General features: G+C 64.0%; 75 protein-coding genes. 40 read left to right on the top strand and 35 right to left on the bottom strand.

Annotated elements, in window-relative coordinates:
* Positions 1–180: 180 nt before the first annotated feature.
* Positions 181–579 (bottom strand): hypothetical protein, encoded by a 399-nt coding sequence (locus tag RFM68_RS30455; RefSeq protein WP_320236679.1) that lies wholly within the window; start codon positions 577–579, stop codon positions 181–183.
* 233 nt (positions 580–812) lie between these two features.
* Entirely contained in the window at positions 813–2,618 is a 1,806-nt protein-coding gene (locus tag RFM68_RS30460) for an IlvD/Edd family dehydratase (RefSeq protein ID WP_320236680.1), read from the bottom strand.
* Between the two features lie 149 nt (positions 2,619–2,767).
* Between RFM68_RS30460 and RFM68_RS30465 the strand changes: the two genes are divergently transcribed.
* Positions 2,768–3,217, top strand: coding sequence for an SRPBCC family protein (locus tag RFM68_RS30465; protein ID WP_320236681.1), 450 nt, complete (start codon positions 2,768–2,770; stop codon positions 3,215–3,217).
* Between the two features lie 141 nt (positions 3,218–3,358).
* On the opposite strand, the gene RFM68_RS30470 is transcribed toward RFM68_RS30465, so the two are convergent.
* Positions 3,359–4,531 carry an Mrp/NBP35 family ATP-binding protein gene (locus tag RFM68_RS30470; RefSeq protein ID WP_320236751.1) on the bottom strand — a complete coding sequence of 391 codons (1,173 nt, stop codon included), beginning with the start codon at positions 4,529–4,531 and terminating at the stop codon, positions 3,359–3,361.
* 208 nt (positions 4,532–4,739) lie between these two features.
* Between RFM68_RS30470 and RFM68_RS30475 the strand changes: the two genes are divergently transcribed.
* The 12 genes from RFM68_RS30475 (at position 4,740) to RFM68_RS30530 (ending at position 17,179) form a co-directional block, all read left to right on the top strand.
* Positions 4,740–5,117, top strand: a complete 378-nt coding sequence (locus RFM68_RS30475; RefSeq protein WP_320236682.1) for a VOC family protein — start codon at positions 4,740–4,742, stop codon at positions 5,115–5,117.
* Positions 5,118–5,197: 80 nt separating this feature from the next.
* Entirely contained in the window at positions 5,198–6,097 is a 900-nt protein-coding gene (locus tag RFM68_RS30480; RefSeq protein WP_320236683.1) for a LysR family transcriptional regulator, read from the top strand.
* Positions 6,098–6,288: 191 nt separating this feature from the next.
* Positions 6,289–6,768: a formate dehydrogenase subunit gamma gene (locus RFM68_RS30485; RefSeq protein ID WP_320236684.1), complete on the top strand. Its 480-nt coding sequence runs from the start codon at positions 6,289–6,291 to the stop codon at positions 6,766–6,768.
* Positions 6,765–8,321 carry a formate dehydrogenase beta subunit gene (locus RFM68_RS30490; protein ID WP_320236685.1) on the top strand — a complete coding sequence of 519 codons (1,557 nt, stop codon included), beginning with the start codon at positions 6,765–6,767 and terminating at the stop codon, positions 8,319–8,321. The genes RFM68_RS30485 and RFM68_RS30490 overlap by 4 nt, the downstream gene beginning before the upstream one ends.
* Positions 8,322–8,331: 10 nt before the next feature.
* On the top strand, positions 8,332–11,259 hold the full coding sequence (gene fdhF / locus RFM68_RS30495) for a formate dehydrogenase subunit alpha (RefSeq protein ID WP_320236686.1): 2,928 nt from the start codon (positions 8,332–8,334) through the stop codon (positions 11,257–11,259).
* A gap of 2 nt (positions 11,260–11,261) precedes the next feature.
* The gene (fdhD, locus tag RFM68_RS30500; RefSeq protein WP_320236687.1) at positions 11,262–12,092 is read left to right on the top strand and encodes a formate dehydrogenase accessory sulfurtransferase FdhD; all 831 of its coding nucleotides are present in this window, start codon (positions 11,262–11,264) and stop codon (positions 12,090–12,092) included.
* Complete coding sequence (locus RFM68_RS30505) at positions 12,082–12,396, top strand: formate dehydrogenase subunit delta (RefSeq protein ID WP_320236688.1); 315 nt, start codon at positions 12,082–12,084, stop codon at positions 12,394–12,396. Before fdhD ends, RFM68_RS30505 begins: the two co-directional genes overlap by 11 nt.
* Positions 12,397–12,520: 124 nt before the next feature.
* Positions 12,521–14,074, top strand: coding sequence for an alpha/beta fold hydrolase (locus tag RFM68_RS30510; RefSeq protein ID WP_320236689.1), 1,554 nt, complete (start codon positions 12,521–12,523; stop codon positions 14,072–14,074).
* 110 nt (positions 14,075–14,184) lie between these two features.
* Positions 14,185–14,664 (top strand): carboxymuconolactone decarboxylase family protein, encoded by a 480-nt coding sequence (locus RFM68_RS30515; protein WP_320236690.1) that lies wholly within the window; start codon positions 14,185–14,187, stop codon positions 14,662–14,664.
* 84 nt (positions 14,665–14,748) lie between these two features.
* The gene (locus RFM68_RS30520) at positions 14,749–15,111 is read left to right on the top strand and encodes a nuclear transport factor 2 family protein (protein WP_320236691.1); all 363 of its coding nucleotides are present in this window, start codon (positions 14,749–14,751) and stop codon (positions 15,109–15,111) included.
* Between the two features lie 31 nt (positions 15,112–15,142).
* Positions 15,143–15,457: a hypothetical protein gene (locus RFM68_RS30525; protein ID WP_320236692.1), complete on the top strand. Its 315-nt coding sequence runs from the start codon at positions 15,143–15,145 to the stop codon at positions 15,455–15,457.
* 312 nt (positions 15,458–15,769) lie between these two features.
* Entirely contained in the window at positions 15,770–17,179 is a 1,410-nt protein-coding gene (locus RFM68_RS30530) for an FAD-binding oxidoreductase (RefSeq protein WP_320236693.1), read from the top strand.
* A gap of 118 nt (positions 17,180–17,297) precedes the next feature.
* Here the strand turns inward: RFM68_RS30530 and RFM68_RS30535 are convergent, their stop codons facing one another.
* From RFM68_RS30535 to RFM68_RS30575, 9 genes are all read right to left on the bottom strand, one after another.
* On the bottom strand, positions 17,298–17,783 hold the full coding sequence (locus RFM68_RS30535) for an ester cyclase (protein WP_320236694.1): 486 nt from the start codon (positions 17,781–17,783) through the stop codon (positions 17,298–17,300).
* A 46-nt stretch (positions 17,784–17,829) separates the two neighbouring features.
* Complete coding sequence (locus RFM68_RS30540) at positions 17,830–19,257, bottom strand: gamma-aminobutyraldehyde dehydrogenase (protein WP_320236695.1); 1,428 nt, start codon at positions 19,255–19,257, stop codon at positions 17,830–17,832.
* Positions 19,258–19,360: 103 nt separating this feature from the next.
* Positions 19,361–20,176 (bottom strand): ABC transporter permease, encoded by an 816-nt coding sequence (locus RFM68_RS30545; protein ID WP_320236696.1) that lies wholly within the window; start codon positions 20,174–20,176, stop codon positions 19,361–19,363.
* A complete protein-coding gene (locus tag RFM68_RS30550; protein WP_320236697.1) occupies positions 20,166–21,131 on the bottom strand; it encodes an ABC transporter permease in 966 nt (321 codons plus the stop codon). The genes RFM68_RS30545 and RFM68_RS30550 overlap by 11 nt, the downstream gene beginning before the upstream one ends.
* A 220-nt stretch (positions 21,132–21,351) precedes the next feature.
* Positions 21,352–22,350, bottom strand: coding sequence for an ABC transporter ATP-binding protein (locus RFM68_RS30555; RefSeq protein ID WP_320236698.1), 999 nt, complete (start codon positions 22,348–22,350; stop codon positions 21,352–21,354).
* Positions 22,351–22,496: 146 nt separating this feature from the next.
* Positions 22,497–23,651: an ABC transporter substrate-binding protein gene (locus tag RFM68_RS30560; protein ID WP_320236699.1), complete on the bottom strand. Its 1,155-nt coding sequence runs from the start codon at positions 23,649–23,651 to the stop codon at positions 22,497–22,499.
* A gap of 206 nt (positions 23,652–23,857) precedes the next feature.
* Positions 23,858–24,769 (bottom strand): LysR family transcriptional regulator, encoded by a 912-nt coding sequence (locus RFM68_RS30565; protein ID WP_320236700.1) that lies wholly within the window; start codon positions 24,767–24,769, stop codon positions 23,858–23,860.
* Positions 24,770–24,834: 65 nt separating this feature from the next.
* Positions 24,835–25,089, bottom strand: coding sequence for a hypothetical protein (locus RFM68_RS30570; protein WP_320236701.1), 255 nt, complete (start codon positions 25,087–25,089; stop codon positions 24,835–24,837).
* 87 nt (positions 25,090–25,176) lie between these two features.
* Positions 25,177–25,938: a DeoR/GlpR family DNA-binding transcription regulator gene (locus tag RFM68_RS30575; protein WP_320236702.1), complete on the bottom strand. Its 762-nt coding sequence runs from the start codon at positions 25,936–25,938 to the stop codon at positions 25,177–25,179.
* Positions 25,939–26,326: 388 nt separating this feature from the next.
* Between RFM68_RS30575 and RFM68_RS30580 the strand changes: the two genes are divergently transcribed.
* Both RFM68_RS30580 and RFM68_RS30585 read left to right on the top strand, forming a co-directional pair.
* The gene (locus tag RFM68_RS30580; RefSeq protein WP_320236703.1) at positions 26,327–27,211 is read left to right on the top strand and encodes a phosphotransferase; all 885 of its coding nucleotides are present in this window, start codon (positions 26,327–26,329) and stop codon (positions 27,209–27,211) included.
* Positions 27,208–29,661 (top strand): GcvT family protein, encoded by a 2,454-nt coding sequence (locus tag RFM68_RS30585; protein ID WP_320236704.1) that lies wholly within the window; start codon positions 27,208–27,210, stop codon positions 29,659–29,661. The genes RFM68_RS30580 and RFM68_RS30585 overlap by 4 nt, the downstream gene beginning before the upstream one ends.
* 7 nt (positions 29,662–29,668) lie before the next feature.
* Here RFM68_RS30585 and RFM68_RS30590 read toward each other — a convergent pair whose 3' ends face one another.
* On the bottom strand, positions 29,669–30,301 hold the full coding sequence (locus tag RFM68_RS30590) for a class I SAM-dependent DNA methyltransferase (RefSeq protein ID WP_320236705.1): 633 nt from the start codon (positions 30,299–30,301) through the stop codon (positions 29,669–29,671).
* Between the two features lie 101 nt (positions 30,302–30,402).
* Between RFM68_RS30590 and RFM68_RS30595 the strand changes: the two genes are divergently transcribed.
* Positions 30,403–31,302 (top strand): phosphotransferase, encoded by a 900-nt coding sequence (locus tag RFM68_RS30595; RefSeq protein ID WP_320236706.1) that lies wholly within the window; start codon positions 30,403–30,405, stop codon positions 31,300–31,302.
* A 79-nt stretch (positions 31,303–31,381) separates the two neighbouring features.
* Here the strand turns inward: RFM68_RS30595 and RFM68_RS30600 are convergent, their stop codons facing one another.
* Both RFM68_RS30600 and RFM68_RS30605 read right to left on the bottom strand, forming a co-directional pair.
* Positions 31,382–32,305: a DMT family transporter gene (locus RFM68_RS30600; RefSeq protein WP_320236707.1), complete on the bottom strand. Its 924-nt coding sequence runs from the start codon at positions 32,303–32,305 to the stop codon at positions 31,382–31,384.
* Positions 32,306–32,387: 82 nt separating this feature from the next.
* The gene (locus RFM68_RS30605) at positions 32,388–33,668 is read right to left on the bottom strand and encodes an amidohydrolase family protein (protein ID WP_320236708.1); all 1,281 of its coding nucleotides are present in this window, start codon (positions 33,666–33,668) and stop codon (positions 32,388–32,390) included.
* A 174-nt stretch (positions 33,669–33,842) separates the two neighbouring features.
* Here RFM68_RS30605 and RFM68_RS30610 point away from each other — a divergent pair, with 174 nt between their 5' ends.
* On the top strand, positions 33,843–35,597 hold the full coding sequence (locus RFM68_RS30610) for an ABC transporter ATP-binding protein (RefSeq protein ID WP_320236709.1): 1,755 nt from the start codon (positions 33,843–33,845) through the stop codon (positions 35,595–35,597).
* A 41-nt stretch (positions 35,598–35,638) separates the two neighbouring features.
* On the opposite strand, the gene ilvD is transcribed toward RFM68_RS30610, so the two are convergent.
* Complete coding sequence (ilvD, locus tag RFM68_RS30615) at positions 35,639–37,483, bottom strand: dihydroxy-acid dehydratase (protein WP_320236710.1); 1,845 nt, start codon at positions 37,481–37,483, stop codon at positions 35,639–35,641.
* Positions 37,484–37,665: 182 nt separating this feature from the next.
* Here ilvD and RFM68_RS30620 point away from each other — a divergent pair, with 182 nt between their 5' ends.
* The 3 genes from RFM68_RS30620 to RFM68_RS30630 all read left to right on the top strand — a co-directional run bounded on the left by RFM68_RS30620 (position 37,666) and on the right by RFM68_RS30630 (position 39,160).
* Positions 37,666–38,010: an ArsR/SmtB family transcription factor gene (locus RFM68_RS30620; RefSeq protein WP_320236711.1), complete on the top strand. Its 345-nt coding sequence runs from the start codon at positions 37,666–37,668 to the stop codon at positions 38,008–38,010.
* 115 nt (positions 38,011–38,125) lie between these two features.
* Positions 38,126–38,656, top strand: coding sequence for an SRPBCC family protein (locus RFM68_RS30625; protein ID WP_320236712.1), 531 nt, complete (start codon positions 38,126–38,128; stop codon positions 38,654–38,656).
* A gap of 33 nt (positions 38,657–38,689) precedes the next feature.
* Positions 38,690–39,160: a VOC family protein gene (locus tag RFM68_RS30630; protein WP_320236713.1), complete on the top strand. Its 471-nt coding sequence runs from the start codon at positions 38,690–38,692 to the stop codon at positions 39,158–39,160.
* Positions 39,161–39,251: 91 nt separating this feature from the next.
* On the opposite strand, the gene RFM68_RS30635 is transcribed toward RFM68_RS30630, so the two are convergent.
* The 3 genes from RFM68_RS30635 to RFM68_RS30645 all read right to left on the bottom strand — a co-directional run bounded on the left by RFM68_RS30635 (position 39,252) and on the right by RFM68_RS30645 (position 42,449).
* Positions 39,252–40,844, bottom strand: coding sequence for a peptide chain release factor 3 (locus tag RFM68_RS30635; RefSeq protein ID WP_320236714.1), 1,593 nt, complete (start codon positions 40,842–40,844; stop codon positions 39,252–39,254).
* Positions 40,845–40,941: 97 nt separating this feature from the next.
* Complete coding sequence (locus RFM68_RS30640; protein WP_320236752.1) at positions 40,942–41,847, bottom strand: haloalkane dehalogenase; 906 nt, start codon at positions 41,845–41,847, stop codon at positions 40,942–40,944.
* 14 nt (positions 41,848–41,861) lie between these two features.
* Positions 41,862–42,449 (bottom strand): TetR/AcrR family transcriptional regulator, encoded by a 588-nt coding sequence (locus RFM68_RS30645; RefSeq protein WP_320236715.1) that lies wholly within the window; start codon positions 42,447–42,449, stop codon positions 41,862–41,864.
* A 99-nt stretch (positions 42,450–42,548) separates the two neighbouring features.
* Here RFM68_RS30645 and RFM68_RS30650 point away from each other — a divergent pair, with 99 nt between their 5' ends.
* On the top strand, positions 42,549–43,628 hold the full coding sequence (locus RFM68_RS30650) for an NAD(P)/FAD-dependent oxidoreductase (RefSeq protein ID WP_430694980.1): 1,080 nt from the start codon (positions 42,549–42,551) through the stop codon (positions 43,626–43,628).
* Here the strand turns inward: RFM68_RS30650 and RFM68_RS30655 are convergent.
* The 3 genes from RFM68_RS30655 to RFM68_RS30665 form a co-directional block, all read right to left on the bottom strand.
* Entirely contained in the window at positions 43,622–44,995 is a 1,374-nt protein-coding gene (locus RFM68_RS30655; protein WP_320236717.1) for an amidase, read from the bottom strand. The two genes, RFM68_RS30650 and RFM68_RS30655, sit on opposite strands and share 7 nt — an antisense overlap.
* A gap of 115 nt (positions 44,996–45,110) precedes the next feature.
* Positions 45,111–45,911, bottom strand: coding sequence for a class II glutamine amidotransferase (locus RFM68_RS30660; protein WP_320236718.1), 801 nt, complete (start codon positions 45,909–45,911; stop codon positions 45,111–45,113).
* Positions 45,912–45,927: 16 nt separating this feature from the next.
* Entirely contained in the window at positions 45,928–46,182 is a 255-nt protein-coding gene (locus tag RFM68_RS30665) for a DUF6356 family protein (protein ID WP_320236719.1), read from the bottom strand.
* A 115-nt stretch (positions 46,183–46,297) separates the two neighbouring features.
* Here RFM68_RS30665 and RFM68_RS30670 point away from each other — a divergent pair, with 115 nt between their 5' ends.
* From RFM68_RS30670 to RFM68_RS30690, 5 genes are all read left to right on the top strand, one after another.
* Positions 46,298–46,768 carry an Lrp/AsnC family transcriptional regulator gene (locus RFM68_RS30670; RefSeq protein WP_320236720.1) on the top strand — a complete coding sequence of 157 codons (471 nt, stop codon included), beginning with the start codon at positions 46,298–46,300 and terminating at the stop codon, positions 46,766–46,768.
* A gap of 372 nt (positions 46,769–47,140) precedes the next feature.
* Positions 47,141–47,626, top strand: a complete 486-nt coding sequence (gene dut / locus RFM68_RS30675) for a dUTP diphosphatase (protein WP_320236721.1) — start codon at positions 47,141–47,143, stop codon at positions 47,624–47,626.
* 6 nt (positions 47,627–47,632) lie between these two features.
* Positions 47,633–48,292 (top strand): HAD family hydrolase, encoded by a 660-nt coding sequence (locus RFM68_RS30680; RefSeq protein ID WP_320236722.1) that lies wholly within the window; start codon positions 47,633–47,635, stop codon positions 48,290–48,292.
* Between the two features lie 37 nt (positions 48,293–48,329).
* The gene (locus RFM68_RS30685) at positions 48,330–48,602 is read left to right on the top strand and encodes a hypothetical protein (protein WP_320236723.1); all 273 of its coding nucleotides are present in this window, start codon (positions 48,330–48,332) and stop codon (positions 48,600–48,602) included.
* Positions 48,603–48,680: 78 nt separating this feature from the next.
* Positions 48,681–49,487, top strand: a complete 807-nt coding sequence (locus RFM68_RS30690) for an isocitrate lyase/PEP mutase family protein (RefSeq protein WP_320236724.1) — start codon at positions 48,681–48,683, stop codon at positions 49,485–49,487.
* A gap of 79 nt (positions 49,488–49,566) precedes the next feature.
* Here the strand turns inward: RFM68_RS30690 and RFM68_RS30695 are convergent, their stop codons facing one another.
* Positions 49,567–50,262 carry a sulfate transporter family protein gene (locus RFM68_RS30695; protein WP_320236725.1) on the bottom strand — a complete coding sequence of 232 codons (696 nt, stop codon included), beginning with the start codon at positions 50,260–50,262 and terminating at the stop codon, positions 49,567–49,569.
* Positions 50,263–50,407: 145 nt separating this feature from the next.
* A complete protein-coding gene (locus RFM68_RS30700; protein ID WP_320236726.1) occupies positions 50,408–51,310 on the bottom strand; it encodes a DMT family transporter in 903 nt (300 codons plus the stop codon).
* Between the two features lie 278 nt (positions 51,311–51,588).
* Between RFM68_RS30700 and RFM68_RS30705 the strand changes: the two genes are divergently transcribed.
* The 3 genes from RFM68_RS30705 to RFM68_RS30715 all read left to right on the top strand — a co-directional run bounded on the left by RFM68_RS30705 (position 51,589) and on the right by RFM68_RS30715 (position 55,053).
* Positions 51,589–52,581 (top strand): adenosine kinase, encoded by a 993-nt coding sequence (locus RFM68_RS30705; protein ID WP_320236727.1) that lies wholly within the window; start codon positions 51,589–51,591, stop codon positions 52,579–52,581.
* A gap of 177 nt (positions 52,582–52,758) precedes the next feature.
* Positions 52,759–53,541: an MbcA/ParS/Xre antitoxin family protein gene (locus RFM68_RS30710; protein ID WP_320236728.1), complete on the top strand. Its 783-nt coding sequence runs from the start codon at positions 52,759–52,761 to the stop codon at positions 53,539–53,541.
* A gap of 381 nt (positions 53,542–53,922) precedes the next feature.
* On the top strand, positions 53,923–55,053 hold the full coding sequence (locus RFM68_RS30715) for a porin (RefSeq protein WP_320236729.1): 1,131 nt from the start codon (positions 53,923–53,925) through the stop codon (positions 55,051–55,053).
* Between the two features lie 83 nt (positions 55,054–55,136).
* Here RFM68_RS30715 and RFM68_RS30720 read toward each other — a convergent pair whose 3' ends face one another.
* Complete coding sequence (locus RFM68_RS30720) at positions 55,137–57,416, bottom strand: NADP-dependent malic enzyme (protein WP_320236730.1); 2,280 nt, start codon at positions 57,414–57,416, stop codon at positions 55,137–55,139.
* Between the two features lie 102 nt (positions 57,417–57,518).
* Positions 57,519–58,700 (bottom strand): glycosyltransferase, encoded by a 1,182-nt coding sequence (locus RFM68_RS30725; RefSeq protein WP_320236731.1) that lies wholly within the window; start codon positions 58,698–58,700, stop codon positions 57,519–57,521.
* A gap of 231 nt (positions 58,701–58,931) precedes the next feature.
* Between RFM68_RS30725 and mutS the strand changes: the two genes are divergently transcribed.
* From mutS to RFM68_RS30740, 3 genes are all read left to right on the top strand, one after another.
* Positions 58,932–61,595, top strand: a complete 2,664-nt coding sequence (gene mutS / locus RFM68_RS30730; protein WP_320236753.1) for a DNA mismatch repair protein MutS — start codon at positions 58,932–58,934, stop codon at positions 61,593–61,595.
* A 76-nt stretch (positions 61,596–61,671) separates the two neighbouring features.
* A complete protein-coding gene (locus RFM68_RS30735) occupies positions 61,672–62,136 on the top strand; it encodes a nuclear transport factor 2 family protein (protein ID WP_320236732.1) in 465 nt (154 codons plus the stop codon).
* A gap of 5 nt (positions 62,137–62,141) precedes the next feature.
* Positions 62,142–62,711: a TetR/AcrR family transcriptional regulator gene (locus RFM68_RS30740; protein ID WP_320236733.1), complete on the top strand. Its 570-nt coding sequence runs from the start codon at positions 62,142–62,144 to the stop codon at positions 62,709–62,711.
* Between the two features lie 9 nt (positions 62,712–62,720).
* Here the strand turns inward: RFM68_RS30740 and RFM68_RS30745 are convergent, their stop codons facing one another.
* The 4 genes from RFM68_RS30745 to RFM68_RS30760 all read right to left on the bottom strand — a co-directional run bounded on the left by RFM68_RS30745 (position 62,721) and on the right by RFM68_RS30760 (position 67,466).
* Complete coding sequence (locus tag RFM68_RS30745; protein ID WP_320236734.1) at positions 62,721–63,530, bottom strand: MBL fold metallo-hydrolase; 810 nt, start codon at positions 63,528–63,530, stop codon at positions 62,721–62,723.
* A 44-nt stretch (positions 63,531–63,574) separates the two neighbouring features.
* Positions 63,575–64,420: an aldo/keto reductase gene (locus RFM68_RS30750; protein WP_320236735.1), complete on the bottom strand. Its 846-nt coding sequence runs from the start codon at positions 64,418–64,420 to the stop codon at positions 63,575–63,577.
* 114 nt (positions 64,421–64,534) lie between these two features.
* On the bottom strand, positions 64,535–64,918 hold the full coding sequence (gene copM / locus RFM68_RS30755) for a CopM family metallochaperone (RefSeq protein WP_320236736.1): 384 nt from the start codon (positions 64,916–64,918) through the stop codon (positions 64,535–64,537).
* A gap of 43 nt (positions 64,919–64,961) precedes the next feature.
* The gene (locus tag RFM68_RS30760) at positions 64,962–67,466 is read right to left on the bottom strand and encodes a heavy metal translocating P-type ATPase (RefSeq protein WP_320236737.1); all 2,505 of its coding nucleotides are present in this window, start codon (positions 67,464–67,466) and stop codon (positions 64,962–64,964) included.
* Positions 67,467–67,650: 184 nt separating this feature from the next.
* Here RFM68_RS30760 and RFM68_RS30765 point away from each other — a divergent pair, with 184 nt between their 5' ends.
* Both RFM68_RS30765 and murJ read left to right on the top strand, forming a co-directional pair.
* On the top strand, positions 67,651–70,452 hold the full coding sequence (locus RFM68_RS30765; RefSeq protein WP_320236738.1) for a [protein-PII] uridylyltransferase: 2,802 nt from the start codon (positions 67,651–67,653) through the stop codon (positions 70,450–70,452).
* Between the two features lie 40 nt (positions 70,453–70,492).
* Complete coding sequence (murJ, locus tag RFM68_RS30770; RefSeq protein WP_320236739.1) at positions 70,493–72,100, top strand: murein biosynthesis integral membrane protein MurJ; 1,608 nt, start codon at positions 70,493–70,495, stop codon at positions 72,098–72,100.
* On the opposite strand, the gene RFM68_RS30775 is transcribed toward murJ, so the two are convergent.
* Positions 72,075–72,479 (bottom strand): type II toxin-antitoxin system VapC family toxin, encoded by a 405-nt coding sequence (locus RFM68_RS30775; protein WP_320236740.1) that lies wholly within the window; start codon positions 72,477–72,479, stop codon positions 72,075–72,077. The genes murJ and RFM68_RS30775 overlap by 26 nt on opposite strands.
* Positions 72,479–72,724: a type II toxin-antitoxin system VapB family antitoxin gene (locus RFM68_RS30780; protein WP_320236741.1), complete on the bottom strand. Its 246-nt coding sequence runs from the start codon at positions 72,722–72,724 to the stop codon at positions 72,479–72,481. Before RFM68_RS30780 ends, RFM68_RS30775 begins: the two co-directional genes overlap by 1 nt.
* A 236-nt stretch (positions 72,725–72,960) precedes the next feature.
* Here RFM68_RS30780 and trpS point away from each other — a divergent pair, with 236 nt between their 5' ends.
* From trpS to RFM68_RS30800, 4 genes are all read left to right on the top strand, one after another.
* Positions 72,961–74,028 carry a tryptophan--tRNA ligase gene (trpS, locus tag RFM68_RS30785; RefSeq protein WP_320236742.1) on the top strand — a complete coding sequence of 356 codons (1,068 nt, stop codon included), beginning with the start codon at positions 72,961–72,963 and terminating at the stop codon, positions 74,026–74,028.
* Between the two features lie 99 nt (positions 74,029–74,127).
* Positions 74,128–74,619, top strand: a complete 492-nt coding sequence (locus RFM68_RS30790) for a universal stress protein (protein WP_320236743.1) — start codon at positions 74,128–74,130, stop codon at positions 74,617–74,619.
* A gap of 146 nt (positions 74,620–74,765) precedes the next feature.
* Positions 74,766–77,087: an amylo-alpha-1,6-glucosidase gene (locus tag RFM68_RS30795; RefSeq protein WP_320236744.1), complete on the top strand. Its 2,322-nt coding sequence runs from the start codon at positions 74,766–74,768 to the stop codon at positions 77,085–77,087.
* 148 nt (positions 77,088–77,235) lie between these two features.
* Positions 77,236–77,805: a NifU family protein gene (locus tag RFM68_RS30800; protein ID WP_320236745.1), complete on the top strand. Its 570-nt coding sequence runs from the start codon at positions 77,236–77,238 to the stop codon at positions 77,803–77,805.
* Positions 77,806–77,954: 149 nt separating this feature from the next.
* On the opposite strand, the gene RFM68_RS30805 is transcribed toward RFM68_RS30800, so the two are convergent.
* Positions 77,955–78,572 (bottom strand): L,D-transpeptidase, encoded by a 618-nt coding sequence (locus RFM68_RS30805; protein WP_320236746.1) that lies wholly within the window; start codon positions 78,570–78,572, stop codon positions 77,955–77,957.
* A gap of 227 nt (positions 78,573–78,799) precedes the next feature.
* On the opposite strand from RFM68_RS30805, the gene cueR reads away from it, so the two are divergent.
* Positions 78,800–79,213: a Cu(I)-responsive transcriptional regulator gene (gene cueR / locus RFM68_RS30810; RefSeq protein WP_320236747.1), complete on the top strand. Its 414-nt coding sequence runs from the start codon at positions 78,800–78,802 to the stop codon at positions 79,211–79,213.
* A gap of 65 nt (positions 79,214–79,278) precedes the next feature.
* On the opposite strand, the gene RFM68_RS30815 is transcribed toward cueR, so the two are convergent.
* On the bottom strand, positions 79,279–79,701 hold the full coding sequence (locus RFM68_RS30815; RefSeq protein ID WP_320236748.1) for a VOC family protein: 423 nt from the start codon (positions 79,699–79,701) through the stop codon (positions 79,279–79,281).
* A 185-nt stretch (positions 79,702–79,886) separates the two neighbouring features.
* A complete protein-coding gene (locus tag RFM68_RS30820; RefSeq protein ID WP_320236749.1) occupies positions 79,887–80,357 on the bottom strand; it encodes a nucleoside deaminase in 471 nt (156 codons plus the stop codon).
* A gap of 171 nt (positions 80,358–80,528) precedes the next feature.
* Between RFM68_RS30820 and RFM68_RS30825 the strand changes: the two genes are divergently transcribed.
* A complete protein-coding gene (locus RFM68_RS30825) occupies positions 80,529–80,750 on the top strand; it encodes a hypothetical protein (protein ID WP_320236750.1) in 222 nt (73 codons plus the stop codon).
* The last annotated feature ends 276 nt before the right edge of the window (positions 80,751–81,026 follow it).

The following is an 81,026-nucleotide window of genomic DNA, read 5'->3' on the forward strand; positions in this document are numbered from 1 at the left end:
ATAAGTTTATCCACGGACGGTCTCCCTTGTTGAGATCTGCAACGACCTCATTCTGGCACATTGCGATGCCGTCGGGGGCCGTCCACCCCAACACGTACTTAAGTACGCTCCGCTCCGGTTCTCGAAAAACACCCTTTTCGACTCGGCCTGACCTGAATCTCAATGCCTCCTGTTTGGCAGTCAGTCAGCCCTCAACTCATAGCGCTCGACGACCTCGGTGTTGATCAGCTTGGCGTGCAGCGTCATCAGCACGATCCGCGCGTCGAAACTGTCGCCGGCCTCCAGCGCCGCCTCGATGCGGCGCTCGACCTGCAATGTCGGCTCACGGCCATTGGCCTGCTCGAACACCTGCGGCCCGGCGACGCAATAGCCGCAGAGTTGCGCGACGGATGCATAGGCGTCCGCCGCCGGCTCGTCGGGCCAGCGGTCGTTCATCAGATTGACGATGGTGAGTTTTACCCCCTCCGGCACCAGGGCCGGATGCAGATCGGCGTTGCGCAAGGCGTCATCGAGCTGACGCAGATCGCGGGAGCGGCCGAACATGCCGAGGAAGCCAAGCGAAGAACGCCGTTTCGCCACGATAATCTCTCCTTCGCGATGCGGCCGAGGTCGAGCTTATCTGTGGGTTTCGTGGCGCCGAAACAAGGGCACGACAAGGGGCGGTCCGCTTTCCGCGAACCACCCCTTTGATCTGATGCATCTCGCCCAAAAAATGCGCAGCGGTTTTGGGATAACGACATGCATCAAAACAAAGACTTAAAGCGCGTCGCCTGAATCCGTTTCATCGCGACGCGCTTTAGCCGAATCCGACTTCAGTGGTTGTCGCGCGGCACGCCGCTGGTATGGGCGACGTCCTGATATTTGACCGCCGGCTTCAGCACCATGCCGGCCGAGAACTGGTCGACCATGCCGCGCTGGATTTCCTGCCAGGGCGTCTGGTGCTTGGGATAGTGATAGCCGCCATTGCCTTGCAGCGCGGCACGCCGTTTGGCGATCTCCTCGTCGCTGACGAGGATGTTGGCCGTGCCCTTCTTGAGGTCGATGCGGACGCGGTCGCCGGTCTCGAGCAGCGCCAAGCCGCCGCCGATTGCCGCTTCGGGCGAGGCGTTGAGGATCGACGGCGAGCCGGAGGTGCCGGACTGGCGGCCGTCGCCGATGCAGGCCAGCGCATGGATGCCTTTCTTGATGAGATAGGCAGGCGGCTGCATGTTGACCACCTCTGCGCCACCCGGATACCCGACCGGACCGGCGCCGCGCATGAACAGGATGGTGTGCTCGTCGATGCCCTGCGCCGGATCGTCGATGCGGGCGTGATAATCCTCCGGCCCGTCGAAGACGATGGCGTTGCCTTCGAAAGCCTCGGGGTCGTTCGGGTTCGAGAGATAACGCTCGCGGAATTCCGGTGAGATGCCGCTGGTCTTCATGATGGCGGAATCGAACAGATTGCCCTTGAGGTTGATGAAGCCGGCATTGGCCTTGAGCGGCTTGGCGACGCTGCTGATCACCTCAGGGTTTTCGTTGACGGCATTCCTGCAATTGTCGCCCATGCTCTTGCCGTTGGCGGTGATGGCATCGGGATGTGGCAACAGGCCGCCCTTCATCAATTCGGCAACGACCGCAGGCACGCCGCCGGCGTGGTGATAATCCTCGCCGAGATACTCGCCCGTCGGCTGCAGATTGACGAGCAGCGGCACGTTGAGGCCGATCTTCTGCCAGTCGTCATTGTCGAGCGGCACGCCGAGATGGCGGGCAATGGCGTTGAGATGGATCGGCGCGTTGGTCGAGCCGCCGATGGCCGAATTGACGACGATGGCGTTCTCGAAGGCCTGGCGGGTCATGATGTCGGAGGGCTTCAGGTCCTCATGCACCATGTCGACGATGCGCTTGCCCGTCTCGTAGGAAATCTGGCCGCGCTCACGATAGGGCGCGGGAATGGCGGCCGAGCCCGGCAACTCCATGCCGAGCGCCTCGGCCAGCGAATTCATGGTGGTGGCGGTGCCCATGGTGTTGCAGTAGCCGGTCGATGGCGCCGAGGAGGCGACGATGTCCATGAACTCGTCATAGCCGATCTCGCCGGCCGACAGGCGCTGGCGCGATTCCCAGACGATGGTGCCGGAGCCGGTGCGCTTGCCCTTGTGCCAGCCGTTGAGCATCGGACCGACCGACAGCGCGATCGCCGGAATGTTGACGGTGGCCGCCGCCATCAGCAGCGCCGGCGTGGTCTTGTCGCAACCGATGGTGAGCACGACGCCGTCGAGCGGATAGCCGTAGAGCACCTCGACCAGACTGAGATAGGCGAGGTTGCGGTCAAGCGCAGCGGTCGGGCGCTTGCCGGTCTCCTGGATCGGATGGCACGGGAACTCGAACGGAATGCCGCCCATCGAGACGATGCCTTCGCGCACGCGCTTGGCAAGCTCGATATGGTGCCGATTGCAGGGCGAAAGATCGGAGCCCGTCTGCGCGATGCCGATCAGCGGCTTGCCCGACATCAACTCGGCGCGGGTCAGGCCGTAGTTCAGATAACGCTCGAGATAGAGCGCCGTCATGCCCGGATTGTCGGGATTGTCGAACCACTCCTGCGAGCGAAATTTCTTCTTCCTGGTGGGGGCGCCGGCCATGGTGGTCTCCGTATTTGTATGACAAATCGATATGACAATGCGTTCGTGCAGGCAAGAGGCAGGCGCGCCGTGACCCGGACTTTGGTGCGATAGACTTGTTCCGGGCCGCGCGCTACGACCAATCGGCATCAGCAATCCGGGAGGTCTTGATGGCTTTGGTGATCGAAGGCGAGGAACACATTGCCGCACCCGTCGGGAAAGTGTGGGAAGCCCTCAACGACCCGGACATCCTGAAGAAAGCCATTCCCGGCTGCCAGAGCCTGGAGAAGAAGTCGGATACCGAGATGGCGGCGACCGTGGTGCTGAAGATCGGGCCGATCAAGGCGACCTTCAACGGCGAAGTCACGCTGAAGAATCTCAAGCCGCCGCATTCCTACACCATCCAGGGCGAAGGCAAGGGCGGCATTGCCGGCTTCGCCAAGGGCGGCGCCGAGGTGACGCTTACCGCCGACGGGCCGGACGCTACGGTGCTCAAATACGCCGCCAAGGCCGAAGTCGGAGGTAAGATCGCGCAGCTCGGCAGCCGGCTGATCGAATCGACGTCGAAGAAGCTTGCGGGGCAGTTCTTCTCGACGTTTGGCGAGAAGGTCGGCGCCTAGAGCATTTCACCGTTTCACAGAAACGGCGAACCGCTCTATCTCTTTGTTTTGACGCAATTCCGGTCGGAAGGCTACGGCGGAGTCGCCGAGCCTAAACCGCTCACACTTTTCCTGGAATTGCTCCAGCGCGGCTGCCGCGAATTACTCGAACACGATGCTCGGCACGGCGGCTTCGGCCGCGCCGCGTTCTTCCTGGACCCGGTCCCAGACCTTGCTTGCGATGTCGCGATAGATCCTAGCCTCGGCGCCCTCCGGCTTGGAGGCGACGACCGGCGTGCCGGCGTCCGAGCTTTCGCGGATGCCCATTTCCAGCGGCACCTCGCCGAGGAAAGTGACGCCAAGGCGTTCGGCCTCGCGGCGCGCGCCGCCATGGCCGAAGATGTCATAGCGCTTGCCGGTGTCGGGCGCGAGGAAGTAGCTCATATTCTCGACGATGCCGAGCAGCGGCACGTCGACCTTCTTGAACATGTTGAGGCCCTTGCGGGCGTCGATCAGCGCCAGGTCCTGCGGCGTCGAGACGATGACGGCGCCGGCGAGCGGCACCTGCTGGGCCATGGTGAGCTGGGCGTCGCCGGTGCCGGGCGGCATGTCGACCACCAGCACGTCGAGCGCACCCCATTCGACCTCGCGCAGCATCTGGGTCAAAGCCGACATCACCATCGGGCCGCGCCAGATCATCGGCGTCTCTTCGTCGACGAGGAAGCCCATCGACATCACCTTGAGGCCGTAGTTCTGCATCGGCTTGAGGATCTTGCCATCGACGGTCTGCGGCCGGCCATGGATGTTGAGCAGCCGCGGCATCGACGGGCCATAGATATCGGCATCGAGCACGCCGACCTTCAAGCGGTTGGCGGCAAGGCCGAGCGCGAGGTTGACCGCGGTGGTCGATTTGCCGACGCCGCCCTTGCCGGAAGCAACCGCGATAATGGCATCGATACCGGGCACGCCGCGCTTGCCGTGGCTCTGCGACGCCGGCGCATGCGGCGCGGGACGCTGCGGCGCCGGGGTGGCGGGCCTCGGTACTGCCGGACGCGGCGGAACCGGCGCTTCCATGCCGCCGCCCTTCTTCTCGGCCGTCAGCGCGACCATGGCGCTCGCGACGCCGGGAATGGCTTTGACCACGCGCTCAGCGGCGGCGCGCAGCGGCTCCATCTCCTGCGCACGAGCGGCGGGCACGGTGATCGAAAAGAACACCTTGGAATCGGCGATGAAGATATCGGAGACCATGCCGAGATCGACGATGTTGCCGGTGAAGTCCGGCCCGTTCACCGTCTTCAGGCGTTCGATGACGGATTCCTTGGTAACGGTCATGATCTTTCCTCGGCGTTTGGCATTCCAGATAGTGCAGTTTCCCGGCAGAACCAAGCCGTGGCGCAACGGCTCGCCCGGCGTGCCCCGGAAAGCGGCGGATGGTGTCGGATTTGCCCGATTAGCGTTCGAGCGCGGTCATGGCCAAACGGGCGGCTCGCGCTATTTCCGTTGCCATCAAACGTCATCACGACAACCGAGGAAGGAGACGGTCATGCTCGAAAACAGCAATGCGACAGCCAATCTCGCGGTGAAAGACCTGGAGAAGGCAAAGGCGTTCTATGAGAAAACACTCGGCCTCAAGCAAGTGGACGATATGGGCGGCGAACTGGTCGTCTACAAAAGCGGCGACACGGTCATCAACGTCTATCATTCGCAATTCGCCGGCACCAACAAGGCGACAGCGGTGACGTGGACGGTCGGCGATCAGATCGAGCCGATCGTCAAGTCGCTGAGGTCGAAGGGCGTAACCTTCGAGCATTATGATATGCCCGGCCTGAAGCTCGAGGGCGACATCCATGTCGGTGACGGCATGAAAGTCGCCTGGTTCAGGGATCCCGACGGCAACATTCTGAACCTGGTGGACAAGTAGCCTCGATTTCCGCCGTTCGCGATTGATATCCGTTGTCGGCCCATCTGGCGCAGGCCTGCCGCGCCCGATAGTTTGCGCCGATGATCGACAAGCTGGAATTCTTCATCGCTCTGGCCAGGGAAGAGCATTTCGGCCGGGCGGCGGAAGTATGCGGCGTCACCCAGCCGACGCTGTCGGCCGGCATCAAGCAGCTCGAAGGGCAGCTCGGCGTCATGCTGGTGCTGCGCGGCTCGCGCTTCCAGGGCCTGACGCCGGAAGGCAAGCAGGTGCTGGGCTGGGCGCGCCGCATCGTCGGCGACTCAAGGACGATGCGCGAGGAGATGCGGGCGGCGCGCCACGGCCTTGCCGGCCGCATTCGCATCGCCGCCGTCCCAACGGCGCTGGCCATGGTGGCGCGGCTGACGACGCCATTCCGCGAAAAGCATCCTGGCGTCACCTTCTCGGTGCTGTCGCGCACCTCGATCGAGGTGCTGACACTGCTCGGCAATTTCGATGTCGATGCCGGCATCACCTATCTCGACAACGAGCCGCTCGGACGGGTGACCAGCGTGCCGCTCTATGACGAGCGCTACCAGCTCATAACGGCGGTCGGGAACCCCTATTCCGACCGCGACAAAGTGTCGTGGGCCGAGATCAGCCAACTGCCGCTCTGCCTGCTGACGCCGGACATGCAGAACCGCCGCATCATCGACCAGCATCTGGCGGAAGCCGGCGTGCAGGTGCGCCCGACGCTGGAATCCAACTCTATGATCGTCCTGTTCTCGCATATCCGGACCGGCAAATGGTCGTCGATCATGCCGCTCAACCTTGCGGAAACGTTCGGCTTTTCCGAGCCGATCCGGGCGATCCCGATCGTCGAACCGGATGCCAGCCATACTGTCGGGCTGGTGGCGGCGCCGCGCGAGCCGCATACGCCTTTGGTGCAGGCGCTGCTGGACGAGGCGATGGCGCTGGCGGACGATTTCCGCGCCCATCGCTAGGCTAGACACTGCGAGTTGCCGAGTTTCGATAGAAATTTTCTATCAAGCAACGGAAGCGCTTTATTGATTTCGGAGGTTTCCTCTGATTTCGTAAGGACTTAGCGATATTGCGTCCATGCATGTCGTTGCCCCAAAATCGCTACAGAAGTGGGCGACGTATGAGTGGATGCCACGACCAGGGAGGGCGCTGCGTGACCATGCAGGCCGCAAGTACCGAGATCATGTCGCGCACGGCGGCGATCATTGACGAGATGAAGGGCCTCGAAGGCCCGCTGCTGCCGATCCTGCACAGCATACAGGAAGAGTTCGGGCACGTTCCGAAGGACGCGCTGCCGGTGCTCGCCGATGGGCTGAACCTCTCCCGGGCCGAGGTGCACGGCGTCGTCAGCTTTTATCACGATTTCCGCGCCCATCCGGCCGGCCGGCATGTGCTGAAGCTCTGCCAGGCGGAAGCCTGCCAATCGATGGGATCGGAGGCCGTCGCGGCCAAGGTCAAGCAGTTGCTCGGCATCGATTTCCACGAGACCACGCGCGACGGATCGGTTACACTGGAGCCGGTCTACTGCCTCGGGCTTTGCGCCTGCTCGCCGTCGGCGATGCTTGACGGCGAAGTGATCGGCCGGCTCGATGACGAAAAGATCGAAGAGATCGTCGCGGAGGTACGTTCATGATCCCGCGCATCTACATTCCGGCAGATTCCGGCGCGTTGGCGCTCGGCGCCGAGAAGGTCGCCAAGGCGATCGAGGCGGAACTCAAGGAGCGCGGCGTCGAAGCCAAGATCGTGCGCAACGGCTCGCGCGGCGCCTATTTCCTGGAACCGATGGTCGAGGTGGCGACGGCCGAGGGCCGCATCGCCTACGGGCCGGTCAAGCCGTCCGACGTCAAGAGCCTGTTCGACAGCGGCTTCCTCAAGGGCGGCCATCACAAGCGCTGGCTGGGTTCCCCGGACAAGATTCCTTTCTTCGCCAAGCAGACGCGGCTGACCTTCGCGCGCTGCGGCATCAATGATCCGCTTTCGCTCGATGCCTACAAGTCGCATGGCGGTTTGCGCGGCCTGCAGAACGCGGTCGCGATGGCGCCAGCCGACATCGTCAAGCAGGTGACCGAGTCCGGCCTGCGGGGGCGCGGCGGCGCCGGCTTCCCGACCGGTATCAAGTGGAAGACGGTGCTGGATACGACTTCCGAACAGAAATACATCGTCTGCAACGCCGACGAGGGCGACAGCGCCACTTTCGCCGACCGCATGATCATGGAAGGCGACCCCTTCGTGCTGATCGAAGGCATGGCGATCGCCGGCATCGCCACCGGCGCGACCAAGGGTTTCGTCTATATCCGCTCGGAATATCCGCATGCGGTGGCGACGATGAACAAGGCGGTCGCGATCGCCCGCAAGGCCGGCGTGCTCGGCGTCAATGTGCTGGGCTCGCCCAACGCCTTCGACATGGAAATCCGTGTCGGCGCCGGCGCCTATGTCTGCGGCGAGGAAACCTCGCTTCTGAACAGCCTTGAGGGCAAGCGCGGCGTGGTGCGCGCCAAGCCGCCGCTGCCGGCGATCCAAGGCCTGTTCGGCAAGCCGACGGTGATCAACAACGTCATCTCGCTGGCCTCGGTGCCGATCATCATGGACAAGGGCGCCGCCTTCTACAAGGATTTCGGCATGGGCCGCTCGCGCGGCACGATCCCGATCCAGATCGCCGGCAACGTCCGGAATGGCGGCCTGTTCGAGACGGCCTTCGGCCTGACTCTCGGCGAGATCGTCGACGACATCGGCGGCGGCACATCGACGGGACGTCCGGTCAAGGCGGTGCAGGTCGGCGGGCCGCTCGGCGCCTATTTCCCGCGCGCGCTGTTCGACACGCCCTTCGACTACGAGGAATTCGCCAAGCGCGACGGACTGATCGGCCATGCCGGCATCACCGTGTTCGACGACACCGCCGACATGCTGAAGCAGGCGCGCTTCGCCATGGAGTTCTGCGCCATCGAAAGCTGCGGCAAGTGCACGCCGTGCCGCATCGGCTCGACGCGCGGCGTGGAGGTTCTCGACAAGGTCGCCGCGGGCATAGAGGCGGAGAAGAACCTCGCTCTGGTCACCGACCTCTGCAACACGATGAAGTTCGGCTCGCTCTGCGCGCTGGGCGGCTTCACGCCCTATCCGGTAATGAGCTCGATCACGCATTTCCCCGAGGATTTCAAGCCCGCGCCGGCGCGCGTGGCGGCTGAATAGGAGCTGGCAGATGAACATCAAGGCCGACTTCCCGACACTGATCGAAGAGATCGACTACGGCACGCCTGAGTCGAGAGCGGAGAAGCAGATCACGCTGACCGTCGACGGGCAAAGCATCACCGTGCCGGAAGGCACCTCGATCATGCGCGCGGCGATGGAAGGCGGGGTCGAGATCCCGAAACTCTGCGCCACCGACATGCTGGACTCCTTCGGCTCCTGCCGCGTCTGCCTGGTCGAGATCGAAGGGCGGGGCGGCACGCCCGCCTCCTGCACGACGCCGGTCGGCGAAGGCATGGTGGTGCGCACGCAGTCGGACCGGCTCGATGCCATCCGCCGCGGCGTGATGGAGCTCTATGTCTCCGACCATCCGACCGGCTGGAACGAGAAGGCCGGAACCGGCGCCAGCGAGTTCGACGTTGTGGCGAAGTCGGTCGGCCTGAGCGAGAACCGCTATGGCATTGCAGGCCGCAACCACGTCAAGGAAGTGAACGGCATCGCGCCCGGCCATGGCTCTTTGGCCGTCGACTACATCGCCCGGGACGAATCCAACCCCTACTTCACCTATGATGCGGCGCAGTGCATCGTCTGCTCGCGCTGCGTGCGCGCCTGCGAAGAGGTGCAGGGCACCTTCGCACTGACCATCGAGGGCCGCGGCTTCGAATCCCGTATGGTCGCCGGCATGCACGAGGATTTCATCGCTTCCGAATGCGTGTCCTGCGGCGCCTGCGTGCAGGCCTGCCCGACCGACGCGCTGCGCGAAAAGTCGGTGCTCGAAAAGGGCATGCCGGAGCGCTCGGCCGTCACCACCTGCGCCTATTGCGGCGTCGGCTGCTCGTTCAAGGCCGAGGTGAAGGATGACGAAGTCATCCGCATGATGCCCTACAAGGACGGCATGGCGAACCACGGCCATTCCTGCGTCAAAGGCCGTTTCGCTTATGGCTATGCCACGCACAAGGACCGCATCCTGTCGCCGATGGTCCGCGAGAAGATCACCGATCCGTGGCGCGAAGTGAGCTGGGAAGAGGCGATCGCCCATACGGCGAAGGAATTCCGGCGCATCCAGTATCAGTACGGACGCACGGCGATCGGCGGCATCACCTCATCGCGCTGCACGAACGAGGAGACCTATCTGGTCCAGAAGCTGGTGCGGCAGGGCTTCCGCAACAACAATGTCGACACCTGCGCCCGCGTCTGCCATTCGCCGACCGGCTACGGGCTCGGCCAGACCTACGGCACCTCGGCCGGCACGCAGGATTTCGACTCGGTCGAGTTCACCGATGTCGCCGTCATCATCGGCGCCAATCCCGCTTCGGCGCACCCGGTGTTCGCCTCGCGGCTGAAGAAGCGGCTGCGTGGCTCGCCAGGGAAGGAGGGCGCCAAGCTGATCGTGCTCGATCCGCGCCGTACCGAAATGGTCAAGTCGGCGCATATCGAGGCGGACTACCACCTGCCGCTGAAGCCCGGCACCAATGTGGCGGTGCTGACGGCGTTGGCGCATGTCATCGTCACCGAGGGCCTCTACAACGAAGCCTTCATCCGCGAGCGCTGCGACTGGGCCGAATTCCAGGACTGGGCGTCCTTCGTCGCCCTGCCGGAGAACAGCCCCGAAGTTGTCGGCGAACTGTCCGGCGTCGACCCCGAATTGATCCGGGGCGCCGCCCGTCTCTATGCCAAGGGCGGCAATGGCGCGATCTATTACGGTCTCGGCGTTACCGAACACAGCCAGGGCTCGACCACGGTGATCGCGATCGCCAATCTCGCCATGGCCACCGGCAATATCGGCCGCCCGGGCGTCGGCGTAAATCCGCTGCGCGGCCAGAACAATGTGCAGGGCTCCTGCGACATGGGCTCCTTCCCGCATGAGTTGCCGGGCTACCGCCACATCTCGGGCGAAGCAGTGCGTGACATCTATGAAAGCCTGTGGGGCGTGAAGCTGGACGACGAACCCGGCCTGCGCATCCCCAACATGCTGGATGCCGCCGTCGATGGTTCGTTCAAGGGCATCTACATCCAGGGCGAGGACATCCTGCAGTCCGATCCGGATACCAAGCATGTCGCCGGCGGTCTTGCCGCGATGGAATGCGTGGTCGTGCACGACCTCTTCCTCAACGAGACTGCGAACTACGCGCATGTCTTCCTGCCGGGCTCGACCTTCCTCGAGAAGGACGGCACCTTCACCAATGCCGAGCGCCGCATCAACATGGTGCGCAAGGTTCTGGAGCCGAAGGCGCGCTATGCCGACTGGGAAGCGACGCAGGAGCTTGCCCGCGCCATCGGGCTCGACTGGAACTATACGCATCCCGCCGAGATTATGGACGAGATCGCCAAGACGACGCCGAGCTTCGCAGGTGTCTCCTTCGATCTGATCGACCGTGTCGGTTCAGTGCAGTGGCCCTGCAACGAGAAGGCGCCGCTCGGCACGCCGATCATGCATGTCGACGGCTTCGTGCGCGGCAAGGGCAAGTTCATCCGCACCGAATATGTGGCAACGGACGAAAGGACCGGGCCGCGCTTCCCGCTGCTGCTCACCACCGGCCGAATTCTGTCGCAGTACAATGTCGGCGCACAGACCCGGCGCACCGAAAACTCGATCTGGCATGCCGAGGACCGGCTGGAGATCCATCCGCATGACGCCGAGGTCCGCGGCGTCCGCGACGGCGACTGGGTGCGGCTGGCGAGCCGTTCAGGCGAGACGACGCTGCGCGCGCTGATCACCGACCGCGTCTCGCCGGGCGTCGTCTATACGACCTTCCATCACCCGGACACGCAGGCCAACGTGATCACCACCGACTTCTCGGACTGGGCGACGAACTGTCCGGAATACAAGGTCACCGCCGTGCAGGTGGCGCCGTCCAACGGCCCGACCGATTGGCAGAAGGACTATAACGAACAGGCGCAGCAGAGCCGTCGTATCGCTCCGCTGGCGGCGGCGGAGTAGTCTTGGCCGCGCGCCGCAAAGCGACAACGCAAATCTCGCGGCTGGCGTATCGCGCCGGCGGCACCGCCGCCGCGAGCCGCATGGTGCCGGAAGAGACGCCGGTGGCGTTCTCCTATGCCGGCACCACGCATGCGGTGATGATGGCGAGCCCGGCCGACTTCGAGGATTTCGCGCTCGGCTTCTCGCTCACAGAGGGCATCATCGCTGACCCAAATGAGATCGAGGCGATCGAGGTCGAGGATCTCGGCGCCGGCATCGACATCCAGATCCGGTTGAAGGACAAAGCCAACACGCGCTTCCAGGCGCGGCGGCGCAGGCTGGCGGGGCCGGTTGGCTGCGGCTTATGCGGCATCGAATCCATCGAGGAGGCGATGCGTTCGGTCGACGCGGTTGGTGCGTCACGGCTTACACTTCAGCCGGAGGATATCGCAAGCGCCGTCCGTCTGCTGTCGAAGGTGCAGAAGCTGCATGCCGAGACAGGCGCGGTGCACGCGGCCGGCTTCTACGTTCCCGGCAAGGGCATCGTCATGGCGCGTGAGGATGTCGGTCGTCACAATGCGCTGGACAAGCTCGCCGGCGCGCTGGCCAAGGCAGGCATCGACGGTGCGACAGGCGCGGTCGTGGTCACCTCGCGCGTGTCGGTGGAGATGGTGCAGAAGACCGCCGCCATCGGCGCCGCGATCATCATGGCGGTTTCGGCGCCGACCGCGCTTGCCATCCGCACGGCGGATGCCGCCGGCATGACGCTGGTGGCGCTGGTGCGCGGCGATGATTTCGACATTTTCACCCACCCCGAACGGGTGGCTTCCGGAGTTGCCAAGCATGTCGCATGACGAAGATCACATCACCAGCACCAGGGAGAAGCTGGTGCGCATGGCCAACCAGATCGCGACCTTCTTCCATTCGAAGCCGCGCGAGGAAGGCATTGCCGGCGTTGCCGAGCATATCAACAAGTTCTGGGAGCCCAGGATGCGGCGCCAGTTCTTCGAAATGCTGGACGCCGGCACCGAGAATTTCGACGAGCTTGTGATCGCGGCTTCGGCCAGGATCAAACGGCCGCGGACGCCGGAGCAGGCCGACACGAGCATCGGCTACGCCAGGCCCGTGCAGGCCGAGAACGCCGCTCCGCAGAAGTAGCCCGGCAGGCGGTTTTCGGCCGCCAAAGGTCTTATATTTCCGATCTCTAAAGTTTGGCTGCCGAAAACGGCCTGCCTCTGCTATGGTCGGCGACAGGAAGTCGTCTGGCCGGCGGGGTATTTGCGTGAGGCCGATCGAGACCAGATATGCTCGTAGCGGTGACGTGCGGATCGCCTATCAGGTGGTCGGCCAAGGTGCGTTCGATCTGGTCTTCGTGCCTGGCTTCATCTCCAATCTCGACCTGCATTGGGAAGACGAAGGCTATAGCCGCCTGTTGAAGCGGCTCTCCGCCTTCTCGCGGCTCATCCTGTTCGACAAACGCGGCACCGGGCTTTCCGACCGCGTCGACAACCATCACCTGCCCAGTCTCGAAACCCGCATGGACGACGTGCGCGCGGTGATGGACGCCGCCGGCAGTGGCCGGGCGGCAGTCCTCGGCGCCTCGGAAGGCGCGCCGATGGCGATACTGTTCGCCGCGACCTATCCGGAGCGGACGCGGGCGCTGGCGCTCTATGGCGGCTATGCGCATTTCCACAAATGGGTGATGCCGCCGGAGCGGCTGGAAGCCTTCATCGAGGCGGCGGAGACATGCTGGGGCACCGGCGCCACCTTGCCCAATTTTGCACCCGGCCGGGTGGACGACCCGCATTTTGCGCAATGGTGGGCACGTTTCGAACGGCTGTCGGCCAGCCCGACGGCCGCGGCGGCACTTGCCCGCATGAATGCGGGTATCGATGTGCGCGACATTCTCGGGACGATCAGCGCCCCTACACTTCTGATCCATCGCCGCAACGACACTCGCGTCGACCCCGATGCCAGCCGTTTCCTGGCACGGAAAATCCCGAATGCCCGGCTGGTCGAGGTAGCCGGGCGAGATCATCCCATCTGGACCGGCGATGTCGACCGCGTTGCCGATCTGATCGAGGAATTCCTGACCGGCGAGCGCGCCGTGGCCGAAACTGAACGGGCGCTCGCCGCGCTGCTGGCGACGCGCATCTATGATACGGCCAAGCTCGGCGACCGCATGTGGAGCGAGCGCAGCCAGCGTTTCCAGGAGACCTGGCGGCTGCTGGTCGGACGGCATGGCGGGCGCGCGGCGGGCACGCATGGCGAGGTGATGATGTCACGTTTCGACGGCCCGGCGCGCGCCATACGCTGCGCCGCGGCGCTGCGCGAGGCGGCTCAGGAAATCGGCGTGGCAAGCGCGCAAGGGGCACATGTCGGCGAAATCGAATTGCGCGGTCCGCCGGCGGGGCTGACGGCGCGCGTGACCATGCAGCTGGCCAATCATGCCGGCCGTGCCGACATCCTGGCCTCGCGGCTGGTTGCCGACCTGGCGGCGGGCTCGGGCCTGCACTTCACCGACGCCGGCCGCGTCAGCCTGGACGAACTGGACGAGCCGCTGCCGATCGTGCAGGCGACGTCGGAGCAGCATCTGGAACCGGCCTGCCGGCCCAAAGCAAAGCCTGCCGAGCCGGCTGTGCTGACGGCACGGGAGAGTGAGGTGGTGAACCTGATTGCCGACGGCAAGAGCAATGCCGCGATCGCCGCCGAGCTCAGCCTCAGCGAGCATACGGTCAAGCGGCACGTCGCCAACATATTGCTGAAACTCGACCTGCCGTCGCGGGCTGCTGCCGCGGCATTTTCGGCCAGGCACTCTGGCCCGGACGGGCCATGAGAGCCATGGCGCTTTCGGGCGAAGCGGCGGCGGCGTCATAAGCAGTAAGAATTCTCTCCATGCAGGCCAAGGCGGTGACGCCGAGGAAGGCGCTGCGAACGGAGGATGAAATGCTGAAATCAAACCGGACTATCAAGTCGCTTGTGATCGCGGCAGGCGTTGGCGTGCTGCTCGCGATCAATCCCGCGAAAGCCGAGGACGCATCGGCGAAGGCTGCCTACAAGGACATACAGGCAACGCTTGGCTCGGTGCCGGACATGTTCAGGACGCTGCCGGACGTCGCGGTTGCCGGCGCCTGGGCCGAAATCAAAGGCGTGCAGCTCAATCCGAACACCGCCCTCAACGGCAAGACCAAGGAGTTGATGGGACTGGCGGTCGCCTCGCAGATTCCCTGCCAGTACTGCATCTATTTCCACACCGAGGCGGCCAAGCTCAACGGCGCCAGCGACGAGGAGATCAAGGAGGCGATCGCGATGGCGGCGATCGTGCGCCACTGGTCCACCATGCTCAACGGCAGCCAGGTCGATCTGGCGACCTTCAAGAAGCAGACCGACGACGTGTTCGCGGCCGTCAAGGCCAAGTCGCAGTGAACGAAATTCCTGCCCGACGATGAACGCCGGGCAGCCCTTCACTCGTTAACCGCCCGATCCAAAGACGGGCACATGGAGGATGACATGCTGACCAAGACACAAGCCGTAGACGGCACCGCGATCAAGAAGGCGATCGAGGGCCGCGACGGCAAGCTGCTGTCGAGCTTCTACAACGACGATGCGTTGGTGCGGGTGATCGACCGCAACAATCCGCCGAGCAAGCCGCGCGAGATCCGCGGCCGCGCGGCGATCAGCATCTTCTGGGACGATATCTGCAGCCGGGCGATGACCCACAAGGTCGACGCCACGATCGCCGAGGGCGACAATTTGGCCTTCACCCAGGCCTGCGCGTATCCGGACGGCACGAAAGTGTACTGCGCGGCAATTCTGGAGCTGAAGAACGGCCGCATCACGCGGCAAACAGTCGTTCAGGCTTGGGACGAATAGCCGGCTAACGTAACCTTTGGGAGGAAATGTCATGTTCAGCGCCAGATGGCAGATCGACGCCAAGTTCGGACACAAGCAGACCGTGCTCGATCTATTGAAGAAATGGGAACGCGAGATCGGCTCGCAAGTCGGCATTGCCGATCTGCAGTTCCAGATCATGACCGGCTCGATCGGCGCACGCGAGGCGACGGTGGAGTCACATCACCAGGTCGAGAGCCTGGCCCAGTTGGAGACGTTCTTCGCCAAGATCGGCAAGATCGATGCGCACGCCAAATGGGGCAAGGAGATCGAGCCCTATGTCGTGTCGGGCACCAGCCTCTGGCAGATATTCCGTATCGTCGAATAGTTCGATTGTGAAATAGCCGCGGCCTGCCGCTGGGCGGCGTGGCGGGTGGCCGCAGCCGCGGCCGCCTTCATCATGCCTTCGGCCCCAAGGGCGAGGGTCATGCATCCCGCACGGCCGCGGCAGCTTCCGGCCATGGCTCTCCCGGGCCATGTCCCACTGGCCCTTTCGGGCGAAGCAGCCGAGACCGGTTTGGTGCAATGTGCTTTTCCTCTGCACCATCCAACGCACCGTCCGATAGGGCGGCATAAAACGAAGCAACAAATGCGTGGCGTCCGCGCCGCATGGCGCTGGCGCAATCAAGGGAGAAAACCGATGACCGACGAAACCCATGCAAAACTGCGTGAAGGCTTGCGCGGGGAGCTGATCCTGCGTGACGAAAACGGATATGACGAGGCCCGCAAGATCTACAACGGCATGATCGACAAGCGCCCGCTGCTGATTGCGCGCTGCGCCGATGTCGCCGACGTGATCACCGCTGTAAAATATGCGCGCGACAACGATCTCCTGATCGCCGTGCGCGGTGGAGGGCATAACGGCGCCGGGTTGGGGATTTGCGACAACGGCCTCGTCATCGACCTGTCGGCGATGAAGGGGATCCATGTCGACCCGAAAACGCGCACCGTGAGGGTCGCGCCCGGCTGCACCTCGGGTGACGTGGACCACGCCACCCATCCCTTCGCGCTCGCCGTTCCGTTCGGCATCGTTTCGACCACCGGCGTCGCCGGCCTCACCCTTGGTGGAGGGACGGGCTATCTCACGCGCAGATACGGTCTTACCATCGACAATCTACTCGAGGCCGATCTGGTGCTGGCCGATGGCAGCGTGGTGAGGGCCGGCAAAAGCGAGAATCCCGACCTGTTCTGGGCGCTGCGGGGCGGCGGCGGCAATTTCGGCGTCGTGACAAGCTTCCTGTTCCAGGCCCATCCCGTGAACATGATCTTCGGCGGCCCGGTATTCTGGGAGGCCAAGGATGCTCAGGCCGTCATGCAGGTTTATCGCGACTACCTGCCGGAGGCGCCGGAAGATCTCGGTGCCTTTGTCGGCCTGAAGTCCGTACCCTCGACCGATCCCTTCCCGCGCGAATATTGGGGCAAGCGCGCCTGCGCCATCATCTCCTGCTACAACGGCACGGAGGAAGACGGGCGCAAGGCCATGGCGCCGCTGCTGGACAACTTGCCGCCGCCGATCTTCAACTGGATGGGCGTAATGCCATACCCGGCGTTGCAGGCGCTGTTCGACCCGCTGCTTCCGAAGGGCCTGCAATGGTATTGGAAGGGCGATTTCGTCAAGTCGCTTCCGGACGAAGCCATCGCGACCCATATCGCGCAGGCCGCGCAGGCGCCCAGCGAATTGTCTCTCATGCATCTTTACCCGATCGACGGCGCGGTGCGCCGCGTCGGCAAGGACGAGACTGCCTGGAACGCGCGCGACGCAAGCTGGTCGATGGTCATCGCCGCCATCGATCCCGATCCGGCTAAGGCCGCCGACCTCACCGCGTGGGCGAAGACCTACTGGGCGAGCATCCATCCCCACAACGGCGAGGGCGGCTACGTGAATTTCATGATGGACGACGAAGGCGAAGCGCGCGTGCGGGCGAGCTATGGCGCGAATTACGAGCGGCTGAGCCAGGTGAAGCGGACCTATGACCCATTCAACCTCTTCCGGGTCAACCAGAACATCAAGCCCGCGATATCGGCGGAGCAGGGCAGGACAGCCGCATAGCTGCCGGCTGCTGGTGCCGCTTCGGCCGTCGTCTCCCTGTCAAGAGCGGTGCCTGTCATCGATCCTTTGGGTCACTTCTCCCCGTGAACGGCGTTTACGGGGAGAAGTGAACCTGTGGTTACATCAGGCCAAGCTGTTTGTAGAAGCCGAGCGCGTCGTAATAGTCGCTCTGCGTCGCGATCTTGCCGTCCTTGATGGAGAACATGGAGGCGCCGGTGAAGGAGAACTTCTTGCCGGTCGCGGCCGTGCCATCGGCCCAGGCTCCAGTGTTGGTTCCGGAAAACTCCCATTCGAAGGAAACGCGGTCGCCCTCGACCACCGGCTTGCCCTTCATCGTCCACACCGCGTCGGGAACAGCCTTCAGGAAGTTGTCGATGACGCCGGTCTTTGCGGCCTCCCTGCCCGTGACCGGTTTGCCGACCGAAGCGTCATAATAGGTGACGTCGTCGGCGAAGTAGCCGGCGGCCTTGGCTGAGTCATGCGCATTCCAGGCGGCGACATAGGCTTCGACCACCGATTGCGCGGTATCGGCGGCGAAGGTTGGCGCTATGGCCAATAGTGTGGCGGCGATGGCCACGGATGTCAGAAACTGGCGGCGATGCATGGCTTTGTTCCTCCTTGGTTGAATGCTTGCGTCCTTTCAAATGGCGCTACCCGTGCGCCACCATCACGTGGCGAACGGCCGTGTAATCCTCCAGCGCGTAGAGCGACATGTCCTTGCCGTAGCCGGACTGCTTGAGGCCGCCATGCGGCATCTCGTTGGTCAACATGAAGTGCGTGTTGATCCAGGTGCAGCCATATTGCAGGCGGGCGGCCGTCGCCATGGCGCGCGAGACGTCCCTGGTCCAGACCGACGAGGCAAGGCCGTAATCGCTGTCATTCGCCCAGTTCACAGCTTCGTCGACTTCCGAGAAGCGGGTTATCGAGACGACCGGGCCGAAGACTTCGCGGCGCACGATCTCGTCCTCCTGCAGCGCGCCGGCGACGACCGTCGGCTGATAATAGAAGCCGGAGCCCTCGCCCGGCTTGCCGCCGGTGGTGATCTCGATGTGCTTCAGTTCCGAGGCGCGTTCGACGAAGCTCGACACGCGGTCGCGCTGGCGGCGCGAGATCAACGGTCCGATCTCGTTCTCGGTATCGTCCGGCTGATTGTACTTGATGGTCGAGACCGCCGACGAGAGATCGGCGACGAGCTTGTCGTAGATCTTCTTGCCGGCATAGATGCGGCAGGCGGCGGTGCAGTCCTGACCGGCATTGTAATAGCCGAAGGCACGCAATCCGTTGACCACGGCGCCGAGGTCGGCGTCGTCGAAGACGATGACCGGCGCCTTGCCGCCGAGTTCCAGATGGGTGCGCTTGACCGACTTGGCGGCCGCCTGCAGCACCTTTTTGCCGGTGGCGACGTCGCCGGTGATCGAGATCATGTTGACCTTGGGGTGGTTGATCAGCGTGTTTCCGACGCTGTCGCCACGGCCGAGCACGACATTGACGACGCCCTCGGGCAGCACCTCGGCGAGAATTTTCGCCAGCTTCAGCGCGGTCAGCGGCGTCTGCTCCGACGGCTTGAAGACAACCGTGTTGCCGCCGCCGATCGCCGGCGCCAGCTTCCAGGCCATCATCATCAGCGGATAGTTCCAGGGCGCGATCGAGGCGACGATGCCGATCGGGTCGCGCCGCACCATCGAGGTGTGGCCCGGAATATATTCGCCGGCGACCTGGCCGGGCATCGACCGCACCGCGCCGGCGAAGAACCGGTAGCAGTCGATGATCGCCGGGATCTCGTCGTTGAGCACCGCGTTGATCGGCTTGCCGCAATTCAGCGCCTCGAGCGCCGCGAACTCCTTGGCCTCGGCCTCGATGCGGTCGGCAATCTTCAACAGATAGCCCGAGCGCTGCGCCGGCGTCGTGCGCGACCAACCGACGAACCCTTGTTCGGCGGCACTGACAGCCGCCTCGATCTGCGCCGGGCTCGCTTCCGGCAGGTTGAGGATCGTCGCCCCGGTCTTCGGATTGAGGATAGGCTCCTCGGTCTCGGTGCCCTTCTCGAATTTCGAGCCGATCAGCATCTGAGTGTCCATTGGATTCTCCCTGAACAGGAGCGAATAGTGAGCAGGGAGTAGCGAATAGGGTTTGAGTGTCGATCTCCCCTATTCGCTATTCGCTACTCCCTATTCGCTGTTTTCATTTCCCACTCCCCGCGATCTGGTCGCCGTCGCGGGTCAGGTAATAGGCAAAGAGGATCGGCAGCAGCGTCACCAGCACGACGACCATGGCCACGACATTGGTGACCGGGCGCTGGCGCGGGCGGATCAGTTCCTCCAGCATCCAGATCGGCACCGTCTGCTGCTGGCCGGCGGTGAAGGTGGTGACGATGACCTCGTCGAAGGACAGCGCGAAAGCGAGCATGCCGCCGGCGAGAAGCGCGGTTGCGATGTTGGGCAGCACGACATGCCGGAAGGTCTGAAAACCATCGGCGCCGAGATCCATCGAGGCCTCGATCATCGAGCCGGACGTGCGGCGGAAACGGGCGACGGCGTTGTTGTAGACGACGACCACGCAGAAGGTGGCGTGGCCGAGCACGATCGTCCAGAAAGAGAACGGGATGTCAGCGAGCGCGAAGGCTGAGCGCAGCGCAATACCGGTGATGATGCCGGGCAGCGCGATCGGCAGGATGACCAGCAGCGAGATGGCCTCGCGGCCGAAGAAGCGGGTCTGCGAGACGGCAGCGGCGCAGAGCGTGCCGAGCACCAGCGCGATCGCCGTCGAGATCGCGGCGACGCGCACCGACAACGACAGCGCCTCCCAGACGTCCGGGCGGTTCCAGGTGACGGCGAACCATTGCGTGGTCAGCCCGGGCGGCGGCCAGACGAAACTCTTCTCCTCCGTGGTGAAGGCATAGACGAAGATCAGCAGGATCGGCAGATGCAGGAAGAGCAGGCCGCAGGCGGCGGCGATCTTCAGACCGAGCGGAGCACGTTGGCCGCGGTCAGAGCGCATCGAAGGCCCCCATGCGCTTGGCGCCCCAGAGGTAGAAGCCCATGATGACGATGGGCACCACGGTGAAGGCGGCGGCCAAAGGGATATTGCCGGCGGTGCCCTGCTGCGAGTAGACGGCCTGGCCGATGAACAGGCGCGATGTACCGATGATCTGCGGGATGATGTAGTCGCCCAGCGTCAGCGAGAAGGTGAAGATCGAGCCGGCGACGATGCCTGGCAGCGCCAGCGGGAACAGCACGTTGCGGAAGGTCTGGCCGGGCGAGGCGCCGAGATCGGACGAGGCCTCGACCAGGTTGCTGGGCACGCGCTCGAGTGCTGCCTGAACGGGGAGGATCATGAACGGCAGCCAGACATAGACGAAGACGATGAAAGTGCCGGTGAAGGAGACGGACAGCGAGTTGCCGCCGACGATCGGCAGCGACAGCCAGGCGTCGAGCAACCAAAGCAGGTTGAGCTTGGCGAGCAGCCAGGTGAGGATGCCTTCCTTGGCCAGGATCAGCTTCCAGGCGTAGATCTTGACCAGGTAGCTCGACCACAGCGGCAGCATGACGCCGAGATAGAACAGCGCCTTCCAGCGCCCGCGTGCGTAGCGCGCCGCGTAATAGGCGATGGGGAAGGCCACGATCGCCGAGGCGAGTGTGACGAGCGCCGCCATCGTCACCGTGCGCAGGATGATGTCGAGGTTGGCGGCCTGGAAGAGGTCGCCATAGGTCTTCAGCGTGAACTGGCGATTGATGAGGCCGGAAAACTCGTCGATCGAGAAGAAGCTCTGCGCCAAGAGCGCGAACAGCGAGCCGATATAGACGATGCCGAGCCACAGCACCGGCGGCAGCAGCATCAGGAACAGCAGGAATTTCGGGCGCCGCCAGAAGAGATCGGAGAGCGCGCCACGTATGCCGCCGCTGCCCGGCAGAATGGCGGGGGCGGGATTGGAGTTGAGCGCGGCGATGGTCATGAGGCCGCTCTGTCTTCGCGCAGCTCATGGGAAAGGCCGCGATCCTTCGCGCCCCCCTCTGTCCTGCCGGACATCTCCCCCTCTAGGGGGGAGATCAGCAGCTTGTCTGCCTCGCCAGCTCTGCAGCGTTGGAGATTGAAGAGGCCAGCGACAGCCAATCTCCCCCCTTGAGGGGGAGATGTCCGGCAGGACAGAGGGGGGCGCCGCGCGCAAGCCTTCGTCATGCCTGTTCATCCATCAGATGCAGGCTCTCGCGATTGAAGGTGAGCATGACGGTCTCACCCTCGACGGGCAGGGCGGTACCCGCCGGCACAACCGCGTGCAGCGTCAACCCATCGGCATCGAGCGCCAGCCTCGTCGTCGCGCCGAGATAATTGGTCCCGACAAGCCGCGCGGCAACGCCGTCGCCATTCGCCTCGCGCGCAACACGGATGGATTCAGGTCTGAGGCTCCCCCAGCGGTGCTGGCCGGAATAGCGCTGGACGAAATCCGGCGGCAGCACGTTGGACGAGCCGACGAAATCGGCGACGAAGCGCGTGTTCGGGCGCTGGTAGATGTCCTCCGGCGTGCCGACCTGCATGATCTTGCCGTCGTTGAAGACGGCGACCCGGTCGGCCATGGAAAGCGCCTCGCCCTGGTCATGAGTGACGAAGACGAAGGTAATGCCGAGCGCCTTCTGCAGCGACTTCAGTTCCTCCTGCATGTTCTCGCGCAGCTTGAGGTCGAGCGCGCCGAGCGGCTCGTCGAGCAGCAGCACCTTGGGCTGGTTGACCAGCGCGCGGGCGAGCGCGACGCGCTGGCGCTGGCCGCCGGAGAGCTGGCCGGGGCGACGCGTGCCATAGCCCGGCAGACGCACCAGCGACAGCGCCTCCTCCGCCGCTTTCAGCCGTTCGGCCTTGCCGACGCCCTTGACCATCAGGCCATAGGCGACGTTGTCGAGCACGTTGAGATGCGGGAACAGCGCATAGTCCTGGAAGACGGTGTTGACGTTGCGGCGATAGGGCGGAACGCCTTCGGCGCGCTCGCCGAAGATCGAGATCGATCCGGCCGTCGGCTGCTCGAAGCCGGCGATCAACCTGAGGCACGTCGTCTTGCCGGAACCGGACGGCCCGAGCATGGCGAAGAACTCGCCCGCCGCGATGTCGAGATCGACCGCGTCGACGGCGCGCACGCTGCCGAAATGGCGCGAGACTTGTTTGAAGGAAACGGCAGAGGTCATGGGCCTGTCTATCTGTTGCCGGATCTGAGGAAGGCGAGTTTCGCACGCCGCCCTACCTCCCCCTTGGGGGAGGTCGCGGCGAAGCCGCGGGCGGGGGTCCCGACGCTATGCGTCGACCCTCCCCACAAGGGGGAGGTTAAGGCAAATCACCGGCCGCCGATGACGCCGATATAGTCCGACACCCAGCGGTAATAGGGCACGCACTGGTTGTTCTGGCTGGCGCATTTGGTCACCGGCGTCTTCCAGAACTTGATCTTGTCGAAATTGTCGTAGCCGTTGGTCTTGCAGCCTTCGTCGGTCAGAAGCTCATTGCCCTTGCAGGCGGCGGGCACCACCGGCAGCGAGCCGAACCAGGCCGAGACGTCGCCCTGGACCTTTGGCGACAAGGAATGCTCGAGCCACATATAGGCGCAGTTCGGATGCGTGGCGTCGGCTTCCATCATGGTGGTGTCGGCCCAGCCGGTGACGCCTTCTTCCGGCACGGTCGAAGCGACCGGCTTCTTGGCGGCGACCAGCGTGTTCACCTGATAAGGCCACGAGCCGGAAGCGACGACGCCCTCGTTCTGGAAGTCGTCGACCTGGATCGCGGCATCATGCCAGTAGCGGCCGACCAGCGTGCGCTGCGTGCGCAAGAGATCGAGCGCCGCCTTGTACTGGTCCTCGTTGAGCTCGTAGGGGTCCTTGATGCCGAGTTCCGGCTTGTGGAACATCAGATAATTGGCGGCGTCGGCAATGTGGATCGGGCCATCATAGGCCTGGACGCGGCCCTTGTTCGACTTGCCGTCGGGCAGCTTCATTTCCTCGAAGACGACGTTCCAGCTCTTGGGCGCGTCCTTGAAGACGTCGGTGTTGTACATCAGGATGTTCGGGCCCCACTGATAGGGAACGCCGTAATGCACCTTGTCGACGGTGAACCAGGGCGCGTCCTTCAGGCGGTCGTCAACAGTCTTCCAGCTCGGGATGAGATCGGTGTTGATCGGCTGCACGCGCTTGCCGGCGACGAGGCGCAGCGAAGCATCGCCCGAAGCCGTGACCAGGTCGAAGCCGCCCTCGTTCATCAGCGAGACCATCTCGTCCGAGGTGTTGGCGGTCTTGACGTTGACCTTGCAGCCGCTTTCCTTCTCGAAGGCGGTCACCCAGTCATAACCCTTGTCGGTTTCGCCGCGCTCGATATAGCCCGGCCAGGCGACGATGTTGACCTCGCCCTCGCCCTTGCCGAGTTCCTTGACCTGGGCCATCGCCTGACCCGTAAAGGTCAGCGCCACAGTCAATGCCGTGCACGACTTCAGGAATGCATTCATCGTCGATCTCCCATTTTGGCGCATGACCCCGAAACCGCTCCGGTTTTCGGAAAGGATCATGCGCAAACTCAAAATGTCAGGGCTCACTTTGCCCTGACGGCAGCGCTCTGTCGGCGCGGCTTCGGTCCCTGGGTGAAATTGCTGTGAAAAATCCGGTTTCGCAAATTCATTTATCAGAAAGCCGATATCGGTTTTTCCGATAGATATCAAAGCCGCTGGCGGACCATGCGCTGCGATTGCGCGAGGCCGATGAAATCACGCGCCGACTGCGGCAGACTGGAGCCGCGGCGCCAGACCATGCCGACCTGAACCACCGGCAGCGAGCCGGAAATGTCGCGGGATTCGATGCGGTCGCCTTCCAGCGACCAGGGTCGGTAGACGAGGTCGGGCAGGAGCGCCACGCCAGCGCCCGTGGCGACCAGGCTGCGCACGGCCTCGACCGAGCGGGTGCGGAAGGCGACATGCGGCCTGGCGCCGATCGCCGACAGCAACTTGCCGGTGTTCTCCTCGATCTCGTCGACGGTGAGCATGATCAGCGGCTCGGACGCGATATCGCCGATGCCGATGATGTCGGCGCTGGCGAGCCTGTGGCTGAGCGGGATCCACAAGCGATAGGCCGAGACTTCGAGGATTTCCGACTGCAGCGCGGTGCGGTCGCGAAGGTTCGACGTGACCATGACGGCGATATCGAGCTTGCCGCCGACCAGAAGGTGCTCGAGATAGTCGCCATTGTCCTCGATGGCCGAGACCTCGACGCCCGGATAGCCGCGGCGGTAGCGGGCGAGGAGATCGGACAGCACATAGCCGGCGACCAGCGAGGTGACGCCGAGCTGCAGGCGGCCGCCGGCCACGGCCAGTTCGCTGGAGAAGGAACGGCGCGCGTCAGAGACATCGGCCAGGATCTTGGTCGCGTGGCGCAAGAACTGGTGGCCCTTATGGGTGATGTTCAGCCCACGCGGATGCCGCTCGAAGAGCTCGACGCCGAGATCGCTCTCCAGTTCCTTGATTGCCTCGGTGACCGAGGACTGCGAGATCGACAGGTTTTGCGCGGCGCCCGACACGGTGCCCTGCTCGGCGACGGCGACGAAGAACTGCAATTGGCGGATGGTGAAAGCCATGGCCGGACTAAACACCGGCGCGCGCGGGAAAGAAAGCCGGCGCAGCCGACTTGCGCCGGCGGCTTTTATCCTCCTGCCGGTCTGACGCGACGCCAGTGTGAGCGCAGCGCAACGAGAAACGCGACTTCCAGCGCCAGCACGATGGCCATGATGCGAAACGCCACCGTGGGCAGATCGTGGACGCCGCCGCGCATCGCATAGCCGGCGAGAAGGAAGCCGGCGTTCCACAGCATTGCGCCAAGCAGGGTGGCTAAAGCGAAAGGCACAGCCGGAAGCCGCAAGGCGCCGGCGGCGATCGGCAGATGGCGCGCCTCATGCACAATATCGCCTTCGCGGTATCCGGCGGCGCCATGGCCGGGTCGCGGCGCATCAGTCGCTGGTTTTCGGCTAGCTTCTTGTTTCTTGGGTCAGGCCGTCGCAATGGTCAAGCGCGCGCCGGCCTCACTCAGCGCGGCGGCGACGTCGCGCGGCGGCGGCCGGTCGGTGACAAGTTCGGAAAAACCGTCGAAGCCGCAGACCCGGACCAGGCCCTGGCGGCCGAACTTGGTATGATCGGTGATGACCAGGGAGCGCTGGCCGCGCGACAGCACCATGCGGGCGAATTCCGCCTCGTCCAGGTCGTAGTCGGTCAGGCCGGCGGCGGCATCGACGGCGCCGATCGAGATCACCGCGTGATCGACCGAAAATCGGCTGACGAACTCGATTGCCGAAATGCCGAAAGCCGCGCCTGAATCGCTGCGCAGCTCGCCGCCCGCCATATAGACCTTGTTGCCGTTCACCGTCGCCAGCGTGCGGGCGATGTCGGAGGAATTGGTGACCACCGTCAGCCGGCGGTGCCCCAGCAGCTCTCGCGCCAGGAAGGACGTGGTCGTGCCGGTGTCGAGCATGATCGCCTCGCCATCGCGGATGGTGGCCGCGACCATTTTGGCGATCAGGCGCTTGGCTTCGGCATTCTCGCGCATGCGCCGCTCGAACGGCGCCTCGCCCATCGAGGCAAGGCCTACGGCGCCGTGCATCTTCAGCACGGAGCCGTCATCGGCGAGCGGCTTGACGTCGCGCCGCACCGTTTCCAGCGACACGCCCAGCCGTTCGGCGAGGCTGGCTATGGTGATCGTGCCTTGCTCGTTGAGGAGCCGCAGGATTTCGCCATGCCGTTTCGAATGGATCATGTGGATGTCCGCGGATTTTGACCGAATTTAAGGCTTTGACAACGCTTTGAAAGGAGTTGCTTATATTTTCGGGCAAAACACCCAAAAAAGGTCACAGCTTTTAATTGACAGCGCGGCCACACCAGCATGAGAGTGAACACAAGTGACAGGCTCGGAACTGCTATGGGAGTGTGATGGCAGAGCCGCAACCTGGTAACCAGACCGTCTGGAATCAGCCAGACGCGAGCTTTTATCGAATCCGCGGGGGCGGATGCCGGGATACTAAACCTGGCCAAGGGGCTCGTCGGTGCGGTGCGGGATACCGATCCTGGCGTCTCGCACCGACGAGACTTTTTTGTTTTTTCCTGCCGTTGTTTTCCGGAGGACCGGCTGAAGCCGGAGCGAAACCGTGAGTGCCGAAGACCGTATCCGCGCCCTGCCGTGCTGGAGCGGCGGCATCGAGATCGAGCCGCTGCCGGGCGGCCTCAGCAACGCCAACTATGTCGTCACCGACGCCGCCGGGCGGCACGTCGTGCGTTTCGGCCAGGACTTCCCGTTCCACCATGTCTTTCGCGAGCGCGAGGTGATGACGGCGCGGGCCGCGCATGCCGCGGGCCTGGCGCCGGCCGTGCATTATTCCGAGCCGGGCATATTGGTGACGGAGTTTCTCGGCGCAAGGACCTTTGTCGCCGAGGACGTACGCGCCAATCTCGGCCGCGTGGCTACGCTGCTGCGCTCGTTCCATCGCGAGATGCCGAACTATGTCTCCGGCGCCGGCTTCATGTTCTGGGTGTTCCACGTCATCCGCGACTACGCGCGCACGCTGGACGAAGGCGGCAGCCGCAAGAAGGACCAGTTGCCGCGTTATCTTTCGCTCGCGAATGAGCTCGAGCGGGCGCAGAAGCTCTTGCCGATCGTCTTCGGCCACAACGATCTTTTGCCGGCTAATATCCTCGACGACGGCAAGCGATTGTGGCTGATCGACTTCGAATATGCCGGCTTCAATACGGCGATGTTCGACCTCGCCGGGGTCTCCTCCAATGCCGGCATGAGCAACGACGAGTCCTTCGCCTTCATGACCGCGTATTTCATGAAGGAACCGGACAACGAAATCCGCCGCTCGCATGCCGCCATGCAATGCGCCTCGCTGCTGCGCGAGGCGATGTGGAGCATGGTCTCCGAGCTCTATCTCGACGCGCCCGGCATCGACTATGTCGCCTATACCGAGGAGAACCTCGTGCGACTCGATGCGGCGCTGGAGAACTACCGGACGAAATACGGACCAAAATCATGACCCTGCCCAGCCATGCCGAAATCGTCGTCATCGGCGGCGGCATCATCGGCTGTTCCACAGCCTATCATCTGGCGCGCGACCACAAGGCCAATGTGGCGCTGCTCGAACAGGGCAAGCTGACCTCGGGCTCGACCTGGCACGCGGCCGGGTTGGTCGGGCAGTTGCGCTCGTCGGCCTCGATCACGCGCGTGCTCAAATATTCGGTCGAACTCTACAAGGGCCTCGAGGCCGAGACTGGCCTGGCGACCGGCTGGAAGATGACCGGCTGTCTGCGGCTGGCGACGAACGCCGACCGCTGGACCGAGTTCAAACGGCTGGCGACGACGGCCAAGAGCTTCGGCATGGACATGCAGCTTCTGTCGCCGACGGAAGTGAAGCGCATGTGGCCACTGATGGAGACCGGCGATCTGGTCGGCGCCTCGTGGCTGCCGACCGACGGACAGGCAAGCCCCTCCGACATCGCCCAGTCGCTCGCCAGGGGCGCGCGCATGCACGGCGCAAGACTGTTCGAGGACGTGCGCGTCACCGGCTTCGAGATGAAGGACGGCCGCATCACGGCAGTGAAGACAAAAAAAGGCGACATCGCCTGCGACAAGGTGGTGAACTGCGCTGGGCAATGGGCAAGACAGGTCGGCGCTATGGCCGGCATCAATGTGCCGCTGCAGCCGGTGAAGCACCAGTACATCGTCACCGAGAAGATCGAAGGCCTCGCCACCGACGCGCCGACGATCCGCGACCCCGACCGCCGCACCTATTTCAAGGAAGAGGTCGGCGGACTGGTGATGGGCGGCTATGAGCCCGATCCGCAGGCCTGGACGACTGGACTTCCTGGCGGCGATGTCCCGAACGAGTGGGAATTCCGCCTGTTCGACGACGACTACGATCATTTCGAGCAGCATATGACCCAGGCGATCGCGCGAGTTCCCGCCTTGGAAACCGCCGGCGTCAAGCAGATGATCAACGGGCCGGAAAGTTTCACACCGGACGGCAATTTCATCCTCGGCATCGCGCCCGAATGCGCCAACATGTTCGTCGGCGCCGGCTTCAACGCCTTCGGCATCGCGTCCGGCGGCGGCGCCGGCTGGGTGCTGGCGCAATGGGTGGTCGACGGCGAGGCGCCGCTCGATTTGTGGGTGGTCGACATCCGACGCTTCTCCGGCCTGCATCGCGACCGCGACTGGGTCCGCGACCGCACGCTGGAAGCCTATGGCAAGCACTACACGATCGGCTTCCCGCATGAGGAGTATCTCTCCGGCCGGCCGCGCATCGTCTCGCCACTCTACGAACGGCTGAAGACGCACCGAGCGGTGTTCGGCTCCAAGCTTGGCTGGGAACGGCCGAACTGGTTCGCGCCCGACGGCACAACCGCCGAAGACGTCTATTCGATGGGCCGGCAGAACTGGTTCGGCCCGGTCGGCGACGAGCACCGGCATGTGCGCGAAAAGGTCGGCATCTTCGACCAGTCCTCCTTCGCCAAATATGAGCTGGCCGGCGCCGATGCGCTGAAGGCGCTCGATTGGGTATGCGCCAACGACGTCAACAAGCCGGTCGGGCGGCTTACCTACACGCAGCTTCTCAACACGCGCGGCGGCATCGAGGCGGACCTCACCGTGTCGCGGCTCGGCGAGGACCGGTTCTATATCGTCACCGGCACCGGCTTCCGCACGCATGATCTGTCCTGGATCGGCGATCATATCGGCCCCGGCCTCGATGCGAGGCTGAAGGACGTCACGGAAGAGTACGGCACGCTGTCGCTGATGGGCCCACGCGCCCGCGACGTGCTGGCGACGGTGACGGACGCCGATGTCTCGAACGCCGCCTTCCCCTTCGGCCATGCGCGCGAGATCGCAATTGCCGGCCACACCGTAAAGGCGTTGCGCGTCACCTATGCCGGCGAGCTCGGCTGGGAACTGCATGTGCCGATCGCCGCCACCGGCGAGGTTTTCGATGCGCTGATGGCGGCGGGCAAGGCACATGACATTCGCCCGGTCGGCTACCGGGCGTTGGAATCGCTCCGATTGGAGAAGGGCTATCGCGCCTGGGGTTCCGACATCACACCGAACGACACGCCGCTGGAGGCGGGGCTCGGCTGGGCGGTGAAGCTTCGCAAGAACACCGACTTCGTCGGACGCAAAGCGCTGGAGAAAGCGAGCGGCAACCCGCTGGCGAAACGCTTTGCCGGCTTCACTGTGGACGCCCCGGAGGCCGTGCTGGTCGGACGCGAGACGATCCTGCGCAATGGCGAGCCCGTCGGCTACCTCGCCAGCGGCGGCTACGGCTACATGGTGGGCAAGAACATCGGCTACGGCTATGTGCGCAATGCCGACGGCGTCAGCGACGATTTCCTCGTCTCGGGCGATTATGAGCTTGTGGTGGCGATGGAGCGCACGCCGGCCAGGATCCATCTCGAACCGATGTACGACCCGGCCGGGACGAAGATAAAGGCCTGATCCACGGTCAGCTGACGCGCAGCACAAGCCCTCTGCTTGGCACGGTATCGGTTTCGCCGGGCATCGAGGCATAGGGCGATGTTTCCTCGACACGCACCAGCGTGCCCCGCGCTTCAAGCGCGGCGATGCGCTCGGCGAAGCCGGCATACCAAAGCGTGTTCTTGACCGTCAGCACGATGACGCCACCGGAACGGCAAATGCGGATCAACTCATCCAGGCCCTCGACCCCGACATGGCCGGAGGTGAAGACGCCTGCCGAAATAATCCCTGCATAGGCGCCGTCGGCGAAGGGCAGTGTGTCGCCCATCGCCAGGCGATGCAGCGCCGTGTAGACGCCCTTGGCGCCAGCCTTGTCCAGCATGCCTTGCGAGATGTCGAGCGCCTCGACCTGCGGGTAGCCGGTGATGGCGAGCCATTCGCCGATCAGGCCCGTGCCGGCGCCGGCGTCGAGCAGGGGTTCGGCGCCGCGCGGCAGGTGCCGGGCAAGCAGCGCCAGGCAGATCGTCGGATGGCGATAGCCGGCCGCCGACATATCGGCGTCGTAGGTGCCCGCCCAGCTGTCATAGATCGCGGCGACTTCCTCCGGCCGCTTCGCCGCATAAGCGGCGCCCAGCGCGCTGTTGTGCTTGCCGTCTGCCATTGCCGCTCCCGACGCCCGATTCTCGTTCAACGGATGATAGCCAAGCAGCTAAAATTGTGGAACCGTCAGAACGACAACAATGGCGTGAAGGGGGACACGACATGACCGACGAGCTGCGGGCGGCGCTGGCGGCTGTTCCGGTGCTGGCAGACTATGATGGACCGCTGGAACGGCTCGGCGGCCTGACCAACATGGTCTACCGGGCCGGGGAAGTCTGCCTGCGCATTCCCGGAAAGGGCACGGAAGAATATATCAACCGCGCCAACGAGGCGGTTGCGGCGCGCGAAGCGGCCAAGGCCGGCGTCAGTCCCGAAGTGATTTATGCCGATCCTGTAACCGGCTGGATGGCGACGCGTTTCATCGCCGGCGCCGAGACGATGTCGCCTCAGAAATTCAAGGCAAGGCCGGGCAGTCCGGCGCGGGCGGCCCAGGCCTTCCGAAAACTGCATTCCTCCGACGCGGTGTTTCCCTTCCGCTTCGAACTGTTCGCGATGATCGACGACTATCTCAAGGTTTTGTCGACCAAGGACGTGGCGCTGCCCGCCGGCTATCACGACGTGGTGCGCGAGGCAGGCGCGGTGCGCGCCGCCCTTGCCGCGCACCCTATCCAGCTTGCCGCCTGCCATTGCGATCCGCTGTGCGAAAACTTCCTCGATACGGGCGAGCGGATGTGGATCGTCGACTGGGAATATTCCGGCATGAACGATCCGCTGTGGGATCTCGGCGACCTCTCGGTCGAGGGCAAGTTCGATACAGGCCAGGACGAGGAACTGATGCGGGCCTATTTCGGTGGCGAGGCGCGACCGGCCGAACGCGGCCGCGTCGTCATCTACAAGGCGATGTGCGACCTCTTATGGACGCTGTGGGGCCTGATCCAGCTCGCAAGCGACAATCCGGTCGACGATTTCCGCGCCTATGCCGACGGCCGCTTCGCCCGCTGCAAGGCACTGATGGAGACGGCGGAATTTTCACGCTACCTTGCGGCCGTGCGCGCGGGTTAGGCACCGGAAAGCTGAGCCGATTTTTTGTTTTCACGCAATTCTGGATAGAAAACCGCTATGCACTTTTCCTGGAATTGCCCTAGTTCACGCCCTTCGGCACGTTCTCCGGCGGCACCACGGTCTCCACCACCTTCTGACGGTGGAAGATGAACAGGCCGGCAAGCACGACAATCGCCGAGCCTACCAGGATGCGCGAGCTCGGCACGTCGCCGAAGAAGGCCAGGCCGAAGACGACCGCCCACAGAAGCAGGCTGTAGTGCAGCGGCGCCAGCGTCGAGGCCGGCGCCAGCTTCAGCGCCCTGGTGATCATCAGATGCGCGGCACAGGAGACGATTCCCAGCAAAAGCATGGCGCCGAAATCGAGGGCGGACGGCGTCCGCCAGGCGCCGATGGTCAGCGCGCCGCCGACCAGCAGCGTGCCGATCGTCTGCCAGGTGACCAAAGTGGTGTCGCTGGTACCGCGCAAACGCCGGTTCAGGATGATGGCGAAGGCGAAGGCGACGCTGCCGATGAGCGCGAAGGCCGAGGACAGCGAGAAGGCCGCCGAGGACGGTTTCAGGATGATCAGCACGCCGCAGAAGCCGACCAGAATCGCCAACCAGCGGCGCCAGCCAACCTTTTCGCCAAGCAGCAGGTGCGACAGCGCCGCGACATAGATCGGGCCGGCCATGTAGAAGCTCATCACATCGGCAAGCGGCAGGTAGACGACAGCAGCGTAGAACAATCCGGTATCCGCGGTGGTCGCCACCACGCGCAAAAACTGCAGCAGCGGCCGTTCCATGTGAAACAGCCTGGCCGTGCCCTGGTTGGCGATCATCGGACCGAGCACGATGAAGGCACCGATCGACCGGATCAGCACCACTTGGCCGACGGAGAAGGAGGTGACCAGCCATTTGCCCATCGCGTCGTTCAGTGCGAACATGAAATCGCCGGCCAGCATCAACAGGATGCCGGCGAGCAACACGTTCCTGATCGTGAAATTGCGCGCAAGGGATTGGGCCATGCCGGCTCCCTAGACGCAAGCAGCCGGTTTGACGAGGGAAATTAGGACAATCGGTAAGACCAGCGGCGGAAATCGGCTGGGTCTAGCTGGACTTGTGACGCCGGTTGACCTGCGCCGGCCTTCCCGCGATCGAAATCCTGGTCTCCTGCCTGGTCCGCTCGGCCACGACCTTGCCCCTGGCGATGACGCAGAGACGTTCGGGGCGCAGGCGCATGGCCTCGATCGCATTGCCGGCATCGAGCACGACGAGGCTCGCCCGCTTGCCCGCCGCCAGGCCAAGATGATCGAGGCCCATGATGGCGGCGTTGACGTTGGTCACCATGTCGAAGCAGCGCGCCATGTCGGCCGCGCTCGACATCTGGGCGACGTGCAGGCCCATGAAGGCGACGTCGAGCATGTCGGCGGTGCCCAGCGAATACCAGGGGTCGAGGACGCAATCCTGGCCCCAGCCGACGCGGATGCCGAGCGCCAGCATCTCCTTCACCCGGGTCAGGCCGCGCCGCTTCGGGAAAGTGTCGTGGCGCCCCTGCAGCATGATGTTGATCAGCGGATTGGGGATAGCCGAAACGCCGGCTTCGGCGATCAGCGGCAAAAGCTTCGAGACGTAATAATTGTCCATGGAGTGCATGGAGGTGAGGTGCGAGCCGGCCACCCTGCCCTGCAGGCCGAGCCGTTGCGTTTCAAAGACCAGCTGCTCGATATGGCGCGACAGCGGATCGTCCGTCTCGTCGCAATGCATGTCGACCATCAGGCCGCGCCCGGCCGCGATCTCGCAAAGCTCCGTCACCGAGCGCGTGCCGTCGGCCATGGTGCGCTCGAAATGCGGGATACCGCCAACGATGTCGACGCCCATATCGAGCGCGCGTATGGTGTTCTCGAGCGCCGTCGGCGAGCGATAGAGGCCGTCCTGCGGAAACGCGACCAGTTGCAGGTCGATATAGGGCGCGACGGTTTTCTTGACATCAAGCAGGGCTTCCACCGCGAGCAACCGGTCGTCGCAGACGTCGACATGCGAGCGGATGGCGAGCAGGCCCATCGACACGGCCCAGTCGCAATAGGCGAGTGCGCGGTCGCGCACCGCCTCATGCGTCAAAAGCGGCTTCAATTCGCCCCAGAGCGCGATGCCTTCGAGCAGCGTGCCCGACGAATTGATGCGCGGGATGCCGTAGGACAGCGTGGCGTCCATGTGGAAATGCGGATCGACAAAGGGCGGCGAGACAAGATCGCCGCGCGCATCGATTTCGGTCGGCGCGGAGCCCGGCAAGTTCGCCTCTATGGCACGGATGATTCCGCCGCTGATGCCGATATCGGCAATCCTGCCGTCGGGCAGCGTGCCGCCGCGCACGATGAGGTCGAAATCCATCCGTCGCCACCCTTCTCAAGAATCGGTTCTCATCGTGGCCGAAAAGACAGCCTGCCGCAGCCTTTTCTTTCACCGGCAGCCGAAAGGTTCCATCGCGCCGCAACTCGCTCTATAAGCCGCCTCTCGCCCTCGTGGCGAATCCGAAATTCTTGCAGCCAGACACAGGATCGGCCGTTGTTTCGCTTCTTCCGCTCAACGGAAAACCAGCGCCTCATCGCGAGGCTGGTGAGGGAATCCTTCCACGAGCATAAATTCGGCTATGGCGCGGCCATAGTGTCGATGCTTGTGGTGGCCGCCATGACGGGCGCCAGCGCCTGGATCCTGCGCGAGATTACCAACGAATTCGTCATCTTCAAGCGGCTCGACCGCGTCAACCTGATCGCGGCCGGGGTCGCGGCGATCTTCCTGCTCAAGGGCTTCGCCGGTTTCGTCCAGGCCTATTTCATGAGCCGGGTCGGCAACGCCATCATCGCCGACCGGCAGCGAAAGATCTACGATCGCATCCTGGCGCAAGGCATCGAGTTCTATCATTCGACTTCATCGGCCGAGCTGATCGCCCGCATGACCAACAATGCGCAGGCCGCGCGCAGTGTGCTCGACCTTGTCGTTACCTCCTATGTGCGCGACCTGGTGACGTTGGTGGTGCTGGTCGGGGTCATGGTCTGGCAGCAGCCGGCGCTGTCGCTGATCTGCTTTGTCGTCGGGCCGGTGGCGATCTACGGCGTCAACCGTATCCTGAAGCGCGTCCGCAAGATCGCGGCGATGGAATTCATCTCGCTCGGCCAGATCGTGCATGTGATGCAGGAAACGGCGATCGGCGTGCGCGTCGTCAAATCCTTCAATCTCGAAGGCGCGATGCGCAAACGCATGCACAAGGCGGTGTCGGACGTCGAAACCCGGGCAAACAACATCGCCACGCTGGAAGCGGCCACCAGCCCGGTGATGGAAACGCTTGCCGGGCTGGCGATTGCCGGCGCCGTACTGGTCAGCGGCCTGCTGGTGTTGCAGGGCGGCCAGATGCCGGGCAACATCATGGCCTTCATCGCGGCGCTGCTGCTCGCCTATGAGCCGGCAAAGCGTCTGGCCCGCGTGCGCATCTCGCTCGAGACGGGCATCGTCGGCGTGCGCATGATGTTCCAGCTCGCCGACAGGCCGCTGACGCTCGCCGAAAAACCCGATGCCAGGCCGCTGCAAGCGGGCCCGGGTGAAATCCGCTTCGACAATGTGAGCTTCGCCTATCCGGAAAGCGCGCCGGTGTTCGAAGACTTCAACCTGACGCTGGCAGCCGGCAAGATGACGGCGCTGGTCGGGCCGTCGGGCAGCGGCAAGTCGACGATCCTGAACCTGATCATGCGCATGTATGACCCGCAGGCCGGCAAGGTGTCGTTCGACGACCAGGACATCTCCTTCGCGACGCTCGATTCGCTCAGGCGCAAGATCGCCTATGTCAGCCAGGACACGTTCCTGTTTGCCGGCACAGTCATGCACAACATCCGCCTCGGCCGCGAGGACGCGTCCGACGAAGAGGTGATCGCCGCCGCCAAGGCCGCCAACGCGCATGAGTTCATCAGCGCCATGACCAAGGGCTACGACACGGAAGTCGGCGAGAACGGCGCCCTACTGTCCGGCGGACAGCGCCAGCGCATCTCGATCGCGCGCGCCATGCTGCGCAATGCCGAGATCCTGCTGCTCGACGAGGCGACCAGCGCGCTCGACGCCGAATCGGAAGCGCTGTTCCGCGATGCGCTGCAGCAGCTGACCGTCGGGCGCACGACGATCGTGATCGCGCACCGGCTGTCGACCGTGCACCAGGCCGACACAATCGTGGTGCTGGAAAAGGGCCAGGTGCTGGAAAGCGGCCCGCACAAGACGCTCCTCAAGCAGGGCGGGCTCTATCAGAAGCTTTATGAATATCAGCTGATGCCGTAGCGCCTTTTCCTTCTCCCCTTGTGGGAGAAGGGAAAGCGCTCCTACTCCGGCATTTTCCTCACCGCGCCTTTGTCGGCGCTGGTGGCGAAGGCGGCGTAAGCGCGCAGTGCGGTCGTCACCTTGCGCTTGCGCTTTTCCGCCGGCTTCCAGGCGTCGGCGCCCTTAGCAGCCATCGCCTTGCGGCGAGCATCGAGCTCGGCCTCGCTGACCGCTAGATGGATCTTGCGGTTGGGGATGTCGATCTCGATCGTGTCGCCTTCCTGGACGAGGCCGATCAGCCCGCCTTCGGCGGCTTCCGGCGAGACATGGCCGATCGACAGACCCGACGTGCCGCCGGAGAAGCGGCCGTCGGTGATCAGCGCGCAAGCTTTGCCAAGGCCTTTCGACTTCAGATAGCTGGTCGGATAGAGCATCTCCTGCATGCCAGGGCCACCGCGCGGCCCCTCATAGCGGATGACGACGATGTCGCCGGCCTTGATCTCGTTGCCGAGGATCGCCTTGACGCTGGCGTCCTGACTCTCAAACACCCGCGCGGGGCCTGTGAATTTCAGGATCGACTCGTCGACGCCGGCCGTCTTCACGATGCAGCCGTCGAGCGCCAGATTGCCCTTCAGCACGGCGAGGCCGCCATCCTTGGAGAACGGCGTCTTTGCCGAGCGGATGACACCCGTCTCGCGGTTCGTGTCGAGATCGTCCCAGCGGCGGTCCTGGCTGAAGGCGACCTGGGTCGGAACACCGCCAGGCGCGGCGCGGAAGAAGTCGCGCACGTTTTCGGCCGAGGTGCGCGAAATATCCCAATGGTCGAGCGCCTCGCCGAGGGTTGCGGTATGCACTGTCGGCAGGTCGCGATTGATCAGCCCGGCCTCGTCGAGCTGGCCGAGGATGGCCATGATGCCGCCGGCGCGGTGGACGTCCTCCATGTGCACGTCCGACTTGGCCGGCGCCACCTTGCACAGCACCGGCACTTTGCGCGACAGCCGGTCGATGTCTTCCATGGTGAAGTCGACCTCACCCTCATGCGCGGCCGCAAGGACGTGCAGCACGGTATTGGTCGAGCCACCCATGGCGATGTCGAGCGTCATGGCGTTCTCGAAGGCGCCCTTCGAAGCGATGCTGCGCGGCAACGCGCTTTCGTCGTCTTGCTCGTAATAGCGCTGGGCGAGATCGACGGCGAGGTGGCCGGCCTCGACGAACAGGCGCTTGCGGTCGGCATGGGTAGCCAAGGTCGAACCGTTGCCGGGCAGCGACAGACCCAGTGCCTCGGTCAGGCAGTTCATCGAATTGGCGGTGAACATGCCGGAGCAGGAGCCGCAGGTCGGGCAGGCCGAACGCTCGATGACCTTCACGTCCTCGTCGGAGATCTTGTCGTCGGCGGCCGCGACCATGGCGTCGACCAGGTCGAGCGCCTGCGCCTTGCCGGCCAGCACCACCTTGCCGGCCTCCATCGGTCCGCCGGAGACGAAGACGGTCGGGATGTTGAGGCGCAGCGAGGCCATCAGCATGCCGGGGGTGATCTTGTCGCAATTGGAGATGCAGACCATGGCATCGGCGCAATGCGCGTTGACCATGTATTCGACGGAGTCGGCGATCAGCTCGCGCGACGGCAACGAATAGAGCATGCCGTCATGGCCCATGGCGATGCCGTCATCGACGGCGATGGTGTTGAATTCCTTGGCAACGCCGCCGGCCTTCTCGATCTCGCGCGCGACGAGCTGGCCGAGGTCCTTCAGATGCACATGGCCCGGCACGAACTGGGTGAAGGAGTTGACCACCGCGATGATCGGCTTGCCGAAATCACTATCCTTCATGCCGGTGGCGCGCCACAGGCCACGGGCGCCGGCCATGTTGCGGCCATGGGTGGTGGTGCGGGAACGATAGGCAGGCATCTGATTGTCCTTGCTGGCTGTCCGCCCTGAGCGTGGCGGACGGCGCTGTATCTTAGTCGGCAGCGGTTATAGCGACCATGATCCGGCGTTGCCATAGTTTTGCGCTGCGCCAAGAAGCTGATTGACCAGCAGCGTCGATTGCAATATAGCCACTTAGGTATATATCCAACTGGCTATCTAATATGAATCAGCTCGACACCACTTTCGCAGCGCTTTCCGACCCGACGCGGCGCGCCATCCTCGCCCGGCTCACCGATGGGGAGGCCTCGGTGATGGAACTTGCGGAGCCGTTCGCGATGAGCCAGCCGTCGATCTCGAAACATCTCAAGGTGCTCGAGAATGCGGGGCTGATCTCGCGCGGTCGCGACGCGCAGCGCAGGCCATGCCGGCTCGAAGTGAAGCCGCTGGCCGAAGCTACCGAGTGGCTGGAGCGCTATCGCAAGATCTGGGAAGGCAATTTTCAGCGGCTCGATGCCTTGCTGGGTGCCCTGCAGGCCAGCAAGAACCCAGGCGAGGCGGAACAATAGCCGATGCCGGACGTATCCGGCCTATGGCGTGGCCCGATCAGAAAAACAGCAGTCGTGTCGGACCGACGCCTGGCCGGACGTCCTTGGGTCAAGCAAGCACAAAAGAGGACATTCGATGAGCACCACGAGATTGCCAGGCCCAACCGTCGCGACGCTGACCGTCACAACACCTAGCGATCGCAAGGTTCGCGTAACGCGCGTCTTCGACGCGCCGCGCCCGATGGTGTTCGATTGCTGGACCGTTCCGGAGCTGCTGAAGGGCTGGCTGCACGGGCCGGACGGCTGGCGATTGGATGTGTGCGAGATCGAGCTCCGGGTGGGCGGGTCGGCGCGCTATGTCTGGCGCCATCGTGACGGCCAGGCAATGGGCATGAGCGCCACCTATCGCGAGATCGTGAGGCCGAGCCTGATCGTGGCCAGCGAGTTGTTCGACGAGGACTGGACCGGCGGCGAGGCGCTTGGAACCGTGGTCTTCGCCGAGGTCGACGGCAAGACGCTACTGACACAGACGATCCTCTACGCGTCGCAAGCGGCGCGCGACGGCGTGCTCGCCACCGGCATGACCTCGGGCATGGCTGACAGTTACGCCAAGTTGGATGCCTATCTCGCTTCCCTTCAGGACACCGCCGCCAGGGGCGCCGCCTGACCCTTCCCTAAGAGAGCATAAAGGAGAGAAACGATGCAGAAGATCACCACCTTCCTGTGGTTCGATACCCAGGCCGAAGACGCGATGAACCACTACATCTCCATCTTCAAGAATTCGAAGGTGCTGAGCGTGACGCGCTGGCCCAAGGGCCATGCCCAGGAGGGCAATGTGCTGGTCGCCTCATTCGAGCTCGACGGCGTGACCTTCCAGGCTCTGAACGGAGGCCCGCAATACAAGTTCACCGAGGCGATCTCGCTGTCGATCGACTGCAAAACGCAAGTCGAGGTCGATCATTTCTGGACGCGGCTTACCGAAGGCGGCGGCGAGCCCGGGCCTTGCGGCTGGCTGAAGGACAGGTTCGGTGTCTCCTGGCAGGTCGTGCCGGAACAGCTGCCGCGCCTGCTTCAGGACCCCGACCGGGCCAAAGCCGGCCGTGTCATGGATGCCATGATGAAGATGGGCAAGATCGAGATCGATAAGCTCGAGGCTGCGGCGAAGGGGTGATCATGAATTAGTAGTAATTAGTGAGTAGTGAGTAGTGAGTTCACTACTGACTACTGACTACTGACTACTGACTACTGACTACTCACTATAATCACGCCGCCTTGTCGCGGACCTGATAGTCCTTGACCGCAGTGAAGCGGATCGCTTTCCAGCGCTCTGCCTCGTAGTTCAGCGAGAAGGCGTGCTGGGCGAGGAACACCGGATCGTTGTCGAGATCGCGGGCGATATCGCCGCGATGCGCTTCGATGAAGCGCTGCACCTCCGCCTTGTCGTCGGCCGAGATCCAGCGGCAAACCGAGAAGCGCGACATCTCGAAATCCACCGGCAGCGTGTATTCGAAGTTCAGCCGCTCCTTGAGCACGTCGAGCTGCAGGGCGCCGACGACCCCGACGATGGCCGGCGAGCCGTCCTCGGGCGAGAACAGCTGCACGACGCCTTCCTCGGCCATCTGGTGCAGCGCTTCCTTCAGCTTCTTGGCCTTCATAGCGTCGCCGAGCCGCACACGGCGCAGGATTTCCGGGGCGAAATTCGGCACGCCGCGAAACAGGATTTCCTCGCCCTCGGTCAGCGTGTCGCCGATGCGCAGCGTGCCGTGGTTGGGAATGCCGACAACGTCGCCGGCAAAAGCCTCGTCGGCGGTGACACGGGTACGGGCGAAGAAGAACTGCGGCGCCGACAGGCTCATCGGCTTGCCGGTGCGAACGAGCTTGGCCTTCATGCCACGCTCCAGCTTGCCGGAACAGACGCGCACGAAAGCGATGCGGTCGCGATGGTTGGGGTCCATGTTGGCCTGTATCTTGAAGACGAAGGAGGTCATCTTCTCCTCGGTCGCCTCCACCGTTCGGGTATCGGCATCCTGCGCGCGCGGCGGCGGGCCGTAGGCGCCGAGCGCTTCGATCAGGTCGCGCACGCCGTAATTGCGCAGCGCCGAGCCGAAGTAGACCGGCGTCAGATGGCCTTCGCGAAAAGCGTCGATGTCGAGCGGGCGGCAGGCCTCGCGCGCCAACTCCAATTCCTCGATGAAGGCCTCGCGCTCGTTTTCGGGCAACAGGCCGGCGACGCGGTTGGAATCGGGACCGTTGACCGGCGTGCGTTCTTTCTCCGCATCGCCCTTGCGCACGGCGTTGAGCGCCAAATGATAGGTCCCGGAAAAGTTCTTGCCGCGGCCGATCGGCCAAGTGACGGGGGCAGTGTCCAGCGCCAGCTTCTGCTCGATCTCGTCGAGTATCTCGAACGGATCGCGGCTCTCGCGGTCCATCTTGTTGACGAAGGTGATGATCGGGATGTCGCGCAGCCGGCAGACCTCGAACAGCTTCAGCGTGCGCGGCTCGATGCCCTTGGCGGCGTCGATGACCATGACGGCGGAGTCCACCGCCGACAGCGTGCGATAGGTGTCGTCGGCGAAGTCTTCGTGGCCGGGCGTGTCGAGCAGGTTGAAGACATTGTCCTCATATTCGAAGGTCATCACCGAGGTGACGACCGAAATGCCGCGCTCGCGCTCGATCTTCATCCAGTCGGACCGGGTCTGGATGCGGTCTTTCTTGGCCTTGACCTCGCCGGCAAGCTGGATGGCGCCGCCGAACAAAAGCAGCTTTTCGGTCAGCGTGGTCTTGCCGGCGTCGGGGTGCGCGATGATCGCGAACGTGCGGCGGCGCGATACCTCTTCAGATATTGTTTCGGGCATTTCTTCCAGGAGTTCCGTGTGACAGGCGGCGCTTCTACCAGCGCGGCGCCGGCCTGTCGACATGGGGCGGGCATTGCTGCGTACCCGCGGCTCCGGTTCAAGCCGGTTCGGCCGCGCTTTCAGCCCAAGCGATTTGCGGCAACCAGCCGGCAATGGCCTTGCCGATCGCATCGGGGTGGTCTTCCTGCAGATAATGGGCGCCCGGCCCCAGATCGATGAAGCGGCAGTTCTTCAGTCCTGCCGCGAATTCCTGTGCCGCCTGCGCTGAAATCAGAGCGCCGGGATCGCCGGCGAACAGCAGTTTTGGATAGGAGGAAAGCCGCAGCGCGCGGTGATCGTGCTCGGTGATCGCGGCGACATCGGCCGGCTGGCCTTCGATCGGCAACTCCCGCGGCAGGCGCAGCACCGGCTTGCGCGACTGCGGTGTCGGGAAAGGCGCCCGGTAAGCGGCCATCTCCTCCTCGCTCATCGGCCGTAAGACGGATGCGGGCAGTATCTTCTCGACGAAGATATTGTCCTCAAGCACCAGCTTCTCGCCGGCACCCGGCGTGCGCAATGCCTTGAAGAGCTCGCGCGCCTGCGGACGCTGATGGAAATCCTCCCAGCGCTCGAAAGGCCGGATAAACTCCATGAAGGCAAGGCCGAGAATGCGCCGCGGTCGTCGCGCCGCAAGATGAAACGCAAGTGCCGTGCCCCAGTCCTGGGCGACGATCGCCAGGTCCTTGATGTCGAGCGCCTCGATGAAGGCGTCGAGATAACGGACCTGATCGAAGAAACGATAGTCGATGTCCGGCTTGCCCGACTGGCCGTAGCCGGTCAGATCGGGCGCAATGCAGCGGCCAAACGGTGCGACATGCGGAATGATGTTGCGCCAGATGTAGGAGGAGGTCGGGTTGCCGTGCAGGAACAGCACGGCCGGGCCCGACGTGCCGGCCTCCAGATAGGACATCGTTGAATCAAGCACGGCAACCTCGACGCGCCGCAGCTCTTCTTTATCGGTCATCGGATTCATCGGACTCACTCCCTCGCGAACACGGTGCTGAAGATGATTTTCTTGAAACGCTCGAGCGGCTCGGGACTGCGCTCAACCTTCATGCGCAGCATGGCCCCCTGCCAGGACGACAGCAGGAAATCGGCAAGGTCCTCCGCATCGATGGCCCTGGTTATCTCGCCCGCCGCCTGCCCCTCGGCGATGCAGGCCGCGAATGGCTGGCGCCAGCGCTCGAAAATGTCGACCAGCCTGAACCGGAGCGGCTCGCTGTGAACAGCCGTCTCAAGGCTGAGATTGCCGATCATGCAGCCGCGCGCCCAGTCATGCGCTTCGAGCTTCGAGGTGATGACGTCGAGATAGCGGCGAAGCCGGCCTGCCGGCGGCGTGCCGTCACGCGTCAGCGCGTTTTCCACCAACCCGCTGACATAAGCGAAGTAGCGTTCCAGCACCTCGCCGGCGAATTCTTCCTTGGAGGCAAAATGGTTGGTGAAGGAGCCCGGCCGGGCGCCGGCCGCAGCGACGATGTCGCGGACGCCGGCTGCGGCATAGCCGGAATTCCAGATGGTCCGGAAGCCGGCTTCGAGGAGGTTTTCGCGGAGTGATTGCCTAGCCATTACGGTATAATACGTACGTACGTATTTAAGTCAAGAGCCAAGTTTGCGTTGGCAAAATCTCCTGCAAATGGCAGGTGGAGGGACCTCACCAGGAACAGGATGGAGAACAGGGTGGCGAAGCAAGTTGTCGTCGTCGGCGCCGGCATCATCGGAGCGTCGATCGCCTGGCACCTGGCGAAGGCCGGGGCGCGGGTGACGGTCATTTCGGAAAGCGGCGCCGGCGGTGTCGCCACACCCAATTCCTTTGCCTGGATCAATGCCAGCTGGGGTAACCCGGAAGTCTACTTCCAGCTGCGCATCCGCGCCATGGCCGAATGGAAAAGGCTGGCGAAGGACGTGCCCGGGCTGCCGCTCGCCTGGTGCGGCGGCCTCTGCTTCGACCTGCCGCCGGACAGGCTCGAAGCCTATGCGGCTGAACACTCGTCTTGGGGCTATGGCATCGAACGGGTCGACGCCAAGCGTGCGGGGCAAATCGAACCCAACCTTGTCGAGCCGCCTGATCTCGCTCTCTACGTCGCGGAGGAAGGCGTGGCCGAACCAGCCGCAACCGCCAGGGTGCTGCTTATGGATGCCGAGCGGCTCGGCGCGCGGGTGATCCTTGGCGCCGTCAACAGGCTGACCCTATCGGGTGGCAAAGTGACCGGCGTGGTCGCTTCGGGCGAAACCATCGGCGCCGAAGAGGTGGTCGTCGCGGCCGGTGCCGGCGCCCCCGCCATTGCCGCGACAGCCGGCATCAAATTGCCGATCAAGACCCCGCCTGGTCTCATCGTGCACTCCCACCCCTACCGGAGATTGCTCAACGGGCTGGTGCACGCAGAGAAACTGCATATGCGCCAGACGGCGGAGGGCCGCATCATCGCCGGCTCGGATTTCGCCGGCGGCGATCCGGGCGAGAACCCGGAAGCCACCGCGCGCGACTTGTTCGCGGTCATGAAGGAAGCCTTGCAATGCGCTGACGGACTGGAGCTCGATTTCCACACCGTCGGCTACCGGCCGACACCGGCCGACGGCTTTCCGATCGTCAGCCGCGCGGAGGGCGTCGGCGGCCTCTACATCGCCGTCATGCATTCGGGCATCACGCTGGCGCCGGCCGTCGGCCTGTTTGCCACCCGCGAAATCCTCGACGGCGAGAGCGACGGGCTGCTCAAGCCTTACGCCCTGTCGCGCTTCGCTCAGTAGCCCGGCGGTCGGAGAAAACCGCCGGTGAGCGGGGCGATCGCCGCCGCTATGCCGAACAGCCGCGCTTCCGACCAATGCCGGCCGACGAGTTGCAGGCCGATCGGCATGCCATTGCTGTCCCGGCCATAAGGGATCGCAACCGCCGGATGGCCGGAATAGTTGAACACCGCGCCATGAGCCGGCAGCATCCAATAGCTTTCGTCCTTGCCGTTGACCTTGAGCGGGCTGCCGGGCTTGCAATGCGCAAAGGCTGTCGTCATGGCGACGGGACAGAGCAAGGCGTCGCAGCTTTCGAAGAAGCGCTCCCAGGCATGGATCGAGCGGTCGCGGCGGGCAAGCGCAGCGAACCACTTCGACACCGGCGCCTGCTGCTCCGGCGCTTCCGGCTGGGCGGCCTCGAGCATCATGCCGATCAGCTTGCCGCCCTCCGACAAATCGTCACGCAGATCGAGCTTCGGCAATTTCGCGTCCTCGACGCGCGCGCCGGCCGACGTGAGTTGCGTAGCCAGTTTCTCTACGGCGGCGCTGATCTCGGCAGCCACCGGAAAGCCTGGGAAAACACCGGCGAAGGCGATGCGCAGCGATTCCACCGCAAGCTTCGGCATCGTCTCCACGGGCACGGGCGGCAAATCGGTGTCCGCTCCGTCCGGCCCGGCGATGATCCGATAGATCAGCGCCAAGTCCTCGGCGTTGCGCGCCAGCGGGCCGACGCAGGACATCAGCCGCACGCTGCGTGGCGCATCGCCCGGATTGGGGAAAGCCCCGGCCAGCGAGACGCGATGCTCGGTTGTCTTGAGGCCGTAGACACCGCAGAAGGCGGCAGGCAGGCGGATTGAATCCTGCATGTCGGTGCCGACATCGAAGGGTGTCATGCCGGTGGCGACGGCGGCTGCAGCGCCGCCGCTGGAGCCGCCCGCTGTGCGCGACAGATCCCACGGATTACCGGTGCGTCCGAACAACGGGTTGTCCGACTGCCAGTCACCCAGCATGGTGGCGACATTCGTTTTGCCGATCAGCACACCGCCGGCTGCTTTCATTCGAGAGACGACAGGACTGTCCTGTCTCGCCACATGGTCGGCGAAGGGCGGAAAGCCGGCAGTCGTCTTCATGCCCGCCGTCTCATGCGCGTCCTTCAGGGTGAAAGGCACGCCATGCAGCGGCCCGAGCGTGTCACCTCGGGCCTGTGCCGCATCGGCTTGTCGGGCGCGTTCGCGTGCTCCGTCCCGGTCGAGGATGACGACGGCGTTCACCGCTTCATTGTGCTGGTCGACCTGCGCCAGATGCGCGTCGAGCGCCTCGACAGCCGAGATTTTGCGGGCCGCGATCGCGGTGGCCAGTTCGATGGTGGAGGAGAAGGCTAGGTCCATGGCGGAGACTCCGGCTGTTGCCGCTCGCTACGAAGATGGCGGATCGCGAGACGGCTTCAAGCCGAATTCAGCACCGGGAGGACGGCTGCGCTTGATCGAAATTGCGCCGAGGGGTTCAGCCCGCCAGCGCCAGCGGGACCGCCACCGGCGCGAACGGACGGATGCTGGTGCCGTCCCTCGTCATGGTGACGAAGCTCGACGGCGAGATCGCCTGCCATTCGCCGCCGTCGCGGTCGAAGGGTTCGGAAACAATGCAATGGCCGGCACGCCTGGCAAAGGCGCCGGTATAGAGCGTCGGCGCGTGGTCGTCGGTGGCATAGCGCACGGCGTACAGCGCCTCGCCGTCCGAGAACGCCGCCGTCAGTTTCAGCGCAGGCTCGATGCCGGCGCGGCGCGCGGCCTCGACGACGCGGCCCGCCGCCCGAGACACCGCGCCCTGCGGATCGGCCGCCAGTCCCTGGTCGATCATCAGGAGGAAAAAGAGCTCGGAATCGGTGGTGCCTTCACGCTGGTCGAAGACCTCGTCGGAAAGCGCGTTCTCCAGCGCGCGGCGGATCTTTTCGAAGCCGCCGATCTGGCCGTTATGCATGAACGACCAGCGGCCGGAGATGAAGGGATGGCAGTTCATGCGGCTGGTGGCGCCGCCGGTCGAGGCGCGCACATGGGCGAGGAACAGGCCCGATTTGATCTGCCGGCACAGGCTTTTCAGATTGGGGTCGGACCAGGCCGGCAGGATGTCGCGATAAAGGCCGGGCTCGGGCCGGTCGCCATACCAGGCAAGGCCGAAGCCGTCGCCATTGGTCGGCGACTTGGCTTCCTGGGCGCAGTGGCTCTGGGCAATCAGCGAGTGGCAAGGCGCGGTGATGATGTCTTCGAGGAAGACCGCTTCACCAAGATAGGCCGCCCACCGGCACATCGCTTTCCACCATTTATCAGGCGCGATCCATCAGAGCCGCCGGCTCCTTGACCGCATGTGAGCCTCTGTTGTGCGTGCGCTCATAGAGTTCGCGAACAATTCGGCTCGCCGTAGTTTCGAACAGAAACGGCAAGAAAGCGTGAACGAGCGCGGCACCTGCGGCCATCGACAGGCGAGAACAGAACCAGGCAGCGAAGGCCATGTGGCCGAAATAGGTCTCGCCGACCTTCTCCGGATGAGAGGTGAACAGTGCCGTAAACCGTGTCGTCATGGTGATCCCTCCTGCCGGGACAAGCCCCGATATTGAGTATCGTGCCACGGCGCCTTGGTTCATTGATCCCAAATTGTCCTTGCTTTTGGCATGTTCATGGGACATTCATCCCAACATGACGATAGAAATCGATGAGATTGATCGAAGATTGCTAGCGGAGCTGCAACGCGACGGCACGCTTTCGGTCGACCAGTTGTCGGAGCGGGTGGCGCTGTCGCGCAACGCCTGCTGGCGGCGCGTCAAGCGGCTGGAGGAGGATGGCGTCATCACCGGGCGCGTCGCGCTGGTCGATGCCGACAAACTCGGACTCGGCCTGTCCGTTTTCATCCTGATCCGCACGTCGAACCATGACCCGGACTGGCTGCTGAAGTTCCGAGCCGCGGTGACCGGCTTTGCCGAGATCACCGGCGCCTATCGCATGTCGGGCGACCTCGACTATGTGCTGAGAGCCCGCGTCGCCGACGTCAAAGCCTATGACCGGCTCTACCAGCGGCTGATCGCCAAAGTGGCGCTGTCGGATGTCTCGGCATCCTTTGTCATGGAGGAGATCAAGGAGACGACCGTGGTGCCGGTGGAATTGCGCTAGATTGGCCGAAACCTACCAACTTCGTCATCCCTGGGCGAAGCAGGAGCGAAGCTCCGTCGCGGAGACCCTGGGATCCATTCCGTGACCTCAGCCAAGGAGTGCAGCCGAGCAGAATTCTGGACCGTTGCTACGCTCGTATGTCACGGAATGGATCCTCGGGTCTGCGCCGCGTCGCTTCGCTCCTGCTCCGCCCGTGGATGACGAAGCGATGAGCGTTCTCGCCAATCGTCAAGTAAGCATTCCACCAGCGCAACAATCTTATCGAAACGTCTACGCTGGAAAGCGAAGTCATCGTGACGCCTCAAAGAAAGCCTTGGATAGCGTCACGGTCGAGTTGACCGAATCGGCATTCGCGCCGATAGGAATGGGCTCATGCGCACCGCTGTCTATCCTTCCTCCGTCATCGGCCCCGCCGTCGGTTTCGTCAGGCTTCCGCATGGCGAAGGCCTGCCTCTGCCGGCCTATGAGAGCGCCGGCGCCGCCGGCATGGATTTGCGCGCCGCCGTGCCGGAAGACCGGCCCGTGCTGATCTTGCCGGGAAAACGCGCGTTGGTGCCGACCGGGCTCGTCCTGGAAATCCCAGAAGGCATGGAGGGCCAGGTGCGGCCACGCTCGGGCCTTGCCTTCAAGCATGGCCTCACCGTGCTTAACACGCCCGGCACCGTCGACAGCGACTATCGCGGCGAGGTGAAGGTGCTGCTGGTCAATCTCGGCGACGAGGATTTCTCCGTGACGCGCGGCATGCGCATTGCCCAGATCGTCTTTGCGGCCGTGACCCAGGTTTCGGTCGAGGAAAGAGCGCTGGCCGGCGGCACGGCCCGCGGCGCCGGCGGGTTCGGGTCGACCGGTACCGCTTGATATAAGATGCAAGTTCCAAAGCTGGTCATCTTCGACTGCGACGGGGTTCTGGTCGATACCGAGAATCTTGCCAATCGACGCCTCGCCGAATGGCTGACCGCCGCCGGTTTTACGACCAGCTTCGAATATTGCCGCAAGCATTTTTCCGGCCGCAGCATGGTTTCGGTGCAAAAAGAGATCGAAGAGACGACAAAGGTCCGGCTCGGCGCCGACTTCGTCGAGCGCTGGAATGCCGGCCTGCCGGATCTCTTCGCACATGGCGTCGAGGCGATCCCTCATGTGCGCGAGTTCGTCGAAGCAGTCCGCGCGGCCGGCATCGCCTATTGCGTCGCCTCCTCGGCGCGGGCCTCGAAGATGCACATCACGCTCGGCCAGACCGGGCTTTTGCCGCTGTTCGAGCATGCCATGTTTTCCGCCACCATGGTCAGCCGCGGCAAACCCTTCCCGGATCTCTTCCTCCACGCGGCAGAAACGATGGGTTTCGCGCCCCCCGACTGCATCGTCATCGAGGACAGCGTCGCGGGAACTCGAGCCGGCATCGCCGCCGGCATGCGGGTGTTCTCCTACTACGCCGATCCGCTTTCCGACCGCGATGGCCTGGCGGCGGCCGGCGGCATCCTATTCGACGACATGCGCGAACTGGCAGAGTTGGTGCCGATCCGTTGATCGCACCCGGCGCAACGACAAGTTCGAGCTGATCGACATGATCTACACGTTCGATGAAAGGCTGTGTGCCTACAGCCGCAAGCAGGACATAGCGTTCCATACCATTGCGGGCGGCCAGCCCCATGCAGCCATCAAGGTCACGGTGACCGACGCCATGGTGCCAAGCGAGGAAAGCTGCGACGATGCGCCGCCCGAGGCGGCGTCGAAGGATATCTCCGTCACCTACCATTGGAACAATAAAGCGTCGCGCTACATGGCGGATTCAGACGCCCTCAAACGTTTGTCAGCAGACAACGAGAAACGCTTCTGAACCAACCGCATTCGTTTGCCCGAGCCGGGCGACCGCGATAAATTCCCCGCAAGACACTTCTCATGATTGAGGACCGCCATGGACAAGGGCAAGATTTTTCGCGACCTGCATGCCTCCACCTTCGTCATACCCAACCCCTGGGATGTCGGCACCACCAAGCTTCTGGCCTCGTTCGGTTTCAAGGCGCTGGCCACGACTAGCGCCGGCTTCGCCTTCTCGCGCGGCTTGCCGGACGGCGCCGTGACCTTCGACGCCATGATCCACCATTGCCGCGAGGTGACCGCGGCAACCGACCTGCCTGTTTCGGCCGATCTCGAACGCGGCAAGGGCGACAGCGCCGAACAGGCGGCCGAAACCATCTTCGCTGCCGAAGCCGCCGGCCTTGCCGGCTGCTCGATCGAGGACCACACCGGCGACCCGGCCGATCCGATCTACGATTTCTCGCATGCCGTCGAACGCGTCGCTGCCGCCGTCGAGGCGGCCCGGGCGCTCAAGCACGATTTCGTCTTCACCGCGCGGGCCGAGAATTTCCTGTGGGGCAAGACCGACCTCGACGACACCATCAAGCGGCTGCAGGCCTTCGAGAAGGCCGGCGCCGACGTGCTTTATGCGCCGGGCATCAGCGACGTCGAAATGGTGCGCACGATCTGCTCGTCGGTGGGCCGGCCGGTCAATGTGATGGCCCGACCCGGCTTCACCACCGCCGACCTTGCCATGGCCGGGGTGAAGCGTATCTCGCTCGGACCGTGGCTGACCAATTTCGCCTATGGCATGCTGGAGACGGCGGCGCGCGAGATCCAGCAGGACGGTACCTTCGGCTTCACCCGCGCGGCGATGCCGTTCGGCAAGCTGCAGGCGCTGTTCCGTGGCGGCGGCACCGAGTAGGTGCTGGACGCAATTCCGGACGGAAGGCTACGGCGAAGGCGCCGGGCCTGGATCGTCCAACACTTTTCCTGGAATTGCTCTAAACCGGCTCCCGCGCCGCAACCGCCTTGTGCAGATGCACCATCATTGCGGCAGCGAAAAGCGGCGTCAGAAGGTTGAGCAGCGGCACGGCGAGGAAGACGGCGATGACCAGTCCGGCCAGGAACACCGTGCCGGCATATTTGCGGCGCAGCGCCTTGGCCTCCACCTCCGGGCGAAAACGCATGGCGGCGAACTCGAAGAATTCCCGGCCGAGCAGATAGCCGTTGACGACGAAGAAGGCGGCAATGTTGATGCCCGGCACCAGAAGCAGCAGCAGCGCGACGATGTTGCCGAGGACGACCACGCCGAAGAATTTGATCGCCAGCACAAGCGAATGCAGTGCCGGCAGGGCGCGGCCGGGCGGGTCGTTGGGGTAGTCGGTACGTTCGACCACTTCGGCGACATCGTCGAGGAACAGGCCGGCGACGATCGCCGTCACCGGCGCGATTAGTAAAGCCATACCCACAGCCAGAACGATGCCGGCAACGATGCCGCCCAGCCATCCGGCCCAGGACGGCAGACCGGGGAGCAGCGTCTGCAGCCACGGCCAGGCCAGCCATTCGAGCAGGCTCTCCAGGCCGAGCCAGAGCGCCACCAAAGCGAGCAGCGTCAGCCCCAGCGTCTTCAGGAAAACGGAGCGGAATTCGGGCGAGAACAGCCGGCTGGCGGCGGCGCGGGCGGCGTCTGGGATCACGGCAGGTCCAGGCTCTCATCGAGAAACGACGCTTCGCAGATAGGCTGGCTTGATTCCAGGCGCAACTGAAGCGCGTCGCATCGACACGCTTTGGGCTTTGTCATGTCGTTCTCCCAACCGCTGCGCACTTCTGGGCGACACGGTATTATTGCACAAGCCGTGCCTGCCTGGCCGGAATGGTCATGGCCGCGACGCCGGCGACGACGAAGGCCATGCCGAGCCAGGCCGTCGGCCCGAGGCTTTCGCCGAGGAAAACGGCGCCGATGCCGACGCCGATCGGCACGCGCAGATAGGCTTGCGAGGTGGTGCCGACCGAGCCCAGCGTGTGGATGAGCCGGAAGAAGATCGAGAAGGCGATCGCGGTGGAGAAGACCGAGAGTCCGAAGAGAGCCAAGATCGATGCCGTCGACGGCGTCAATGTCCAGGGCCGGTCGAAGACGAGACTCAAGGGAATCAGGATCGCGGCGCCGCAGATCATCGACCCGGCCGCCGGCACCATCGGATCCAGCCCCCTGAAGTTTCGGCCGAAGATGGCGGCGCCCGCATAGCAGATGGTGGCGGCGACCACCGCAAGCTGCGCCCAGAGCTGATGGCCGATGCTGCCAAGAGCCTCGGCGCCGACGATGAGGCAAATGCCTGCGATGCCGGCGCCGACGCCGACCAGCTTTCGCACCGTCACCGGCTCGTGGCGGGTGATCAGCGCCGTCAGCAGGAAGGTGAAGATCGGCGATGTCGCGTTCAGGATCGTCGCAAGACCGGCGTCGATCGAGCGCTCGGCAGCGGCAATCAGCGTGAACGGGATGACGCTGTTGAGGCAGGCCTGGAACATGAAGCGGCGCCAGTTGACTGTGTCCCGCGGCATGGCAAGGCCGCGCCAGCGGATGAGGCCAAGCAGAATGCCGCCGGCAATCAGCGTGCGTCCAGCGATGAAGGTCACCGGCGGGATTGTCTCGACGCCGATCTTGATGAACGTGTAGGAGGCACCCCAAAGCACAGCCAACACGGCCAGCAGCGCCAGCTCGGTCGTCATGTCGGTCTTCTCGGACATTTTTGTTTCGTGCCTTCAGCCTGTTGCCGGAAACGATCCGCTTCTAGCGCATGGCACAGCGGAAATATTTCGATGACGATGAAACCATAGCCGTGAGCGCCGCGACTGTTGTGGGCCAGTTCGACGCGAACACTGCCGCAGCCGGCGAACAATCTGGGCCAAGGTCGGCGCGAAGCAAACCGGCGCCGATTTTCGGGGTAGGCAAAGCGGCTGCTAGCCGCTAGACCCGCGCCCGGCCGGCATGCCAGATAGCCGGGTGGTCATTGGCGGAGATTTCGATGCCGGAATATGACGTGCTTTGCATCGGCAATGCCATTGTCGACATCATCGCGCAGTGCGACGAGGCTTTTCTCGAGACCAACGGCATCATCAAGGGCGCGATGAATCTCATCGACGCCAGGCGCGCCGAATTGCTCTACAGCCGCATGGGACCGGCGATCGAGGCTTCCGGCGGCAGCGCCGGCAACACCGCGGCCGGTGTCGCCAGTCTCGGCGGACGGGCCGCCTTCTTCGGCAAGGTGTCGAACGACGCGCTCGGCGAAATCTACACGCATGATATCCAGGCCCAGGGCGTGGCCTTCGATACCGGGCCGCTCGAGGGCGAACCGCCGACGGCGCGCTCGATGATCTTCGTCACTCCCGACGGCGAGCGTTCGATGAACACCTATCTCGGCGCCTGCGTCGAGCTTGGCCCCGAGGATGTCGAGGCCGACAAGGCCGCCGGCGCCAAGGTGACCTATTTCGAGGGTTACCTGTGGGATCCGCCGCGCGCCAAGGAAGCCATCCGCCAGACGGCGAAGCTGGCGCACGCGGCCGGCCGCGAAGTGTCGATGACACTGTCGGATTCCTTTTGCGTCGACCGCTATCGCGACGAGTTCCTCGAACTGATGCGTTCGGGCACCGTCGACATCGTTTTTGCCAACAGCCACGAGATCAAGTCGCTCTACCAGACCGCTTCCTTCGAGGAGGCGCTCGCCGCCATCCGCAAGGATTGCAGGATCGCCGCCGTCACCCGTTCCGAAAAAGGCTCGGTCATCGTGCGCGGCGACGAGACCGTCACCATCGAGGCGACGAAGATCAAGGAACTGGTGGACACGACCGGCGCCGGCGATCTCTATGCCGCCGGCTTCCTTTACGGCTACACCAGCGGACGCAGCCTCAAGGATTGCGGCGACCTCGGCTCATTGGCCGCCGGGCTGGTGATCCAGCAGATCGGCCCGCGTCCGCGCCAGAGTTTGCGCCGGGAGGCCGAGCAGGTGGGGTTGCTTTAAGCGTAGAACACAGTACCGCAGCGTCATCGCGAGCAGGCTCCAAATTGGCCTCTCTGTCGCTCCCCTGTCACAGAGCGCTTCTACACGCAGGATGAGGCGTTCCGCGACTGACATTTCGGTGCGCCAAACCAGGGGTGTGAAGATGCAAGCCAGCAACCTGCCGGGCTGCGGCGTCCGTTGTCGCCGCAATTTTTGCGTTCCGCGATAGAATTTCAGCAACAGCCTGCGCAAGGGGAGAAGCGCGGGCCACAAGACGAACGCATGACCAGATTTCAGACCCCGCCCGAGGGGATTTCGCAAGAGACCCTGGCACGCCTGGTGACCGAGGCTGTGCAGCAGGCATTGATGCAGCATGGTGTCCTGCTGGACGCCCAAGCCCTGGTTTCGGCCAGTGCGCTCGCCGGCAGCGTGGCGGCCGCTCTTCCCTTCCTGCCGCAGGCGCAGCGCCTTGCAATCGATTCGTTCAAGGGCGATCGGACCGCGCTTGTCTCCGAATTCTTCCGTACGATGTCGGGCAGAATCGCGAGCGAAGGTTCGGCGATGTCCGATCAGGTCTCCGGACGCATGCCGCTGGAGCCGGGAAGGCTTCAGAATATCGCAGAACGCGCCGCCGATCTCCAGTCGATGCTGATCGAAGATTGGGCCGGCGAGGTCGCCGGATCGACCTATCTGGAAGAGAAGCTGCGTATTCCGCGTTCGACGCTGCATCGCTGGCAAAGGCGCGGCGAGGTCGTTGCCCTGCGCAAGGGCGGCCGCAAGCACGTTTTCCCGCTGGCCCAATTCGTCGATGGCAGGCCGGTTCCAGGCATAAGCGACGTGATGTCGGCGATCACCAATCCGAGGCTGGCCTGGTTTTGGTTGACCCGGCCCTCGCCCGAGCTCGGCGGCCGCGTCCCCATCGAGATGTTGCGGAAAGACTTGGTCGAGGACGTGCTCCGCGCCGCCCGCACCCTATCCTGACCCCGCGTCTCCCGGTGTCGATTTTTCCACGTTTATCCGCACTTTTAGAAATCTATTCGGGCAAACTTCCTGTCATAAAACTGTAATAATCGGCACATCTGGCACATTTTACAGCTTTTCTGACGTTTCGATTGTACGCAACGTTCAGAATGTCCCATCTTTGCAGATATGTGACGTGATATTTGGGCAACAAGACTTTCAGAAGATTCAAAAAGCCGCCATTCCGACACAATCTCTGTTGTGCGATACCGTCGATTAAGCCATGTCCAAAGCGAAGAAGCGGCGCCGGTGCGCGTGCTTTTTCAACGATGGGGACGGGGGTGGCAAAAGCCGAACGGCATGTCAGGCCTGTCTTGAACCTTTGACTGGAGATTCAAGAAAATGAACATCAAGAGCCTTCTTCTCGGCTCCGCTGCGGCCCTGATCGCAGTTTCGGGCGCCCGCGCCGCCGACGCGGTGACGATCGCCGAGCCGGAACCGGCCGAATACGTCAAGATCTGCGACGTCTATGGCGCTGGCTACTTCTACATCCCCGGCACCGAGACCTGCCTGCGCATCGGTGGCTACGTCCGCTATGACGCAGGCGTGGGCGATGTCGGCTCGTTCGACGGTCGCACGGCCACCGATCACGAGGACGGTGACGCCCAGGACTCCTGGAAGAAGAACGCCCGCTTTAACCTGAAGACCTGGACCGGCCAGGAAACCGAACTCGGCACATTGAAGACCTATACCGAGACCAAATTCAACTTTCCGAATGGCGGTGCCACGTCTGTTTCGCTGAGCTTCGCCTGGATCCAGCTTGGCGGCCTGCGCGTCGGTAAGGACGAAACGCCTTACGACCAGTTCATCGGCTATGCCGGCAATGTCATCCAGGACACGATCATCCCATACGGCATGAAGGACACCAACGTCGTCAGCTACTACTTCGACGCTGGCAGCGGATTCTCGGGCGTGATCTCGCTCGAAGAAGGCTCCGACACTACCGGCTCCACCGCCATTCACGGCACCATCGACAGCTACGTTCCCAACGTCGTCGGCGGCTTGAAGTACAAGGGCGACTGGGGCGCGATCACCGGCGTCGTCGCTTATGACAGCTCCTATGAGGAAGTGGCCGGCAAGGTTCGCCTCGACGTCAACGTCACCAAGGAACTGTCGCTGTTCATTATGGGCGGCTACGGCACCGACGACAATCTCAGCGACGCGAGCTGGGCAATTCCGGCCGGTGGCCGCGGCTTCTACAAGCCTTGGGGCGGCAACTGGGCAGTCTGGGGTGGCGGCACCTACAAGTTCACCGACAAGGCGGCTTTCAACCTCCAGGTTTCGGCTGACGACGCCAAAAACGCCGTCGTGGCGGCAAACGTAGCCTATACGATCGTTCCCGGCTTCACGATCACGACCGAAGTCGACTATGTCCACGACGGCAAGTTCAGCGATGCCGACGATTTCAACTTTGCCAAGGCCGACAAGAAGAACAGCTGGGGCGGCATCGTCCGCTTCCAGCGCTCGTTCTGATCGAAGCTGCGAGCTCACAAGGAAAGGCCCGCGGCAAATTGCTGCGGGCCTTTTTGTTGTTCGAGTTGAACGTCGAAAGACCGTCAATTCCCCGCCGTATAGGCCGCGATCGCCGCCATGTTGACGATGTCTGAGTCCTTGGCGTTCAACGAGACGATCTGGACCGGCTTGTTCAAGCCGACCAGCAGCGGGCCGATGACGGTCGAGCCGCCGAGTTCCTGCAGCATCTTGGTCGAGATCGAGGCCGAGTGGAACGCCGGCATGATCAGCACATTGGCCGGGCCGGTCAGCCGGATGAACGGATATTGCGCCATGGCGCGCGGGTTCAGCGCCACATCGGCCGCCATCTCGCCGTCATACTCGAAATCGACGCGGCGTTTGTCGAGGATGCGCACCGCTTCCTGGACGCGCTCTGAGCGCTCGCCCTGCGGATGGCCGAAGGTGGAGTAGGCAAGCATGGCGATCCTCGGCTCATACCCCATGCGGCGGGCAAAACCGGCCGCCTCCTCGGCGATGTCGGCGATCTGCTCGGCATTCGGCATGTCGTGCACGGCGGTGTCGGCGACCAGCACCGTCCGGCCGCGCGCGAGCACGATCGACACGCCGATGACGCGGTGGCCGGGCTTGGCGTCGATGATGCGGCGCACGTCATCGAGCGCGGTGGAATAGTTGCGGGTGACGCCGGTGACGATGCCGTCGGCATCGCCGAGCGCCACCATGCAGGCGGCGAAGTGGTTGCGGTCGTTGTTGATCAGCCGCTGGCAGTCGCGGAACAGAAAACCCTTCCGCTGCATGCGCTCGTAGAGATAGTCGGTGTAGATGCCGTTGCGGCGCGACAGCCTGGCGTTGATGATCTCGAGGCCCTGCTTGTTGAGGTCGATGCCGGCATTCCTGGCATTGTCCTTGATGACATCGTCGCGGCCGAGCAGGATCGCCGTGCCGAGCTTCTGGTTCACATAGGAGACGGCGGCGCGCATCACCTGCTCCTCCTCTCCCTCGGCGAAGACGATGCGCTTGGGCTGGCGGCGCACGCGGTCGTAGATGCGCTGCAAGGTCGAAGCGATCGGGTCGCGGCGGGCGGACAGCTCCTGCGCATAGCGGTCAAGGTCGAGGATCGGCTTGCGGGCAACGCCGGAGTCCATCGCGGCCCTGGCCACCGCCAGCGGGATCGCCGAGATCAGGCGCGGATCGAACGGCACCGGAATGATGTAGTTGGGGCCGAATTTCGGCCGGTTGCCCTGATAGGCGGCGGCGACGTCGTCCGGCACGTCCTGGCGCGCCAGCTCGGCCAGCGCCCTGGCGGCGGCGATCTTCATCTCGTCATTGATGGTTGTGGCGCGCACATCCAGCGCGCCGCGAAAGATGTAGGGGAAGCCCAGCACATTGTTGACCTGGTTCGGATAGTCGGACCGCCCGGTGGCCATGATGGCGTCGGTGCGGATCTCGGCCACCTCCTCCGGCGTGATCTCCGGATCGGGATTGGCCATGGCGAAGATGATCGGGTTCTTCGCCATCGACTGCACCATCGCAGGGGTCAACGTGCCCTTGGCCGACAGGCCGAGGAAGACGTCGGCGCCGTCCAGCGCTTCGGCGAGGCTGCGCGCCTCGGTCTTGACCGCATGCGCCGACTTCCACTGGTTCATGCCTTCGGTGCGGCCCTGGTAGACGACGCCCTTGGTGTCGCACAGGACGATGTTTTCGGGCGCGAAACCCATCGCCTTCATCAGCTCGATACAGGCGATGCCGGCGGCGCCGGCGCCATTGCAGACCATCTTGGTGGTCTTCATGTCGCGGCCAGTGATCTCCAACGCATTGATCAATCCGGCGGAAGAGATGATGGCGGTGCCGTGCTGGTCGTCATGGAAGACGGGGATGTCCATCAGTTCGCGCAGCCGCTGCTCGATGATGAAGCATTCGGGCGCCTTGATGTCCTCGAGATTGATGCCGCCGAAGGAAGGCCCGAGGAAGCGCACGCAGTTGATGAACTCGTCGGCGTCCTCGGTGTCGACCTCTAGGTCGATCGAATCGACATCGGCGAAGCGCTTGAACAGCACGGACTTGCCTTCCATCACCGGCTTCGAGGCCAGCGCGCCGAGATTGCCGAGGCCGAGGATGGCGGTGCCGTTGGAGATGACGGCGACCATGTTGCCACGCGTCGTATAGTCAAAGGCGCGGCTCGGATCCTCGGCGATGGCGCGCACCGGAACGGCGACGCCCGGCGAATAAGCGAGGCTCAGATCGCGTTGCGTCGCCATCGGCTTGGTGGCGACGATCTCCAGCTTGCCGGGCCGCCCCATGGCGTGGAATTCCAACGCCTCCTCGGGGCTGACGGAGGGGCCGCTGCTTTCGGTTTTCCTGGCCATGATGCTTTCGATTTCCTCGCCTGTGCGCACCCTTGAGGCAGGTGCGTGTTTTATGTGTCTTCGGATTAAGGCTACACGGCAGCGCTGTAAACGGCCAAGCGATCAGGCCCGGTCCGGCTCGCCGACGAGCGCGGCAATTTCCCGCACGGTGGCCCAGCGCATCAGACCCTCCGTGCCGGAGAACGGCCACGTCTCCAACGGGGGAGCGCTGCTGCCCTTGCGCCGCAAAAGCGCCGACAGGAACGCCGCGAGTTCCAGCCGCTGCGCGTGGACCTTTTCCAGCGTCCTGCCACGAATTTCCTCGCGCGGTATGGCGCGATCGCGAAGCCGGTCGACGGCGCGGCGAATGGCCGTCGGCTCCGGCTCGACGACCAGGCAATAGTCCGGATCGAAATAGACGTCGCGCCCGCCGAGGCTCGGCGTGCTGACGATCGGCAGCCCGGCCATCAGATACTCCATGCTGGAATACATCGCCCCCTCGACGGCGGACAGGCAAAGTCCGACCGCGGCCTGGTTGTAGACATGGTTGACCTCGGCGGAGGTCAGTCTGCCGGGCAGACCGTCGACCAGCGGATTGGCGATTAGGTGACGCGGCGATTGCGCCTGGAGACGGCGAATGAAGGCGCGGGCGGCCGACGGCGTCAATTCGCCGATCGAATAGGTGACGTACACCAGCCGGTCGATTTCGAACGCAAGATAGTGGCGTTTCATCGGCGATATCCGGCCATTGTAGACGGCATCGAACTCGACCGACACGTCCGGCAGCGGCCGGAAAACCTCTTCCGATATCATCAGGTTGTGATTGGAGAACATGGCATTGCCGCCGACCCCGGCGATGAGACGACGCTCTTCCTCGTTGTTGCAGAGGAAGATGACCTCATGAAGGGGAAAACGCGCTGCGTACCAGGCAAGATCGCGGCCGATCTGGGCAACGATGGCCGGCCTCTCCATCGTCCACATCGGCATCAGCAGGAAGGTGGCGCGCCGCGCGGCAAGGCGCCGGCCAATGGCCGCCAGCGGATGCAGGGGACGGGGTCCGCCGACCGGCATATAGAGCACCAGCGGATCGCGGCTGAATATGTGAGCCGACATCTCGATGCCGCCGTCGAGGTCGGACAAGGGACCGCGTGCCGGCAGGATATAGGGAAAGCGCTTGCGGGCCGAAACCCTCAGCTTGTTCGCGGTTCGGTGGGCGCGACGCGTCGCCAGCAGCCATAGGCGTTCGACGGTCGACCCGACCGGGCCAACCATCTCATCGAAAGTCTCCTGCCTGTCCTGATCCACCTAAGTTCCCGCCGCCCTTGCCCCACGAGAACCATAGAGCGCCACGCCGGCCCGGCGCAACATGGCTCCGTCGCGGCAGGCCGTCGCCAGTCTTCCCCTGCTTTTCGCGCCGCCGGCATTAAACCGGGCTGCCACTTCTGCTAGCGTTCGGGCATGAACATGCACTTGCCGACAGATACCGACGCCCAGGAGACGACGACCCCGGCGCCCGCCGCGGGCGGCGTCACGCCGATGATGGAGCAGTTCATCGAGATCAAGGCGGCCAACCCGGATTCGCTTCTGTTCTACCGCATGGGCGATTTCTACGAGCTGTTCTTCGACGACGCCGAAAAGGCAAGCCAGGCGCTCGGCATCGTCTTGACCAAGCGGGGCAAACACCAGGGCCAGGATATCCCGATGTGCGGCGTGCCGGTGCATGCCGCGGACGACTATCTGCAGAAGCTTATCGCTCAGGGCTTCCGCGTTGCCGTCTGCGAGCAGATCGAGGATCCGGCCGAGGCCAAGAAACGCGGGTCCAAATCGGTGGTGCGCCGCGACGTGATGCGGCTGGTGACGCCAGGCACCATCACCGAGGACAAGCTGCTTGCGCCCTCGGAATCGAGCTTCCTGATGGCGCTCGGTCGCGTGAAAGGTGGCGGCGCCGCGACCAGCCAGGCCGGCTTTGCCCTGGCCTGGATCGACATTTCGACCGGTGCCTTCCGTGTCGCCGAGACGACGGCGGAGCGACTGCTTGCCGACATTTTTCGCGTCGATCCGCGCGAGTTGATCGTCGCCGAGCCGGTTTTCCACGATCCGGAGCTCAGGCCCGTATTCGACGTGCTGGGCCGGGTCGCCAGCCCGCAGCCGCCTTCGCTATTCGATTCTGCCTCGGCCACGGGCCGCATCGCGCGCTTCTTCGAGGTGGCGACGCCGGACAGTTTCGGCACGTTCTCGCGCGCAGAGCTGTCGGCGATCTCCGGCACTATTGCCTATGTCGAAAAGACGCAGAAGGCCGAGCGCCCGCCCTTGTCGCGCCCCGAGCGCGAGGAGCAGGGCTCGACGCTGTTCATCGACCCGGCGACGCGGGCCAATCTGGAATTGCTGCGCACGCTGTCCGGCAGCCGCGATGGCTCGCTGTTCAAGGCGATCGACCGCACGGTGACTGGCGGCGGCGCAAGGCTGCTCGCCGACCGGTTGATGGCCCCGCTGACCGATCCTGCGGCGATCGCTGCCCGGCTGGATTCGGTCTCCTTCTTCCGTTCCGAAACGCGGCTCTGCCAGGGATTGCGGGCGAACCTCAAAAGCGTCGCCGACATGCCGAGGGCGTTGTCCAGGCTGGCGCTCAACCGCGGCGGACCGCGCGACCTGGGCGCGCTGCGCGCCGGCTTCGAGGCAGCCGGCGCGATCGCCGAATTGTTCGCGGCGGCAGCCCTGCCCGCCGAGCTGGCCGCCGCGCTTGCCGCGATCCGCGCCTTGCCCGAGGCGCTTGCCCGCCATCTCAGCGACGCGCTCGACGACGAGTTGCCGCTGATCAAGCGCGACGGCGGCTTCGTGCGCAGCGGCTATCATGCCGAACTCGACGAGATGCGGGCGTTGCGCGACGCGTCGCGAAAAGTGATCGCCGGGCTGGAGCGCTCGCTGATCGAGGAGACCGGCATCCGCTCGCTGAAAATCCGGCACAACAACGTACTGGGCTATTACATCGAGGTGACCGCCAACCACCATGGCGTGATGACCGGCAGCGATGCCGCCAAGGCGCGCTTCATCCACCGCCAGACCATGGCCAACGCCATGCGCTTCACGACGACCGAACTGGCGGAACTGGAATCGAAGATCGCCAATGCCGCTGACAAGGCGCTCGGCATCGAGCTCGCCACTTTCGACCGGCTGACTGCCGAAGTCGTGGGCGAAGCCAACAGTATCCGTGCCGGCGCCGAGGCGCTTGCCGCTCTCGATGTTTCATCCGCGCTGGCCCTGCTTTCCGAAAGCGAGGGCTGGTGCCGGCCTGTTGTCGATGCCAGCCTCGCCTTCGAGATTTCGGGCGGCCGCCATCCCGTCGTCGAGCAGGCGCTCAGACGTTCGGGCGAAGGGCCTTTCGTCGCCAATGATTGCGACCTGTCACCAGAGGGTGGCGCCAGAAACGGCGCCATCTGGCTGCTCACGGGCCCCAACATGGGCGGTAAATCGACCTTCCTGCGTCAGAACGCGTTGATCGCCATCCTTGCCCAGACCGGCTCCTTCGTGCCGGCGCAAAGCGCCCATATCGGCATCGTCGACCGGCTGTTCTCGCGCGTCGGCGCCTCGGACGATCTGGCGCGCGGCCGCTCGACCTTCATGGTCGAGATGGTCGAGACGGCGGCGATCCTCAACCAGGCCGGCGAGCGGGCATTGGTGATCCTCGACGAGATCGGCCGCGGCACCGCGACCTTCGACGGCTTGTCGATCGCCTGGGCGGCGGTGGAATACCTGCATGAGAAGAACCGCTGCCGGGCGATCTTCGCCACGCATTTCCACGAAATGACGGCGCTGGCCGGCAAGCTGTCCCGGCTTCACAACGTCACCATGCGGGTCAAGGAATGGGAAGGCGACGTCGTCTTCCTGCACGAAGTCGGCAAGGGGGCGGCCGACCGCTCCTACGGCGTGCAGGTGGCGCGGCTCGCCGGCCTGCCGGAAGCGGTGGTGGGCCGCGCCAGGCAAGTTCTCCACCAGCTCGAGGAAGGCGAGGTTTCGGGCAAGACCAACCGCCTGGTCGACGACCTGCCGCTGTTTTCGGTTGCGGTGAAGCGCGAGGCGCCGAAACCCACCAAGAGCGATGCGCTGGGCGAGGCGCTCGGCGCGATCAATCCCGACGAGATGACGCCTCGCGAGGCGCTGGAGGCGCTCTACCGGCTGAAAGGGCTGGCGACCAAGCAATAGCGTTAGCTTGCCCTTGACTCATTGTACCGCTCGGTACAATGTCGCTTGTAGATGACCTAAAGCGACAGGAGATCCAATGAGCCGTCCGCCATTGCCGCCATTCACGGCCGAGACAGCAGCGCAAAAGGCGCGGATCGCGGAGGATGGCTGGAACAGCCGCGATCCGGAGCGCGTTTCGCTCGCCTATACCGAGGACAGCATCTGGCGGAACCGGGCAGAATTCGTCGCCGGCCGCGGCGAAATCGTCGACTTCCTCAAGCGTAAATGGGCGCGCGAGCTCGACTATCGCCTGATTAAGGAGGTGTGGACCTGGAACGGCAACCGCATCGCTGTGCGCTTTGCCTATGAGTGGCATGACGACAGCGGCCACTGGTTCCGCTCCTATGGCAACGAGAATTGGGAATTCGACGAGGCCGGGCTGATGCGCCGTCGCGTGGCGAGCATCAACGACCTGCCTATCACGGAGCGCGAGCGGAAATATCATTGGCCGCTCGGTCGCCGGCCGGACGACCATCCCGGTCTTTCGGAGCTGGGACTCTAGAGCGCATGCGGCGCATCGCGCCCGACCGAGACCAACTGCTGGGGATCATTGCGGAGGTTTTCCGCGAGCATGGTTATGAGGGCGCCAGCCTGGCCTTGATCGGCGAGGCGACGGGGCTTGGCAAGGGGAGCCTTTACCACTTCTTTCCCGGCGGCAAGGAAGAGATGGGGCGCGCCGTCATCGCTCATATCGACGGCTGGTTCGAGGACAATGTCTTTGCGCCCCTGTGCGACAGTTCCGACCCTTTGGCCGGGATCGAGCACATGCTCACGGCGACGGATAGCTACTTCCGCTCGGGGCGCCGGGTTTGCCTGATCGGCGCCTTTGCGCTGGACGAATCCCGCGACCTGTTCGCCGGCCAAATAAGGGACTATTTCGGCCGCTGGATCATACGTCTCGCCGAAACGCTGGCGCGAATGGGGCTCGGAACGGTCGAGGCCAGCGAGTTGGCCGAGGAAACCGTGGCCGCCATCCAGGGCGCACTCACGCTTGCCCGCGCCGCTGATGACATCGATGTGTTTTCAAGGGCATTGCGGCGACTGCGGAAGCGGCTTGGGCTACCTGCAAAGATCTAAGCTCCGTTCCTACAACGGTTCGAAGCGGAAGCCTGTGTCGGTTCGGGAAATCCGGCCGACGCCCGGTGAATCGAGGTGTGCTCCTGCAACGCAATAGGCGTTGTCGGCGGCAAGAGCCAATATCCGCAGCCGGCTCGCCCGAGCCTGTTCCTGGTCGGCGTCGAATTCCCATGCGACTTCCGGCCGATCGAACTGAAGCGACGGCACATGCACGGTGTCGCCCCAGACCAGCAATGTTTCGCCGCCGCTCGTGACGCGAAAGCAGGTGTGGCCGATTTCATGGCCGGGCGCGGCGATCGCCTTGATGTTCGCGCTCAGGCGCTGTCCCGGGTCCAAAGGTTGTGCTCGATCGTGGAAGCGGCTCAACCTCGCTTCCGACCGGAACACGTCGAGTTCAGGCCGAGGGACAAGCAAGCGGGAGAGCTGCGGGAACCCGTCCCGGCCATCCGGAAGGACGAGCCCGTGGATATGGTCGAGATGGGTGTGGGTGAAGACAACCGTGCGTATCCGATCGACGGCGATCTTCGCCTCGCTCAGCGCCTGCGGAAGATGTCCCATCGTCGGGTGCCAGGCGTTCGAGGACCCTGTGTCGATCAGCGTGATTTCATGACCGTCGTCGATCGCAAAAGCGTTGACGGACAGCCTGAGCGCACCGTCGACGAGTGACACCTGCGCAGGAAGGTCACCGCCGAATGTCCTGTCTCCCGGCTGGCGCAATCGTCCGGTCGGCATGTCGACATAGCCGTCGCGCAGCGACGTGACCCTGATGTCTCCGACCTGGTAAGTCGTGTGATGCGGTCCGGTTGAGATTCGTTCCAACGCTTGCTCTCTTTCAACCGCACATTCCGAAGTGAGGTTTTCGATTAGATCATTTCCAGGCCGCGCTTGCGCGTCGGCGGCGGGAAGGCGCGGTCGAGATCCGCGAAATCCTCAGGCGTCAGCTTGATGTCGAGCGCGGCGGCGTTCTGGCGGACGTGCTCCTGCCGGCCGGCCTTCGGGATGGCGATGACGCCTTGCCGCGTCATCACCCAGGCAAGAGCGACCTGGGCGGCAGTGGCGTTGTGGCGAGAGGCCACGACTTCCAGCCTGGTATTGCGCGCGAGCGCGCCCTGCTCCACCGGCGAATAGGCCATCAGCGGAATGCCGCGTTTGAGGCTCCAAGGCGAGAGGTCGAATTCGGTGCCGCGCCGTGACAGATTGTAGAGGACCTGATTGGTCTGGACGTTGCCGCCGTGCGGCAGGCCGACAAGCTCCTCCATCTCGTCGGTGTCGAAATTGCTGACGCCCCAGTGGCGGATCTTGCCTTCGGCCTTCAGCGCCTCGAAAGCCTCGACGGTTTCGGTCAGCGGCACGCTGCCCGGCCAATGCAGCAGATAGAGATCGATGCGGTCGGTGGCGAGCCGCTTCAGGCTGTTCTCGCAGGCGCGTTTCACGCCGGCGTGCGAGGCATTGGTCGGCAGCACCTTGGAAACCAGGAAGGTTTCGTCGCGGCGCCCGGCGATGGCCTCGGCCACCACTTCCTCGGCGCCGCCGCTGGCATACATTTCGGCGGTGTCGATCAGCGTGACGCCGAGATCGAGCCCAAGCTTCAGCGCCGCGACCTCATCGGCGCGGCGGCGGCGATCCTCACCCATTTTCCAGGTGCCTTGACCCAGCACCGGAACGGCTTCGCCGGACGGCAGCTTCAAGGTTCTGATTGACGAGGGCATGGCTTTCTCCGCGTGAAGCCGGATCGCAGCACAGCCGCAGTCGGAAATCCAGATCGAAGGGCGGAAATCCAGACCGAAGGCTCCTGGCCATCCGGATTCCCCGGGGTGGCTACTTCACCGATGCTTGGCTAGCCAGTCCTGCATTTCCTTGATCTCGGCTTCCTGCGCCGTGACGACACCTTCGGCAAGCTTGCGGATTTCCGGGTCCTTGCCGTTGGCCAGCACAATTTTGGCCATGTCGATGGCGCCCTGATGATGCGGGATCATGCCGCGGACGAAGTCGACATCGGCATTGCCGGTGTATTTGATCATCATGTCCTTGTGCATCTTTTTCATCGCCGCCTCGTAGCCGACGGTAGCCGGGCTCTGGGCGCCCATCGCCATCTTGGACATGTCGTGCTTCATCTCTTCCGCTTGCGCCGGCACACTTTCGAGGAACACGGCAAGTAGCATTCCGGCGGCCATCAGCAGCAGCACGATTTTCTTGGCCAGGGTCATTCAGGATCTCCTTCTGGTTGGATTGCGTATCTGGGAGTTTTGCTCAGAGTTTCAACGTCCTCAGCCGCAAGGCGTTCGCAATGACGGACACCGAGGACAGACTCATCGCCGCCGCCGCCAGCATCGGCGACAGCAGGGTGCCGGTGAGCGGATAGAGCACGCCGGCCGCGACCGGCACGCCGAGCACGTTGTAGAGGAAGGCGAAGAATAGGTTCTGGCGGATGTTGCGGAGCGTCGCCTGGGCCAGCGTGCGGGCCCTGGCGATGCCGTTGAGGTCGCCCTTGACCAGGGTGATGCCAGCGCTCTCGACCGCGACATCGGCACCAGTGCCCATGGCGATGCCGACATCGGCGCTGGCAAGCGCCGGCGCATCGTTGACGCCGTCGCCGGCCATCGCAACGACGGCACCCTTGCCGCGCAGTTCCTTCACCAGCGCGCTCTTGCCGTCGGGCAGCAGGCCGGCACGGATATCGTCGATGCCGAGCCTGCCGGCGATGGCCTTCGCGGTGCGCTCATTGTCGCCTGTGGCCATGATGATGCGCAGGCCTTTGTCGTGCAGAGCCTTGATCGCGTCGGCCGTCGTTGCCTTTACGGGATCGGCTACAGCGACGATGCCGGCAAACCTGCCGTCGACGGCAACGAACATGGCTGTCTTGCCTTCGCTTTGCATCGCCTCGGCATTGGCCGCCGACGTTTCGACGCCGAGGTCCGCCATCATCGCTACATTGCCGAGCGCGACCTTCCTGCCCGAAACCGTACCCGAGACGCCCTTGCCGGTGACGGCTTCGAAATCGGTCGCGTCGGCCAGCTTCAGGCCACGCCTGGCGGCACCCTCGGCGATCGCCTCGGCCAGCGGATGCTCCGAGCCCTTTTCGAGCGAGGCGGCGAGGCGCAGCAACTCGTTCTCATCGATGCCTTCTGCCGCAACGACATCGGTGAGACGCGGCTTGCCTTCGGTCAGCGTGCCGGTCTTGTCGACGATCAGCGTGTCGACCGAGGCGAAGCGCTCCAGCGCCGCCGCTTCCTTGATCAGCACGCCGGCCTGCGCGCCGCGCCCGGTCGCCGTCATGATCGACATCGGAGTCGCGAGGCCAAGCGCGCAGGGACAGGCGATGATCAGCACCGACACCGCCGAGACGATGGCGAAGATCAGGCTCGGCTCGGGACCGAGGACCGACCAGGCGATGAAGGCGAGGACCGCCACCAATACGACGGCCGGGACGAAATAGAAGGACACGCGGTCGGCCAACCCCTGAATCGGGGCGCGTGAGCGCTGCGCCTTGGCGACCAGCTCGACGATGCGCGACAGCGTGGTCTCGGCACCGACCTTTTCGGCGCTCATGACCAGCGAGCCGTTTTTGTTCAGCGTGCCGCCGGTAAGCGCGTCGCCCTCCGTCTTTTCGACCGGAAGCGGTTCGCCGGTGATCATCGATTCGTCGATCGCCGAGCGGCCCTCCAGCACGATGCCGTCGACCGGCACGGCGTCGCCGGGACGGACACGGAGCCGGTCCCCCGCCTTGACACTGTCGAGCGGCACGTCCTTCTCGGAGCCGTCGGCGCCGATCAGCCGCGCCGTCTTTGGCGCAAGGTCCAACAGCGCGCGAATGGCCGAACCCGTGCGCTCACGGGCGCGCAGTTCCAGAACCTGGCCGAGGAAGACCAGAGCGACGATGACGGCGGCGGCCTCGAAATAGACCGGCACGGCGCCGTCATGGCCGCGGAACTGCTGCGGGAAGACGTCCGGGAATAGCGTCGCGACAAGGCTGAACAGATAAGCCGCGCCGACGCCGAGCGAAATCAGTGTCCACATATTGGGGCTGCGGTTGAGGATCGATTCCCAGCCGCGATGGAAGAACGGGAACGCCGCCCACAGCACCACAGGGCTCGCCAGCGCCAACTCTATCCAGGTCTTGGTGCGACCGTCGATGAAGGTTTCGAAGCTGAAGCCCAGCATCGGCGCCATGGCGATGATCAGGAGGGGCACGGAGAGCACCGCGCTGACCCAGAACCGGCGCGTGAAATCGACGAGTTCGGGATTCGGGCCTTCGTCGCCCGTCGGCACGCCCATCGGCTCCAGCGCCATGCCGCAGATCGGGCAGGAACCGGGCTTGTCGCGAACGATCTCGGGATGCATCGGGCAGGTGTATTGCATGCCCTTGGGCATCGGCTGCGGCTCGGGCCGGCCGGCAAGGTATTTTGCCGGCTCCGCCTCGAATTTGCCCTTGCAACCAGCGGAGCAGAAATAGAACCCCTGGCCTTCATGGCGCAGAAAGTGCCTGGCGCTCGCCCGATCGACGCTCATGCCGCAGACGGGGTCGGTGGCGGAAAGATATGCTTCCGGCTCGGCCTGGAATTTCGTGCGGCAGCGCTCACTGCAGAAATGAAACGTCCGGCCGCTGTGTTCGGCTGTCGGCTTGCCGGCCGCCGGATCGACCGTCATGCCGCAGACAGGGTCGCGAATCACCGCTTCGGCGGCGGTCGCGGCACCCTTCGCTGAGCAGCAGGCTCCGTCATGCGCATGATGGTGATGGTGATCGGAATGGCTCATGATCAGGCCCCAAATTTCGAACTTGAGGCCGAGGTAGTGCTTCCAGTAACTGGAAGGTCAAGGGGCGGTTTGGATTTTTCCAGCTTTCGCCGTCCTGCTTCGCATGGCGTTCATCGGCGCCGCTGGAAACGCGGCGGCCCGCCCCATACACAGAGCCGCGAAAACAGGTTATAGACGCCGCCGAATGGCAAAGATCTCCCTGAAACTCGACGAAATCATTGATGGCGACGCCTTGCGCCGCGACTTGACCGCGCTGACGGCGGCGAGCGCCGGCGACGGCTCCGACAAAGCAACGCGCACGGCCGTGCTCCAGCTGCTCAAGGGCAGGCTGGCCGAGGGCCGGAAGATCGCCGAGGCCATGCTGAAGCAAGACGGCGGCGGCAATGCCTGTGCCGAGCGGCTCTCGCATCTGATGGATGAGCTGATCAGGGCGCTTTACGATTTCGCGGCCACGCATGTCTACCGGGTCAAGAACCGCTCTGCCGCCGAACGCATGGCCGTTGTCGCGGTCGGCGGCTATGGCCGCGGCACGCTGGCTCCGGGCTCCGACATCGACCTGCTTTTCCTGCTGCCCTACAAGCAGACGCCGTGGGGCGAACAGATTGTCGAATACATGCTCTACATGCTGTGGGACATGGGGCTGAAGGTGGGCCACGCCACCCGCAACATCGATGAATGCCTGCGACTGTCGCGCAGCGACATCACCATACGCACTTCGATCCTGGAAGCGCGATTCCTGTGGGGCGAACACAAGCTCTATGACGAGCTGCTCACCCGCTTCGACCATGAAGTGGTGCGCACGACCGGGCCGGAATATGTGCAGGCCAAGCTCGCCGAGCGCGACGAGCGCCACGCCAAGGCCGGCGAGAGCCGCTACCTTGTCGAACCCAACGTCAAGGACGGCAAGGGCGGCCTGCGCGACCTGCAGACGCTGTTCTGGATCGGCAAATATTTCTATCGCGTGCGCACCGGCGAGGAGCTGGTCGAGAAGGGTGTCTTCACCGAGGCCGAGTATCGCGAGTTCCAGAAGACCGAGGACTTCCTGTGGGCAGTGCGCTGCCACATGCATTTCCTCACCGGCAAGGCGGAAGAGCGGCTGCATTTCGACATCCAGCGCGAGATCGCCGAGCGTCTGGGCTATACGACGCATCCCGGCCTGTCGGCGGTCGAGCGCTTCATGAAGCACTATTTCCTCGTCGCCAAGGATGTCGGCGACCTCACCCGCATCTTCTGCGCGGCGCTCGAGGAAGAACAGGCCAAGCACGTGCCCGGCTTCAACCGCATCTTCCTCACCTTCCAGCGCCGCAAGCGCAAGCTTGCAGGGACCTCCGACTTCATCGTCGACAACCACCGCATCAACATCGCCGACGACAGCGTGTTCGAGCGCGATCCGGTCAATCTGCTGAGACTCTTCTGGTTCGCCGACAAGCACGGGCTGGAGTTTCATCCCGATGCGCTGAAGCTGCTCACCCGCTCGCTCGGCCTCGTCAACAAGTCGCTGCGGCGCGACGAGGAGGCCAACCGGCTGTTCCTCGATATCCTGACCTCGGACCGCTATGCCGAGCTCAACCTCAGGCGCATGAACGAGGCCGGCTTGCTTGGCCGGCTGATCCCCGACTTCGGCAAGATCGTCGCCATGATGCAGTTCTCGATGTACCACCACTATACGGTGGACGAGCATCTGATCCGCTGCATCGGCGTGCTGGCCGAGATCGAGCGCGGCGACGGCGCCAAAGTGCATCCGCTGTCGCATTCGCTGATGCCGGGGCTGAAGAAAAGCCGCGAGGCTCTCTATGTCGCGGTGCTGCTGCACGACATCGCCAAGGGCCGGCCGGAAGACCATTCGGAAGCCGGCGCCAAAATCGCGCGGCGCATCTGCCCGCATATGGGGCTGTCGGCCGCCGACACCGAGACCGTCGCCTGGCTGGTCGAGAACCATCTCGTCATGTCGATGACTGCGCAGACGCGCGACCTCAATGACCGCAAGACAATCGAGGATTTCGCCTCGATCGTGCAGTCGGTCGAGCGGCTGAAGCTGCTTTTGATTCTCACCGTCTGCGACATCAGGGGCGTCGGGCCGGGTGTCTGGAACGGCTGGAAGGGCCAGTTGCTGCGCACGCTCTATTTCGAGACCGAACTGCTTCTGACCGGCGGCTTCTCGGAAGTGTCGCGTGCCGAGCGCACCGCCGCGGCACGCGAAAGGCTGGCAGAGGCGCTGTCCAGCTGGCCGGCCAAGGAGCGCAAGCGCTATGTCGCGCAGCATTACGAGAACTACCTGCTTGCGGTCGACCTGTCCGACCAGCTTCGCCATGCCGAATTTGTCCGCGAGGCGGATGCCGCCGACAAGAAGCTCGCCACCATGGTCAAGACGCATGAGTTCGAGGCGGTGACCGAGATCACCGTGCTGGCGCCGGACCATCCGCGCCTGCTTTCGATCATTGCGGGGGCATGTGCCGCGGCCGGCGGCAACATCGTCGATGCGCAGATCTTCACCACTTCGGACGGACGCGCGCTGGACTCCATCCTGATCTCCAGGGAATTCGACCTCGACGAGGACGAGCGCCGCCGCGCCGAGCGTGTCGGCCGGCTGATCGAGGACGTGCTGTCGGGCAAGAGCTGGCTGCCCGAGATGATCGAGAAGCGCACCAGGCCGAAGCGCGGCGCCAAGGCCTTCCGCATCCAGCCGCGCGCCGAGATCCGCAATACCTTGTCGAACCGCTTCTCGGTGATCGAGGTCGAGGGGCTGGACCGGCCGGGCCTGCTGTCGGAGATCACCGGAACGCTGTCCGACCTTTCGCTCGACATCGCATCGGCGCATATCACGACCTTCGGCGAGAAGGTCATCGATACGTTCTACGTCACCGACCTGACCGGCCAGAAGATCGACAGCCCGACGCGCACCGCCACCATCCACAAGCGGCTGATCGAAACGTTGGAAGGCAATTCGTCCGAACGCAACGGCAAGGCCAAGGCGGCGGCCGAGTGACCATCCATTTGACGCAATTTCCCTGGCAGTCGTCCCAAGCATGAGCCTGGTCAAGAAATTCGCCACCGTCGCTTCCGGCACGCTGATGAGCCGCGCGCTGGGTTTCGGCCGCGAGATGCTGATGGCGGCGGCGCTGGGCACCGGGCCGGTCGCCGACGCCTTCAACGCCGCCTTCCAGTTCCCCAACACCTTCCGCCGGCTGTTTGCCGAAGGCGCCTTCAACGCCGCTTTCGTGCCGCTGTTCGCCAAGGAGATCGAGCAGCACGGCAACGAGGGCGCCAAGCGCTTTTCGGAGGAAGTGTTCGGCGTGCTGTTTTCGGCGCTCTTGGCGCTGACCATCGCCATGGAACTCGCGATGCCGCTGATCGTGCGCTACCTGGTGGCGCCGGGCTTTGCCGACATTCCGGGCAAGTTCGAGACGACCGTCCGGCTGGCGACGATCATGTTCCCGTACCTGATCTGCATGTCGCTCGGCGCCATGATGGCCGGCATGCTGAACTCGCTGCGCCGCTATTTCGCGGCGGCGATCGCGCCCGCCTTCCTCAACATCATCCTGATCGGCGTGCTCGCCTATGCCTGGTATCACGGGCTGGACGCGCATGATGTCGGCTTCGGCCTCTCCTGGGGCGTGCTGGCGGCGGGCATCGTACAGCTTGCGATCGTCTGGATCGCGGTGCGCAATGCCGGCATCTCGATCGGCTTCCGCCGGCCGAAAATGACGCCGAACGTCAAGCGGCTGCTGATCCTGGCGCTGCCGGCGGCGATCACCGGCGGCATCACGCAGATCAACCAGCTGATCGGCACGGCGATCGCCTCGGCGCAGAACAGCGCCGTGTCGTCGCTTGCCTATGCCGACCGCATCTACCAGTTGCCGCTCGGCGTCGTCGGCGTGGCCGTCGCCATCGTCCTCTTGCCCGAACTGTCGCGGGCATTGAAATCGGGCAATCTTGTCGAGGCCGCCAATCTGCAGAACCGTTCGGTCGAGTTCACCTTGTTCATGACGTTGCCGGCAGCCGCGGCGCTTTGGGTGATGTCGGAACCGATCGTGCGGCTGGTCTATGAGCGCGGCGCCTTTGCCGCCAACCATTCGACGCCGACGGTGGCGGCGATTCTGGCGATCTTCGGCCTCGGCCTGCCGGCCTTCGTTTTGATCAAAGCCTTTACGCCCGGCTATTTCGCGCGCGAGGACACGCGCACGCCGATGATCTTCGCCGCCATCTCGGTCGGGGTGAACGTCGCAACGGCGCTCAGCCTGTTCCCGTCGATGGGCGCGCCGGGCATCGCGGTGGCGTCGGCCGTCGCCGGCTGGATCAACGCGCTGATGCTGCTCGGCATGCTGATCAGGCGCGGCCATTGGGGCCGCGACGTACCGCTGCTGAAGCGTATCCCCAGGCTGGTGCTGTCAGCGATGGTGATGGCCACGGCGCTCTATTTCGCCGAGCACTATTTCGCCGCAAGGATCGGGCCGGGCTCGCCTCTGGTCGTCAAGGCGACGACGGTGCTCGGCCTCGTCGCCGGCGGCGCGCTGCTCTACTTCATCACTGCCTTCGGCACCGGCGGCGCCGATTTCGGCATGATCCGCAGGAACGTGAGGCGGGGGTCGGCCAAGAGTATGCCGCCGGTCACGGAACGGTCTCCAGATCGGTGAGCCGGAACTCGTTCGCCGTAGAAAGCATCGGAGCGGCGTAGTAGCGCGCGCAAGCGTAGTGGAAGCAGTCCGCCAGGTTCAGACGGATGGCGTTGTTGCGAAACCGCGACGCGGCTTCTACGGATAATGATGCGGCTTCGGGCGCTGGCGGAAGCTCGCGCAAGGCAATTGCCCGTTGTTCAAGAAAGCGGTTCACAATTTCCGCGCTTCTGGCGACCGGTATCGCCAGTTTTTCTGGCCGTGCCAGCGCCATCGCGGCCTCCCAAACGGCTATCGCCGACGTGAACGGCGCCGACGCCTTCAGGACGGCCTGCGCGCATCGCTCAGCTTCCACCTCGTCGCTCAGGATCGCCACGATGGCTGCAGCGTCGACAAACATCAATCGTCGCCGGAAAGTTCGTCATAGACGGACCGCGGCAACGGCTTGCGCGCCTGTGCGCTGAGCTTGATCCCAAATTCGGCCCGCAGTCGTGCCGCCGTCTCCAAGGGCGTCTCGAGATTGCGCCGACGCTCCAGGGCTTCGCGCATGGCGATCACGATTGCCTCGGTGATGCCGACGCCTTCAGCTTTGGCGAAAGCGCGCGTCAACCTGTCGGCTTCCTGGTTATTGATGTTGATAGTCATCGCTTCATTCCCTGATGTAGCTCAGAAAATGTAGCTTCTATACTGAAATGTCAACATGCCGATGGCCGCAGCCAGCCCACCTGCGCGCCTCTTGATAGTGCGGTCGCCTTCGTCCATAAGCGCGCCGTCGCAAGACTTTCGCCGCGCGCGGTTTCCAGCCGCATGATTGGCTCCAAAAAGTCTGCAACTTTTTGGAAATCATGCTTATACGGCCCTCCACAAGCCATGAGGAAACCATGTCCGCCTTCAAGCCACTCGTCTTTTCTGGCGTCCAGCCGACCGGCAACCTACATCTCGGCAATTATCTCGGCGCCATAAAGAAATTCGTCGCCCTCCAGGAGCAGTCCGACTGCATCTATTGCGTCGTCGACATGCATTCGCTGACGGCGCAGCTCGTCCATCAGGACCTTGGCGATCAGACCCGCTCGATCACCGCCGCGTTCCTCGCCTCCGGCATCGACCCGAAGAAGCATATCGTCTTCAACCAGTCGCGGGTCATGCAGCACGCCGAGCTTGCCTGGATCTTCAACTGCGTGGCGCGCATCGGCTGGATGTACCGGATGACGCAGTTCAAGGACAAAGCCGGCAAGGACCGCGAGAACGCCTCGCTCGGCCTGCTCGCCTATCCGAGCCTGATGGCGGCCGATATCCTGCTCTACCGCGCCACCCATGTGCCGGTCGGCGAGGACCAGAAGCAGCATCTCGAGCTGACCCGCGACATCGCCCAGAAATTCAACAACGATTTCTCCGAGAAGATCGCCGCACTTGGCGTCGGCGTCGAGATGAGGATAGGCGAGGAAACCGTCAACGGCTATTTCCCGATCACCGAACCGGTCATCGGCGGTCCGGCGGCGCGCATCATGAGCCTTCGCGACGGCTCGAAGAAGATGTCGAAGTCCGACCCGTCGGATCTGTCGCGCATCAACCTGACCGACGATGTCGACACCATCTCGAAGAAGATCCGCAAGGCCAAGACCGACCCGGAGGCCTTGCCGAGCGAGCTCGACGGGCTGGAAAGCCGGCCCGAGGCGGAAAACCTGGTCGGCATCTATGCCGGCCTCGCGGAGATCTCGAAGGAAGACGTGTTGAAGGAATATGGCGGCCAGCAGTTCTCCGTGTTCAAGCCGGCGCTTGCCGATCTTGCCGTGGAGAAGCTGGCGCCGATCGCTTCCGAGATGCGCCGCATCGAGGGTGATCGCGCCTATGTCGACGCCGTGCTCAGGGATGGCGGCGATCGGGCGCGGGCGATCGCCGAGGGCACGATGAAGACAGTGCGCGACATCATCGGCCTGCTTCAGGACTGATCGACCGGTGTTGCTGGATCACCGCCGCGCCGGCCGGCGGCTTGCCGCCGGGTCGCGGCGGTGGCAGATTGTGGCCGAAACCATACCGAGCAGATAGACATGGTCTCCAAACGCCTCAGCCGCGAAGCCGGCCATCGCCGCAAGTTCCTGGCGATCATCGACGACACGCCCGAATGCGAGCGCGCCGTCGCCTACGCCTCGAAGCGGGCGCAGCATACCAGCGGCGTGCTGGTGCTGCTCTATGTCATCGAGCCGGACGACTTCCAGCACTGGCTGGGGGTGGAAAAAATCATGCGCGAGGAAGCAAACGCGACTGCGCGCGCGGCGCTCGACGGTTACGCCAACAAGGTGCGCCAGGATGTCGGGATCGAGCCGGAGCTGGTGGTACGCGAAGGCAAGCCGACCGAAGAGATCCACAAGCTGATCGAGGACGACCAGGACATCGCGATCCTGGTGCTGGCGGCCGGCGCCGGCAAGGAAGGCCCGGGGCCGCTGGTCGGCGCAGTGGCCGGCAAGGGTGCCGCCTTCCCGATTCCCGTCACGGTTGTGCCGCAGAATCTGTCCGACGAAGAGCTCGACAGCCTGGCCTGATTTGTGAAGGTCTTCCAGCAGAAGCCTGGCTTTCCGCCCTAAATTCCCAGTGCCCCCTCCGATCGAAGCCAAACCATGCTACCCTTGGCTGGCGCTTGCGGCGCGCCATTTGGAATTGTCACGTGCGACATTCCAGTGGAGGGCCGATGGCCAAGCCTAAGCAATGGACAGCCCGAAGCGGAACATCGAGGGCGAAAAACACCGGTGCCGAGGACTCGGCGCAGCCGCGCTCGCGGTCAGCACGAGCCCAGGAAAAAGCCCGGCAGACACCTCATGCGCAGCAAGAGCGCAAGCTTCGCGTGCTCGCCAAGGGCCATCCGGCCATGGTCGACAGCATCGCCGGCGCAATCACCGTCAAGAGCCTCGACGCCTATTACGTCATCGCCTCGGATGCGCAGATACCCGTGACGGGCGGACACGGCTTCGGCCTCTATTTTCACGACTGCCGTTTTATCGGCGGCTATCAGATGGCCCTGGCGGGCCTGGCACCGGTCGTCCTGGCCTCGACCGCGCAGAAGGGCTACGCGGCACTTTTCGAACTGACCAATCCGGACCTGCATTCCAAGCAGGGCCGATTGATCCCGAAGGACGAACTCGGCATTCGCTGGGAGCGCGTCCTGGATGCCGAACAGGCCTGCGTGAGGGAAGTGATGACCGTCCAGAATCTCGGACACGAGGCGCACGACTTTCCGCTGACCTTGCAGTTCGGCGCCGGCTTCGAGGACATCTTCAACGTGCGCGGGCTGGTGGAGCAAAATCTCGGCACGGCCGAACGGCCTGCCTGGAGGAATGGCCGACTGCATTTCGCATATCGCGGCGCCGACCGGCTCCGCAGAATGGCGACGATCGCATTCTCGCCCCGGCCCGATGCCACGCACAAGACGACGGCCGAATTCCGCATCGACGTGCCGGCGGGCGCTACCCGAACCATCGCGATCACGATCGAGCTGAAGGAACAACCGGAGGACGCCGAGGCCGAGCAATTGAACCAGCGCCCGGCGGCCCCGCTCGATCGCCTTGCCGGCAAACTCGAGACGAGCTCCGAAGAATGGCTGGGACAGCATACGAAACTCGACAGCGACAGCCTCCTGCTCAACAGCATTGTGGACAGATCGCTGCGCGATGTCGCGATGTTGCGTTCGGAATTGGGGAGCCGCGAATACTTTGCCGCCGGCGTGCCCTGGTTCGTTGCCCTGTTCGGTCGCGACAGCCTGATCGTCGCACTGGAAATGCTGGCCTTTCAGCCGGAGATCGCCGCCCAGACGCTGCGCCTCCTCGCCAGCTATCAGGGAAGCCGGACGGATCGATGGCGGGAGGAACAGCCGGGCAAGATCCTGCACGAACTGCGCGTCGGCGAGTTGGCGCGCGCAGGCGACGTCCCCCATGCCAGGTTCTACGGCACGGTGGACGCCACCCCGCTTTTCCTGCTGCTTCTCGGCCGTCATGCCGCCTGGACCGGCGATCTCGGCCTGTTCCGCGAATTGCAGGTACCGGTGGAAAAGGCATTGGGTTGGATCGCCAAGGCCGGAGACGATCACGGCGAGGGCTATCTGAAGTATCGATGCGGGTCCGCCGAGGGCCTCGTCAACCAGGGCTGGAAGGATTCGGGCGATGCGATCGTCAGGGCCAATGGCGGCATCGCCAAACCGCCGATCGCCCTTGTCGAGGTGCAGGGCTATGTCTTTGCCGCCAAACGGGCCATCGCCGACCTCTATGAGCGCAATCGCGACGCCGATCGCGCAAGGCAGCTTCGCCAAGAGGCCGACAGGCTCCGAATACGCTTCAACCGCGACTTCTGGTGCGAGGATCAGGGCATCTTCGCCCTCGCGCTGGAGGCAAGAAGCCGTCAGGCCGCGGTCGTTTCCTCGAACCCCGGACATGCGCTGTGGTGCGGTATCGCCGACCGCGACAAGGGCCGCCGGTCGGTGGCACGGTTGATGCAGGACGACATGTTCAATGGCTGGGGCGTGCGCACGCTCGCCACCTCGGAGCGGCGCTATAATCCCGTCGGCTACCACCTCGGAACCGTCTGGCCGCACGACAATGCGCTGGTGGCGGCCGGTTGCCGGGAATATGGCGAAGACGACGCAGCGTTGCGTATCTTCACGGCCATCGCCGAGGCAGCGATGCACTTTCGTCATCACAGGCTGCCCGAAGCGATGGCGGGCTTTCCGCGCGCGGATTTCCAGGTGCCGGTACACTATCCCGTCGCCTGTCACCCGCAGGCCTGGGCAGCCGGAGCAGTGCCGTTCCTGCTGACGGTCTGCCTTGGCCTGGAACCGGATGCCTTCGCGAACGAACTGCGGATCGTGCGGCCGCGACTGCCCGGTTTTGTGAACCGCATCGAGCTTCGCGGGCTGCGTGTCGGCAAGGGCAGCGCCGATCTCGAATTCCGGCGAACCAATGACGCAGCCGAGGTCAATGTCCTGCGGACGAGTGGACAACTGACCGTCGAAGTCGGAGGATAAGGGCTGTCAAGGATGCGACATCCCGTCATGGCAAAAACATTCCGCCAGCCAGCCGTTCGGGCGATGCGTTTCGCTTGAATGTCCAGCCGATAGAGCCTATTTAGAATTATTCCAAACTATCGGCCCAGGAAGGGCTTGGAGATACCCCATGTTCATCCAGACCGAATCGACGCCGAACCCGGCGACGCTGAAATTCCTGCCGGGCAAGGAAGTGCTGCGCGATGGCACGGCCGATTTCCGCAACGCCGAAGCCGCGGCTGAGGCCTCGCCGCTGGCCGGCCGGCTGTTCGAGATCCCGGGCGTCACCGGTGTCTTCTTCGGCTATGATTTCATCACCGTGACCAAGGACGGCCCCGACTGGCAGCACCTGAAGCCCGCCATCCTCGGCGCCATCATGGAACACTTCATGTCCGGCGCGCCGGTCATGGCCTCGACGGCGCCGGCGAGCGAAGCCGGCGAGACCGGCGAGTTCTACGACAAGGCCGACGAGGAACTGGTGCTGACCATCAAGGAGCTGCTCGACACCCGGGTGCGCCCGGCCGTTGCCCAGGACGGCGGCGACATCACCTTCCGCGGCTTCGAGAACGGCACCGTGTTCCTGCACATGAAGGGCGCCTGCGCCGGCTGCCCCTCGTCGACGGCGACACTGAAGCACGGCATCCAGAACCTGCTTCGCCACTTTGTCCCGGAAGTGCAGCAGGTCGAGCAGGTCGCCTGAGACTTTCTCGGCCTGCCGTCACGGGATAGGCCAGATCCCAATAGCAAAAACAAAAAACCGGGCCCCAACAGCCCGGTTTTCTGTTTTTGGACGTCTTGTTGTTGCCTAGACGGTCCGCTTGCGAAAGCTTTTGGCCTCGGCCTTCGTGATCACAACACGATGACCTTGGCGCCGACCGACGTGCGGTCGTAAAGATCGATAATGTCCTGGTTCATCAGCCGGATGCAGCCCGACGACATCGCCTTGCCGATCGAGAACCACTCCGGGCTGCCATGCAGGCGGTAGCCCATGTCGCCGCCCTTGTTGAAGAGATACATGGCGCGCGCGCCGAGCGGGTTCTTCAGACCCGGCTCCATGCCGTCGGCGAACTTGGCAAGCTCGGGCTGGCGCTTGATCATCTGCGAAGGCGGCGTCCAGGTCGGCCATTCGCGCTTCAGCGCGATATGGGCGGTGCCGTGCCACTCGAAGCCCTCGCGGCCGACGCCGATGCCGTAGCGCATCGCCATGCCGTCGCCCTCGATGAAGTAGAGGAACTTGTTCTGGGTATCGACGATGATGGTGCCCGGCTTCTCCGAAGAGTCATACCGAACTTCCTGGCGGTGGTACCTGGCGGGAACCTTCTCGATCGGGATGCGCGGCAGCTGATAGCCGGCATCGGTCATCGCGCCATAGTTGTTGGTGAACAACTGTCCGCCGATGGTGCTGCACCCGCTGATCGCGGTCGACAGCGCAAGGGCGGCGACGATTGCAAATGACTTCAAGCGCATGAATAGGTCCGACGCCCCGCCTCGATGTCAGCGGCACGAGTCGGCCGCTTTCTTGCCATCATTCATGCTGGCATTTCTTTTGCTTGCCAAGCGCGCACTGCCTATATGCAAGACCTTACGCGCCGGTAAGTGCCGAACTGCGGCATTTCCGCAACATGCTTCACAGGATTGTGAAACAAAATCAATGAGGCGGCTTAAAGGGCCGTCTGGGACCCGAGGAGAGCGCCATGAATGTCGGTGATGCCGCCGAGCGTTCCGGCCTGCCGGCCAAGACCATCCGCTACTATGAGGAGATCGGGCTGATCCGTCCGGCACGGACCGGGAACGGCTATCGCGACTACTCCGGCGACGACATCCACAGGCTCGCCTTCCTGCGCCGCGCGCGCAATCTCGGCTTCTCAATCGACGATTGCAGGCAGCTGATGGCGCTCTACCAGGACCGCGACCGCGCCAGCCACGATGTGCGCGAGATCGCCGCCGCCCATGTCAGGGCGATCGAGGAGAAGGTGCGCGAATTGCAGTCGATGCGCTCGACGCTGCAGACGCTGATCCAGGCCTGCCACGGCGACGAGCGGCCGGACTGCCCGATCCTGGATGACATGGCTGGAGGGACGGCGGACGAAAAGGCGTTGCAGGCGTAGGCCAGGGCAAGCCTCAAGCAAACTGCTGCCAGAGCGGGAAGGCGGAGAGCCGCGCTTTTCGCCCGCTACGTGTTTGGGTTATGGATGATTTCCCACAGATGTCCGTCCGGGTCACGAAAGTAGCCGGAGTAGATGCCCCAGGGTCTGTCATGCAGTTCCGTGACAAGTGCTCCAGCCGCTTTGGCTTTGCCTAGGAGCTCGTCCACTTCCCGCCGGGTCTCGACGATATGGCCGAGGCTGAACTCCCCGCTACGCGGTGGCTCGGGTGCGATGCCCGCGTCTTTAGCGAGTTCACTACGCGGGTAAAGGGCGAGGATTTGACCGCCGTCGAGGTGGAACATGACGATTGCGCCTGCGGGGTGCGTATCGTCGCCCGCGAACTCAGTTGCGGTAACACCGGCAGACTGCAGCCCGAGCGCCCGGTAGAAGGCGAGCGCCCGCTCGAAATCGGCTACCGCCAGGGTGATCACATCGATGCGCGCTCTCATCAAACGTCCTCGAACCGATCCACCGCAGCAACGGGCGCGAATAGCAGATGGTTCCCGATGGAAAGGGAACGGCTATAGATTCAGAGCAACACAGCGACGCTTGCAGACGCTGACCAGGCCTGCCATGGCGACGAGCGGCCGGACTGCCCGATTCTGATATGGTTGGAGCGGCCTAAGCCGGCTCATCAGCGCTTCCAGAAATCGCGGTGCGGGGCGAGCATCTCGTCCGCGATCTCGGGAAAGGGGCCGAAGACCTCGATCTTTTTCTGGCCGGAGGCGAATACGGCGCGCGAGGGCAGGCTCATCGTCGGGTTCTCCGCGTGATTCCCGGTGAGCGCCAGGAGATCGGTCTCCTCGAAGCCGTAGACCAGCCGCCCGATGTTCGCCCAATACATCGTGCCGGCGCACATCGCGCAAGGCTCACCGGTTGAGACCAGCGTGCATTGCCACAGGAACTCCGGCTCGTAGGCCGCCGCGGCGCGCCGGGCCAGCTCGGTCTCGGCATGGCGCACCGTGTCGAGATTGCCCTGCCGCATGAGCACGCGATCGTCCGGGCCGACCAGCACGCAACCGAACGGATGATGCCCATGCGCCGCCGCATCGCGCGCGACGGCGTCGGCGGATCGGAGGTGGGCGAGCATCTGATCGCGGGTCATGGCAAGATCCCTCTCATCGCGATGATTGCCGCCGAGGTATATGCTTAGCAAGAGCTAATCTTCGCTCGAGCCATCGTTTCGAATGTCCCGCTTGCGAGGATTCCCTATCGATCCGTCGGTGGAGGGCTTGATCGCGCTGGCTTTTGTCTGTCTGCGTCGCCATCATGAGGCATGAGCATCCGGGAAGACATCGAACGTGTCGAGCAGCATATCCGCGAGATTGAAGAGCGGATAGAGCGCCAGCGCGCGGTAATCACTCAGGCAGAGGAAAGTGGCTTGCCGTCAGATGGCCCGCGCAACTTCCTGTGGTTTCTGAAAGAGACATTGAGCCTGAGCCGCGACCACCTGGCCAGGCTTCTGTCAGACGAGTTTCGAGCGACCGGCTCGCAGTAAGGTGCGGCATTCATTCGGTGGGTTTGGGGCTGGGTCAAAGTCGTACTGGACACTAAGGTGCGGCCGCCGCACTCTCTCTCGGCAGCGGAAGTCGGCAAAGATGGGCAGCACCACAAATCAAATCATTCGGGCGGTTTGGCGATTATATAGTCGGCCGTGAACTATTCGCAAGTCATTGATCTGGCATGTTGATTAAGGCGGACGGCAGGTTTGGAATTGCAGGATTAGCGGTATTTGGACACTGTTTTCCTGCAATTCGGTTTTGCGATTCCCTTG

The organism is Mesorhizobium montanum (genome assembly GCF_033977145.1).
GTDB lineage: Bacteria > Pseudomonadota > Alphaproteobacteria > Rhizobiales > Rhizobiaceae > Mesorhizobium > Mesorhizobium montanum.

Bases quoted from the DNA above. Each gene is read 5' to 3' on its own strand.
- RFM68_RS30555 (WP_320236698.1), bottom strand. From the start codon at position 22,350: ATGACCTCTGCCGTTTCCTTCAAACAAGTCTCGCGCCATTTCGGCAGC.
- mutS (WP_320236753.1), top strand. From the start codon at position 58,932: ATGATGGAGCAGTTCATCGAGATCAAGGCGGCCAACCCGGATTCGCTT.
- RFM68_RS30515 (WP_320236690.1), top strand. From the start codon at position 14,185: ATGCTGAAATCAAACCGGACTATCAAGTCGCTTGTGATCGCGGCAGGC.
- RFM68_RS30815 (WP_320236748.1), bottom strand. From the start codon at position 79,701: ATGAGAGCGCGCATCGATGTGATCACCCTGGCGGTAGCCGATTTCGAG.
- RFM68_RS30465 (WP_320236681.1), top strand. From the start codon at position 2,768: ATGGCTTTGGTGATCGAAGGCGAGGAACACATTGCCGCACCCGTCGGG.
- RFM68_RS30625 (WP_320236712.1), top strand. From the start codon at position 38,126: ATGAGCACCACGAGATTGCCAGGCCCAACCGTCGCGACGCTGACCGTC.
- copM (WP_320236736.1), bottom strand. From the start codon at position 64,918: ATGACCCTGGCCAAGAAAATCGTGCTGCTGCTGATGGCCGCCGGAATG.
- RFM68_RS30630 (WP_320236713.1), top strand. From the start codon at position 38,690: ATGCAGAAGATCACCACCTTCCTGTGGTTCGATACCCAGGCCGAAGAC.
- RFM68_RS30545 (WP_320236696.1), bottom strand. From the start codon at position 20,176: ATGCGCTCTGACCGCGGCCAACGTGCTCCGCTCGGTCTGAAGATCGCC.
- RFM68_RS30650 (WP_430694980.1), top strand. From the start codon at position 42,549: ATGGAGAACAGGGTGGCGAAGCAAGTTGTCGTCGTCGGCGCCGGCATC.
- RFM68_RS30825 (WP_320236750.1), top strand. From the start codon at position 80,529: ATGAGCATCCGGGAAGACATCGAACGTGTCGAGCAGCATATCCGCGAG.
- RFM68_RS30595 (WP_320236706.1), top strand. From the start codon at position 30,403: ATGACCGACGAGCTGCGGGCGGCGCTGGCGGCTGTTCCGGTGCTGGCA.
- dut (WP_320236721.1), top strand. From the start codon at position 47,141: ATGCGCACCGCTGTCTATCCTTCCTCCGTCATCGGCCCCGCCGTCGGT.
- RFM68_RS30680 (WP_320236722.1), top strand. From the start codon at position 47,633: ATGCAAGTTCCAAAGCTGGTCATCTTCGACTGCGACGGGGTTCTGGTC.
- RFM68_RS30775 (WP_320236740.1), bottom strand. From the start codon at position 72,479: ATGTTTGTCGACGCTGCAGCCATCGTGGCGATCCTGAGCGACGAGGTG.
- RFM68_RS30645 (WP_320236715.1), bottom strand. From the start codon at position 42,449: ATGGCTAGGCAATCACTCCGCGAAAACCTCCTCGAAGCCGGCTTCCGG.
- RFM68_RS30585 (WP_320236704.1), top strand. From the start codon at position 27,208: ATGACCCTGCCCAGCCATGCCGAAATCGTCGTCATCGGCGGCGGCATC.
- RFM68_RS30530 (WP_320236693.1), top strand. From the start codon at position 15,770: ATGACCGACGAAACCCATGCAAAACTGCGTGAAGGCTTGCGCGGGGAG.
- RFM68_RS30735 (WP_320236732.1), top strand. From the start codon at position 61,672: ATGAGCCGTCCGCCATTGCCGCCATTCACGGCCGAGACAGCAGCGCAA.
- RFM68_RS30640 (WP_320236752.1), bottom strand. From the start codon at position 41,847: ATGACCGATAAAGAAGAGCTGCGGCGCGTCGAGGTTGCCGTGCTTGAT.
- RFM68_RS30655 (WP_320236717.1), bottom strand. From the start codon at position 44,995: ATGGACCTAGCCTTCTCCTCCACCATCGAACTGGCCACCGCGATCGCG.
- RFM68_RS30790 (WP_320236743.1), top strand. From the start codon at position 74,128: ATGGTCTCCAAACGCCTCAGCCGCGAAGCCGGCCATCGCCGCAAGTTC.
- RFM68_RS30605 (WP_320236708.1), bottom strand. From the start codon at position 33,668: ATGGATTTCGACCTCATCGTGCGCGGCGGCACGCTGCCCGACGGCAGG.
- RFM68_RS30620 (WP_320236711.1), top strand. From the start codon at position 37,666: ATGAATCAGCTCGACACCACTTTCGCAGCGCTTTCCGACCCGACGCGG.
- RFM68_RS30575 (WP_320236702.1), bottom strand. From the start codon at position 25,938: ATGATCCATTCGAAACGGCATGGCGAAATCCTGCGGCTCCTCAACGAG.
- RFM68_RS30805 (WP_320236746.1), bottom strand. From the start codon at position 78,572: ATGCGCTTGAAGTCATTTGCAATCGTCGCCGCCCTTGCGCTGTCGACC.
- RFM68_RS30670 (WP_320236720.1), top strand. From the start codon at position 46,298: ATGACGATAGAAATCGATGAGATTGATCGAAGATTGCTAGCGGAGCTG.
- RFM68_RS30635 (WP_320236714.1), bottom strand. From the start codon at position 40,844: ATGCCCGAAACAATATCTGAAGAGGTATCGCGCCGCCGCACGTTCGCG.
- RFM68_RS30535 (WP_320236694.1), bottom strand. From the start codon at position 17,783: ATGCATCGCCGCCAGTTTCTGACATCCGTGGCCATCGCCGCCACACTA.
- RFM68_RS30540 (WP_320236695.1), bottom strand. From the start codon at position 19,257: ATGGACACTCAGATGCTGATCGGCTCGAAATTCGAGAAGGGCACCGAG.
- murJ (WP_320236739.1), top strand. From the start codon at position 70,493: ATGAGCCTGGTCAAGAAATTCGCCACCGTCGCTTCCGGCACGCTGATG.
- RFM68_RS30565 (WP_320236700.1), bottom strand. From the start codon at position 24,769: ATGGCTTTCACCATCCGCCAATTGCAGTTCTTCGTCGCCGTCGCCGAG.
- RFM68_RS30685 (WP_320236723.1), top strand. From the start codon at position 48,330: ATGATCTACACGTTCGATGAAAGGCTGTGTGCCTACAGCCGCAAGCAG.
- RFM68_RS30665 (WP_320236719.1), bottom strand. From the start codon at position 46,182: ATGACGACACGGTTTACGGCACTGTTCACCTCTCATCCGGAGAAGGTC.
- RFM68_RS30820 (WP_320236749.1), bottom strand. From the start codon at position 80,357: ATGACCCGCGATCAGATGCTCGCCCACCTCCGATCCGCCGACGCCGTC.
- RFM68_RS30490 (WP_320236685.1), top strand. From the start codon at position 6,765: ATGATCCCGCGCATCTACATTCCGGCAGATTCCGGCGCGTTGGCGCTC.
- RFM68_RS30800 (WP_320236745.1), top strand. From the start codon at position 77,236: ATGTTCATCCAGACCGAATCGACGCCGAACCCGGCGACGCTGAAATTC.
- RFM68_RS30690 (WP_320236724.1), top strand. From the start codon at position 48,681: ATGGACAAGGGCAAGATTTTTCGCGACCTGCATGCCTCCACCTTCGTC.
- fdhF (WP_320236686.1), top strand. From the start codon at position 8,332: ATGAACATCAAGGCCGACTTCCCGACACTGATCGAAGAGATCGACTAC.
- RFM68_RS30520 (WP_320236691.1), top strand. From the start codon at position 14,749: ATGCTGACCAAGACACAAGCCGTAGACGGCACCGCGATCAAGAAGGCG.
- RFM68_RS30660 (WP_320236718.1), bottom strand. From the start codon at position 45,911: ATGTGCCGGTGGGCGGCCTATCTTGGTGAAGCGGTCTTCCTCGAAGAC.
- RFM68_RS30750 (WP_320236735.1), bottom strand. From the start codon at position 64,420: ATGCCCTCGTCAATCAGAACCTTGAAGCTGCCGTCCGGCGAAGCCGTT.
- trpS (WP_320236742.1), top strand. From the start codon at position 72,961: ATGTCCGCCTTCAAGCCACTCGTCTTTTCTGGCGTCCAGCCGACCGGC.
- RFM68_RS30550 (WP_320236697.1), bottom strand. From the start codon at position 21,131: ATGACCATCGCCGCGCTCAACTCCAATCCCGCCCCCGCCATTCTGCCG.
- cueR (WP_320236747.1), top strand. From the start codon at position 78,800: ATGAATGTCGGTGATGCCGCCGAGCGTTCCGGCCTGCCGGCCAAGACC.
- RFM68_RS30795 (WP_320236744.1), top strand. From the start codon at position 74,766: ATGGCCAAGCCTAAGCAATGGACAGCCCGAAGCGGAACATCGAGGGCG.
- RFM68_RS30525 (WP_320236692.1), top strand. From the start codon at position 15,143: ATGTTCAGCGCCAGATGGCAGATCGACGCCAAGTTCGGACACAAGCAG.
- RFM68_RS30475 (WP_320236682.1), top strand. From the start codon at position 4,740: ATGCTCGAAAACAGCAATGCGACAGCCAATCTCGCGGTGAAAGACCTG.
- RFM68_RS30705 (WP_320236727.1), top strand. From the start codon at position 51,589: ATGCCGGAATATGACGTGCTTTGCATCGGCAATGCCATTGTCGACATC.
- RFM68_RS30600 (WP_320236707.1), bottom strand. From the start codon at position 32,305: ATGGCCCAATCCCTTGCGCGCAATTTCACGATCAGGAACGTGTTGCTC.
- RFM68_RS30700 (WP_320236726.1), bottom strand. From the start codon at position 51,310: ATGTCCGAGAAGACCGACATGACGACCGAGCTGGCGCTGCTGGCCGTG.
- RFM68_RS30590 (WP_320236705.1), bottom strand. From the start codon at position 30,301: ATGGCAGACGGCAAGCACAACAGCGCGCTGGGCGCCGCTTATGCGGCG.
- RFM68_RS30720 (WP_320236730.1), bottom strand. From the start codon at position 57,416: ATGGCCAGGAAAACCGAAAGCAGCGGCCCCTCCGTCAGCCCCGAGGAG.
- RFM68_RS30715 (WP_320236729.1), top strand. From the start codon at position 53,923: ATGAACATCAAGAGCCTTCTTCTCGGCTCCGCTGCGGCCCTGATCGCA.
- RFM68_RS30460 (WP_320236680.1), bottom strand. From the start codon at position 2,618: ATGGCCGGCGCCCCCACCAGGAAGAAGAAATTTCGCTCGCAGGAGTGG.
- RFM68_RS30760 (WP_320236737.1), bottom strand. From the start codon at position 67,466: ATGAGCCATTCCGATCACCATCACCATCATGCGCATGACGGAGCCTGC.
- RFM68_RS30780 (WP_320236741.1), bottom strand. From the start codon at position 72,724: ATGACTATCAACATCAATAACCAGGAAGCCGACAGGTTGACGCGCGCT.
- RFM68_RS30560 (WP_320236699.1), bottom strand. From the start codon at position 23,651: ATGAATGCATTCCTGAAGTCGTGCACGGCATTGACTGTGGCGCTGACC.
- RFM68_RS30765 (WP_320236738.1), top strand. From the start codon at position 67,651: ATGGCAAAGATCTCCCTGAAACTCGACGAAATCATTGATGGCGACGCC.
- RFM68_RS30505 (WP_320236688.1), top strand. From the start codon at position 12,082: ATGTCGCATGACGAAGATCACATCACCAGCACCAGGGAGAAGCTGGTG.
- ilvD (WP_320236710.1), bottom strand. From the start codon at position 37,483: ATGCCTGCCTATCGTTCCCGCACCACCACCCATGGCCGCAACATGGCC.
- RFM68_RS30480 (WP_320236683.1), top strand. From the start codon at position 5,198: ATGATCGACAAGCTGGAATTCTTCATCGCTCTGGCCAGGGAAGAGCAT.
- RFM68_RS30740 (WP_320236733.1), top strand. From the start codon at position 62,142: ATGCGGCGCATCGCGCCCGACCGAGACCAACTGCTGGGGATCATTGCG.